This is a genomic window from Geofilum sp. OHC36d9, from assembly GCF_052400685.1.
Taxonomy (GTDB): domain Bacteria; phylum Bacteroidota; class Bacteroidia; order Bacteroidales; family Marinilabiliaceae; genus CAZHHH01.
On record NZ_JBQTGJ010000008.1, the window covers coordinates 82,339 to 174,313 of the forward strand.

79 protein-coding genes and 2 tRNA genes are annotated in these 91,975 nt (G+C 40.5%); 44 read left to right on the plus strand and 37 right to left on the minus strand.

All coding sequences use genetic code 11. The features are described 5' to 3' along the window. Positions 1-147 precede the first annotated feature (147 nt). Positions 148-1,131, plus strand: coding sequence for an adenosine kinase (locus ACT3CD_RS10030; protein WP_444645337.1), 984 nt, complete (start codon positions 148-150; stop codon positions 1,129-1,131). 23 nt (positions 1,132-1,154) lie between these two features. Here the strand turns inward: ACT3CD_RS10030 and ACT3CD_RS10035 are convergent, their stop codons facing one another. Beyond that, positions 1,155-1,928 carry a sulfite exporter TauE/SafE family protein gene (locus tag ACT3CD_RS10035; protein ID WP_444645338.1) on the minus strand — a complete coding sequence of 258 codons (774 nt, stop codon included), beginning with the start codon at positions 1,926-1,928 and terminating at the stop codon, positions 1,155-1,157. A gap of 272 nt (positions 1,929-2,200) precedes the next feature. Further along, a complete protein-coding gene (locus ACT3CD_RS10040) occupies positions 2,201-2,779 on the minus strand; it encodes a YceI family protein (RefSeq protein WP_444645340.1) in 579 nt (192 codons plus the stop codon). A 250-nt stretch (positions 2,780-3,029) separates the two neighbouring features. On the opposite strand from ACT3CD_RS10040, the gene ACT3CD_RS10045 reads away from it, so the two are divergent. Further along, entirely contained in the window at positions 3,030-5,516 is a 2,487-nt protein-coding gene (locus ACT3CD_RS10045; RefSeq protein ID WP_444645342.1) for a YfhO family protein, read from the plus strand. A 119-nt stretch (positions 5,517-5,635) separates the two neighbouring features. Here the strand turns inward: ACT3CD_RS10045 and ACT3CD_RS10050 are convergent, their stop codons facing one another. The 7 genes from ACT3CD_RS10050 to rsgA all read right to left on the minus strand — a co-directional run bounded on the left by ACT3CD_RS10050 (position 5,636) and on the right by rsgA (position 12,179). Continuing rightward, positions 5,636-6,424 (minus strand): HAD family hydrolase, encoded by a 789-nt coding sequence (locus ACT3CD_RS10050; RefSeq protein ID WP_444645344.1) that lies wholly within the window; start codon positions 6,422-6,424, stop codon positions 5,636-5,638. A 69-nt stretch (positions 6,425-6,493) separates the two neighbouring features. Next, entirely contained in the window at positions 6,494-7,378 is an 885-nt protein-coding gene (locus tag ACT3CD_RS10055; RefSeq protein ID WP_444645345.1) for a carbon-nitrogen hydrolase, read from the minus strand. A gap of 394 nt (positions 7,379-7,772) precedes the next feature. Continuing rightward, entirely contained in the window at positions 7,773-8,771 is a 999-nt protein-coding gene (locus tag ACT3CD_RS10060) for a beta-ketoacyl-ACP synthase III (RefSeq protein ID WP_444645347.1), read from the minus strand. A 185-nt stretch (positions 8,772-8,956) separates the two neighbouring features. Beyond that, positions 8,957-9,142: a 50S ribosomal protein L32 gene (gene rpmF / locus ACT3CD_RS10065; RefSeq protein WP_444645349.1), complete on the minus strand. Its 186-nt coding sequence runs from the start codon at positions 9,140-9,142 to the stop codon at positions 8,957-8,959. A 13-nt stretch (positions 9,143-9,155) separates the two neighbouring features. Next, on the minus strand, positions 9,156-9,707 hold the full coding sequence (locus tag ACT3CD_RS10070; RefSeq protein WP_444645351.1) for a YceD family protein: 552 nt from the start codon (positions 9,705-9,707) through the stop codon (positions 9,156-9,158). Between the two features lie 346 nt (positions 9,708-10,053). Next, positions 10,054-11,232, minus strand: coding sequence for a sensor histidine kinase (locus tag ACT3CD_RS10075; protein WP_444645353.1), 1,179 nt, complete (start codon positions 11,230-11,232; stop codon positions 10,054-10,056). Positions 11,233-11,252: 20 nt separating this feature from the next. Continuing rightward, entirely contained in the window at positions 11,253-12,179 is a 927-nt protein-coding gene (rsgA, locus tag ACT3CD_RS10080; protein ID WP_444645355.1) for a ribosome small subunit-dependent GTPase A, read from the minus strand. A gap of 447 nt (positions 12,180-12,626) precedes the next feature. Between rsgA and ACT3CD_RS10085 the strand changes: the two genes are divergently transcribed. Next, positions 12,627-15,038: a PAS domain S-box protein gene (locus ACT3CD_RS10085; RefSeq protein ID WP_444645356.1), complete on the plus strand. Its 2,412-nt coding sequence runs from the start codon at positions 12,627-12,629 to the stop codon at positions 15,036-15,038. A gap of 72 nt (positions 15,039-15,110) precedes the next feature. On the opposite strand, the gene dxs is transcribed toward ACT3CD_RS10085, so the two are convergent. Both dxs and ACT3CD_RS10095 read right to left on the minus strand, forming a co-directional pair. Then, complete coding sequence (gene dxs, locus ACT3CD_RS10090; protein WP_444645357.1) at positions 15,111-17,018, minus strand: 1-deoxy-D-xylulose-5-phosphate synthase; 1,908 nt, start codon at positions 17,016-17,018, stop codon at positions 15,111-15,113. Between the two features lie 341 nt (positions 17,019-17,359). Beyond that, positions 17,360-17,806, minus strand: a complete 447-nt coding sequence (locus ACT3CD_RS10095) for a YqaA family protein (protein ID WP_444645359.1) — start codon at positions 17,804-17,806, stop codon at positions 17,360-17,362. A 222-nt stretch (positions 17,807-18,028) separates the two neighbouring features. Between ACT3CD_RS10095 and ACT3CD_RS10100 the strand changes: the two genes are divergently transcribed. The 10 genes from ACT3CD_RS10100 (at position 18,029) to ACT3CD_RS10145 (ending at position 29,942) form a co-directional block, all read left to right on the plus strand. Further along, positions 18,029-19,162, plus strand: coding sequence for a hypothetical protein (locus ACT3CD_RS10100; protein ID WP_444645361.1), 1,134 nt, complete (start codon positions 18,029-18,031; stop codon positions 19,160-19,162). A gap of 47 nt (positions 19,163-19,209) precedes the next feature. Then, positions 19,210-20,805, plus strand: coding sequence for an L-aspartate oxidase (gene nadB, locus ACT3CD_RS10105; protein WP_444645363.1), 1,596 nt, complete (start codon positions 19,210-19,212; stop codon positions 20,803-20,805). 71 nt (positions 20,806-20,876) lie between these two features. Next, positions 20,877-21,362, plus strand: coding sequence for an RNA polymerase sigma factor (locus ACT3CD_RS10110; RefSeq protein WP_444645365.1), 486 nt, complete (start codon positions 20,877-20,879; stop codon positions 21,360-21,362). After that, complete coding sequence (locus tag ACT3CD_RS10115; protein WP_444645367.1) at positions 21,359-22,405, plus strand: hypothetical protein; 1,047 nt, start codon at positions 21,359-21,361, stop codon at positions 22,403-22,405. The genes ACT3CD_RS10110 and ACT3CD_RS10115 overlap by 4 nt, the downstream gene beginning before the upstream one ends. Positions 22,406-22,819: 414 nt before the next feature. Further along, positions 22,820-23,749 carry an outer membrane beta-barrel protein gene (locus ACT3CD_RS10120; RefSeq protein WP_444645368.1) on the plus strand — a complete coding sequence of 310 codons (930 nt, stop codon included), beginning with the start codon at positions 22,820-22,822 and terminating at the stop codon, positions 23,747-23,749. A gap of 13 nt (positions 23,750-23,762) precedes the next feature. After that, positions 23,763-25,289: a WG repeat-containing protein gene (locus ACT3CD_RS10125; RefSeq protein ID WP_444645370.1), complete on the plus strand. Its 1,527-nt coding sequence runs from the start codon at positions 23,763-23,765 to the stop codon at positions 25,287-25,289. 212 nt (positions 25,290-25,501) lie between these two features. Beyond that, positions 25,502-26,134, plus strand: coding sequence for an outer membrane beta-barrel protein (locus ACT3CD_RS10130; protein ID WP_444645372.1), 633 nt, complete (start codon positions 25,502-25,504; stop codon positions 26,132-26,134). A 352-nt stretch (positions 26,135-26,486) separates the two neighbouring features. Then, complete coding sequence (locus tag ACT3CD_RS10135; RefSeq protein WP_444645373.1) at positions 26,487-27,185, plus strand: succinate dehydrogenase cytochrome b subunit; 699 nt, start codon at positions 26,487-26,489, stop codon at positions 27,183-27,185. A gap of 23 nt (positions 27,186-27,208) precedes the next feature. Beyond that, complete coding sequence (locus ACT3CD_RS10140; protein WP_444645375.1) at positions 27,209-29,149, plus strand: fumarate reductase/succinate dehydrogenase flavoprotein subunit; 1,941 nt, start codon at positions 27,209-27,211, stop codon at positions 29,147-29,149. 37 nt (positions 29,150-29,186) lie between these two features. After that, entirely contained in the window at positions 29,187-29,942 is a 756-nt protein-coding gene (locus ACT3CD_RS10145; RefSeq protein ID WP_444645377.1) for a succinate dehydrogenase/fumarate reductase iron-sulfur subunit, read from the plus strand. Between the two features lie 289 nt (positions 29,943-30,231). On the opposite strand, the gene ACT3CD_RS10150 is transcribed toward ACT3CD_RS10145, so the two are convergent. After that, positions 30,232-30,639, minus strand: a complete 408-nt coding sequence (locus tag ACT3CD_RS10150) for a hypothetical protein (RefSeq protein ID WP_444645378.1) — start codon at positions 30,637-30,639, stop codon at positions 30,232-30,234. A gap of 67 nt (positions 30,640-30,706) precedes the next feature. Between ACT3CD_RS10150 and ACT3CD_RS10155 the strand changes: the two genes are divergently transcribed. After that, entirely contained in the window at positions 30,707-30,865 is a 159-nt protein-coding gene (locus ACT3CD_RS10155) for a hypothetical protein (protein WP_444645380.1), read from the plus strand. 216 nt (positions 30,866-31,081) lie between these two features. On the opposite strand, the gene hflX is transcribed toward ACT3CD_RS10155, so the two are convergent. From hflX to ACT3CD_RS10170, 3 genes are all read right to left on the minus strand, one after another. Continuing rightward, complete coding sequence (hflX, locus tag ACT3CD_RS10160; protein ID WP_444645382.1) at positions 31,082-32,299, minus strand: GTPase HflX; 1,218 nt, start codon at positions 32,297-32,299, stop codon at positions 31,082-31,084. Between the two features lie 135 nt (positions 32,300-32,434). Next, on the minus strand, positions 32,435-33,118 hold the full coding sequence (locus tag ACT3CD_RS10165; protein WP_444645384.1) for an energy transducer TonB: 684 nt from the start codon (positions 33,116-33,118) through the stop codon (positions 32,435-32,437). Between the two features lie 213 nt (positions 33,119-33,331). Further along, the gene (locus ACT3CD_RS10170; RefSeq protein WP_444645386.1) at positions 33,332-34,015 is read right to left on the minus strand and encodes an energy transducer TonB; all 684 of its coding nucleotides are present in this window, start codon (positions 34,013-34,015) and stop codon (positions 33,332-33,334) included. Positions 34,016-34,540: 525 nt separating this feature from the next. Between ACT3CD_RS10170 and ACT3CD_RS10175 the strand changes: the two genes are divergently transcribed. Together ACT3CD_RS10175 and ACT3CD_RS10180 are read left to right on the plus strand one after the other, a co-directional pair. After that, positions 34,541-34,614: transfer RNA gene (locus tag ACT3CD_RS10175), tRNA-Ala, on the plus strand. 143 nt (positions 34,615-34,757) lie between these two features. Next, complete coding sequence (locus ACT3CD_RS10180; RefSeq protein WP_444645388.1) at positions 34,758-35,834, plus strand: lysylphosphatidylglycerol synthase transmembrane domain-containing protein; 1,077 nt, start codon at positions 34,758-34,760, stop codon at positions 35,832-35,834. A gap of 10 nt (positions 35,835-35,844) precedes the next feature. Here the strand turns inward: ACT3CD_RS10180 and ACT3CD_RS10185 are convergent, their stop codons facing one another. The 4 genes from ACT3CD_RS10185 to ACT3CD_RS10200 all read right to left on the minus strand — a co-directional run bounded on the left by ACT3CD_RS10185 (position 35,845) and on the right by ACT3CD_RS10200 (position 41,940). Then, positions 35,845-36,831 (minus strand): DUF6427 family protein, encoded by a 987-nt coding sequence (locus ACT3CD_RS10185; RefSeq protein ID WP_444645390.1) that lies wholly within the window; start codon positions 36,829-36,831, stop codon positions 35,845-35,847. A 6-nt stretch (positions 36,832-36,837) separates the two neighbouring features. Next, complete coding sequence (gene purD, locus ACT3CD_RS10190) at positions 36,838-38,109, minus strand: phosphoribosylamine--glycine ligase (protein ID WP_444645392.1); 1,272 nt, start codon at positions 38,107-38,109, stop codon at positions 36,838-36,840. A 116-nt stretch (positions 38,110-38,225) separates the two neighbouring features. Next, the gene (locus ACT3CD_RS10195) at positions 38,226-38,873 is read right to left on the minus strand and encodes a polysaccharide deacetylase family protein (protein ID WP_444645393.1); all 648 of its coding nucleotides are present in this window, start codon (positions 38,871-38,873) and stop codon (positions 38,226-38,228) included. Then, positions 38,860-41,940: a glycosyltransferase family 117 protein gene (locus tag ACT3CD_RS10200; protein ID WP_444645395.1), complete on the minus strand. Its 3,081-nt coding sequence runs from the start codon at positions 41,938-41,940 to the stop codon at positions 38,860-38,862. The genes ACT3CD_RS10195 and ACT3CD_RS10200 overlap by 14 nt, the downstream gene beginning before the upstream one ends. Positions 41,941-42,428: 488 nt before the next feature. Here ACT3CD_RS10200 and ACT3CD_RS10205 point away from each other — a divergent pair. Next, positions 42,429-42,502, plus strand: a tRNA-Gln gene (locus ACT3CD_RS10205). Positions 42,503-42,674: 172 nt separating this feature from the next. Continuing rightward, complete coding sequence (locus ACT3CD_RS10210; RefSeq protein WP_444645396.1) at positions 42,675-43,148, plus strand: hypothetical protein; 474 nt, start codon at positions 42,675-42,677, stop codon at positions 43,146-43,148. A 92-nt stretch (positions 43,149-43,240) separates the two neighbouring features. Here the strand turns inward: ACT3CD_RS10210 and ACT3CD_RS10215 are convergent, their stop codons facing one another. From ACT3CD_RS10215 to ACT3CD_RS10225, 3 genes are read right to left on the minus strand one after another with little or no spacing between them, the layout of a single operon-like run. Then, positions 43,241-43,849 carry a TlpA family protein disulfide reductase gene (locus ACT3CD_RS10215; protein WP_444645398.1) on the minus strand — a complete coding sequence of 203 codons (609 nt, stop codon included), beginning with the start codon at positions 43,847-43,849 and terminating at the stop codon, positions 43,241-43,243. Positions 43,850-43,872: 23 nt separating this feature from the next. Continuing rightward, positions 43,873-44,529 (minus strand): hypothetical protein, encoded by a 657-nt coding sequence (locus tag ACT3CD_RS10220; RefSeq protein ID WP_444645400.1) that lies wholly within the window; start codon positions 44,527-44,529, stop codon positions 43,873-43,875. Positions 44,530-44,539: 10 nt separating this feature from the next. Next, a complete protein-coding gene (locus tag ACT3CD_RS10225; RefSeq protein WP_444645402.1) occupies positions 44,540-44,914 on the minus strand; it encodes a hypothetical protein in 375 nt (124 codons plus the stop codon). A gap of 435 nt (positions 44,915-45,349) precedes the next feature. Between ACT3CD_RS10225 and ACT3CD_RS10230 the strand changes: the two genes are divergently transcribed. Further along, a complete protein-coding gene (locus tag ACT3CD_RS10230; RefSeq protein WP_444645404.1) occupies positions 45,350-45,775 on the plus strand; it encodes a hypothetical protein in 426 nt (141 codons plus the stop codon). Between the two features lie 85 nt (positions 45,776-45,860). On the opposite strand, the gene pyrH is transcribed toward ACT3CD_RS10230, so the two are convergent. The 3 genes from pyrH to ACT3CD_RS10245 form a co-directional block, all read right to left on the minus strand. Continuing rightward, the gene (gene pyrH / locus ACT3CD_RS10235; RefSeq protein WP_444645406.1) at positions 45,861-46,568 is read right to left on the minus strand and encodes a UMP kinase; all 708 of its coding nucleotides are present in this window, start codon (positions 46,566-46,568) and stop codon (positions 45,861-45,863) included. Between the two features lie 35 nt (positions 46,569-46,603). Then, positions 46,604-47,896, minus strand: coding sequence for a tyrosine--tRNA ligase (gene tyrS / locus ACT3CD_RS10240; protein ID WP_444645408.1), 1,293 nt, complete (start codon positions 47,894-47,896; stop codon positions 46,604-46,606). A gap of 488 nt (positions 47,897-48,384) precedes the next feature. Further along, positions 48,385-48,918 (minus strand): CvpA family protein, encoded by a 534-nt coding sequence (locus tag ACT3CD_RS10245; RefSeq protein ID WP_444645410.1) that lies wholly within the window; start codon positions 48,916-48,918, stop codon positions 48,385-48,387. A gap of 245 nt (positions 48,919-49,163) precedes the next feature. Here ACT3CD_RS10245 and frr point away from each other — a divergent pair, with 245 nt between their 5' ends. From frr to ACT3CD_RS10275, 6 genes are all read left to right on the plus strand, one after another. Beyond that, the gene (frr, locus tag ACT3CD_RS10250) at positions 49,164-49,727 is read left to right on the plus strand and encodes a ribosome recycling factor (protein ID WP_444645412.1); all 564 of its coding nucleotides are present in this window, start codon (positions 49,164-49,166) and stop codon (positions 49,725-49,727) included. Between the two features lie 472 nt (positions 49,728-50,199). Further along, a complete protein-coding gene (locus tag ACT3CD_RS10255; RefSeq protein WP_444645414.1) occupies positions 50,200-50,670 on the plus strand; it encodes a hypothetical protein in 471 nt (156 codons plus the stop codon). A 180-nt stretch (positions 50,671-50,850) separates the two neighbouring features. Further along, positions 50,851-52,404, plus strand: a complete 1,554-nt coding sequence (locus ACT3CD_RS10260; RefSeq protein WP_444645416.1) for a sensor histidine kinase — start codon at positions 50,851-50,853, stop codon at positions 52,402-52,404. Between the two features lie 4 nt (positions 52,405-52,408). Further along, on the plus strand, positions 52,409-53,095 hold the full coding sequence (locus tag ACT3CD_RS10265; RefSeq protein ID WP_444645418.1) for a response regulator transcription factor: 687 nt from the start codon (positions 52,409-52,411) through the stop codon (positions 53,093-53,095). Between the two features lie 160 nt (positions 53,096-53,255). Next, a complete protein-coding gene (locus ACT3CD_RS10270; protein ID WP_444645420.1) occupies positions 53,256-54,314 on the plus strand; it encodes a beta galactosidase jelly roll domain-containing protein in 1,059 nt (352 codons plus the stop codon). A 29-nt stretch (positions 54,315-54,343) separates the two neighbouring features. Continuing rightward, the gene (locus ACT3CD_RS10275; RefSeq protein ID WP_444645421.1) at positions 54,344-55,357 is read left to right on the plus strand and encodes a beta galactosidase jelly roll domain-containing protein; all 1,014 of its coding nucleotides are present in this window, start codon (positions 54,344-54,346) and stop codon (positions 55,355-55,357) included. A gap of 333 nt (positions 55,358-55,690) precedes the next feature. Here ACT3CD_RS10275 and ACT3CD_RS10280 read toward each other — a convergent pair whose 3' ends face one another. The 3 genes from ACT3CD_RS10280 to ACT3CD_RS10290 form a co-directional block, all read right to left on the minus strand. Continuing rightward, a complete protein-coding gene (locus tag ACT3CD_RS10280) occupies positions 55,691-57,046 on the minus strand; it encodes a sensor histidine kinase (RefSeq protein ID WP_444645423.1) in 1,356 nt (451 codons plus the stop codon). Positions 57,047-57,587: 541 nt separating this feature from the next. After that, complete coding sequence (locus tag ACT3CD_RS10285; RefSeq protein WP_444645425.1) at positions 57,588-60,854, minus strand: zinc-dependent metalloprotease; 3,267 nt, start codon at positions 60,852-60,854, stop codon at positions 57,588-57,590. 758 nt (positions 60,855-61,612) lie between these two features. Next, positions 61,613-62,470, minus strand: a complete 858-nt coding sequence (locus ACT3CD_RS10290) for a helix-turn-helix domain-containing protein (protein ID WP_444645427.1) — start codon at positions 62,468-62,470, stop codon at positions 61,613-61,615. Between the two features lie 134 nt (positions 62,471-62,604). On the opposite strand from ACT3CD_RS10290, the gene ACT3CD_RS10295 reads away from it, so the two are divergent. The 4 genes from ACT3CD_RS10295 (at position 62,605) to ACT3CD_RS10310 (ending at position 69,808) form a co-directional block, all read left to right on the plus strand. Beyond that, positions 62,605-63,726, plus strand: coding sequence for an efflux RND transporter periplasmic adaptor subunit (locus tag ACT3CD_RS10295; RefSeq protein WP_444645429.1), 1,122 nt, complete (start codon positions 62,605-62,607; stop codon positions 63,724-63,726). 487 nt (positions 63,727-64,213) lie between these two features. Then, the gene (locus tag ACT3CD_RS10300) at positions 64,214-67,378 is read left to right on the plus strand and encodes an efflux RND transporter permease subunit (protein WP_444645430.1); all 3,165 of its coding nucleotides are present in this window, start codon (positions 64,214-64,216) and stop codon (positions 67,376-67,378) included. A 102-nt stretch (positions 67,379-67,480) separates the two neighbouring features. Then, the gene (locus ACT3CD_RS10305; protein WP_444645432.1) at positions 67,481-68,854 is read left to right on the plus strand and encodes a TolC family protein; all 1,374 of its coding nucleotides are present in this window, start codon (positions 67,481-67,483) and stop codon (positions 68,852-68,854) included. A 120-nt stretch (positions 68,855-68,974) separates the two neighbouring features. Then, positions 68,975-69,808 (plus strand): ankyrin repeat domain-containing protein, encoded by an 834-nt coding sequence (locus ACT3CD_RS10310; protein WP_444645433.1) that lies wholly within the window; start codon positions 68,975-68,977, stop codon positions 69,806-69,808. Positions 69,809-69,865: 57 nt separating this feature from the next. On the opposite strand, the gene ACT3CD_RS10315 is transcribed toward ACT3CD_RS10310, so the two are convergent. From ACT3CD_RS10315 to ACT3CD_RS10355, 9 genes are all read right to left on the minus strand, one after another. Next, positions 69,866-70,729 (minus strand): right-handed parallel beta-helix repeat-containing protein, encoded by an 864-nt coding sequence (locus ACT3CD_RS10315; RefSeq protein ID WP_444645435.1) that lies wholly within the window; start codon positions 70,727-70,729, stop codon positions 69,866-69,868. 524 nt (positions 70,730-71,253) lie between these two features. Beyond that, positions 71,254-71,973: a LytR/AlgR family response regulator transcription factor gene (locus ACT3CD_RS10320; protein ID WP_444645437.1), complete on the minus strand. Its 720-nt coding sequence runs from the start codon at positions 71,971-71,973 to the stop codon at positions 71,254-71,256. After that, a complete protein-coding gene (locus ACT3CD_RS10325; protein WP_444645439.1) occupies positions 71,970-73,064 on the minus strand; it encodes a sensor histidine kinase in 1,095 nt (364 codons plus the stop codon). Before ACT3CD_RS10325 ends, ACT3CD_RS10320 begins: the two co-directional genes overlap by 4 nt. A 225-nt stretch (positions 73,065-73,289) precedes the next feature. Beyond that, the gene (locus ACT3CD_RS10330; protein ID WP_444645441.1) at positions 73,290-75,035 is read right to left on the minus strand and encodes an FAD-binding protein; all 1,746 of its coding nucleotides are present in this window, start codon (positions 75,033-75,035) and stop codon (positions 73,290-73,292) included. 114 nt (positions 75,036-75,149) lie between these two features. Next, on the minus strand, positions 75,150-75,803 hold the full coding sequence (locus ACT3CD_RS10335) for a ferric reductase-like transmembrane domain-containing protein (RefSeq protein WP_444645443.1): 654 nt from the start codon (positions 75,801-75,803) through the stop codon (positions 75,150-75,152). Between the two features lie 14 nt (positions 75,804-75,817). Further along, positions 75,818-76,030: a 4Fe-4S dicluster domain-containing protein gene (locus ACT3CD_RS10340; protein WP_444645445.1), complete on the minus strand. Its 213-nt coding sequence runs from the start codon at positions 76,028-76,030 to the stop codon at positions 75,818-75,820. A gap of 16 nt (positions 76,031-76,046) precedes the next feature. Next, a complete protein-coding gene (locus ACT3CD_RS10345) occupies positions 76,047-76,433 on the minus strand; it encodes a hypothetical protein (protein ID WP_444645446.1) in 387 nt (128 codons plus the stop codon). A 33-nt stretch (positions 76,434-76,466) separates the two neighbouring features. Beyond that, entirely contained in the window at positions 76,467-77,681 is a 1,215-nt protein-coding gene (locus ACT3CD_RS10350; protein ID WP_444645448.1) for an Lcl C-terminal domain-containing protein, read from the minus strand. A gap of 54 nt (positions 77,682-77,735) precedes the next feature. Continuing rightward, positions 77,736-79,004 carry an Lcl C-terminal domain-containing protein gene (locus tag ACT3CD_RS10355; RefSeq protein ID WP_444645449.1) on the minus strand — a complete coding sequence of 423 codons (1,269 nt, stop codon included), beginning with the start codon at positions 79,002-79,004 and terminating at the stop codon, positions 77,736-77,738. Between the two features lie 264 nt (positions 79,005-79,268). On the opposite strand from ACT3CD_RS10355, the gene ACT3CD_RS10360 reads away from it, so the two are divergent. From ACT3CD_RS10360 to ACT3CD_RS10430, 15 genes are all read left to right on the plus strand, one after another. Further along, positions 79,269-79,421, plus strand: coding sequence for a hypothetical protein (locus tag ACT3CD_RS10360; RefSeq protein WP_444645451.1), 153 nt, complete (start codon positions 79,269-79,271; stop codon positions 79,419-79,421). A gap of 30 nt (positions 79,422-79,451) precedes the next feature. Continuing rightward, positions 79,452-79,826: a hypothetical protein gene (locus ACT3CD_RS10365; protein WP_444645453.1), complete on the plus strand. Its 375-nt coding sequence runs from the start codon at positions 79,452-79,454 to the stop codon at positions 79,824-79,826. A gap of 507 nt (positions 79,827-80,333) precedes the next feature. Continuing rightward, positions 80,334-80,939 carry a DUF6680 family protein gene (locus ACT3CD_RS10370; protein ID WP_444645455.1) on the plus strand — a complete coding sequence of 202 codons (606 nt, stop codon included), beginning with the start codon at positions 80,334-80,336 and terminating at the stop codon, positions 80,937-80,939. A 176-nt stretch (positions 80,940-81,115) separates the two neighbouring features. Then, complete coding sequence (locus tag ACT3CD_RS10375) at positions 81,116-81,493, plus strand: hypothetical protein (RefSeq protein WP_444645457.1); 378 nt, start codon at positions 81,116-81,118, stop codon at positions 81,491-81,493. Positions 81,494-81,505: 12 nt separating this feature from the next. Beyond that, entirely contained in the window at positions 81,506-81,739 is a 234-nt protein-coding gene (locus tag ACT3CD_RS10380) for a hypothetical protein (protein ID WP_444645459.1), read from the plus strand. A gap of 3 nt (positions 81,740-81,742) precedes the next feature. After that, positions 81,743-82,165: a hypothetical protein gene (locus tag ACT3CD_RS10385; protein WP_444645461.1), complete on the plus strand. Its 423-nt coding sequence runs from the start codon at positions 81,743-81,745 to the stop codon at positions 82,163-82,165. Between the two features lie 213 nt (positions 82,166-82,378). Beyond that, positions 82,379-83,389, plus strand: coding sequence for a hypothetical protein (locus tag ACT3CD_RS10390; protein WP_444645463.1), 1,011 nt, complete (start codon positions 82,379-82,381; stop codon positions 83,387-83,389). A gap of 344 nt (positions 83,390-83,733) precedes the next feature. Then, positions 83,734-84,462: a hypothetical protein gene (locus tag ACT3CD_RS10395; protein WP_444645465.1), complete on the plus strand. Its 729-nt coding sequence runs from the start codon at positions 83,734-83,736 to the stop codon at positions 84,460-84,462. Between the two features lie 359 nt (positions 84,463-84,821). Next, complete coding sequence (locus ACT3CD_RS10400) at positions 84,822-85,427, plus strand: hypothetical protein (protein ID WP_444645467.1); 606 nt, start codon at positions 84,822-84,824, stop codon at positions 85,425-85,427. 631 nt (positions 85,428-86,058) lie between these two features. After that, positions 86,059-86,364 (plus strand): hypothetical protein, encoded by a 306-nt coding sequence (locus tag ACT3CD_RS10405; protein WP_444645469.1) that lies wholly within the window; start codon positions 86,059-86,061, stop codon positions 86,362-86,364. After that, entirely contained in the window at positions 86,324-87,541 is a 1,218-nt protein-coding gene (locus ACT3CD_RS10410; protein WP_444645471.1) for a hypothetical protein, read from the plus strand. Before ACT3CD_RS10405 ends, ACT3CD_RS10410 begins: the two co-directional genes overlap by 41 nt. A gap of 164 nt (positions 87,542-87,705) precedes the next feature. Continuing rightward, entirely contained in the window at positions 87,706-88,821 is a 1,116-nt protein-coding gene (locus ACT3CD_RS10415) for an ATP-binding protein (RefSeq protein ID WP_444645473.1), read from the plus strand. Between the two features lie 323 nt (positions 88,822-89,144). Further along, complete coding sequence (locus ACT3CD_RS10420) at positions 89,145-89,867, plus strand: hypothetical protein (protein ID WP_444645475.1); 723 nt, start codon at positions 89,145-89,147, stop codon at positions 89,865-89,867. 322 nt (positions 89,868-90,189) lie between these two features. Beyond that, entirely contained in the window at positions 90,190-90,546 is a 357-nt protein-coding gene (locus tag ACT3CD_RS10425; RefSeq protein ID WP_444645476.1) for a hypothetical protein, read from the plus strand. A 222-nt stretch (positions 90,547-90,768) separates the two neighbouring features. Further along, complete coding sequence (locus tag ACT3CD_RS10430; RefSeq protein ID WP_444645478.1) at positions 90,769-91,887, plus strand: hypothetical protein; 1,119 nt, start codon at positions 90,769-90,771, stop codon at positions 91,885-91,887. Positions 91,888-91,975: the final 88 nt, after the last annotated feature.

Genomic DNA, 91,975 nt, shown 5'->3' on the forward strand with positions numbered 1-91,975 from the left:
ATTTTATTTTGCTCTGGAAATGGTTTGTAATTATCGTCTGTTTCCTTTTCCTAAAGCCCTGCAAAAATAGATTGTTTAGTTCAATTTTACAACTGGTTTGTAAAAAAAATATCATCTTTGCAGCAAAGAAAAGATTAAGTCTTGATTATGAATAAAGTTATAGGAATGGGAAATGCATTAGTCGATGTTCTGATGCAGGTTAATGACGAAGCAATATTGCGCGATTTGGGATTGCCGAAAGGGAGTATGCAATTGGTTGACAGTGCGATGGCTGATAAGGTTCAATCTATTGCCGGCACCAATGGTAACACAAGAGCCTCTGGAGGGTCCGCTGCGAATACGATTCATGGATTGGCTGAGCTGGGGGTTGCGACCGGTTTTATTGGTAAAGTGGGGCGCGACGACTGGGGTGAATTTTTTCGGTCTGACATGGTAGCGCGGAATATTCATCCTTTTTTATTAGAAAGTAATACTGAGTCGGGGCGTGCCATGGCTTTGATTACACCAGATTCGGAACGTACATTTGCTACTTTTTTAGGGGCAGCAGTGGAAATGACGGCTACGGACTTACCAAACGGTATCTTTTCGACCTATAACTATTTTCATATCGAAGGGTATCTGGTGCAGAACCGGTCGTTGATTGAAGCAGCATTAAAAATGGCCAAATCAAATGGATTGAAAATTTCGCTCGATCTGGCCAGTTTTAATGTGGTTGAAGATAATCTGGAATTCCTTCAAGAGATGGTTGCTAAATACGTGGATATTTTATTTGCTAACGAAGAGGAGGCGCGTGTGTTTACAGGTGGTTTGGAACACGAAAAAGCCCTTAACAGCATGTCGGTAATGGCTGACATCGTTGTCTTAAAACAGGGCGCCAGCGGCTCTCTTATTAAACATTCTGGTACAACCGTTAAAATTGAAGCTGTTAAAGCCAATGTAATTGACACAACGGGTGCTGGTGATTTGTATGCTGCCGGCTTTTTGTATGGTCTTATTAATGGCTTTTCGTTGGAGAAGTGTGGCCGCTTGGGAGCTTTGCTTTCTGCCAGGGTTATTGAAGTTATAGGTCCCAAGATGGATGATAAGAAATGGGCAGAGATTAGGAATGCGGCTGCGCTTATTGTGGATTAGAAGAGGTTAATCGGCCTTTTTATTTAGATCAATCCTAGCCCTAAGCCAACGGAGATAATGATTAGCATAATAGCGACCAATAATCGAATCACATGAATGGTTATTTTTTTGAGCAGTTTGTTACCGATCCAGGCGCCGGCAATGGCTGAAATCACAGCCAGCGATACCAGCAGCAAATTATCAACCAGTCCCGATTGTGTAAACCGGGTGGCATAAACCCCCAGTCGTGTAAAATCGACAAAGGTTGCGACTACAACGGTCGTCCCCAGAAATGCGTCTTTTGACAGGCCTGCTTTTATCAGGAACGCACTGCGTAGCGCTCCTTGGTTGCCCGAGAGTCCTCCAAAGAAACCACTGAGGGCTCCACCTAAAGGTAATTTCTGCTGACTAAAGTGCAAATTTTTGAAATATGGGATTAGATCCATACTGGCAAACGTGATTAGCAACAGGGAGATGATTAGTTTTACAGGGTAGACTGACAGTGTTTTATCAAATAGTTGATAGGTAAACAAAGGGGCGCTATCGGGTATCTTTAGTAATAACCAGGCGCCGGCAAAAGCAGCGATTATTGCTGGGATGCCAAAACGAAACAAAACGTTTTTGTTGGCATGTTTACCAACCAGAAGAATTTTAAACAAATTATTAAAGAAGTGAACCACGCCTGTTAGGGCAATAGCCAGATCAACCGGAAAGAAAAGCATGAACACAGGGGTCAGAATGGTTCCCAACCCAAAACCCGAAAAAAAGGTCAGTATGGCGGTGACAAATGCAGCCAGGCTAATGATAATAATTTCCATAAATATTATGGTTTTCTTCGTATAAAATGATTCAGGTAAGCTGGCTCAAAAAAAATGTTTTTCAGCCAGCTTACCTGAAATTTAATACGGCCGGTAAGGTTTTTTATGAAATTTTGCTCCCTTGCAAGAACTATCTGGTGTCAGCAAGAAAGCTCAAGTGCTTGATAAAAAATATTCAATTAAAGGCTTGCGAAGCCCGAAAAATGTGAGTTTACTTCCCGTAAATGACCATTTTTAGGACAAGCATAACGCAGAAGTAGGTTTTGCAGGCATTATTTAAATACCACCGTAAAATCCAGCTCAAATTCATCGTAAATAACATTGTCGCCAAGGTTATCAAAAAAGCTATTGGACCCGTAGCGAACGTCAAATTTTGAACGGTCAACCACCAGTTTTCCTTTAAAAATTTGTGTTCCTTCTTTAACACTTCTAACGACATTAAATGTCACCGGGTTGGTTTTGTCTTTAATGGTTAGACTACCTGTGAATTCGTAATTTCCTTTTTTTGTGGAAACGCCTTTAGTGATTATCAATTTTGCAGTAGGGTATTTTTCAACACCGAAGAAATCATCTGATTTGAGGTGACCAATTAGTTTGGCATTGGTATCTTTATCAGTGAGGTCCGTATTGGTGATACTTTTCATGTCAACGATAAATACACCATCGGTGTAGTTATTTTCTTTATATACCAGGGTGCCGGAAGTAAAGTTTATGTTACCGTGATGGGAGCCACCGATTTTTTTACCGGTCCATTCAATATGGCTGTCTGTTTTGACGAGTTTCAGCGTCTGGGCACCAGCGCCAAGCACTCCGATTAGCAGCAGACCGCTGATAAATACTATTTTTTTCATAATTCTGTTATTTGTGTTTATGTCGGATTAAAACATCTTAAATTGATTTTTGTTCAAACATTACGTTTTAAAGTTGAACGATGGGGATTGCAGCAACCGGCCTTTTTTATATTTTTACCGCATAGCTCGTAAAGAATATTGGTTGAACTGGGTTATTTGCTGAATGATTGTTTATAACTTATTATCTTTATCAATCCAATTTGATGTTCTGATCGTTTGGTAACAAATATTAATTATTAAGTATATTCTGATGATTGAAAAACTTAAATCAGCCGGACCCTGGCTGGCTGCCGTGGTTCTGTTTATTGTTTTGGCGTTTGCTTATTTTAGTCCGGTACTGAAGGGCCGTGCCTTGCCGCAAATGGACAATACGCATGCCATTGGTATGGCCAAGGAATTGATTGATCATGAAAACGCGACAGGTGAAAAGGCGCAATGGACCGATTCAATGTTTGGCGGTATGCCAGCCTATCAAATCAGAGGAGACGCGTCAGCTAATTTATTTAGTTATGTTAATAAAGTGGTACGTTTGGGGTTGCCTTACAACACTGTTGCCATTGTTTTTTTATACTTACTTGGTTTCTTTCTGCTTCTTAGAAGTATGGGGTTCAGTTACTGGCTAAGTGCCCTTGGGGCAGTGGGATTTGCTTTTAGTTCCTATAACTTTATCATCATCATTGCTGGCCATATTACTAAAGCGTACGCCATAGCACTCATGGCGCCGGTATTAGGAGGTGTTTTATATACCTACAATCGTAATAAATGGGCAGGGGCGTTGATGACAATCCTTGCTTTGGGGGCCGAAATCGCTTATAATCATGTTCAGATAACCTACTATCTGGCTATTCTTATTTTTATACTGGTCGTGAGTAGGTTTATTGCTTCTGTGCGACAGGGAACAATAAGAGATTTTGTGACGCGGAGTAGCTGGCTTGTTGGTGCTGCGGTTTTGGCGGTGTTGCCTAATATTACCGGGCTATGGACAACCTACGAGTATGGTAAGGAAAGTATTCGTGGAAAATCGGAGTTGGTGGAAGAGGAGACCGAACAAAAAGCCGGAGGGCTTGATCCCGATTATGCTTTTGCCTGGAGCTATGGCCGTTGGGAAACGCTGACTTTGTTGGTTCCCAATGTAATGGGGGGCGCTTCCGAGTCCATTGGAAATAATCCTGAATTGTTGCAAAATACCGATCCTCGACTCAAGGATGTTGTTGCTCAGCAGTCGCAATATTGGGGCAGTAAGCCTTTTACTTCCGGGCCTAATTATGCCGGTGCCGTTATCTGTTTTTTGTTTGTATTGGCACTCTTCTTTTATAAAGGAAAAGAGAAGTGGTGGCTGGTGGCAGGAACGATTATTTCTATATTGCTGGCCTGGGGACATAATTTGGAATGGTTTAATATGTTTATGTTTAATCATTTTCCGCTATACAATAAATTTCGTACTGTGGAGATGACACTTATAATTGCTTCGGTAACCATTCCGTTGTTGGCGTTATTGGGATTGCGTGAGGTTATTGAGAATCCGCGACTGCTTCGTCAGCATTCACGTAAGTTTTTGGCTGCATTGGCTTTGTCGGGAGGTGTTGCTTTGTTTTTGTATCTGTTTCCAGGGGTATTTAATTTTATGAGCGATGCCGAACTGGATGCCATCTTAGGACAAAAGTCGGCCAATCCTAATCAGGCAGCTTTGTACGATATGTTGATCCAGTCGTTGCAATCAGCCCGTATGACCTTGCTTAAGGCCGATGCTTTTCGTTCGCTGATGTTTATTGTTTTGGCCAGTGGCTCTTTGTGGTATTTTTCGGGTGATAAAATTTCAGCTAAATATGTAATTCCTGGTTTGCTGGTGCTTATATTGGTAGATTTATGGGGCGTTGACCGGCGCTATTTGAATAATGATAGTTTTAAACCGGCCAGACAGGTTAATAATCAGTTTGTGGCAGGGAAAGCTGATAAGGAGATCCTGGAAGATAAAGATCCCGGATACCGTGTTTTTTCTATTCAGAATCCCTTTAATGAAGTGCGAACCAGCTATTTTCACCATTCCATTGGCGGATACCATGGGGCTAAACTACAGCGTTATCAGGATTTGATTAATCGTTATCTCTCCGACGACGCGACGATGTTAATGGGGGCTTTGCAACGCGGCGAAAAACCCGATGGATTGTCTGTTTACCTAGCTAATATGCCGGTGTTGAACATGCTTAATACGCGGTATATTATTCTGCATCCTGAAATGTCACCTGTTTTTAATCCTCACGCATTGGGAAGTGCCTGGTTGGTTGAGGAGATGCAAATGGTGAAATCCAATAGCGAAGAAATCAGTCAGTTAAAACATCAGGATCTGCGGCTTACAGCTATCGTTCAGGAGGCGTTTGCAGATGTTTTGCAGGATGTGATCATTGGTGCTCCTGCGGATGGTGATACGGTTTATTTGGAAAAATATAGTCCCAGTTCTTTAACTTATCAGGCAAAGATTGAAAATTCGCGTTTGGCGGTCTTTAGTGAGATTTATTACCCCAAAGGATGGAAAGCTTATATCAATGGTCAAAAGGCGGATATTTTTCGTGCTAACTACGTTTTAAGAGCCTTGATTCTTCCGGCAGGTGAAAGTACAATTGAGTTCCGTTTTGAACCCATTTCTTATAAGTATGGAAAAATACTTTCGGCCATTAGCTCTTTATTAATTCTTTTGTTTGTAGCAGCTTATTTTTTACGTCGGAAGTATTTGAAATAACCTGTTTGCTGATTAGTCTAAGGGAGCGTTTTCTGAAGATTTTTAGATGTTTTTAATGGCAGCATTGTATCAATTCAGGATACAATGCTGTTTTTTAATGCCAAAGCAGTGGTGTTATTTTACAGCAGTTGTTTTTTTAGGGTTTCTACCACACCGTTTTCATTGTTGTTTTTTTCGGTGATGTAGCGCGCTGCTTTAAGTATTTCCGGATGGGCATTTTTCATGGCATAGCTGTAATTCGATACAGCCATCATCTCCAGATCGTTTAGGTAATCACCAAAAACCATGGTTTCTTCAGGAAGAATACCAAGGTGTTTCTGGATTTTACTTACAGCAGCCCCTTTGGTTGCAGTATTGTTGGCTATATCCATCCATTCCTGGCCCGAAACCGCAATCTTAAACCCCTTGTGGTAACTTTCAAAAACGGGATAACTGTTTTTTTCAGGATTTTGAAAGTCATAGATAGCTAATTTTAATATTGTATCGTTTACCTGCGTCAAATCGGGGACTTTTTTTAACCTGTAATAATATTTTTCGGCTTCTTTCTGAAATTGTGGAAGGGAATTTTCAATGTAGGCCGAATTCAGTCCACAAAGGACAATTCCGGTTTCGGGTATTTGACGGGCCATTTTAATGAAATTAACGGCGTCGTTATTAGGAAGTGGGTTAATAAGCAGTTGTTCTCCTTTATAACTAACAATGGTCCCGTTTTCGGCTATAAAAAGAGTTTCGTCTTTGATGTTTCGAAATTCATTTATGAGGGAATAGAGCTGACGACCGCTGGCAACCGAGAAGATGATGCCTTTTTTTATCAGTTGTTGGCGAACCGACCAGAATTCCTGGTTTATCTCTTTTTTATCGTTGAGAAGCGTACCATCCAGGTCGGTAATAACCAGTTTTATATTCATAATTCTTTGTTCAGTATGTCGTAAATTCGGGTGTTAGGTTCACGGCACAGAAATTATTTTTACAGAGGGTTAATCAATAAATCGTTTTACAATATTATTATAGGCATCAATGCGCCGGTCGCGCAGAAAGGGCCAGATGCGACGAACCGATTCGGAGCGTTCCAGATCAATATCAACGATGAGAATTTCTTCGTTTTCGTTACCGGCCTGGGTCAAAAATTCGCCTTGCGGTCCGGTGGCAAAACTGTTTCCCCAAAATTGAATGCCATTGGTTGCGCCCGACGGATCAGGTTCGTATCCTACGCGGTTTACGGCTATTACCGGCAGGCCATTGGCTACGGCATGCCCTCGCTGCGAAATAATCCAGGCGTCTTTTTGGCGTTTTTTTTCGTCAGAAGAGTCGGTGCTTTCCCAACCGATGGCCGTTGGGTAGATGAGTAAATCGGCTCCACTTAGTGCCATTAATCGGGCTGCTTCAGGGTACCATTGGTCCCAACATACCAGTACGCCCAATTTCCCAAGTGAGGTTTGGATGGGTTGAAAACCGAGATCGCCGGGCGTGAAATAGAACTTTTCATAATAGGCGGGGTCATCGGGGATGTGCATTTTACGATATTTGCCGGCAATGGAACCGTCTGCCTCCAAAACAACGGCGGTGTTATGATACAGTCCGGGTGCTCTTTTTTCGAAGAGTGACGTTACAATAACCACTTTTAGTTCGGCGGCCAGTTGTCCAAACCGATGAGTCGAGGGGCCTGGTATGGTTTCTGCCAGATCAAAGATTTGAGTATCTTCTGTCTGACAAAAATAGAGGCTGTTGTGAAGTTCTTGCAAAACAATGAGCTGCGCGCCTTGTGAAGCGGCTTGGCGAATGCTGTGATCCAGCTTTTGCAGGTTGGTCTCAATTGTAGGACTGTTGCTTTGCTGGATGAGCGCTGTTTTTATAATCCTCATATGGTAAGTGTTGTTTAATACCCAAATACAAAGATATTTAAAAGGGGTCATTTCAGGTATAAATTTTATGAAATAATCTTAAGTAGTGTTTGTCTGTAAAGTCAACTACTTAGTTATGCCTGTCATAAACATAGTCATTTGCGAGAAGTAAATTCTCCTTTTTTTACTGCGTCAGCCTTAAATATTGCAGCTCAAACTTTTGTCTTTAGAGACAGAGATTAAGTAAGGTGAGGTGAATTCAGAAATTCAAAGAGTCAGAAAAATAGTTTTGGAAGAACTGGAAAATTGACCGTGTGAATTTTGTGTAGTAAGGTCCATGAATTCATAATCATAACGAAGACGTCCCAAAACAAATTATTGTTTTGAGACGTCTTCGTTACGATTTAAAGTCTTTTTATTTGGAGTTATAGCCCCATTTAATGAGTATGGATCCCCAGGTGAAACCTGCTCCAAAGGCAGCCAAAATAATGTTATCACCTTTTTTTAAGCGATCTTCCCATTCGTACAGGCAAAGTGGGATTGTTGCACCTGTGGTGTTACCGTAGCGTTCTATGTTGATCATAACCTGTTCTTTACGAATACCCATCCTTTCGGCCGTGGCGTCAATAATTCGCAGGTTTGCCTGATGGGGTACCAGCCAGGCCAGATCGTCGCCTTTAATGCCATGTTTATCCATCATTGCAACGGCCACATCGGCCATTTTCGAAACGGCATGTTTAAATACATGTTTCCCATCCTGGTAAATGTAGTGCATGCGTTTGTCAATGGTTTCATGTGAAGGGGGAGCTACCGAACCACCGGCTTTCATGTTGAGGTATTGACGTCCGAAACCATCGCTATGCAGCATGCTGTCAATAATGCCATTTTTTTCCTCAGTGGGTTCCAGTAATACAGCACCGGCGCCATCGCCAAAAAGAACGCATGTTGTTCGGTCGGTGTAATCGACAATGGAGCTCATCTTGTCAGCTCCAATTACCAATACCTTTTTTTTAGCGCCACTTTCAATAAATTTTGAGGCGGTGTCCAATGCGTATAAGAAGCCGGAACAGCCGGCATTGATGTCGAAGCTGTGGGCATTTCGAATGTCTAGCTTGTCGGAAATGATGTTGGCCGTTGCAGGAAATACATGGTCGGGCGTTACTGTGGCACAAATAACAAGATCAATTTCATCGGGTCGGATACCGGTTTTATCGAAGATCTTTTTTACGGCTTCCACGGCCATGTCAGAACTTCCTTTACCTTCCTCTTTTAGGATGTGTCGCTCTCTTATACCCACACGGGTCATAATCCATTCGTCTGAGGTCTCAACCATTCGACTCAACTCTTCATTGTTGAGGATGTAATCGGGCACGTATGCGCCTACAGCGGTAATAACAGCATGTAATTTATTCATGATTAATGGTTCGGTTTGTGACGTAAAAATTGGGATGCCTCCGGTTTCCCGCCAAAGAACCGGTGTTTTTACGCTTTGTACGACATTAATAAATTTTTTTATTCGGCTTTATGCCGGGTATGTGAGGTTAAAAAAAAATTGCCTCTAATTTTCATTAGAGGCAAAAATTTCTATTTTTAACCTGATTAGGCTGTAACTTCTTGTTCAACAGCTAGTTTTCCTCTGTAGTAACCGCATTCGCCGCAAACGGTATGCAACTTTACTGCTGAACCACAGTTAGAACATACACCCAGAGCCGGTGCTACGGCTTTATAGTGTGTTCTTCTTTTGTCTCTTCTGGTTTTCGACGTTTTTCTTTTAGGATGTGCCATTTTTCAAACCTCTTTACTTGTTGTTATTATCTAATAATTTCTTTAGTTCGTCCCATCTGGGATCGGTTGTTTCTTCATCCGGATTGTCATTCACTTCTTCCACCAGATAACCTGATAGTTGTTCGATCATCACCGGATTACAGGTGGAATTACCGTTTTCGTCCGTTGGATGTACGTGTCGTATTGGAAGTGAGGTGACGATTAAATCATAGATGGTGGCTGCAACATTTATTTCATGTGCTTCCTGTGGAATGGTGATAATGTCTTCCGACATTTCTTCATATTCCTGACCAAATTTGACATAAACCCTGGTGCTGTAATCCACGGGTAATTTAACCGGCTCAAGGCAAACGTCGCAGACGGATGCTACATTACCTTTTACAATGTAATCGAAAATAAGCATTTGACTGCTCTTTTTCATGTCAATGGTCACGTTTAGGTTTCCATCTTCATACATTGCACCCTCAAAAAGCGAAAAAAAAGAACCATCAATTTCGTATTTAAACTGATGATTACCATCTTTAAGGCCTTTAAAACCAATATTATAATCCTTCAATTTTCTCACTTCATCCTCTGGATAAAACTGTGCAAAGGTATAAAAATAAATATTGCAAGGAAAAAAAAACTGTTTTTTTCTGATAATGGGTCACTTTCATATGATTATAATTTGTTTTTCAGTTGCCATATGGAACTCGCCAGGATAATCATACTTCTGTGTGTGAAACAATTCCTCATGGCTCGTTTCATATGATTATAATTTGATTTTTAAGGTCATATGGAGCTCATCAGGATTAATCACACTCCTGTATGTAATGCTATTTCCATGATTCGTTTCATCTTTTTCAAGTTGCCCGATGGAACTCTCATGGAAATAAACATCCGCCTTTGAGAAGTGTTTTATTGTGGCTATTTTATGCTTTTTTAGACGAAGCTGGAGCGGCTGTAGTTAGCTGTATCCGGAAAGTGGTGCCCTTACCCGGAGCTGAAGTAATAATTGATAAATTTCCACCGTGATACTGCTGAATAATTCTTTGACTTAGGGTTAGCCCCAAACCCCAGCCTCTCTTTTTGGTTGAGTATCCAGGCTTAAAAGCACTTTTTTGTGTGCTTTTTGTCATTCCTTTGCCGGTGTCGGAGATGTCTATTATAACAGCTGTTTTTGCCCGTTGCAGAAGAATGTTAATGTGACCTTCTCCGGCCATGGCATCAATGGCATTTTTACAAATGTTTTCTATTACCCATTCAAAAAGGGAGCGGCAAATAGGAATAACAATTGGTTCAGTTGTTTTGTCATCCAGAGTAAAGACCACTCGAGCGGAGCTTCTTTTTTTTAAATAATTGACCATTCCGGCTATAACCTCATTAATGTTTTCTGGTATTAAATCTGGTTTACTGCCTATTTTCGAAAAGCGCGATGTTATTGTTTGCAGCCGTTGTACGTCGTATTGCATTTCGGAAAGTAGCTCGGGGTCGGTATTTTTCATTTTTAAGACGTCAACCCAGCCAAGCAGGGACGAAGTAGGCGTTCCCAACTGATGTGCCGTTTCGCGAGCCAGACCAACCCATACTTTATCTTGCTCCCATTTTCGTGAGAAACTGAAAGCGGCATACGCAATTGCCATGAAAATGAAGACAATGATAAGCTGAACAATAGGAAACCATTGTAATTTTACTAGTAAAAGAGATTTATTGTAATAGATATATTGGTAGTCGTTGTCCGAAAGTTTTACCGGTAGCGGATGACTGAATTTCTTCATGCGTTCCAGCATCTCCTTCAGTTTTATTTCGGGGTGTTTGTTGGGTAGTTTGATATTGCGATGAAAAACAATTTCTTCCTGGTTGTTGGTGACGATAACGGGTACTGTGGTGTTGTTACTGATGATTTCGAGCACCAGTGTGAGCGTACTTTTGGAAATGGAATCGGCTGCCAGCTGGCGGTTTGCCTCAGCCCACAGTTCTATTTTTTTCTGTTCTTCTTTTTTTAATTCGGTCACCAGCCGATTGGTATATAAAAGCGAAAACAGGCTTATGATGCCTGCCCCAACGAAAAGAAATAATTTCCACCAGCGGGTTTTATTGTATATCTCCATTTTTTTTATTTCACATGGGATTAACGGTATTTTTCATCCCTGTTTCTGAATATGCTGATATAACTGTTATAACGGGATTCGGCAATGGTGCCTTCCTCTACGGCTTGTTTTACGGCGCATCCGGGTTCGTGAAGGTGCAAACAATTGTGAAACTGACATTGGTGCGATATTTTAAATATTTCGCGAAAATAGTGATATAGTTCCTCTTTTTCTATCATCGTCAGACCAAACCCGCGAATTCCGGGTGTGTCAATTATATAGCCGCCAAATGAAAGAGGGTGCATTTCTGCAAAAGTTGTGGTGTGTTTTCCGGTTTGGTGGCTTTCCGAAATATTTCCGGTTTTAAGATTTAACCCGGGTTCCAGCCTGTTAATAAGGGTGCTTTTGCCAACGCCGGAATGTCCGGCAATGAGGGTGATTTTATTTTTTAACAGATCCTCAACAGCCTCCAGATTTTCTTGTTTCTTGGCGGATATGGACATGGTATGATAGCCTATTGACTCATATATTGAGCGCAACTCAGCAAGTTGTTCGTTGTGATTTAGGTCGTAGCGATCTGTCTTGTTGAATAGCAGGATTACCGGGATGTTGAAAGCCTCAGCCGATGATAGAAACCGGTCGATAAAAACGTTGGTTGTAACGGGGTAATTGATGGTTACCAGTAAAATGGCCTGGTCGATATTGGCCGCCAGAATTTGGGTCTGACGTGAGAGGTTGGTCGCCTTACGAATGATATAGTTTTTTCGGTTAAGAATCTTAACGATTACATTGTCTCCGGTTTGTTCGTCCGTTTCATAGTTTACAATATCACCAACTGCTACAGGGTTTGTATTGCCTGTAGCATCAAGTCTTAGCTTGCCTTTTATGCGGCAAGGCACAGGCGTTTCGTTGTTACTGCTTACCATGTACCAGCTACCGGTTGATTTTATGACAATGCCTTCCTTCATCTTTGAAAAATTACGCGGTTGAAAATAAATGATCTGTTGGGTTTCGGGTGAACCTTATTATCGTATGCAATTTTTAAACCGACTCAAAATTAATTATTTCCTTGTATTTACGATTCTCTTTTGGGAATAGAAATTTCATGGTTAATGAAAATTAAGGCTTTCGGTTGCTTATGTTGGTACTTGCGCGTTCTGCAGGTAGATTTGTTTTGAGCCCGGCAAAAATGTGAGGTTACTATGTAAAATGATCATTTTCAGGACAAGCACAACGCAAAAACTGGATCTTTTTTGCAAGTACTATTTATAAGGTAGCATCGTATTGGTGTTTGATTTTTCGTTCGTAGAAGAAAAGAGTGTTTTGGTCAGTTATTTCATGACATCAGTCAAAATTGTTGCTTTGTTAAAGTGACTCTGTGTTATCTTCACTTATTATTTCTCTAACACTAACTGATGTTTTATTCTCAACAGTCTGAAATTTTGCGGGATTATGAGCAAAGTTATGATCGTCATTTGTTTGCTTTTATGATGGAGATGGACGATTTGGTGCGTGCTGCACCGGATTCGTTAATATTGTGGAGCAAACTGTCGAAATTGGTTCGGAACCAACAGAATCTTGAGGCGGTTGCATTTTACAAGGTAGCCGACGATGAGTTTAAGGTTTTCAATTTGGTTGGTTCTGATATTTCCAACGAGAGTTCCTTCAAATGTACTTCATGCCTCACCTTTTTCACCTCTCCTGATTGCGAGGGTAATGATAATTCAAGCTGTTGTGATATTTCGTATTTTTTTACGCAGTTGGGGATGACAACCGATGAAGGTTACATTAAGGAGATCAGAATTAATAATAGGTGTTACGGATGGATTTTGTTTAAGCTTGATAAAAGCAGAAAAGACAATGGTTTTAATTTTCAGCTTTTGGAATGGCTGGGGCGATTGGTAGCCTGGAAATATGGGCAGGAAGAATTGATTAGCAAGCAGCAAGGGCTTCAATGTGATTTGCAGCAGTTAACTCAGGAAATGACTCATTCGCGATTATTTGTTCGTGGTTTATATCGGGAGGCCCCGTGGGGGGTTATGCAAGTAAGTAATGGCCGTATCCGGTTTGTTAACAGTAAAATTGCCGAAGCAACCGGCTATGATGTTAGTGATTTGATAAATAAATATGTATCAGAATTACTTTATCCTGATAACGGTTGCATCCTGAAGCTGGACCATTTTTTTGCTGAGATCGGATCTACAGGAAAGGGCAATATGGATATGTCGATTCGCTGTCGCAATGGGAGGCCATTGGTTTATATGGTAAAGGGATTTACCTTTTCGGCTGATGATGGGATTATATTGTTTTGTTGTGATAAGACCGACATCAGTGTGGTTGAAAACAGCCTGACTGAAAGTGAAGCGCGTAACCGAAAAATTTTGGAGGCCAACATCGACGGCGTTTTTATTATTTCCCGTAAGGGGCGTTTAATGTACGTGAATCAGGCCGGTTGTGAGATGACTGGTTATTCGCGAAACGAGCTGACCGATTTGGATCTGGAAACTTTATTCCCTTTTAATAAGGGATTGGAGGATTATTTTAGTATAACAAGGGTTATTCGCAGAGATCTGAGCTATCATGGCGACAGTCAGCTTTTGCGGAAAAATGGTGAAATGCGGTATGTGGAAATACATGGTACCACCATTTCGTTGGGTGAAAAAGAACATTATTATTTTAGCATTCATGATATTACAAGGCGTAAAAGAAATGAATCGGAATTAAAACTCAGTGAACAGAAATACAGGTCTTTATCTGAAAATCTTCCGGATTGTATTTTGCGGATTGGTAAAGATGGATTGGTAACTTATTACAACTCGGTTTCAGGTGTTTTGTTTGGGGATGAAAATATTACGATCGGTTTGTTGGTAAGTTATTTGCCGTTTCCCGACCAGAAAAAGATTTTTGGAATTGTTAATCGGGTTATAACCACTTGTGTTATTGAACACATCGAAATTGAACATTTTAGTGTTGGAGAGGACCGTAATGTTACCCTTGACTGGTCCTTTTCACCAGAATTTAACGATGCCGGTGAGTGTTACTCGGTGTTGGGCATTGGACGAAATATTACACTCCGAAAAGAAGCCGAAAAAAATTTGATTTTGGCGAAGGAGAAAGCGGAGGCTGCCGATAAAGTGAAATCGGTTTTTCTGGCTAATCTTAGTCATGAAATCCGTACGCCATTGAATGCTATTGTGGGGTTTGCCAATCTTTTGGATAAGCCTGAATTTGGCACTTTACAGAAGAAGGAATTTTCTGAAGTGATAAATAAGAACGCCGATAATTTAATTTGGATGATCAATGAAATACTTGATTATGCCAAAATGGAAAGTGGCCATTTGAAAATTATTAACAACCCGGTCGATTTAAAAGAATTTCTTTTCGGAATATTTCAGAGTTATCGGCCAAAAATGAATCTGCATTTTAAAGACCATGTCGAATTTCGATTGCAAAAGACGTTCGATTTGAAACCATCGGTGAAAATATTGGCCGATGTTAATCGTTTAAGGCAGGTGTTAACCAATTTCTTCGAAAACGCCATTAAATTTGTTGATGAGGGTTTTGTTGAATTGGGGTTTGAGATCGAGACCGATTGGGTGAAGATTTATGTCAAGGATTCTGGTATTGGTATTTTAAAAGAAAATCAGTCGGTTATTTTTGAAGCTTTTAGACAGGAAGAAGAAACGCCTTCGAAAAAATATGGAGGTACCGGTTTAGGGTTGGCCATTTGCAAGCGTCTGACCGAAGCCATGGGTGGCTCAATTGGTGTTGTCTCCGATAAAAATAATGGAGCTTGCTTTTTTGTGCGGTTAAAGCGGCTTGTTTAATTTTTATTTGAGTTGCCGGATGGAACCCGCATTTAAATAATTAAATTATCCCTCTGTGTAAGAATTTTTTTGTTATGATCGATTCATCTCTCTGATCGCTTGTCTGATGTTTTCCATATCGAGGCCTATTTCACGGAATAGTTCGGTTTGAGAGCCATGATCCACAAATCGGTCGGGCACACCCATTCTTTTAACATGTGCCTGATATCCGTTGTCCGACATAAATTCCAATATTGCGGTGCCTAATCCGCCAATAATGGTTCCGTCTTCGATGGTAATGATTTGGTTGAAGTGTTTGAAAATGTGATGTAATACACTTGTATCCAGCGGTTTTGCAAAACGCATGTCATAATGAGCTGCCGAAATATCTTCTGCTGCTATTTCTTCACAAATACGTTTAACTTTTACGCCTATAGGTCCTATGGTAAGGATGGCAATGTCAGTACCATCGTGAATTTGTCTGGCGGTGCCCGGTCGGATTTTTTCAAAGGGTTGTCGCCATTCAATATTTGAGCCTATACCGCGTGGATAACGAATGGCATAAGGGCCTGCGTTGGAAAGTTGAGCCGAGTACATCAGGTTGCGCAGTTCTATTTCATCCATTGGCGAAGCAACTGTCATATTTGGAATGGATCGGAGGTATGCCATATCGTATACACCATGGTGAGTGGCGCCATCAGCACCCACGAGACCACTCCTGTCCAGGCAAAAAACCACGTTTAGTTTTTGAAGTGCTACATCATGAATTATTTGATCGTAGGCGCGTTGCATGAACGATGAATAGATATTGCAGAACGGGACCATCCCTGAGACAGCCAGTCCGGCAGAAAATGTTACGGCATGTTGTTCAGCAATGCCTACATCAAAGACCCGGTCGGGCATGGCGCCCATCATAATATTCAGACTGCTGCCAGTGGGCATGGCCGGCGTGACACCGATGATTTTTTCATTTTTTTGAGCCAGTTCCAGTATGGTATGTCCAAATACATCCTGAAAACGGGGAGGCTTATTTTTGGTAGATGGTGTTTCTATAAATGCACCGGTATTTTTATCAAATTTGCCACCTGGCGCATGCCATGCTGTTTGATTTTCTTCAGCGGCCTTAAATCCTTTGCCTTTTTTGGTGATAACGTGCAGTACCTTAGGACCGGGTATGGTCTTAAGATCGCCTAATACCTGGATGAGGTGCCCGATGTCATGGCCGTCAACAGGGCCAAAATACCGGATGTTCAGACCTTCAAAAATATTGGTTTGTTTTGTCAGTAATGTTTTAATGCTGTTATTAACTTTTACGACCAGTTCGCGTGAACGAGGACCCACAACTTTTAATTTGCTCAGCATCCTTATTGCTTCTTTTCGAAGTCTGTTATACGTTTTACTGGTGGCAATATCGACCAGATATTCGCTGAGACCACCTACACTTGGGTCAATGGCCATATTGTTATCATTCAGGATAACAAGAACATTGGCTTGGGAAGTAGCCAGGTTATTGAGTCCTTCAAATGCCAATCCTGCTGTCATGGCGCCATCGCCAATAATGGCGACCACCTGCCGGTTGTTTAATCCTTGCTGGCGAAAAGCAGTGGCTATGCCCAGAGCTGCGGAGATAGAGGTGGATGAGTGCCCTACACCAAAGGCGTCATATTTGCTTTCGAAGATGTTGGGAAACCCGCTTATGCCTTTGTATTTGCGATTTGTTTGAAACTGTTCGCGTCGTCCGGTCAGTATTTTATGTCCATAAGCCTGATGCCCCACATCCCAAATTAATTTGTCGTCGGGGGTATTGAAAACATAGTGAAGGGCAACGGTCAGTTCAACCACGCCCAAACTGGCGCCAAAATGGGCCGGATTGCACGAAACGGCATCAATGATAAAATTCCGTAATTCCTGACAAACACGACCTAGCTGCTCTGGAGGCAGTCGCCGTAAATCATCTGGCAATTGGATAGTCTCAAGTAACGGGAATGCCGATTCTTCCATGTGCTTTAATTTAGGTGCAAATATAACTATTTATAAGGTTTTGTGAAGGGACTTTTTTATCGGGAATAAGTATCAATTGATTTTGGCTGATCTTTTTAGTGTTAGCAAGAAAACGTTGTTTTATTCGTTACGCCTGCTTTCAAAAGGCCATTTCCCATTTTAAGTTTACATTTTTGGACTTAGCAAGTTTTGAATTTGACCATTTCTTATCAAGCATTTGAGCTTTTTTTTACCGGTACTATATAAAATATTTTTTTTATAAGATTTTAAAAATGAAGCTTTTTTATCGGTCATCGGGGTTTTCCGGCAAGCAGTCATTCGGTCTTTTGTGTCAGATTTTTTTAATTTAAAAATGAGATAGTTTGTAATGTTAAATAGGCCCATATTATATAGCGAAGGGCTTTTCCTGTTAACATCCATATGGCCGTCGTGACGAAACGCGTTTTTAGTAATCCCAATGCTACCGCCAGAGGATCGCCTATAAATGGCAGCCAGCAGAACAATGCCACCCAACCTTCTTTGCCTTTAATTTTTTGATGTAACTTTTGTATTTTTGAGGCTGGTATACGAAGGTATTTTTCTATCCATGACCATTTGCCTAACCAGCCAATCCAGTAGGATGTTAAGCCGCCGGTCCAGTTACCTAATGTGGCTATGGTCAGTGTTAAAAATGGGTCGAATCCGGCTGCAAGCATTCCCGATAAAATAAGTTCTGAGCTGAATGGGAGTATGGTGGCTGCCATAAAGCTGGAAAAGAAAAGCAGTGGATAACCCAGGTTTTGCATCATACGTCAAAGATAGTTTATGATGTGTTACCTATTGCTTACATAATGTCTTTAATTATAGCTTGTTTTTCCAATATTGTCAATCTGACGTTTGGGATATGGGCGGAGAAGTTCGTTTTGTATCAGGGAGAGTTTTTGAATGTAAAGGCTTTTTTAGTGGATTTTGCGATGAAATAGAAAGAGTGTTTTAATAAATCCTTATTTTTAACCCATTTAAGCTTTTGTATGAAGAGTCTTTATTCTGCTTTGCTGGTTGCATTATTTGTTTTTGGGGGACGTGCTGAAGGGCAATCAAAATTACTTTTTCCTGACCGGATACCACATAATCTATCGCTTCAAGAAGGTGATGTCTATTTGTCTGTTGCCAATCAGAATTTCTTTATAAACAATGAATTGTCCCGTCTGGTTGTAAAAGGCTATACTTTGCCGGGACAAACGTTTTCCCCTTTTCTTCGTTATCAGCCATCACAGAATTTTTCAATAGATGCAGGGCTGCAACTGAAGCATTATTTTGGTGTAGATGAACCGGTTTATGTCAATCCGATACTCACCGCGTCGTTAAAAATGAATTCTGCGATTACTTTTAGAATTGGCGCCATTAATGGAGATCTGAATCATCGTTTATCAGATATTATTTATTTTGATGAGTATTATTTTGGCAGCAAACCTGAATATGGCGTTCAATTTGAAGTTAATACGGACCGACTGTGGTTAGATACCTGGATTAATTGGCAGGAATATATTGTAGAAGGTGACTCCGTATCTGAACAGTTTGTGGCTGGTGTGAGTGCGCAGTTGACATTGGCGAAATTTAATAACGGTTGGCAATTAACCATGCCATTGCAATTGATGGCTTTTCATAAAGGAGGAGAAATCGATTATTCTGACACGCCTGATCGCTCTGAGGTTAATACTTTGTCAGGTTTCGAGTTTGAGAATAAAAATGATAAAGCAACAATACGATGGGGCGGATTTGCTCATGTTTTGCTTTATAAGGAGTTGAAATCCGAAAAAAACAATGTTTTTAAAGATGGGTGGGGCCTTGAGGCTGGTTTTATGGTGCACTCGCGTAGCCATCAGATGCGTCTCAGCTGGTGGAAGGGGTCTGAGTTTTTGTCCGAAAATGGAAATCCCATCTATCAGTCGGTATCTGACTTTGATGAGGCATTTGTGTTTCCCGACACCCAATTTTTAACCGGAAAATACAGCTGGCATAAGACGTTTGCTCCGCAGCTTGATTTTTCTTTTTTACTTTATGGGTTTTATGATATTGAGCAGCGTGTTGTTAGTTATAGCTATGGCGTTCAACTGCTATATTCACCCTCCGTTTTTCTGAAAAATTTGAAAAAGGTCCGTTAGCCTCAATTTCTTTTGTACCTTTACAGCTCTGTTTTTGAGCTTCTGTCATGAGAACAAAAGATACTTCGAGTAGGAAGAAATATGACTTCCTTGTGATTGGGTCGGGTATAGCTGGCCTTAGTTTTGCCCTTAAAGTGGCTGGTCACGGACGGGTTTGCCTTATTACCAAGCAAAAGTTGGAAGAAACCAATACGTCGTATGCCCAGGGTGGTATTTCATCGGTGACCTATCAGCCCGACGATTTCGAAAAGCATGTGGCCGACACGCTGAATGCGGGAGCCGGTGTATGTAATGAAGAAGTGGTCCGTATGGTGGTAAACGAAGCGCCTGAGCAAATTGACCAATTGTTGAAATGGGGCACCCATTTTGATAAAACCAAGGATGGTAAATTTGACTTGCACCGTGAGGGAGGACACTCCGAAAATCGGATACTTCATCATAAGGACAATACGGGTTTTGAAATTCAGCGGGCGCTGAGTACAATTATTCGCAATAATCCCAATATTGATTTGCTGGAAAATCATTTTGCTGTTGAACTTATTACGCAACACCATTTGGGTGAAATGGTAAATCGTTGGCGTAAGGATATTCAATGCTATGGGGCATATGTTCTCAATCGCACAACCAATAAAGTGGATACCATACTTGCTAAGGTTACAATGATGGCAACCGGCGGTGTAGGGGCTGTTTATCAGGTAACAACAAATCCTGTTTTTGCAACCGGCGATGGCATTGGCATGGTGTATCGTGCTAAAGGGATGGTTGAAAACATGGAATTTATGCAGTTTCATCCCACTTCTCTATACAATCCAAAAGAACGCCCTTCTTTCCTGATAACAGAGGCGATGCGTGGATTTGGTGGTATTTTGAAGCGTAAAGACGGTTCGCTTTTTATGCATAAATACGATGTGCGTGAAAGTCTGGCACCCCGTGATATTGTTGCCCGCGCCATTGATAACGAAATGAAAACGCATGGCGATGACTTCGTCTTTTTGGATGTGACGCACAAAAGTGAGGAAGAGATAAAAAAGCATTTTCCGAATATTTTTCAAAAATGCCTTTCTATCGGAATTGATATTAGTAAGCAAATGATTCCTGTGGTGCCAGCCGCTCACTACACGTGCGGAGGTATCAAGGTCGATATGAAAGCCCGTACAACCATTAATCGTTTGTATGCCGCCGGAGAATGTAGTTCTACCGGCTTGCATGGTGCCAATCGTTTGGCATCGAACTCCTTATTGGAAGCGTTGGTGTATGCCGATGCGGCTGCAAAGGACGCCATTAATAATATTGGTGCGTACACGTTTTGCGATAAAGTTCCTGAATGGAATGATGAGGGGACATCTATCCCTGAGGAGATGGTGCTCATCACGCAAAGTAAGAAAGAGTTGGAACAGATTATGACGACCTACGTGGGTATTGTACGTTCTAATCTTCGTTTAAAACGTGCCCTCGACAGGCTGGAGATATTGTATCATGAAACAGAGAGTCTTTTTCAGCGGTCGGTGGTATCCGAGCCTTTGTGTGAGTTGCGTAATGCCATACAGGCAGGTTACCTGATTATTAAACATGCTCAGCAACGACGCGAAAGCCGTGGCCTCCATTATAATATTGACTATCCCAATCAGTTGGAAACGCATTAATTGTTTTTTTTGTTTTTGATGTAACTTTTCCGATCGGTGGTCCGTCCCATAATTAAAGAAATGGCCCAGGCATGACTGATGCAGAATATAACGAGTGCGTAAATCGCTGTGCGGATCATCTTTACCGGTTTGTTCTCAAAAATATTAAAGATGAGGATAAGGCTTCTGATATTGTTCAGGATGCCTTTGAACGTATGTGGCTGCATCGAAGAAAGGTGGACGGTCTGAAATCTAAAAGTTATCTTTTCACCACGGCTTATCATGTGTTGGTCGACATGGCCCGGCATGATGCCAGGATGGTTCCTATGGCGGATCATATTGGCCAGGATTTTCAGACTGATAATGGATTTTCAGACTTAAACGAGGTGTTGCACAGAGCTGTTGATCTTTTACCGGCCGACCAAAAGATGGTTATTATGCTGCGCGATTACGAAGGCTATTCGTATCAGGAGATAGAGGAGATTACAGGACTCTCGGAAAGTCAGGTCAAGGTTTATATTTATCGGGCGCGCATTTTTCTCAAGAATTACATTGGTAAAATGGAGGTGGTACTATGAATAGGCCTAATATAAATATTAACAGCGATAATTATGAGGTTTGGCTGATTGATTATCTCGACGGCAAACTCTCAGGTAATGATGTTGTTGCGGTGCAGCAATTTTTGGCTACTCATCCCCGCATTTTTAATGAGATGAATGAGCTGTCTGGTATTGAATTGCGGCCGGAAAAGGATTCTTTTTATCCTTATAAAGAACATTTGCGTAGAGCACCTGTGCCGTTTGACGATCTTTCGGAATACGACTACTTACTTGCCAAAGCAACGGAGCAGGAGTTGTCGGTCAACGAACAAAGGCAATTATATGATCTTTCACAACAAAGTGAGAAAGTAACTGCCGATTTTCATTGTATGGGTCGAATGAAGCTGCAACCTTCTGATGAGGTTTACCCTTATCGCTCTCAACTGTACCGAAAGTCCTTGGTTACAGCTGGTATGTGGTGGAAAACAGCTGCGGCTGCTGTTCTTATTTTTTTCTTTTTGGCTGATAGAGGAGTGATTGATCAGTCTGTCTCCTCCCCGATGGTTGCTTACAGTTCTGATAATGAATTGTTAGTGAGTGAAGAGGCGAATGTGGGCAGCACAACGGTTAATAAAGATACTGTACGCAGAATTGCTGCAGCAGCGGCTTTTAGTGAGCCGAGGACTCAGACTCTTGTTGCCCAACCTGTTATTACTGGTGAAAGAAGAGTGCAAGAGAAAGCCACAGAAGTTATTTCTACTATAACACCCCGGCTAAAAACGCCTGTAATCGTTGAGAATTCCTATCTCAACAGTTACGAAGAAGGCCTTTCACTGATGTTGCCTCATTATCTTAAAAACCGACGTTTGTTGGCATCGTCGGATGGGGCCGTAGAGTCTGAAGATCAGCCTAGAGAAGAGATGTCAATGGAACTGACTACTAAAACCACCCGATTGCTCGGTCGCTTAGCTCCTTTTAATCTTGCTTATACCCGCAAGTATAACGAAGAAGGGCGTCTGATAGCCATTAATGTTAAGTCTGACAACTTCGAACTGGAACAACGTGTGGGACGGTTACGGTAATTTGTCGCGTTGCAATTCATTGTTATCTACCGGATGTTTATGGTCTTTTAGTGATCATTTTATCTCATTTTGATTTTTTCGTTGTACAAGTTTTTTCAACGGTGGCTTTTTTTTTCTATAGGCCTGTAACTTTTGAGACGGTTTATGGTCTTAATGATACAATAGGGCGAGAAAACAATAATTCCCGGGTCGGACCCTATTTAATATCTGTCCATAAAGATTGGATTTTATAGACATACTCTGATTTAGTGCCAGTAAGAAAATTAAGTGCTTGATAAGAAATATTCAAATTCAAGTCTTGCTAAGTCCAGAAAAAGGGAGTTTACTATGGTAAATGATCAATCAGAGGACAAGCATGATGCAGAAGTTTGACTTTTTTGCAGGCTTTATTTAAACATTTTTAATTTGAACGTTATGTTACGTGTATATTTACTTGCAATTTTAGCCTTTTGGCTCGGTTCTGTTTTTGCACAGGACAGTTATATGTCGGTTGATAAGTCTCTTTTAAAATTGGATTCATTGAGAGATGTTGTATCGGTAGAAGAAACACTGGAGCATACCCGGGTTCTGTTCCCTGGGGGAAATGTGGAGGTGAGTCATTTTAGTGATACCATAACCAGAATATCCGTTGGTCGTCAGCGATTTGAGGTGATTGATGATGGCGCCAATACGCGAATCCGGATGGTGCACGAACCTAGGGAAGATTTTAAAGGGCACTGGGGTGGTTTTGAAATGGGACTGAATAATTTCTTTTATTCCGCACCTTTTGATAATAATTTGCCGCCAGAGTCGGTTTTTATGGACTTGAATGGCGGAAAATCGATTGTTGTCGGAATTAATGTGTTACCCTATTCTATAGGGTTACAAAAAAATGGTAACAATATTGGGTTGGTCACAGGATTGGGTCTCACCATCAATAATTATCGTTTGGATTCACCTTACTTACTATCAAAGGACGCAAGTGGTATAACCGTAGGAACCGCAGCTGACCGCCCAGTGAAAAAAAATAAAATTACGACGACCTGGCTCACGGTACCTTTGTTGCTGGAAGCTCAGTTTCCGGCGTCGGAGATGCAACATAGGGCTTATATTAGTGGCGGTTTGTATGGTGGGTTTAAAATGGGGTCGCATACCAAAGTGGTTTATGATGACAACGGTGGTGATAAAAAAGATAAATCCCGTAAAGATATTAATTTGAATTCCTTTAAGTATGGTGCGACAATACGATTGGGATATCGATTCGTTAATTTGTTTGCGACCTGCGATTTGTCTCCTATGTTCCAGAAGAATCAGGGGCCTGAGATTTATCCCTGGAGTGTTGGTCTTACTTTAGTTGGTTTTTAAATAATTCAATGATATGCGACGCGCAACTATTTTATTCTTTTGTATGTTATTGACAGCCTGCTATGGGGTTGTTTCCGCTTCGGAGATGATTCAGATTTCGGATACACGATGGCAGATGCGACCCGGTATTTATCGCGTGTTAAAAGATGGTCGAATGGGGGTGGTCGATAGTACCAATAAAGTTTTGGTTCCTTTTCACTATGATCAGGTGTATGATCTTGATGACGATAATTATGTGAAGGTTTTAAAAAATTTGAAAATTGGTTTATATCATCTTGATAAAGGATTAATTCTGCCGGCAGAGTACGATCAGATTTGGCCTTTTAAAGATGGGAAGGCACGAATTTTGAAAAATCGTCTTTTGGGTTACACTGATATGATGGGGCATATTATAATACCTTGTGAATACAGCCATATCACCGCCGAAAGGAATGGAACTTTTCGGGTGATAAGAAATGGACAGGAGGGATTGCTCGATCATGACGGAAACATACTATTGCCTTCTGAATATCAAAAAATATGGCCTTTTGAAAATGGTTATGCCCGGGTTCTGAAAAATGGAAGGATGGGAATGGTTGATAGCTCAGGACGTGAAATTGTTCCTGCCATTTATATGCAATTATCGCCTTTTGATGGTGGAGTGGCCAGAGCGGAGGTCGACGATAACATCGTTTGGCTTGATACATTGGGGCGTTATGTTGATAAAGTTGAAGTTTCCCCAATGGTGCCCGACATTAAGGAGAAGGCGGTCCCCGCAAAAGAAGCTGAACAACGGAAAGAGCGTCCCTCGCCGGCTATTCGTATTGGAAATGATAATGTGGTTATTCGAAAAGAGAATGGTGTGAAGGAGATTACCATATCGTCGGCATCATCATCTTTCACGCATAAAAGGAAAAAGAAAAGACGTTTTCATGGTCATTTGGATGGTGTTCACCTGGGTTTCAACAGTTATCTCAACGCCGATCAGAAAGAAGATATGCCGGCTGGTTATGAGTTTATGGAAGTAATTCCTGAAAAGTCGGTGGAAGTAGCGGTTTACCCTGTTAAGGAGAGTTTCGGGTTGATAGGTTCTTGTGTCGGACTTGTTGGTGCCGTCGGTATTCAGTATAACAATTATCGGTTTGATTTTGATAGAGGCTCAGAGTTGACCAACCTCCCTGTCGATTGGTTTCCACCGGTACCCGAAACAGCGAGTGTCAGCAAAACCAAGTTAACGGTGCTGAGTCTTAATGTGCCTTTGATGCTTGAGGTTCAAATTCCGGAGTCCCGGAATCCGGGCAAATCACTTTATCTGTCTGCGGGTGTTGTTGGCAGCGTGAGGTTGCGGTCGCACACCAAAGTGGTATTTAACGACGAAAGTTCTCAGAAAAAAAAGAATCATGACGATTTTAATTTAAATGCTTTTCGTTACTCCTATTTAGCACGGCTTGGCTATGATAGTATCGGAATATATGCCACTTATTCGCCTGTTTCACTCTTTGAAAAGGATAAAGGTCCTGAGTTGTACCCTTATTCAGTTGGGTTGACGTTTAATTTTTAGAGCTAATTAAGCTGCGGGGTGGCCCACTCCGCTTTCTGTTTGCGTTGGATTGATTCTTTTTGCTTTAGTACTGCATTACATTATATTGATGAGACATGCTGACTTATAGGTAAATCGAGTCACAATTTTTTTGGTATTACAGTAATGAAGCCTTCCGGTTTTTCCGTAAGTGCGAAAGAATCATTATTTTGGTAGTTTTAATGGCCATCAAGATGAAATGTTCTTTAGCTATTACGGTTTTTTTATGGTTTTCGGCGATTGCGGTATCTGCTCAATTTTTTAAAGGTGGCGTCAAAGGCGGGATGACGGCTTCCCAGGTATCGGGAGACCATCTGTCAGGACTCGATAAGTTTGGCTTTTACGGTGCTGTATATACCATGTATCCCATTTCAACAGTATCATACCTTCAGATGGAAGTGATGTATATTCAAAAAGGCAGCCGCTCTATCCCCGGTGAGAAGAATGATTATTTTGACTACAAATTCGCACTGCACTACGTCGAGGTTCCTCTGCTTTACGTTTATAATATTTCAGATTTTTTTCAACATAATGCTTTCGACGACGTGCTTTTATATGGCGGGTTATCTGTTTCAAAACTGGTCGGGTATAGCGAAACCCAGGACGACCAGTCGCTCAGTGGTTCCTATAACACCCGTTATAAACCCGTTGAATTGAATTTTTTGGCCGGTTTTTGTTATCCGCTTACGTCGTCGCTTTATGCAACCTTTGGGTATTCCAATTCTTTGACTACCATTCGTTCATCGTCCATCAGCTCCTCCAATGGTTTAACAAGCGGGCAGTACAATTCTGTTTGGTCATTGGGGCTTTCTTTTGTTGTTTGGTAGATTTAAAAATAAACATGTTGCACAACAGTGTTTTTGCTTTGTTGGCTTCTTATAATCCCATTAATTTTAAAGATTGTTAAAAAGGATTTTTTAATCCGGTTTGTTGATTATGTAACTGTTTTATTATTATTTCTTTATCTTTTTTGGATTGTTAATTTCGGAAAGAATTTTTTAGGGATTTTTCACGCCAAATTAGACAAAATATAAATAAAGAACTTTTTCTTTATTTATATTGAGAAAAACTGAGGAAGCACCTACATTTGCAGGGAAAGTAACAAAGTTTACAATCTTTTGTAATCAATGCTTTTTAAATATAACTAACTGATGCTTTTTTAATTAAAAAGAAACATTTATGAGCAGTTTATTTTGTTCTTCCATTGGGAAAAAATTGCTGATGGGATTATCAGGCGTTTTTCTGATGTTGTTTTTGTTGATACACCTCACGTTAAATTCGTTTTTGTTGATACCTGACGGTGGTGAGATGTTCAACGCAGGGGCCCATTTTATGGCCACTAACCCCATGATTAAAATCATAGAACCGGTACTGGCTATTGGTTTTTTGATTCATATTATCTGGGGAATTTTGTTAACGGTTCAAAACAGCAAAGCGCGTGGCAACGATCGTTATGCCTCCGGCAAAAAGACAGCTGGTGTAACCTGGGCTTCGCAGAATATGCTGGTTTTGGGTTCTACTATTTTTGCCTTTTTGATTCTTCACCTGGCTCATTTTTGGGTAAAGATGAAATTCGTTGGCGATCCGTTACTGGAACCTGTAACCATGAATATTGGCGGTTTGGAAACTGAGGTTGAAAATGCTTATGCCTTGGTTAATGCGACCTTTTCGTATTTATGGATTGTCATTGTGTACGCAGTGGCTGGTGTTGGTTTGGCTTTACACCTCTCGCACGGCTTCTGGTCTTCGTTTCAAACCATTGGTTTTAGCAATCAGCTGTGGCGTAAACGTTTAACCGTTATTGGAAACATTTATGCATGGGTGGTTGGTTTAGGCTTTGCCTTAATTGCTGTTTTTCAATATTTATTCTTTCAATAATCATTTTTAATCTCTATTAGATTATGGTAAAGATTGATGCTAAAATTCCCGAAGGGCCGTTGGCTCAGAAGTGGACAAATTATAAGGCGCACCAAAAACTGGTGAACCCTTCCAATAAAAGAAAACTAGATATCATTGTTGTAGGAACCGGTTTGGCAGGTGCTTCGGCTGCTGCTTCGTTTGGCGAGCTGGGTTTCAATGTAAAGGTATTCACCATTCAGGATTCTCCGCGACGTGCGCATTCTATTGCTGCTCAGGGGGGGATTAATGCGGCAAAAAATTATCCCAACGATGGGGACTCGGTTTACCGTTTGTTTTACGATACCGTTAAAGGTGGTGATTATCGTGCCCGCGAAGCCAACGTTTATCGTTTGGCTGAGGTTAGTAATTCCATTATTGACCAGTGCGTAGCTCAGGGCGTACCTTTTGCTCGCGAATACGGCGGTTTACTTGACAATCGTTCATTTGGTGGGGCGCAGGTTAGCCGTACTTTTTATGCTAAAGGACAAACCGGTCAGCAGTTGTTGCTGGGAGCCTACCAGGCTTTAATGCGTCAGGTAGAGAAGAAGACCGTTACGATGCATACCCGCACCGAACTTGTTAACATTGTTTTAGTGGATGGAAAAGCACGCGGTATCATTACCAGAGATCTGGTTACCGGTAAACTGGAACGTCATTTTGGGCATGCCGTAGTACTGGCCACTGGTGGTTATGGAAATACATTTTTCCTTTCTACCAATGCAATGGGTTCAAACGGTTCCGCTATTGTACGGGCTTTTCAGAAAGGTGCGATGTTTGCTAATCCTTGTTATGCACAAATTCATCCTACTTGTATTCCGGTTCACGGTGAGTTTCAAAGTAAACTAACTTTAATGTCGGAGTCGCTTCGTAACGATGGTCGTATCTGGACGCCTAAAAAGAAGGAACATGCAGAAGCCATTCGTGCCGGTAAGATGAAACCTACAGAGATAGCTGAAGAAGATCGCGATTATTATTTGGAACGCCGTTATCCTGCTTTTGGTAATCTGGTGCCTCGTGATGTGGCATCCCGGGCCGCCAAAGAACGTTGCGATGCCGGTTACGGTGTTGGTGCTACAGGTTTGGCTGTTTATCTTGATTTTAAAGAAGCCATTGAACGTTTGGGTGAAGATGTTATTCGCGCTCGTTATGGGAACTTGTTCCAGATGTACAACAAAATTGTGGATGAAAATCCATACGAAACACCGATGATGATTTATCCGGCGATGCACTATACCATGGGTGGTATCTGGGTCGATTATGAGTTACAAACAACTGTTCCGGGGTTATTTTGTGCCGGTGAGGCAAATTTCTCTGACCACGGTGCTAACCGTTTAGGAGCTTCCGCTTTGATGCAGGGATTGGCCGATGGCTATTTTGTTTTACCTTATACTATACAGAATTATTTGGCTGATGATATACGAACACCACGAATGACCTGCGACGAGAAAGAGTTTGTGGATGCCGAAGCAGAGTCAAAGGATCGCTTGAGCAAGTTGCTTTCTATTAAAGGAAAACGCTCGGTTGACAGCATCCATAAGGAATTGGGGCTGGTTATGTGGGATTTTGTTGGTATGGCCCGCAATAAAGAAGGATTACAAGAGGCTATTGATAAAATTCGTGCCATTAAAAAGGAATTCTGGAGTAACTTACGTATTCCTGGTACCGGAGATGGGATGAACATTGAACTTGAGAAAGCCAACCGTTTGGCCGACTTTATCGAGATTGGCGAATTGATGGCATTGGATGCCCTTGATCGTGAAGAATCGTGTGGTGGTCACTTCCGTGAGGAACATCAAACTCCCGAAGGTGAAGCTTTACGTCACGATGATAAGTATGCTTATGTGTCATGTTGGCAATACCAGGGTGAAGGTAAAGAGCCTGCGAAGAATGTTGAGCCGCTTAATTTTGAAGAAATAGAGCTCGTTCAGCGTAATTACAAATAATGGTAGGCAAGTTCAATTTATTTAACGGAGTTTAATCATGGAAAATACAATAAATCTTACGCTCAAAGTCTGGCGACAAAACGGACCACGTGAAAAGGGCCGCTTCGAGACTTACAAGGTTAGTAATATTTCAACCGATAGCTCGTTCCTCGAAATGATGGATATTCTTAATGAACAACTCATTAACGAAGATAAAGAGCCGGTGGCTTATGATCATGACTGCCGCGAAGGTATTTGCGGTATGTGTTCACTCTATATTAACGGTCGTCCTCATGGACCCGACGATGATGTTACCACCTGCCAGTTGCACATGCGTAAGTTTAAGGATGGGCAAACTGTGACTATTGAACCATGGCGTTCTGCAGGTTTCCCGGTGATTAAGGATCTGATTGTTGATCGCTCGGCTTTTGATAAAATCATTGCTGCCGGTGGTTATGTGTCAGTGAATACAGGTGGGGTACCCGATGCTAATTCTATTCCAATTACCAAAGCAAATGCTGATGAAGCCATGGATGCGGCCTCATGCATTGGTTGTGGAGCTTGTGTTGCAGCCTGTAAAAACGGATCGGCAATGTTGTTCGTTTCGGCTAAAGTGAGTCAATTGGCTCTTCTGCCACAAGGAAAAGCTGAAGCTTCGCGCCGTGCTAAGAATATGGTCGCTCGTATGGATGAGTTGGGATTTGGTAATTGTACCAATACCGGAGCTTGCGAGGTTGAATGTCCCAAAGGTGTATCAATTGCAAATATTGCTCGTTTAAACCGTGAGTTCTTATCTGCTAAATTGAAAGATTAAGAAGTCGATCGTTTAAAAATTTTATTTGGTATATCAAAGAGCTACTTCAGGAATGAAGTGGCTCTTTTGCGTTTACCGTTTTCTATGGTTGTGATTTGGTTGTTGAAGGTTTGTTATTGCGGTTTTAACCATAAAGACAAAAGCGTATTATTTTGCTGGAATGGGAAGAATGAAAGGGGATGTGAATGTGTATAGGTGAAATTAAAGGACTATGGCGTTGTTATAGGTTGAGGAAAATAAAAAGGAGAAAACCTGTTTTGGTTTCCTCCTTTTTTATTTTTTCTCCCGATTATTCATTGGGGCGACGATTTTTTCGTTCCTCTTGTCGTTTTTGTTGTAGTTCGTCAAATTTTGTTTGTTGCTCTTCCGTGAGAACTGCTTTTATTTTTTTATTGTAAGTTTTTTGCTCTTCTTTAAAAGCTTTCATGTTTGCGTCGCGGTCTTTTTCTTTGGCTTCCCGGTTTTCATCGCGTTTGGCTTTCATGGCTGTTCGTTGTTCTTCCATGATTGAAGCGATTTTTTGAGTTTGTTCGGCGGTTAATGATAATTCTGTTTTCATCTCTTCGAGCTGTTTTTTTTGCATCTCTTCCATGTTCGGTCTTTGTGGTCTTTCGCGACGTTGTTGAGAAGAAGCATTATTCAAACAAAAAATCAGGCCCAGGGCCATTAATCCGGTGGTTAAAAGTTTCTTTTTCATAATGTGTATTGTTATAGTTTGTACTGCGAAAGTTACTTTTGTTATAGTTGATTGCCAAGATTAACCGATGAGTCTGGTAATTATGGCGTTGAAATGGATAATTGTGGGGGTGAGTATGCTTTTTTTGATCGGTATTTTAAGTTTAACCTCTCCCTATTTGGTTAAGTCTGATATGGAAATGGTTCGTATTTTAACAAATGGCTATTCGTCGATTGTTGCAGATTAATGAAAAACGACTGCTTTTGCGGGTTTTATTGGCTGTTTTTGTCGTATTAGTAAGAATGTATGGCTATGTCGTGCAAGGTGGTTTTAGACCTTGTTTTTGACGTTTATGGTGAATGTGCCGATGGTGGCCATGCCTACGGGTGAATAATGCAATATCTTAATCTGTATTTTTAAAGGTGTAATCACAGGCTTAAGAAAGGCCTGTGATTGTTACTCATTAGAAGTTTTCTTCGTCAAATTCGGGATACAGAAAGTCGTTGTATGGAAATCGGGTGACATGTATTTTTAACACTTCATCGTAAAGTGTTTTTTTGAACTCTTCGAAATATGTCTTTTCACGTGCCGAAATAAAGATGGAAGGGGTATCTTTTGCCATCCATGTTTGTTTTAAGTCTTCGAGGGTTAAATTAGCATTGGTCGCTGGTGTAAGGTCGTCTTCTTCTTTGGGAATGTGAGAGTAGGCATCAATTTTATTAAATATCATGATGGTTGGTTTCTCGCGATTGTCAATTTCTCGTAACGTGTTGTTCACGACTTCTATTTGTTGTTCAAATCCGGGGTGAGAGATGTCAACAATATGAAGGAGCAAATCGGCTTCGCGAACTTCATCTAGTGTCGATTTAAATGATTCGACCAGGTGGTGAGGTAATTTGCGAATGAAACCTACCGTATCTGCCAGCAGAAATGGTAGATTTCCCAACACAACTTTGCGTACGGTGGTGTCGAGTGTTGCAAACAGTTTGTTTTCAGCAAAAACTTCGCTTTTACTGAGACTGTTCATAAGGGTTGATTTTCCAACGTTGGTGTATCCAACCAGTGCTACACGAACCATTTTACCTCTGTTTTTACGTTGGGTTGCCATTTGTCGGTCAATTTTCTCCAGATCTTTTTTCAGTTTGGAGATGATGTCACGAATAATCCGGCGGTCGGTTTCTATTTCTTTTTCTCCGGGGCCGCGCATTCCAATACCACCACGTTGACGCTCCAGGTGCGTCCACATACGGGTAAGACGAGGTAATAAATATTGATATTGAGCCAGCTCAACCTGGGTTTTCGCATGCGCCGTGCGAGCACGACTGGCAAAAATGTCGAGTATTAAATTTGTTCTATCCAGGATTCTGCGATGCAGGTTTGTTTCTATGTTTTTCAGTTGCACGGGCGACAGTTCGTCGTCAAATATAACCGAGTTTATTTCTTCATGTATTTTCAGATAATCGTGGATTTCCTCCAGTTTTCCGCTACCCACATAAGTGCGGTTATCAGCCATTGTGAGTGATTGGGTGAAACGTTTGGAGACCTCAGCCCCTGCTGTTCTGGCCAGAAATTCCAGTTCATCAAGATGCTCGGTCACTTCGGCCTCGCTTAAATCTGGCGTGCGAACTGCCACCAGTATGACTTTTTCAAGTTCTTTATCGGTTGAAATAAGATTGGTCATATATAAGTTGTTTTCAGCAAAAGTAATGCAATTTTATCAACAATAATGAAGTAATGGAGAGGTTCTTTAATGGTGGGCTGAAAGACAAAAAAGCCCGGTATAGCCGGGCTTTTTGTCTTTTTTATACTAAAAGTTTTATTGCAGTACAAAATTGATGGGTACCGTGTAAGAAACACGAACCGGACGGTTTCTTTGTTTCCCGGGTTTCCATTTGGGCATTGCTTCAACCACGCGCAAAGCTTCACGGTCAAGACTGGGGTCAACGCCACGAAGTACCGTTGCATTGGTAACTTCACCTTTGGTGTTGATTACAAACTGAATGTAAACACGCCCCTGAATGCCGTTTTCCTGAGCAATGACAGGATATTTAACCGAACTGGCCAAATATTTTTGTAAGGCAGCCTGTCCGCCTGGAAACTCTGGCATTTCTTCAACAATCATGAAGATTTCACCGGTATCCCTTTGTTCTTCTTCCACTGCGATGTCGCTGAAATCAACCATGGCATTTTCATCCATTTCAGTATCCATGATTTCCAATTCTTCTTCCAACTCTACATCGTCATCAACAATGGTAAGAATGTCGGCCGCTTTTGGCGGTGGTGGTGGTGGTGGTGGTTTTACCTCCTCCTGACGGGTGATGGGGATAATTTCTTCTTCAACCTCAACGGCCTCATCCTGAAGACTCATATCAACCGACACATCGGTTGAGGTCCATTCGAAGGCAATCAAGACCAAGGAGAGCACGACAACAAGACCAATCTGCATAAATACAGTTTTCTTGCTTTCGAGATCCGCTTTAGGTGACTTTTTAATTTCCATATCAAAATGGTTACTGGTTTATTATGTACTTAAAGATAAAGAACAAACAGAAATTAAGCAATGCATTAGACTTTCTTCTGCCTCTTAAAGGGGTAAAAATAGTTGTTTCTGATGAAAAAAAGGAATCTTTTTTTATTGATTTGATAAAGATATCTGTTTTTTTAAAAAATTAACGTTTAAACGCTTTTTTTCTGCAGTAGTGAAGTCTTTTTACTATTTGTTTTGTAATACAAAGTTGATGGGAACCGTGTAGGCGACTTTTACCAGTCGGCCTTTTCTTTTGCCTGGTTTCCAGTCGGGCATTGATTCTACAACACGTAGTGCTTCTTTGTCCAGACTTGGATCGACGCCTCTGTATACCTCTGCATTTATAACTGCGCCGTTGGTGTCAACTACGAAACGAATATAGACACGACCCTGTATGTCGTTATTTTGAGCGACATATGGATAGCGAACAGCATGTGAGAGGAATTTCATTAATGCCTGGTTTCCACCCGGGAATTCGGGCATCTCATCTACCCAGTCATAAACAGGATCGGGCTCACGTTCTTCTTTAACCGTCAACAGAGAAAGGTCTAACTGCGTTTCCGGGGTGGCTTCAGAGTTGAAGTCAATCGGATTGGTTGTAACCGGGGTGTCGTCTTTGACGATTTCCAGCAAATCTGCCGGTTTCGGTTTTGGCGGTGGTGGCGGAGTCGTCTCGGTTATCATGGTGATTGGAATCACGTCGACTTCTACGGTCGTTTGATCGTTCCAAAGGGGTAAGTCTGATGCGATGTCTGTTTTTGACCATTCAAAAGCAATCAGAACAATAGATAATGCCGCGATAAACCCGATTTCAAGAAAAACAGATCTTTTGTTTTCAAGATTTGCCTGAGATGTTTTTTTAGTTTCCATGGGGTCCTCCTGTTTTGGTTAGTTTTATTAAGTTAATATGAAGAACGGGCTAAATCAATTCATTTTTAATTATTTAACGATTTAACGGTTGATCGAAATGATTAATTCCTTTGTAGATGGGAGATTTGTTATTTTGGATTAACGGTTGAGTTCTTTTTTTTGATAAAATTAACCCTGGCGTGTTAGTCTTTTAACGATGTTTAGAGTCTGGATAAAATGGGGAACCGTTAGTCAATACCTGTTTATCAACTTCTGTGCTTTGCTTGTCTTCACAATGTATATTTACCAGAGGATATTCACTTTTTCGGCTTTCGCAAGATTTGAATCTGAATTTTTCCTATCAAACAATGGAGTTTTCTTACTCATACTTAATTCATCGTTATTTATTTCTATAATACTGGCTATTATTCGCTTTTGGTATGGAATTATGGCGAAGTGTCGAAAAAGAATGGCTGGTCGTATAATTTACCGACAAAAGGTTTGGATGATTAACTATTTTTGAATTATATTTGCAACGCTAAAAAAGGGGGCATAGCTCAGTTGGCTAGAGCGTTTGACTGGCAGTCAAGAGGTCAGGGGTTCGACTCCCCTTGTCTCCACTAAAAAGCTGAAACGACATGTTTCGGCTTTTTTTATGCTTTCTTAACGCCTTTTTTGTCTCACGGTTTTCACTCCTAAGGGTATTATCTTAATTTTGTAGAGTTACGCCTCATTTTATGATATCATTAACAACTACATACGGATGACAGATAATTCCGGTAAGATATTAAAAAGCATAAGTCCTGTACGCATTATTTTGCCTATATTAATAGGTTTGGCGGTAACCGGATGGCTACTATACAAGGAGTATGTACCGGGCTCATTTTCTTTATTAAGTTTTACATTGCAATCGTTATTCTGGCTATTGTTGGCTTTTGTTTTAATGGCCGTTAGAGACTTTGGCTATATGATTCGCTTACGGGTGTTAACCAACCGTAAAATTAACTGGTTGGCCTCGTTTAATATTATTATGCTTTGGGAGTTTACCTCGGCTATAACGCCTTCGGCCATTGGAGGTACCAGCGTGGCTGTTTTTTTTATTAATAAGGAAGGGGTGAAGCTGGGGCGAAGTACGGCCGTTGTTATGGTTACATCTTTTCTTGACGAATTGTATTTTATTCTTACGTTTCCTCTAATTCTTTGGTGGATAGGAAGCGTTGATATTTTTTCATTGGGAGCGGGCGAAGCTGACTTGCCATGGTATGAAAACCAATTTTTGGTATTTGCATTGGTTGGTTATGCTGTAAAGCTGGCCTATACATTGGTTATTTCTTACGGTTTGTTTTTTAATCCCCGTGGTTTAAAATGGGTGCTATTGTGGATTTTCAGGTTGCCAATTATTCGCAAATGGCGACCACAGGCCAATGAATCAGGGACCGATTTGGTGTACGCTTCGCAGGAATTTCGTGACTGGCCGGTGAAAAAATGGCTACAGGCTTTTGGCGCTACGGCTTTAAGCTGGACAGCCCGATATTGGGTGGTAAATGCGTTGATTATTACTTTTTTTGGTTTCAAATGGCTTGACTGGAACGAACATATTCTTGTTTTCGGGAAACAGCTGGTGATGTGGATTATGATGCTTGTTAGTCCCACCCCAGGTGGCAGCGGTTTTGCCGAGTATGTATTTAAAGGTTTCCTATCAGTGTTTATTCCTGCCGGAACGGGCGTAACATTGGCTTTCTTTTGGCGTTTGGTTAGTTATTATCCATATTTGTTGATTGGTGCTTTTGTGATACCACGCTGGGTGAAGAAACATTTTGTAACACGAAAAAAGAAGTAAGATTTACTTTTCAGTATAGGAAGAAATAGCCGGCGACAATAAGTGCCACAAAAGCGGTGAATCCTATTTCTTTTATCCATCTGCGTTTTATTTTTTCAAAAAAGTTGGTCAGGAGAACTGACCCCCCTACCGCTGTTAGTGGTATCATTTCCATGGAGAAAAAGGGCGTTAAAACGGCAATAGATGATACCAGCAAAATCCAGATAAACACTCTGAAGTAAAATCGATTAACAATTTTTTGCGCCGGAAGATGCTGAAAGGCTGATAAAATTGAAATGACCAACAGGAAGATGATGGAGGCCATAAAAATTCGTGAAAATACGGTGTGGTTGTATTGACCAGGATTGGCCATTAGGTTCTCCTGCAACTCGGTCAGAAACCAACCTTCCTTATTTATCAGAAAGAAATAGGTAAATGAGAATATAAAGGGCAATAATAGTCCAATAATTGCAGCCATTAAGCTTCTGATATTAGCAACACGCAGAATGCCCATACCGATGATCAGGATGGGAAAAAAGAAAATGCCTTTTGCGTAAAACAGAGATCCAACACCCATGAAAAAGGCGGCGTCAAAGCAACGGTTAATATTTCTGTTTTGCGTTGGGCAGCCAAACAAACGCTCAAGGCCGTGGACCACAAAAAAGAGATAGATCAGAACAGGGTTTAACTTCTGAACTGATAGAAAAGCACTCGTCATCAGACCAAAAATAAGGAGTGGCATTAGTCCCTGATGACTCATTAAATTGTATTGCGACACTATGCGACTGATGGCGAAACCTGTGAGCAAGACCAGCACAAATGAGAATAATGCGCTTTTCCATTGCGAAAAACCGAACCACGGTTGAATCCACCCTGACCACATTGGCATTGCCGGATTATCAAGGGCTGTTATGTGGGCCAGATCGACTATAAAAAGGCGCATCCACATGGCGGCCACCAGTATTACGATAATGACAGCCGAAGCCAGAGTATTTTGATGAAGCTTGTTGAACAGCATAGTAAATTACATCAAATCGAAACCAATATCTTTTCTGAAATATTTGCCATCAAAAATTATTTTTTTAATACTATTTAGCGATAGTTGCCGGGCTTCCTTAATTGATGAGCCAAAAGAAGTAACCGCAAATACACGTCCTCCTGATGTTACTATTTCGTTGTTATTGAGAGTGGTCCCGGCATGAAAGGCAATACTTTTGTCTACATTGTTAACACCGCTTACCTTTATCCCTTTTTGGTAACTTCCGGGATAGCCACCTGAAACCATTACCATGGTAACGGCGGTGCGTGGGTCCACGTCGCATTTTTGTTGGTTGAGGGTGCCTTTTCCGGCTGCCATTAGCAGTTCTAATAAGTCGGAACTGAGGCGTGGCATAACCACTTCGGTTTCAGGATCGCCCATTCTTACGTTGTATTCAATTACGTAAGGTTCATTATTGACTTTAATAAGGCCTAAAAAGATAAAACCTTTGTAGGGTATACTCTCTTTTGCTAATCCGTTTACCGTGGGACGAATGATGCGGTCTTCGATTTTTTGCATAAATGCGGCATCGGCAAACGGAACGGGAGAGACGGCTCCCATCCCCCCTGTATTAAGTCCTGTGTCGCCTTCTCCAATGCGCTTATAGTCCTTGGCCTCAGGCAGCACCACGTAGTTCTTTCCGTCGGTGAGGACAAATACAGAAAGCTCAATACCACTTAAGAATTCTTCGATGACTACAGTGTTCCCGGCTGCGCCGAACTTTCCACTTAGCATGTTATCCAGTTCCAGGCAGGCTTCATTGTAATCATTAATGATAAGAACTCCTTTCCCCGCTGCCAGCCCGTCGGCTTTGAGTACATAAGGAGCTTTCAATGTTTTCATGAATGCTTTGCCGTGCGCAACGCTGGATGCCGTAACTGATAGGTAGCCGGCGGTTGGAATATTATGTCTTTGCATAAATTGTTTGGCAAAATCTTTACTGCCTTCCAATTGTGCGCCTTTTTGAGAGGGGCCGATGATAGTGACTTCTTTCATGGTTTCATCGGCTGCAAAAGAGTCAATAATACCACGTACAAGCGGTTCTTCGGGCCCCACCACCACCAGCCTGATGTTATGGTCGAGAACCGTTTTTTTGACAGTCTCAAAATCATTGGGATCGACAGACAGATTGGTTCCCAGTTCGGCAGTGCCGGCATTACCGGGGGCAAAGAATAGTTGTCCGGCCAACGGACTTTGTTTTATTTTCCATCCAAAAGCATGCTCGCGGCCACCAGAGCCAAGTACCAAAACATTCATTGTATCTATCGTTTATTATTTCATATGTTTATAATTTGTCTCTCAGTTGCCATATGGAACTCGCCAGGATAATCATACTTCTGTGTGTGAATCAATTCCCATGGCTCGTTTCATATCTAATTGCAATCCGGGACTATACTACTTGCAGTATAGCCTTGCTCCTGCAAAAAACGCAGCGTTCTTGGCAAGACTTCCTGTAAACGGGGCCATGCTTTTAGTGAATCATGAAACACAATGATTGACCCCGGTCTGATGTTATTTTTCATATTCAGAAAGACATCTTCAGGTGTTAAATTGTTGTCATAATCCATGGTTAGAACGTCCCACATTATAATTTTTTTAAATCGCTTTTTCAGTGTCTGGATATGCCATGGAAAAAGGATTCCGTGCGGCGGTCTGAATAAAGCAGCGTCCATCAGGTTACGACTCCTTTCTATATCTGCCAGATACTCCTTAAAATGGCCCCACTTAACGGGGCGGTGCGAATAAGTATGTATCCCGGTTGCCATATTATGGCTACGCAAAAGTTGATACTCCTCAGGGTGTTTGCGCACATTATCGCCCACGCAAAAAAAAGTGGCTTTCAGGTTATACTGTTCCAGTAACTCCACAACCCAGGGTGTGACTTCCGGGATTGGCCCGTCGTCGAAGGTGATAAAAACCTGCCGGGTGGTGACTGGCAGACGCCATGTGGCGCCTGGGTACCATATTCTTAACCACCATGGTGGTTGAACCTGCCATTTTTTTATTTTAGTTTTTTTCAAAGAACCCCAATCGTTGAAATGCACCTTCGTAGGTGTTGTTAACTTCGTTTATTAAATCTTTGCGATCGAAGGTTTGCAGCGACCGTTGAATTTCTGAATAAATAGCCATAGTGCGTTGAATTTCTGACATGCTACCTGCTTTAAGTGAAGGTTTAAGCGAGGTGTAGAAATCCAGTTCCTGAAAGTTTAGCTCAGCCAGTCCACGCATTACCTCGTCCCCTTTTTCAATCGCACCGGCGTTGTAATACCCTTCGGCAATAAACAGCGAAAAGTAATTGTGTGGAATACGTGAAGGGGGCAGTACTTCCATTGTTTTATCGAGAACTTCTATGGCTTTTTCTTTTTGGCCTTCCTGAATGAGCGCAGCAGCCAGACGTGACAAGTTGTTACGGATATTGATACCCATACGCTGGTGATTTTCATCCAGATATACGCGTTCGTCATTCCAACCATCAAAAATAAATGTATGCATCACGTTGTTGTACATTTTCTCGGTGTCAACGCGCCCGTATTGCCCATCTTTATTTTCTGATTTGATGGGTGTTATCTGGTAGGCAAAGCCTTCCAGCTGGAAGTAGTTATCGAGGCCGGCGTAATTTTCGCTACCGACTGTAACAGCGTAGTAAATCGGTCTATTCCAGTTATCATGCGCCAATAGATCGAGTACCATCAGCTCATTTTTCAGGATTCGATCTTTTTTGATATTGATCTGCATTGCAGTATCAACCATGTGTGCATATTTTTCACTTACCATGCCATTGTTAATTACTTTGGCACTGTCAACGTTCAGGTAGAACGATTTGGAAGGAAGATGGTCAATAACACCACGGTAATTTGGTATTTGTTTGGTTCTTGGATCATCGCTGGCCAGAAATTTTATGGCCTCTTTCAGATCCACTGAGCCGTCTATTCGGTCGACCAGATAGACAATGTCGCGTTTGCCGGTTTTGTACTGTTCATGCGTCATTGAGAAGGGCAGCGGATCTGACAGATATGATTTACGGCGCATTTGATCAATGTACCAGTCTGTTTGCAGATAACTAAGATTACATACCCTTACATCGGTTCTTATGCCCTCAACTTCCTGAGCATACCACAGTGGGAATGTGTCGTTATCGCCATTGGTAAATATTACACCATCTTTGGCTACGGTATTCAGATAGTTGTATGCCAGGTCGCGGGCTATTGTCCTATGCGACCGGTCGTGATCGTCCCAGTTCTCTGATGCCATAATACCGGGGACTAGAAGCAAGGCGCCAATGCTTGCTATTAATGCCGCCGGTTTGCCTGGTAAAAATGTTTTTAATGCATCGACCACTGCCAGCACGCCCAATCCAATCCATATGGCAAACGCATAGAATGAACCGGCATAGGCATAGTCACGTTCACGTGGCTGGTAAGGCGTTTGATTCAGGTAGATAACAATGGCCAGACCAGTAAAGAAGAATAAGAGCATTACTACCCAGAAGTCGCGTTTGCCGGTTGTTCCGGCACCCAATTGAAACAACAGACCGATGAGCCCCAGAATCAGGGGCAACATATAGTATTTATTGTTGGCGGCGTTATCTTTCAGGTAATCGGGCAGTTTGTCCTGATCGCCATACATCATGTTATCTATAAAGGGAATGCCTGTAATCCAGTTGCCATGTTCAATTTCGCCGTTACTTTGAATATCGTTTTGACGACCGGAAAAATTCCACATGAAATAGCGCAGATACATAAAACGTACCTGATAGTTAAGGAAGAAGGTAATATTTTCGATGAATGTGGGAACTTTAATGGTTTGCATTTTCCCGGCATCATTTGTAATTGTTACCGATCGTCCTTTGACGTTAGCCCATTGTTTATATGCTTCAATGTGGCGTGGTTCGCGGCTGTACATACGAGGAAAGAGGGTTGTGGTTCTTTCATCAAATTTGTAGGATGGCCGGTAGTCCTGAATTTCATATTTCTCTTTGCCTTTAACATAAATGGGTGCGCCTTTATCATCGTCCATGCCGTCCCAGTCGAGTGGCGAATTGTAATATTGCCCTGAAATTAAGGGCCGGTCGCCATATTGCTCACGATTAAGATACCCTTGAAGGGAAAATACATCTTCGGGTGAGTTTTGATCCATGGTTGGATTGGCCGACGAGCGGATAACTATAAGTGAAAATGAGGAATAGCCTAGCAGAATGACTGCAATAGCCGTTAATATCGTATTTAATACCGGTTTTTGTTTTTTGTATGTATAAAAAATACCGTAGGCCAAACCGCCTATTAAAAGGATTCCGTACACTGCGGATCCGGTGTTAAATTTCAGACCCAAATTATTAACAAAGAAGAGTTCAAACCAACTGGCAATTTTTATTACCCCGGGAATGATAATATAGAGTATGGATAAAAGGATCAAGGCAGCCAGAGCCAGTGCTTTGATGGTATTATTACGGTTTACTTCATATTTTTTGAAGTAAACCACCATGACGATGGCAGGTATTGCCAGCAAGTTTAACAGGTGAACCCCGATGGATAAACCCATTAGGTAGGCTATCAGAATAAGCCACCGGTTGGAATAGGGTTCGTGTGCCACGTTTTCCCATTTCAGGATGGCCCAAAAAACCATTGCGGTGAAGAGTGACGACATGGCATACACTTCGCCTTCGACGGCCGAAAACCAAAATGTGTCTGAAAAGGTATACGCCAAAGCGCCGGTGAGACCGGCACCAAGAACGGCCCAAACCCGCCAGGATTCCGGTTTATCCTGATTTTTGATGAAAATTTTATGCCCCAGATGGGTAATGGTCCAGAATAAAAATGCGATGGTTAATGCACTGGCAATTCCCGACATGAAGTTGATGGAAAAAGCAACCCTTGAGACGTCACCGGCAAAAAGCGTAAAGAAGCGTGCTACCAGCATAAAGAAAGGTGCTCCCGGAGGATGACCGACCAATAGTTTGTAGGAAGCCGAAATAAATTCACCGCAGTCCCAGAAACTGGCGGTTGGCTCAAGTGTTAGAGTGTAGACAACGGCTGAAATAATAAAAACCAGCCAGCCCAAAATGATGTTTAACCGTTTATAATTCTGCATACAGCAATGTTTTCAAAACAATAGGTAATGGGTAAAAATTTCACAATGTGGTCAAAAATACAATAATCTTACCTATTTGCCTCATTATTTATTTATGAATGATATTTTAAAGTGTTGAAAATATGGTTTTGGACAAGCAAAAAATTTGCCACGACGAGGCGCATCAATGGAAATATAACCTGTATTAGTTTGATATGGTATAATATTTTTGCGTTAGATGCTTTTGTGAATGCGTGGTAATCGAAAAGTAATATATTGGCTAAGAGGATTTTCAAGTGTTTAGATTTTGTTTGTTAAGGTCTCATGTAACCCGTCGGAATTAATCAGACTCCTGTGTGTGAAATAATTTCCATGGCTCGTTTCATTTTTTGAAGAATAGCGAAGGCCGGCAGTAGCCACAATATATTTATTTTTTTGAAGTTTTTATTTGATAGAAATAAGAAACCTTATATCTTTGCATCGCTTTTTAAAAATGAAAGCATAAAGATTGTCCTGTGGTGTAATGGTAGCACAGATGGTTTTGGTCCATCTAGACAGGGTTCGAATCCTTGCAGGACAACCATTAAAAAAACCGCAAATTTTTGTTTATCAAAAATTTGCGGTTTTTTGTTGACATTATTTTCCGGATTCAACTATCTTCATGAATTGGTTATTGGCATAAGTTTTGAGCAAGCTAAGCTTATGTTTATTTTGGATAAAAGCATTTATTTACGAATAAATTAAATAACGAAAGTATGAAAAAGTTGGTTTGGATGGCCTTTGTAGGTCTTTTGCTATTTCCTTTGGCGGCCAGTTCGCAGCAAGCCGTTGGTCTTCGCTTTGGCGGTGGAACCATTTCAGGTGCCGAAATTTCTTATCAAACACCCTTTCAGGGCAATCGTTTGGAAGCTGATCTTGGTTGGGGTGGAAACTCCGACTGGCATTACTGGAATTTAACCGGCCTGTACCAATGGGTTATGCCCATTGAAAATGGGTTTAACTGGTATCTGGGTCTGGGCCCATCTATTGGTAGTTGGTCCTATAGGGGTGACGACGATGACATTGATGGAGGTCTTGGTTTGGGCTTGGCTTTAAATATTGGTGCGGAGTATAATTTTTCCGAAGTGCCGCTCCAGATAGCGTTGGATACCCGCCCCACGCTTAATATTACCGACCGTGGTGATAATGGTTGGTTTGGATTGGCACTGGCTTTTCGTTACAGATTTTAAACGAGCCTTTGATATAAAAAAAGAGCGACTTCATATTGATAGTCGCTCTTTTTATTTTATGCCGGGCAGATGCAGTGAAGCCCTGTCTGACTTTATTTTTGTTCAATTAAATCGTCCAATAGCGTGTAAAATTTTTCGGAGTCCCATCTGGCAGCTCCGGTTTTAAAAAGTACCAGTCGACCTTGTTTGCTGATTAGGATAGTGGTGGGCAAGGTGGAGGTTGCGAACTGCTCGGGTACCGATCCGGCGATGTTATATAAGGGCAGCGTATAGTTGTGTTTGTTCATAAACGTTTTTACAACATCACGGGCTTCGTTGTTTATAAAGACAAAATTAACATCGTCCTGATATCGGTCGTACAATTTTTGAATGGATGGCATTTCGGCAATGCAGGGGGGGCACCATGTTGCCCAGTAATTAATAAACAGCGGTTTTCCCTTGAGTTGTGCCAGATTTATCACCTGTCCGTTGGCATCCGAAAGACGAAATTCCCAGTCTTCATCCGTCAGAAAAGTTGTGGCAGATGATGCACGAGGTGCGAGCAATGTTTGTCGTACAATAAATGATGAAACGGTTTTGCGGGAGGCTGGAAAAATCATGCTGATGACCAGCAACAGGAAAAGAAAATCGAACGTTATGCTCCACCATCGTTTGTTGGCGCTGTATTTATCCCATCTTCTTTTTAAATAATTTGTCTTCATAAGTTACTGTTTAGTGTGTTGCGTTAAAGGATCCATTTGGGCCATGCAAATGTTTTGTACGTTTTGCCGCCCGATGTTTGAATCATGGCACCCACGCGGTTAAATCCTTTCAGATCCGGTATTTTTTCCCAAAACTGATCTATGTCTATTACAATTTCCTGACGGGTACCGGGCGTTAGGGTGAGCGGGAAAACAGAACTCTTAATATTGAATCGTCGCGAGGCAGTCCATCGTTTGAATAACAATTGAGGTGAAATAAAAGTTTGGCTATCGTTGGTATTGTTGGCCACCGATAAGCGGACGAGCAGACGATGTGTACTTCTGTCCCTGAAAAATACCGTATTGAAAGAGACCCATTTGGGCATGAGGCGGGTTAACCAGCCTTTGGTGAAGCCATAATAAAAAAGCGTCGCTATTATCGCAAGTGTCATGACTGTTTGCCAAAATGAGCCGTCGTTTTTGCTTTGTGGCTGTTTAAGGCTTCGTTCGTACATCAGCTCTTCGTATGATTTAAGCTGAGTTTCACTGCCGTTGTCCAACTGTGTTATTTGCGATTGGGGTATGGGGCGGGTTTCAGTCTTAGGAGCCCACATTCTGCCACAGAAATTGAGTAATACCATCAAACCCAGTGCCGAGATGATGATGGTTCTGTTGCGCATCCAGAATTCTGAAAATCTCATATTCATTGGTTTATTGAGGGAAAGGCATCAAGCCTTTGTAATTGATGTAATATTCGCCGTCTATTTCGGGTTGTCCCATTTCTTCGTCGGTTTCGCCGTTGGCGTTGGCCACACCAACACTGGCAAATTGACAAATGGCTTTATGACGAAGGGCATGATCAGAAACTTTTGCTGCCACGTCGGGCATTAGAATACCCATGCCAGGGAATCGGGCCGTGCGTACAACAATAAAATAGAGTTTGTCGTTTTTACGTGCAACCAATTGGGGGTTTATATCCAGCTCTTTACGTACGTTTAGAACGTCGTAGTTGTTGTCAACCAGGTTTTTGTAGACTACTTTTATACCAAACAAGTGCAGATCTTCGTGATTCATTTTTTTTCCCATAAATAATAATGTTCAGTGTTTAGTAATTAACAGATGTTAGCGTGTTTTGTTACAAACCTAAATTTGTCTGGTTTCTCGACCTTCCGGTGATTAAGCCTGTTTTTACTTAGTGTCAGCATGAAAATCCCGTTTTTTGCAACACTGTCGCTTTCAGGATGGTTATTTACACCAGTCAACCCACCTTTTTTAAGCTTCGCGAGCCTCAAAAATATAGTTTTTATATTTGCCGCGAATTCTTTTAGGCGCATATGGCAGATTCTGTTTTCAGTGTTGATTTGCCCAATTTTCTTGCGGGTTAAAAAATTTTGCTCATGCAATCAGGATGCAAATATAAAACGCGAAAAGTTAATCAATATCCATCAATGGGTTATTTAATTTGTTTTTTTTAACGGATAAATAAGACTATAAAATCTTAAACAATTTTACCTTTGCAACATGTTAATGATTGTATTGATATTAGTTGGGGGACTGGTTATAACTTACTTAGGTAGCCTTTTGTTCGTTAAGAAAGATCAAAATGGAAAACCAGTGCCAGTAGAGCCGGAAAAAATACCCGATATTAATTGTTGTGGTGCGCATGAGGTGTGTGAGAAAGACACCTTGCTTTCGGCGTCGGACGAAGTAGTTTATTACGATGATGAGGAGCTGGATCAGTTCAAATTTGTCTCGCCTCAGGATTATACTTCTGAGCAGACGGAGCAGTTTCGTGAAATACTGTTTAGCATGCGCGATGAGGATGTGGCCGGGTGGCTTCGCAGTCTTCAGCTTCGGAATGTTGAATTACCCTATGCCGTGCGTGAAGAGGCTCTTATGATTGTGGCTGATGTACGTGATATTATACGTGGTGCCAGGGTTGTTTAGTCTGTTTTTTAGTAGATAAGAAAAAAATAACCCCGACCGGTTGGCGGGGTTTGTATATTTTAAAGCCAGACATCAATCCGTATGCCTACGGATGCACCAGGGTTCCAATTTTTTGACCGGTGAGAACCTTTTTTAGATTGCCTTTGACGTCCATATTAAAAACCAGGACGGGCAATTTATTTTCCATACACATGGCTGTCGCCGTCAGGTCCATAATTTTCAGTCCTTTATTGTATACTTCATCAAAGGAAATAGAGTCGTATTTGGTGGCCGTGGGATCTTTTTCGGGGTCGGCAGTGTAAACACCGTCAACGCGGGTTCCTTTGAGCATCACGTCAGCCTCTATTTCAATGCCACGTAGCGATGAACCCGTGTCGGTGGTGAAATATGGATTACCTGTGCCGGCCGACATGATGATCACTTCGTTGTTGCTGAGTGCTTCCATGGCTTTGGGTTTTGAGTAAAATTCACCCACGGGCTCCATGCGGATGGCCGTGAGAACCCTTGTTTTAACCGATAAATGTTCGAGGGCGGAAGCCAGTGCCAGACTGTTGATAACGGTTGCCATCATACCCATTTGGTCGCCTTTGTAGCGATCAAACCCTTTGGCAGCACCGCTCAAACCTCTGAATATATTGCCACCGCCAATGACGATACCAATTTGTATGCCCATGCCGGCAATTTCGGCAATTTGTTCGGCGTAATCGTTGAGTCGTTGCGAGTCAATTCCGTAACCTTGATCTCCCATGAGTGATTCGCCGCTTAGTTTGAGAAGAATACGTTTAAATTGCATGTTGTCTTTTTCAGCTAGATTTGTTATTTAAGGTGCTACAGTGCTATTATCAGTGAATAATTTTTCTTTCCTTTTTGCACCAGGATGTATTTGTCGTTGAGTAATGCGGAGGTGTCCACCAAAGCATCGGTTGCTGTCATTTTTTCTTTATTCAGACTAACACCGCCGCCTGTCAGGGTACGTCGGGCTTCGCCTTTAGAAGGAAATATGGCCGTTGCGTCGCTGAGCAAATCAATGACGTTTATTCCACTGCTGAGTGTTGCTTTTGTGATTTCATAAACCGGAACACCTTCAAACACCGATAACAATGTTTTTTCATCCATTTTACGAAGCGTTTCGGTGGCACCTTTCCCGAATAAAATTTGGGATGCTTCTACGGCAAAATCGTAGGCTTCGCGGCCATGCACCATCACGGTTACTTCTTCGGCAAGGCGCTTTTGAAGCAGACGAAGGTGAGGCGCTTGTTGATGTTCGGCCACCAGCGTTTCTACTTCTTCTTTTTCTGTCAGGGTAAATATTTTAATGTACTTTTCGGCATCCTGATCGGAGGTATTTAGCCAGAATTGATAAAACTGATACGGACTGGTTCGTTCGGGGTCGAGCCAAACGTTTCCGTTTTCTGTTTTGCCGAATTTGCCACCGTCGGCTTTGGTGATCAGCGGACAGGTGAGGGCAAAAGCTTCGCCACCCGCCATGCGTCGGATCATTTCGGTGCCGGTGGTGATATTGCCCCACTGGTCGGAACCCCCCATTTGTAAGCGGCAGTTTTTTTCTTTGTACAGATGGTAGAAATCGTATCCTTGCACCAGTTGATAGGTGAATTCGGTGAATGATAAGCCCTCGCGTGACTCACCACTGAGGCGTTTTTTCACAGAATCCTTGGCCATCATATAGTTTACGGTGATGTGTTTACCCACATCGCGGATGAAATCCAAAAAGGAGAAGTCCTTCATCCAGTCGTAGTTATTCACCATTTCGGCACGGTTGGCGTCTTTGGTATCGAAGTCGAGGAAACGGCTGAGTTGTTGTTTTATGCATTCCTGATTGTGACGCAGGGTGTTTTCGTCCAGCAGGTTACGTTCAGCATTTTTCATCGACGGGTCGCCAATCATTCCTGTTGCACCGCCTACCAGTACAATGGGACGATGGCCGGCTTCCTGAAAGTGTTTCAGCATCATAACGCCCACCAGATGACCAATATGTAAGGAGTCGGCCGTTGGGTCGATACCCACATAGGCCGAAGCCATTCCTTCTTTCAGCATTTCTTCAGTGCCGGGCATGATATCATAAATCATACCTCGCCAGGTCAGTTCCTCAACAAAATTCATGGGATTACTGTTTATAATTTTTTATTAATCAGTTATTACAAGTCAAAAAAGCGCCTCAAAGATATTAAAAAACAGACGGTCATGAAAATAGAATGATAGATTTGCAAAATCGTTGTTTGTATGAAAACAGGACGGCAAGCTAATAGGCTTGTCAGGAGTGCTGACTCTTTGCCGGTTACTGTTTTTTTGCTGATTGCTTGTTGTTCGTTATGACATCATTTTGGCCCTTGTGGTTGGGCAGGAAAAAGGAAGTAAGTTGTACTTGCAATAAAATCGGGTCTCTTATAGCGAAAGTTTTATTTCGAGGGACAGCTTAATGCCGATGACTTCATAGATAAACACAAAATAGTGTCAGTCCAAACAGTCGGGAGTTTGAGCTATAAATTTCAAATTCAAGGCTTTCGCAGCACGAAAAATGTGAGCTTACTCCCGTAAGTGACCATTTTGAGAGCAAGCATAACGCAGAAGTTGGACTTTATAGACAAACACTAAATAGTTGTGGAATTTTGGTCCGGTAGTGCTTGATAATTGGGTAAAAGGTGATCTACTTTAACGTTGATAAAGTCGAGCGTTGCAGGGGCCAGTTTTTCCAATGGGGTATAAAGGTATGAGCTGTTTTTTAATTCAGGAGAGAACCATCGTTGCGACAGGCCGAAAGCGTCGAGGAGTAACAAAACAATGCTGATGAGCAGAGCTGCTTTTAGAGCCCCAAAGGCGGCTCCGGCCAATCGGTTAAGCCAGCCCAAAGCAATGGCTTTTACCAGTCTGTCGATGGCACGGGCAATGAGGTGTACCACTATTACCACGCCAATAAAGACGACGACAAACGCCAGAACAGGCATAAAGCGTGTGGTGATGTAATCGTTGAGCCATTGCCCCACCATATCAGAAAACAGAACAGCGGCCAGAAGGCCGGCAGCTAAGGCAGCCAGTGATGCCAGCTCGATGATGAAGCCGTTTTTCAATCCTTTTAACAGGAATAGCAATATTATGATGCCGGTGACAATGTCGAAGGTGCCCATTTGAATCGGTTGATTTGGTCAAAAGTAGCAAAAACTAAGCGATCCACAAAGGGGGCGATTGCCACATGAGCAAAGAACAATTATAATGGGGTCGGGGTTTGCGCATCGTTTGGTTAAACAATTAGTTGTTTGGTTTTGAGGTTTCGGGATCAGGTATGAATGGTTATTATTGGTCTGGCAATAGTATTGAGTTAATATTTTTATATTTTTGTAAAGCATTATTCAATCCTGTAAGATAATATATTATGGAAGAAGAAGTTCAGATAGTACTGGAAGACGCCCGTGATAAAATGAACAAAGCACTGGGTTACCTCGATTTAGAAATGGCCAAAGTGCGTGCCGGTCGTGCCAATCCTAAAATGTTGGATTCGATTATGGTTGATTACTATGGAACGCCCACTCCTCTTTCGCAGGTGGCAAATATTAATACGCCCGATCCTCGCACCATAGCTATTCAGCCATGGGAAAAAGCGATGATAGCCGTGATAGAGAAAGCAATTATGGCAGCCAACCTGGGAATGAATCCTGATAATAACGGCGAACTTGTTCGCATTAATGTGCCTCCGTTGACCGAAGAACGGCGTAAAGATCTGGTGAAACAGGTGAAGAAATTGGGCGAAGATGCTAAAGTGGCCATCCGTAATATACGTCGTGATGCAAATGATGAGTTTAAAAAGCTCAAAAAAGAGGGTCTTGCAGAGGATATGGAGAAAGATGCGCTTGATCGTATCCAGAAAATTACGGATAAGTTTATCGGTAAAGTTGACGAGATGCTGGAAAAGAAAGAAAAAGAAATTTTGACGGTATAAGAGTTTTTCTTTTGGTTTAGAAAAAGGGCTTCACAAACAGTGAAGCCCTTTTTTGTTGATATTTTTTCATGTGTTTGTGACAATTTGTGACAACGTATAAAAGGACTGTGACACCTCTGCATATTTGCCGCTGTAACTTTGCTTTATCATTTAAAACGAATGAGATCATTAAAGTTTTGAAGTCGTGCATTGAACCTTCGGTAAAACAGAAACCCGGGAATCAATTTTACAAGGATCTTTTTTTAACGGCTTTGGAAGTAAAAATGAGATTACATGAAACGACCATGATAAAGGATCCAGCCTGGCTGATTTTTGATTCTCACATCGTGGAATGATTATTTTATGAGCGTTTCAGGAAGCAATGAAACATTAAATTCTAAACACATGAAACGAGCCATGAGAATAGCTTCACACAGAGGGATGATTAATTCCGGCGAGTTCCATGTGGCAAACACAAACAAATTCTAAACACATGAAAACGATTATTTTTATTTTGATGATGACTGTGGCTGGTTTGTCAGTTAAGGCACAGAAAAATGAAGCTCTTTACGTGGTAACGTCTACCGACACCATATTTTTTAAGAAATTGATGGTTAAAGCGAACCAGGCTGTTGGCGAGTTGCCCAATGGCGGGAAAATCAAACTGGCCGTTGATTCGATTCAGCGCTATTCCATTAAGGGGCGGATCAGGCAGCGACTGCCTGTTAATGGTCGCGACGGCAAGACGGCTTTGATGGAGCTGGTTGATTTTAAGAATCACATTGGTGTGTATAAATACGAATGTTACAATGGCGTTCGTGATTGTATGGATGCGTATTTTTTCTACTACCGTAATAATCAGTGCCTCAATTACCATTGTAATCCAAGTCATAAGCAGGTTGTCGCTTTTCTTAATGGCGAGGCATCAGCCAATTTGTACAACGACCTGGCGGATTTGAAATAGTGAGTGACGAAATGAATCAGAGCGCTTTATTGTCAAAGAGCTTCCGTAAAAGCGAAATTGTTTTTAGCTTTAAGCTTTATACGTTGAGTTGAAAAATGATTTTATCATATCATCCATCCGGCATATAAGTTTTTGTTGCCGGATGAGTTGGTTAATGAAACCGGGCCAAATGGTGTTGCCATGAAAAATAGTTTGCATCGTATTCTGACTGCTCTGACGATTTTGTTGTTGTTTCCTGTTGCCATAGCTGTGGTTTATGAATATGTAAGGATCAGCGATAGTGAGGAGATGATCACCACTGTCTACAAAAATCAGTTGGAGTCGATTGTATCATCGGTTAATTCGTATGCACAGGATGTGGCAGGTACGTGGGCCTTACGTGTAGAGCAGTGGCTTAAATTACCCAACGACAGCACAGTGCTTCAGCGGTTAATCAATGAGAACTCATCGATACTGGCAATTTATACCACTGTTGGCGGTTCAACCAATGTGTTATACGAGTCGCAACAATCAGAATCGTCTGTCGCCTATGTCGACCAGATATTAGATACCGAAGCAGGCACCATTGATCAATTGCTGGCTTATAATAGTAGTAACTACCGGAAATTCCAATCTTACCCACTTAATAATGACCGCCAAATGCTTTGTTTTATTGGTAACGATGCCAATGAGCAACCGGTTATTTGTTGGGTGGAGATTGCGCTGCATCAGTTTCTTCAAAACCATCTGGCACCGCGCATTCAGGCCATTGCGACGGAGTCTTTTGTCATTGCGTTGCGGGATACTTCGCATAGCGCGCCGTTGATTGTTTCTGAAATGGAAGGTGAGCGGTCTTATACATATGATCAGGAAGGAGATATGTGGTTGTTTCCGTCTGTAAAAATTGGTATCAGTCTCAAGACGCAAACAATCAGTGATATTGCCGGTAAGCGGGTGAAGGAAGGACTTGTGCTCATGGTCATTGTATTGATTGTGCTGCTGGCCGGTAGTTGGTTTGTCTATTCGAGTGTGCGGCGTGAAATTTTATTGGCCCGGATAAAGTCTGAGTTTATCTCTAATGTTTCGCATGAAATAAGGACCCCTTTGGCACTTATCAGTATGTACATTGAAACACTGGAGATGGGGCGGGTTAAAAGCGCTGATAAAGTGGAGGAATATTATGGTGTCATCGGCAATGAAACCAGGCGGCTTACAGAAATGGTGAACCGGATACTGGGGTTTTCGAAGATGGAGAAAGGAAAGCATTCGTATCATTCGGTTGTGTGCGATTTTAATACGATTGTTGAGGCGGTGCTGACGACTTATCATCTCCGGCTGGTAGAGCAGGACTTCGACCTTCAATATACGCCAACAGCCGGTTTGCCGAAGGTTTTATGTGATAAAGAGGCCTTGGCCCAGGCTCTCATCAATTTGGTGGATAATGCCATGAAATACAGCAGAGATAGCAAGGTGATTGAAGTCTCTACGGGGCGTTACAAGCAATGGGTTTATCTGCAAGTGAAAGATCATGGTCAGGGCATTGCGCGAAAGCATCAGAAGTTGGTTTTTGATAAGTTTTACCGGGTTACGAATCGAAACCTGGCTCATGAAGTTAAAGGAACCGGACTTGGGTTGGCCATTGTTCGTGAAATTATGCAGGCTCATAAAGGACGCGTGACCCTTCAGAGCCGGCCCGGTGAGGGGTGTACCTTTAGGTTGTATTTTAAAGCGGTTAAAGATTCTTTTAAAGCATAACATCATGATATCTATTTTAATTGTTGAGGATGAATTACCAATGCTGAAAGGATTACAGGACAATCTGGAATTTGAAGGTTATCTGGTTGATACTGCCATGAACGGCCCCGACGGGTTGCAAAAGCTGCTTCACAATCCGTATCATCTGGCCTTGTTGGATGTGATGATGCCGGGCATGTCGGGATTTGATGTGTGTAAAGCAGCCAGGCAGCAAGGGGTTAAAACACCCGTTATTATGCTTACGGCCAAATCGGAGGAGATAGATAAGGTACTGGGGTTGGAGTTCGGAGCCGATGATTATATCACCAAACCCTTTGGATTACGTGAATTACTGGCACGCATACGGGCTATATTGCGTCGCAGTGGGGACGGTGCACCAAAAAACGATCATCAGCAACATCAGATTGGTCGGCTTTCGGTTAATTTTGCAGGTTATACTGCCTTTTCCGACGGTGACGAAGTGAAGCTTTCGCATAAAGAATTTGAGATTTTGAATTATCTGTTTCAGCATAAAAATGAGACGGTTAACCGCGATGATTTACTCGATGACGTTTGGGGAACTGATTATCAGCCGACGTCACGTACCATTGATAACTTTATTTTGCGTTTGCGTCAAAAGATTGAACAAGACTCCAATGACCCCAGAATTATTCTGACGGTTCATGGTATTGGTTATAAATTGATTTTGTGAAATGGAATGACAACGGGTGGCGCTGCATTGCGTTCTGCTTTGCACGTTTCAGGTGGTGGATCATCAGTTACAAAGTATGAAAAGAGCCCTGAAAATTGATTTACATCCAGCCGTATGATTCGGTTCAGCAAGTTTCGTGTGACCTTAATAAACAAATTATATGCACATAAATATAAACAGATGGTTAGTTGTTGTTTTGCCCGTATTGTGGTGTCTGGGTTGTCAGCCTGTACCTGTTCAGGAGTTGGAACCTATTGTTAACCTGCGTGGTTCCTGGAAATTTAATATCGGCGATGATACGCTTTGGGCTAAGTCTGATTTTAACGACGACGACTGGGATGAACTGTTCGTTCCCCGAAAGTGGGAAGATCAGGGTTATATTGGGTACGATGGTTATGCCTGGTACCGGCATTCCATATTAATCCCGGCAATGGAGGAGAAAAATCAATTGTATCTTCAGTTGGGACATATTGATGATGTGAATGAGGTCTTTTTTAACGGAAGGCGAATTGGACAGGCTGGTTGTTTTCCGCCTCATTTCGAAACGGCTTATAATGTTAATATATTGTATGTTATTCCTTCTGAATATATCAATTTTGGGAGTAAAAACACGCTCGCAGTAAGGGTTTACGACGACGGTCTTGATGGCGGTATTATGAGTGGAAATGTGTTGGTGGGTTACAATCCTGATGTAGAACTTTTGTCGCAAAACCTGGCCGGTAGCTGGAAAATTGCTTTCGATGATCATAAAAGCTATGTGGAAACGGATTTTAACGACGACGACTGGCGCGATATAATGGTTCCGGCAACCTGGGAAAGTCAGGGCTTTGGTAATTTTGACGGACGGGCCTGTTACCGTAAAACATTCAGATTGGCTGAGGGGTTGGCCCGTGAAGTTCTTTATTTATCACTTGGAAAAATTGACGACCGCGATGAGGTCTATTTAAATGGAAATTTAATAGGGACGACGGATGATATGTACGCAACGGCCCTGGGTAAACGGTTTAGAGGCGATTGGCAGATACGCCGACTCTATAAAATTCCGCCATCATTGTTGAACCAAACGGGTAATAATACCATCGCCGTAATTGTGAGTGACAGCGGTGGTGAAGGCGGTATTTTTGAAGGTCCCGTGGGACTTATGTCTCAGCAGCAGGCCCAAAGTTATTCGAGGAAATACGGACAATATTTTAAGTTCAGTGTTAATGATTTTCATTGAGGATGAGGTGGTTGTTAAAGAACGATTGTATGAAAGTTTTAATTAAGGTTTTGTTTATCATGTTGTTTGGATGCCTGGGTGTTGTAAAGGCAGCCGACACTTCCTACGAAATGGTGGCTGGTCTCAAGGGCTCCTGGAAGTTTATGATAGGTGATAACCTGCAATGGGCCTCACCCAATTATAATACCGATGACTGGGAAACAATACATGTGCCATCAAACTGGGAGAACCAGGGATTTCCCGGTTACGACGGGTACGCCTGGTACCGGCGTGAAGTTACGGTTGGCAATGTCTGGGAAAAGGCTTCTTTGATGTTGTTTTTGGGTTATATTGACGATGTGGATGAGGTCTATTTTAATGGGGTTAAAATTGGGCATAAAGGTTCTTTCCCGCCTGATTTTTGGACGGCTTACAATTCCGAACGTCGCTATTTAATTCCTTCGGAGTTGGTTCGTTACAATGAGCCCAATGTTATAGCCGTCAGGGTGTACGATTCGCAACTCGACGGGGGCATTCTTGGTGGCGATATCAGCATCCGGGCCCGTCATCGTGATTTGCCATTTGATTTTAACCTTGAAGGGTATTGGCGGTTCAGCAAGGGGGATGATCTGGCATGGGCCGATCCGCTTTTTGATGACAGCCAATGGCGCAAGGTGGTGGTGCCGGGATTTTGGGAAGACCAGATCGGCTGGTATGATGGCTTTGGCTGGTATCGCCGCCGGATTAATGTGCCATTGTCAATGGCCGGAAAGCGGTTTGTGCTGATGTTAGGTAAAATAGACGATATTGATGAGGTTTATATCAACGGGAAACGGGTGGCCGGAACCGGTAAGTTTGACGCGAATATCAATAATATTTATGTGGGTGACGAGTATTCGCGACAACGGTATTATTACCTCGAAGAGTCTGACATTGTGGCTGGTAAGGTTAATACCATTGCGGTAAGGGTGTACGATGAAGGGGGAGAAGGAGGTATTTATAGTGGTGAGGTTGGTTTGGTGGAATTAAAGCGTTTTGTCTCTTTTTGGCGTGCCAAAAAATAAACTATTATAAGTATTATTTGATCCGATTATTTTGAGGGGCATATTGAGGCGTTGAGACATTGTGGTGTGGAAATTATGTTTCGGGTAAATCGACTCGGTTGGCAAAAGATATCACGCTGTATCATATCCGGATGCGTTATATTTGATACAACTTGTAATTCTGTTGGGGAGGAACCGGGGGCGGCTGACACTTGAATCCTCTGTTTAGTGCCTGTCCATAAAGCCGGGAGTTTGAGCTATAAAGTTCAGATTCAAGGCTTGCGCAGCCCGAAAAATGTGAGTTTACTCCCGTAAATGACCATTTTGAGAGCAAGCGTAACGCAGAAGTTGACTTTATAGACAAACACTATATAAGGGAAGTGTAAATTTAAAATCACTTCCTTTTCCTAATTCGCTATCAACCCAAATATTCCCGCCTTGTTTTTCAACAAATTCCTTGCAAAGAATTAATCCTAAGCCAAAACCCTTTTCGTTTTCGGTGCCACAGGATGTTGTGTTTTTCGATATATCGAATAGTTTTTCAAGTGTTTCTTTAGTCATTCCAACGCCATCATCCGAAATGCTAATTTCAGCCAGACGTGGTGTTACATTGGTGGAAATTTTTATGTTTCCGCCTTTTTTTGAGAATTTGATGGCATTGGAAATGAGATTGCGAAGAATTAACGTTAACATATTTTCATCGGCATTCACTTCAATTATTTCCGATTGAGAATAATGTAATTTGATGTCTTTAATTTTTGTATTTGAAATTGAAAGATCTATTATCCCCTGAATAATTGATGATAAAATTAATTTTTGTGGATTGCAATAAACCTGTTTTGTTTGTGAGTTTGCCCAGTTTAATAAGTTGTCAAGTAAATTAAAAGTGTTTTTTGCCGATAAATAAGTTAATTTCAGATACTTCTCAGATTTTTCAGCTTCAAATTTTTTAATGTTTTCAAGTAACAATTCCAGGAATCCCATTATGCCATTGAATGGGCTGCGTAAATCATGACCAATGATAGAAAATAATTTATCCTTAGTGGCATTTAGTTCTTCGAGTTCAAGTTTGTCTTTTTGAATGATTGCGTTTTTTTGAAGGATCGTCTTTTGGTCTATCTCCTTTAAAAGCATTATGAGACCTATGCTGGAAGCACTGATTGCAAACAGAGAAATTATAAGATAGCAATTATCAATTGCAGAACCTTCCATGAAATCATATGACTGACCTGAATGAAGTATTATAACAGACGCACGAATAACCTGAAATATAGAATAGGATGAAAGTACAATACTTAGAATTATTGGAAATTTGTATTTCCCCTTATTGATAAAAAGATAAAATGCGCCGATACCATAGAAAAAAGAACTGGCTATTATCTGAATAGTAATACGTAAAGCGTTATCATTTCCAACGGCCAGGAAAGAAGAATAAAACAGGATCGTAAAAATACCGAAAAGCCATAAAGTCTTTTTTCGGAGTTTACCATCAAACGAAAGAAGTCCAAAGGATGTTAATGCAAAACTGGAAATCAAAAATAGATTACTTATTTGTACGGAGTAAAAAAAAGATAAATGATTTCTGTTACCTATCAGGATGAGCGCAATTGTTTGAAATACAGCCCCAATAATGAATACTGATAAGTACCATTTTTTATGATGATAAAAATATTGATAGGTGAACAGAGCAATAATAAATAAATTATTCATTGCTAAAAAAAACAATATCGAAGGGTAATCTAAGCTCATATGGGAATGTATGCCAAACCCTGTTCGGCGATTAATTTTTATAGTTTCAAATTAACTCATATTTTTTCTTTGAACCAATTTCTGAAACCAATAAGCGGCTGTTTATAAAGCTTTAATTTTACGTTATGATGAACATCGTAAAATCAATTTTTTTTATCTGCACCCAGTTTTTTTGCAAGCACGTTGTAACAGAGTTCGTTTCATTTAAATTAAAAGACCGATGTTGCACGTGCTAGTATCGAAATTTATTCTTTACAGTATATAATTTGTTTATACTAGCTGATATTTATTGCGGAGGCAGGTATCCTTAATGTAATTGAAAACGATAGATTTTTTTATTAAAACCGGGTTCTAAACAATTTTTCGGATGCTTAGCGGGAAGCAATGATAGGCGGACAATACTTTTTTTGTACGAAAAGTGCAGGGGTATAAAAGAAGGACTGCCATAAATATCATCACTGGATATTTTGGCAGTCCCTCGCTATTTTTAATCCCTAATTGCTTACTGCAAAATTACTTTTTTAACCTCACTGTCAGAATCAGAGCTGATTACAACAAAATAGATGCCTTTGGGCAGATATTGAGTGTAAGAGGAGCGAATATTATCTTTTCTTACCATCAACTCACCGGAAATATTATAGATTCTGATGTTTGAGAGCAATTGAATATTTCTGACATTGATTTGGTTATCTCTGGCATAAACCAAAATATCAGAAGATGAATTTTTGAAGACAGGATTGTTACTCGTGGCAACCGAATCAAGTTTCGAGATTTCATCTTTGGTCAGAAATAACCAACGCTGACTTTTGAATGAATTGGAAATATTGAATGCACTCGACATTGTTTGTTCGCCTGTGTAAGCCGTAAAACAAGCCGGAGCACTTTTTGCTTCAGGATGAATAATCCAATATCCTTTTTTAACAAGCGGATCCAATTCTGTAACCACACGGGCTTCCATCAACTGAAAATACTCTGCAGATGCGGCGTTTTCTTTGCTTACAGTACCTATTCCATTTAATCCTGCTGTTTTGTAAGTGAAATACTCTTCTGTTGCCACGTTTTTGATGGTATAATAGCAGTTAACCGGATTGTATGCCAGCTGCCACGCAGCACTATCGTTTTGTACGACCTGTTGTGAACTTAGGACGCGGTTAACAAGTTTACCATTTTTACCGGCTACAATGTAAGACGTATTCAGGCCATGTTGGTCATCCTCATTTTTTAAATAGTATACCGTTGTGTCATCAATTTCAAAACTATAGGCCGGAGTAGCAAATCCGCCTGTTGGAGGAAGGCCATCTTCACCCAAAGCTTGTACGATCAATGAATTAGTAATGTACAGCAATTCAGTACCATTATCTTCTTGCGCACCATTGATGCCATAGGGCCACATGTGAATATGATCACCTCTGAGGTAACTTGACGGATCGTTATCGATAAATTCAAGGAGTCTTTTTGTTCTTACACCCAGCCATTCACCTCTTGAACCTGTTTCGCGCAGGGGAGAAGAAGGGCCGTACCACATGCTGTGCGTGCCAACCCCAATGGTGTGAGCCATTTCATGAAGAGCCGTACCGATTTGCTGATAAGCCGGATTTGGCCCAAACCGCATATAACCGCCATAGGAGGCTTCGGCAGTTGGAGTTCCTGATCCATAATTGACATTCAGCCAATGATTTTTTATACTGGTTAAGTTGTTATAGTAGCCAACAGCCGCTGCCATTGCTTTATCTATACGTATGCGATGGTCGCCGGTAACATTCGACGACAGCGAGTAGCTTACGGTTCCTTTGGGTATAGTAATTACTTTAATCACTTCACCATAACCAACCGCATAAGTATTTGTTATTGCATAGGCCCGAATGTAATAAACGGTTGAAGGTTCGAGTTGATCTATACAGTATAAATTGCCATTTTTGGAATAATATTTAGTGCTTCTGTTATCATTAATGGTCGGCTCTGAATGGGTACTCCAGCAGAATCCATGTTCTAACAGGGACGACGCAGAAACACCGGAAATGATACTTCGTGCGAAAATCATGGTTGATCCCCGTGCAAATTCTGGTTTGGTTGTTACAATGGGAGCTTCGCCTGAGGCGTTGGCCAGTTTATAGGTAAATATCGCATCTTTAAGGTCGGCAGTGGCTTGATTAACAGCATCTGTACTAACTGAATAGTTGTTGGACATGGCAATTGCTATGTCGATGTTGGTTTGCAGTTTGGCCGCTTCGTTGCCATTTCCGTCGCCATATATAGCCGAAGCCTCATCAATAACTACTTGTAGTTCTTTGTATGCGGCGGTTGAACTATTAGCTTCCTGAATTTTATTTTGTAAGAGTTGAATGGTATCAGCCATTATTTCTTTGCTGACATTCTGGTCCAGAATGACCTCTTCTGCAGAATTTATAGCAGAAACCAGTGAGGCGCGAAAGGAATCCTGCATTTTATTTTCCAGGAGGGCAGTGGCTTCATTTACCAGATTTTGTAAATTGTCTCTGACATCTTCAATGTCAAATCCCATATAGTATAGTCTGAAATTATCGCAGGTCACCCAATTTCCTGTTGCATCAACGGCTTTTAGACCAATATTGACTTTCCCTTCATAAACTTCAAATACGACGGAGCGGTCTTTTACTGTGTCAACAGCGGTTTCAACATTTCCGGCAAAAAGAGACACCCCGGTTTGTGGGGTTTCCGAATTGTTAAGATTACTTCCGGAGGCCGATTGTTGTATATTACCGGTGGCAGCAGTCAGGACATATTTGCCATTGGGGATTTCGGTTATAAGCTGCTGTATGCTGATATCGGGTATGCTGGAGCCTCTTGACACCCATTTTTCAACATATACATTTCCTTCTTTGACATTATAGAGACTGTTAGTTTGAGTTGCCATACCGTCATTTAACCAACCCTCGAAATTCGACTCAAATCCTGGATTAACAATGTAATTGGTAAGATCGAGGGGCGCTTCCTGAGATGCATTTAATATTTTATAATCCATGATGGCTTTAGTCAGATCTGAAATAGCTTGTCTAACTTCCTCAGCCGAACTATCTGACAATTTATTCTGGGCATTGGAAATGGCCGTTTGAAATTCTGTTGCACCGTCAGCTGTTTCATCATATACCAGCAGTGCTTCGTCAATTACAGCCTGTAACCCAGTAATGTTGGCAATTTCAGATGCTTCGTGCAATGCAAAATTATCGAAGCCAAATCGGTTGTTTAACCATCGGAATCTGGCAAATATATAGTTGTAAGAACTTGTATTGGTAAATGCAATCGCAGTGTGTGTCCATTCTCCGCCACTATTTACCCACGTTGTGTCGATAAGAATTGAGGGTTCATCAGTATTGCTCAAAGCATTGTTTAGGGATACTTTTAGCCATAATTCAGGTACCGGGTCTGTTAATGGGTTTTCATATTTGATATCGTAGGAGAAATAATAAGTTTTTCCTGCTTCAATTTCCCAGCCGGTTCCTATCGAACCTGCCGATGTTTTACCTGAATTGGTGGTTCCTATAAGGTATTTTGAGTCGTCGATTCCACCTGTTTCAGCAATAGAAAAATAGGTCGACGTTAACTCCTGAGCGGCTGAAGTACCGTCAGTCCAACCGGTAAAACCTTCTTCAAAACCGGGATTCGGGATTAAATTTTCACTGGTCAGAATGAATTTTTGAGTATTGACATTTACGATGTCTCCCTGTTGCTGCGAATGCGCTTCCGATATTACAAGGAACAAACATGCCATATGCAAAATAAATCTGTTCATAGAATTATTCGTTGAATATTTTAATTGTTTTTATAGGACTAAGGTAACCAATCGATGTTGTTTTGGTCGTAGAAGTCAGGCTGTTATCATATCATAATTTTAAAAAAAGCTGTTAATTTTTCCCATTCTGCTATGGTCGCTATTGTGCACATACTCTAAATTTAGTGTCTGTCCATAAAGTCAACTTCTGCGTTATGCTTGTCATAAAAACAGTCATTTACGAAAAGTAAACTGACTTCGTCTTCTTCCTCCTTGTAAAGCATAATCAAAGCATTTATGAGATAAATCCACAATAACAGCTTTGCCTCTGCCTTTACTTCGTTCGTCAGTCCCTTGATTTTTATGACTTCGCAAGCCTTGAATTTGAACTTTATATTTTAAACACTTAGTTTATGGACAGGCACTAAATAGACATTTTGAAAGAGCGAGTGCCAAAAAAAGAGTTTTCTTGCTGGCGCAAATAACAAAAGCAATTTATACAATAGCGGCAGTAACTGGCCGGCGTTTGTCACTTTCGGGTATTACCCGGGTGCGAGATTGTGGAGTCGTGTTTTAAAACGGAAAATGGTCTTTCAATTTCTCTTGCCTTAAAAATTCTGTTGAAATTGTAAGTAATCATGATGTTTGGGTCTTACTGCTCTTCCTAATTTATATCTTATCGAACAAAAAACTGTTTTATACAGATGTATGCCAATAGTGCTAAATGATTGCATTTTAAACTCACAATTTCTACGGCATATTACTTCCTCGTTATCAATTTACAAACTCCGATATTGTTTTGGCGTGAATCCGGTTTGAGATTTAAAGAATTTTGTAAAAAAAGCCTGATCGGGGAAGTTGAAGGTGTTTGTGATTTCCTGCATTGTCAGGTTGGTGGATTTTAGTAGTAGTTTAACCTCCATTATAATAAAATTGTCGATAATTTTTTTGGCTCCTTGTTCACTAAGTAATTGGCTAACTACTGATAAATATTTGGGCGTAATATTAAGTTTGTCGGCATAATATTGCACTTTTCTTCCTCCAGGGCTTTTGGCTCCTGTGATAAGCAGATCGATAAATTTTCGGAATATTTCGTGCTGTCGAAATTGCTTTAGCTCACTTATCTTTATTTTTTGGTGTATTCCATTATAGATTTCCAAAAAGAAAGAACGCAAAAAATTTAACATAACATCATTACGAACAATACTTTCATCCTGGTTATACTTTTGGTACAACAAATACATAATATTTGTATAGTATTTAAAAAGTGATTCCGGGAGGTTGTAGGTCGGATATTCTTTCAGATAGAATTCGAAAGTCATCGGAAAATGAAATAAAATACGGCTCAAAATTTTATCTGTACAAGTAAAGTACATTAGTTCAAGGTTGTCGCTAACAGTTAATTGCTCAATAACCTGTTGTGGAAAAACTGACAAAATCATTCCCTGTGTCATTGTATACTTCACCCCATCAACCATAATAGATGCATTGCCTTTCCGAAACAAGCAAATCATACCCTGTTGTATTCTTTCAGGGAAATCTTTTATGGGTAATCGGTCATGTGATATACTAATTGTAAAGTTTTCTTTAATGTCGAGATCGGAACCCCAGAAACTGAATTCGGAAAGATTATTCATTTTTAACGTTTGTGGTAACTTAATTTTACATTCGCAAAAATAGGAAATAATGACAAAAACAAAGGAAAAATAGAAATAACCGAGGCCATTTATTAATGTGATCTTTGCCGTCATAAATTTTAAAGGAGAGAGTAATGATGAGAAAGAGAATATCCTGCCAATGTTTTTTATTGGTGACATTAGTATCGGTGATGGTATCGTGTAAACCCCGCAACGGGAACAATCAACAGCAGTTGTTAGAACTTTCAGTACAAGAAATACAACCAGTAAATCGTGTGATAAATGAACATTTTTCGGCCATTATCCGCGGGAAACAGGATATTGATATCCGACCACAAATTTCAGGATTTATTACCGAAGTAAGAGTTGATGAAGGAGAAGTGGTTCATAAAGGGCAAGTGTTATTTGTAATAGACCAGGTACAATATCAGGAAGCCGTAAATGCAGCCAAAGCAAATGTTGAAGTGGCAAAATCGAATGTAAAAACAGCCGCTTTGACCGAGAGAAACAGGAAGGACTTAGCCGCTAAAAATGTGATTAGCCAATACGATTATCAGTTGGCACAAAATGAACTTAAACGCAGCGAAGCCATCCTGACTCAGGTTGAGGCCCAACTTGTAAGCGCACAAAAAAATCTTTCCTACACCGAAGTTATAAGTCCGTCGAATGGGATTGTTGGACAGATTCCTTTTCGGATAGGCGCTTTAGTAAGCCCATCGATGAGCCAGTCAATGACCACTGTCTCTGATTATTCCGAAATGTACGCTTACTTTTCAATGACAGAGAAAAGTTTACTTGATCTCACCCAAAATTTGGCAGAAGGAGAAGATATCTGCGAAAAACTACCGCAGGTCAGCCTGCAGCTCGCAAATGGAAAAACATACAACGAACGCGGCATCATAAAAACGATTAGTGGCGTTATTGATGAAGCAACCGGCGCAGTGAGTGTACGTGCGTTGTTTCATAACAAAAACAAAATTTTACGAAGTGGGGGTACCGGTGTTATTGTTATGCCACACTACCTCGACAGTTGCATTGTAATACCTCAATCGGCTACTTACGAAATACAAAATCAGAAATTTGTGTATGTGCTTGGCGATTCGGCAATTATACACGCCACTCAAATAGAAACTTATTCGATTGACAACGGACAGGAATATATTATAACCAAAGGTTTAAAGCCCGGAGACACAATTGTTAAAGAAGGTGTCGCCAATGTGCGGGATGGAATAACCATTAAACCAAAAGTCATTTAACAAGGCCTGGTCATTTAATTGTTTTGGTGCTTTTGAGAATCAAAAATAGCATTTCCAAGGGAAAGCCATGCAAATGTTGATTCTCAGAATGGATTGTTTTGTGAAAAAATGAAATAAGATGAAACGAGCCATGGGAGGGAACTCTCACAAAGGGAAATGATTATCCCGGCGAGTTCCATATGGCAACTGAGAGACAAATTATAATCATATGAAACGAGCCATGAGAGTAAGCTCTCACACAGGTGAATGATTATTCCGGCGAGTTCCATATGGCAATTGAGAAACAAATTATAATCATATGAAACGAACATGAATTTTAGCATTCTAAAATACACACAGGAGAATGATTAAAATTCATCGAGAGTTCCATATGACCATTGAAAGATAAATTTAAACATATGAAACGAGCCATGGGAATTGATTCACACACAGAAGTATGATTATCCTGGCGAGTTCCATATGACCTTAAAAAACAAATTATAATCATATGAAATTAGATAAATTTATTAAAAGGCCTGTTCTGTCATCAACAATCTCGATTTTGGTCGTATTGTTAGGACTTATAGGTTTGGTATCGCTTCCGGTTACCCAGTATCCCGATATTGCTCCGCCAACTATTGCGGTAAGTGCTACTTATATCGGAGCCAATGCGCAGACCGTTTTAAATACTGTTATTGCGCCACTTGAGGAAGAAATAAACGGGGTGGAGAATATGACCTATATTACCTCGTCGGCTACTAACGACGGAACCGCAACCATAACTGTTTATTTTAAGCAGGGAACCGATCCTGATATGGCTGCTGTTAACGTGCAAAACAGAGTGGCAAAAGCACAGGGTTTACTACCCTCGGAAGTCACCAAAGTAGGGGTCACCACCAGCAAAAAGCAATCGAGTATGCTGATGAGCTTTTCCATTTATAGCGATGACAACCGGTACAGTGAAAGCTTTATGATGAATTACCTTGACATTACCCTGGTGCCTGAAATAAAACGCATCAACGGTGTTGGCGAGGTGGAAATTATGGGTACAAAATATTCTATGCGCATCTGGCTAAAACCCGATGTGATGGCGAAGTACCATCTGATGCCCTCTGATGTGATTGGCGCCCTTAACGAACAAAATATAGAAGCTGCGCCCGGGCAATTTGGGGAGCAGGGAAATCAGGCTTTTCAGTATATCTTGAAATACAAAGGTCGTCTTCAGAATGAAACCGAATTTGAAGATATTGTGGTCTCGGCAACACCTGATGGCGAAATTTTGCATTTGAGCGATATTGCAAAGATTGAATTGGGAAAGTTAGGCAATAGCATTACAGGTCGTCAGAACGGACACACTGGTTCGTCGTGTATGATATATCAAATTGCCGGATCGAATGCGACAGAGATCATTCAGAATATTGAAAGTTATTTAAATACGGCACAGAAGGATTTTCCTCCGGGGATGAAAATTACCACTTTGCTGAATGTTAACGAATTTTTGTTTGCATCCATTTGGGAGGTCCTGAAAACGCTTTTGGAAGCGTTCATTCTGGTATTCATCGTAACCTATATTTTCCTTCAAAATTTCAGATCGACGCTAATACCTACCATAGCCATTCCGGTGGCACTTATCGGCACATTTTTCTTTTTATGGATATTTGGTTTTAGTGTAAATTTATTGACGCTGTGTGCGCTGGTGCTTGCCATTGCCATTGTGGTGGATGATGCCATTGTGGTGGTTGAAGCGGTACAGGCCAAACTTGATATGGGTTATGAATCTGCCGAACAGGCTGCGATTGATGCCATGGACGAAATTTCAGGTGCTATTGTTTCAATTACATTTGTCATGATGGCGGTGTTTATTCCGGTAAGTTTTATGTCGGGAACATCGGGCATTTTTTATCGACAGATGGGGTTGACGATGGCCTTTGCGATCGGTCTTTCAGCAGTAAACGCTTTAACACTCAGCCCAACGCTGTGTGCCCTATTCTTAAAACCCGGGAATGAAAATGAAGTTAAAACAACTTTTGTCAGTCGCTTTCATTCCGGATTCAACAAAAATTTTGAACAGATAACGAACAAATACAAACACGGCGTTTTATTTTTTATCAGACATAAGGCGCTGAGCTTTACTATCATTGCCGGTGCTGTAATTTTGTTTGTTGTTTTGTTACGCATTACACCTACGGCTTTTGTACCCAACGAAGATCAGGGTGTGTTTTTTGGAATTGTAACAATGCCTCCGGGAACTTCATTGGAAAATACCGAAGCCGAAATGGGCAAAATCGACAGTCTTATTGCAGGTATCCCCAGTCTGAAGGCCCGTTCGGAAGTTAGTGGATTTAACCTTATTGATGGGCGCGGAACCAGTAATGGCATGTTTACCTGTAAATTAAAAAACTGGGACGACCGGGAAAAAAGCGTTGAAGAGGTGATGGGATATCTCTATGCGATGACGCCACGTGTGGCAAATAATGCACGGGTAATTTATTTTGCCCCGCCTATGATTCCGGGATACAGCGTGTCAAATGGTTTTGAATTTAAGTTACAGGATAAAACCGGGGGTGACTTGAATACGTTTTCGAATGTGGCGCAGGAATTTATTGAGAAACTAAATGCTCGTCCTGAAATAGCCATTGCACGTACTTCGTTTAATCCTGATTTTCCGCAATATATGGTTGATGTTGATGCAGAACAGTGCAAAAGAGCAGGGATTAGTCCTAGCCTTATATTGTCAACTTTGCAAGGGTACTACGGAGGTATTTATGCGTCAAATTTTAATCGTTTTGGCAAGATGTACCGTGTAATGGTTCAGGCCGACGCATCGTATCGTGCCAACAAAGAAGGCTTGAATAAAATTATGGTTCGCAATGGGAGCAAAATGGCGCCTATTACCCAATTTGTCAATTTACGCCGTGTTTACGGTCCCGATAATCTAAGCCGGTTCAATTTATATACAGCAATAAATATTAATGGTACGCCGGCTCCCGGTTACAGTTCGGGTGCGGCCATCAATGCAATTAAAGAAGTCACCAAAGAACTCCCCATAGGATATGGCTACGAATTTTCGGGTATGAGCCGTGAAGAGGAAAGTGGGGGAACAAACACCACTGTTATTATTCTGACCCTCGTATTTGTGTTTGTTTACCTTCTGTTGAGCGCTCAATACGAGAGTTATGTGTTGCCATTTGCTATTTTGATCTCAATTCCTTTTGGATTGGCTGGGAGTTTCATTTTTGCCAATATGATGGGAGCTGAAAATAACATTTACCTTCAAATAGCCCTGATTATGCTGATTGGATTATTGGCCAAAAACGCCATTCTGATTGTTCAATTTGCCGTGGTCAAAAGGCAGGAAGGACTTACCATTATTCGTTCGGCCGTGAAGGCTGCCGGAATGCGTTTGCGCCCGATATTGATGACTTCGTTTGCGTTAATTATCGGTCTGCTGCCTATGATGTTTGCACATAACGTAGGCGCTAATGGAAATAGAACGCTTGGTTCGGGTGCTGTTGGCGGGATGTTAATAGGTATGGTTTGCCAGATTTTTATCACGCCCTTATTATTCGTCATTTTTGAAACCATTCAAGAAAAAATTAAACCGATTAAATGGGATCCTGAATTCATTGATCAAAAAGCGAAAATACTGGATAATAGCAAACACAAGAGATAAAACAGTAAAGGGTGATGGAAGCGGAAAATGAATGAAATATTTATTTCTACGTAGTTCTGTTTCTGCATCCCCTTTTGTTAGTAAAAATGTAAATCATTGAAAATGAAAAGTATATTTATAGTGTCCATCCTGGTCATCGGGTTATCATCGTGTTCGGTCTATAAAAAATTTTCCGAACCAGATGTTAACGTTAAAGGCCTGTATCGTGACACCATCGCTAATACACCGGCATCTGACACCGTTCATTTTATGGGCGTGTTGAAATGGCGGGAACTTTTTTCTGATACCTTATTGCAAAAATTAATTGAACAAGGGTTGGCACAAAATGCCGATCTAAATATGGCTCTTTCGCGTATAGAACAAGCTGAAGCTTCGCTAAGTAGTGCCAGACTCGCCTATCTGCCGGGGCTTGGCTTTTCGTCGATAAATGGTGCCGTTGCCAAATGGAACGATAATACCACAAAAGCATACGCTTTTCCTTTATCAGCAAGCTGGCAATTGCCGTTGTTTGGTGGTTTACGTAATGCTAAATTAAAGGCAAAAGCAACATTGGCACAAACCCAGGCTGCCAAAAAAGCCGTGCAATCGCAATTAATTGCCAGCATTGCCAACTCGTATTATTCGTTGTTGAAAATTGACAAACAGCTTGAAATTATGGACGCCACCATTGAACTGTGGGGCCAAACCCTCGAAACAATGCGTTCGATGAAAGAAATCGGGATAACCAACGAAGCCGGCATTACGCAAAGCGAAGCTAATTATCGGTCTGTATTATTATCGAAACTTTCGTTACAACAAGCTCAACGCGAATTGGAAAATGCCCTTTGTGTGATTTTGGGGCAAGCACCACAAGCCATAAAGCTCGGCTCCATTAACGAGTTAGATATTCCTGAAGAATACTCCGCAGGAGTTCCACTTCAAATGAGTGCCAACCGACCAGATGTACAAATGGCAGAGCAAAATCTTGCGGCGGCTTTTTATGCCTCTAATGTTGCCCGTACGGCATTTTATCCGAACATTAATATTACCGGAGCACTGAGTTGGACAAATAATGCCGGAAGCTATATTGTTAATCCCGCAAAAGGTTTAACGAGTATAGCCGGTGCTATAACGGCGCCGATCTTTAATCGTGGGATGAACCGCGCTAATCTTAATATTGCCAAAGAAACACAGAAGCAGTCTCTTATCAATTTTAATCAAACGCTTATAAATGCCGGAACAGAAGTGAGTAATGCCTTGTTTCAATATAAAACGGCAACGGCGAAAGAAGTAGAACGCAACAAACAAATTGAATTGTTGGAGTATTCAGAAAAGTATACCAGAGAGTTGTTCCATTTGTCATCGTCCACTTACCTTGAGGTGTTGACCGCACAGCAAAATTTGCTTTCGGCACAGATTTCGAAAACCGAAGATACCTATGATAAAATCACAGCTATTATCAAATTGTATCAAGCGTTGGGCGGTGGTGGCGAATAAATACGGGTTAAGTCTGATCGGGTATCTCCAGAGAATGACTGTTCTGTTTATATTAGTCCCCTGAGTATTGCTATTCATTAAAATGTTTTGCTAAATTAAGGAATTATAATTTTGTCTGTTATGAGTGGTCGACCAGCTGTTTTGTTTATAGGGGTTACCCTTTTGATTAGTTGTACAGGATCCCTGGAGCAGGATTTGATAACTTCGGTGAGGCACGCCAGCGAAAAAAGTGTGCGGTTCTATTTGGAGCACGAGGCAGACGTGGATTCTCTTGATTCCGAAGGTTGCACATCATTGATGCTTGCTTCGCTACAAGGCAATATCTCTATTGTTCAAATGCTTCTTGACAATGGCGCAAAGATTAATGTCAGGGATCGCAATGGCGAAACATCGTTGTCGTTGTGTTGCATAAATAGTTATACTAAAGTGGCGTCAACCCTTATTCGTTATGGAGCCGATGTGAATGTCCAGAATAAAGACGGGGTAACACCACTGATGTATTCCGCTGTTTTTGGGAACTTGACGTTGACTCAGGAACTGTTAAAGAATAATGCCAGTTTAAATAGCATAAGTGATGAATCCTTTTCAGCTCTCCATTATGCTGTCATACATTGTCAGTACAGTGTAGCCCGGGAGCTTATAAAATATGGAGCTGATGTTAATTTATTGCACGCCGATGAGGATAATATGTTAGCCATTGCTGCTACCCATACCGATGTTCAGCTAGCCGCTCTTTTAATAGAGAGTGGAATAGATCTTAACCATCAGAATAAGTATGGAGATACGCCTTTAATGGTTGCTTGTAGAAGTAGAAATTTCGAGATGGTGAAGCTATTCGTTGATAAAGGAACAAACCTGTTTTTAATGGATGCTAATGGAGATGATGCACTCGTTCATGCGAAGCGTTCGGGAGCGACTCTGATTGTGGATTTGTTAAGTCGGGCAGCAAAATAAAGGGGGCCATTAGATGGGCCCCCTAACCTATAAACTGATATGTTATTGTATTAATTATTAGTATATTCTATACCAAAGGGCTTTTCCGTTTCCTGTCCCTGTGCTATTCGTAGTGGTAATATGACCCACGTTTCCGTTACCATCATATCCACATGCTAAATTATAATTAGAAGTACAGTTGGTAACTGTATGGTCCACATCTTGTCCTGCACTACCTAGTTTGAAACCATTACCGTCGCCATTTGCTCCATAACCGTTGTTTTCTGCTAAACAATTGTCCATCACTACAGTGTATGGTTGTCCGTATAAATCCCAACCGTCATCTGAATTATGAAGAGCATTGCATTTATAGAACTTATTGCCGGCACCAGCAGATAATTTACAGGCAAAACCATCTGCATTTTCGCCACCATTTGCGACATCGTAATTGTCGTATGACGTGCAATAGTTAATGCTGTTGTGGTGTGAACCATTGTAAATTTGTAAGCCGGAATCACCGCAACCTCTGGTTCTTACTCTATATACATAATTGTACCCACCACTCTGAAAAACTAAGCCACAGTCGCCTGCGTACTCAATATTTATATAGGTAATATTCCAGTAGCTCCCGTTACATTTTACGCCCCAACCCGATACCCCTGAGCAGTTTAGTGTACCACCTGTTAAATTTATTTTTGAGCTGGAAGTACCACTGTTTAGCAGTTGAAGAGTACTAGTTAAGTAGATTGTCCCGCTAATGGTAATGACATCGCCCGGAGACGCATTAGAAACAGCTGTTTTTAAGGCTGATTCTGTGGTTACTGTTACTGAACTTGCTTTCAAACTACCTTCATCCATTGTCTCTTCCATGACAACATCTTCTGTGCAGCTAAATACAAGTAATGATAACATCACTAAATAACATAAATTTTTAATTTTCATTATTTTAGATTTTTTTGATTTAAGTAATACTTTTTATGTATTTATCAGTTTATTGGTTGTTATAAATGTAACTGGAGAAATAATAAGATATGTATGCTGAAGTGTCCGAAATCGGAAGAGGAATTGCCCTATTATCAGGTTTTTAAGATTTGTGTTGGGCGGTGGGGGACAAATGTTAGACTTTTTGTTAACGCTGAATGAGGTGTCTTCGGTTGGAGTTAAAAGATATTGATTTGACGATCACGTAGCAGAATTACTTAAAAACGGACGTTTTTAAGTAGTAATACAATACGTATCAGCACCAGACTTGTATATTTACATTCTTAGAGCTATTTAAGCCTTAGATTTGGGCCAACCCCCTGACTTTGTAGACGGCACTAGTTAGTGCCTGTCCATAAAGTCGGGAGTTTGAGCTATAAAGTTCAAATTCAAGGCTTGCACAGCTCGAAAAATGTGAGTTTACTCCCGTAAATGACCATTTTGAGAGCAAGCGTAACGCAGAAGTTGGACTTAATAGACAGACTCTAGTTATTCAAAAAATTATTGTCTAAGAATTTTTGGAAATCATCTTTGTACTGGTCGCTGATGGGGATGTAAACCGATTTGTCGAAAACAATGCGGTTGCGTTCTATGGTGTGGATTTTGTTGAGATTAACAATATAGGAACGGTGCACCCGCATAAAAAGATGATTTGGCAGGTGATCCATCACTTTTTTCATTCCCAGAAGTGCCATCACCGGTTTTTCATTGACCAGATGAATGCGTATGTAGTCACGCATCCCTTCAATATATTTGATGTCGTTTAAATTGATACGAATAATTTTATATTCCGATTTGATAAACAGAAATTCATCGTTGTGTTGTACACTTTCCGGTTGCTGTGCGTCGGTAAAGAAGCGCAGTCTTGTTTTGTCAACGGCTTTTAAAAAGGCGGCAAACGAGATGGGTTTAACGAGGTAGTCGGCGGCATCTACCTGAAAACCTTCAACAGCATATTCGCGGTAAGCGGTGGTGAAAATTACTTTTGGCGGATTGGTGAGTGATTTTACAAATTCCATGCCCGAGAGGTCGGGCATGCTGATGTCTACAAACATCAAATCAACCTGGTTATCCTGTAAAAAGTTAAGCGCTTTTATGGCGCTGGTAAAACTTTGTAACAGGTTGAGGTATGGTATCTTTTCGATGTACCCGTTGATTTGTCTCAAAGCTAATGGCTCATCGTCGATGGAAACGCAGGTAATCATAGTGGGATATTTAAATTGACTTCAAAGATATGATCGTTTTCATTATTATTGATTGTTAGCTGATAGTTATTTCCATAAATCAGGTCTAAACGGTTACGGGCATTTTGTATGCCAATGCCTGAATTTTTCTTTTTCTCGTTGGCCGAATGGATGGTGTTACGCACCATAAACGAAAGCCGTGTTTCGTTGTCATCAATATCAATATTAATATGGATAAAGGAGGGCGCTTCGTAGCTAACACCATATTTAAAGGCGTTTTCGATAAATGAAATGGTTAATAGCGGCGGCATCTTCACCAGAGGAATGTTGTTGGGGGTATGAACTTTCACATCCACATCGTCGGTAAATCTGAGTTTCATCAGATCGACATAACTGTTAATGAATCCTATTTCCTGTTTTAACGATATTTTGGCGGTCTGTGATTCGTACAGCATATAGTCCATCATCTGCGAAAGTTTAATGATGGCCTCTTTGGCTTCGTCGGTGTCGATATCCACCAAAGCATGAATGTTGTTTAACGTATTCATGAAGAAATGAGGACTTATCTGGTTTTGCAGAAAAGCCATCTTATTTTCAATGCTTTCCTTTTCGGCTTTCAGTTTATTTTGTTCGGCCCGCATCCATTTGCTGAAGAATAAAATGCCTGAGTCAAAGCCCAGAAGCAGTATACTCATGATCAACAGATTGGCATAAGGCGGAATAAATTCACGAGGACCCGGACCCGGCGATGGCTGTTCAAAAGACATGCCCATGGGCTCGCGTGGTGGCGGCGGAAATTCGTTGGGCCGTGAATTTGGTAAATCCTGATTGGCATAAAAGATGACCGAAGAAACAACTATAATACTGATGATGGTTGTGAAGTAGAGACCCCGTTTTCCTTTAAAAAACAGGTGTGGCATTAAAAGGTAGCGGTTGACCAGAAAAATACCAAACAGGATGCTGTTTTCCTTCCAGATTTTAAATATGTGGGTCCAGTTTACGCCGTTTTCGAAATCACCAAAAAGCAACGGCATAACGAATATCAACACCCAAACTAGCGTTGTTAACAGCAGTTGAACGCCACCTTCCTTATATTTAGACTTAATTGTCATGTTTTTATTGATTGAATGGTAAAGATAATGATATTTACAGACGAGGTGTTAAGTCAGGTTTCGCAAGCCTTGAGAACTTTATATTTCAAACCCTTGGTTTATGGACAGACTCTATTTAGTGTTTGTCTGTAAAGTCAACGACTTCGTTATGCTTGTCATAAAATCAGTTATTTACACAGGTAAACGAACCGATTGTTAAATTTCAGATTCATGGTTGGCAACGATTTATGATCGCCATTGACTAAATGGTTGTTTTTCGAATTTCATCGTACCATCTTCCCCTTTGTAAATGTTAATCCATGCCTGCCAGTTTTCGTTGTCCATTGCCGGATAATCGAGGCGGTAATGGCTGCAGCGGCTTTCGGTACGCATCAGTGACGCTTTCAGTTTCATTTCGGCGCTGATGACCATGTTTGCGGTTTCGTGTGCGAGGCGTAACTCGTGCAGGTCGGCTGCACGCATTAATGGCAGGTGGTGGTCCCGTAGTTCTTCAACATAAGCAAGGGCGGCCTTCATGAGTTTTTCCTTTTTGATGTACAGAATAAAATTAGGAATCATAATGCCTTGCAAAGTGTGCGTAATGTACGCGGGGCTGTAGCCTGAATCTCTTTTTAAGGGCGCAAAAATTTCATTGGTGGTTTTGTCTATTTTATTTTGCGAAATCGTCGTTGGTTTTGCCGATTTGGCATATTCGGCGGCGGCTTGTCCGGCAACGGCCCCTTGCACGGCCGATCCGGTCAGCGACGAACCGACCTGGGTGTAAATAGCCCCCGACATGTATGAGCCCAACGCGTCGCCGGCAGCATATAAGCCCGGGATATTCGATTGGCATTTGTCGTTAATGGGCACCAGACCCTCCGATTTGTGAATGGACATGCCGGCTGATGATCCACCGGCTAAAACGCCACCCATTCCCGGAGGTTCACTTTCTCCTTTGCCCGGTCGTTCGCCTTCAGGCGGTCGTTTGCCCCTGGGTGGTCTTCTGTCGTCCTGTTTTTGATGACGATCGTTATGGCGGAATTCCTCGGGTGTATATGGGCCATTACTGTCTGTCATTTCAGCGTCTTGCCCGGGAGGTCCCATTTTAACAGGATTGCCATTTGTATAGGCCATATAATTCAATTCAACGCCTAAGTCGTGGTGTATCTCCACGGATGTGGTACTCGGTTTTTGCTCAAACATATCACCCCATCCGTCGAAGCAGGCAGCGGCATTTTTTGCTTTTCCGGGATGACCGTCGTTCCACTCTTTTCCCGTTACTTTGGCACCAATATTATAAGCCATGATGGTGCCGTCGTGCGTAAGATCATTGATGGGGAATCCATTGGGTTTAAACCCGCCCGCACCGGTACACAGAATGACACTTTTGGCATGGATGAAATAGGTTGTTTGTTTGTCCATGCTAAAACCTGCTGCCCCGGCTATTTTCCCGTTTTCTTTTATCAGATGCGTAATCATCACACGTTCGATGACCGGGATATGGCGTTGGTTGATGGGTCTGCTGAATGCTTTATTATAGAGCGGCGATTCAAAAAATCCCCATTCTCTGAGTTCATCCACACGTGCTTTGGATTGTTCGGCCATCTGACGGGTGTAAACGGGGTTGTTGGTACCCAGGGCCGAGCGGCCCACCGCCTCCACAAATTCATCCAATGAGTAGTTTGACGTGGAAGGATCAAATTCGAAAATGCCCTTTGCAAAGGGTGTTTCGCCCGAAGAACCCAGTCGTCCTTTGGATACCATTGTGACGTTGGCCCCCGAATCGTAAGCTTTTACGGCCGCAAATAAACCGGCCATGCCGCCGCCTATAACCAATACATCGGTATGGAGCTGATTTTGTTTCATGTCTTTTGAGGTTATCTTTGGGTTGTTTTTACCCCAGCCCGATAAGCCCATTGAGGCAAATGCGGCCAGTCCGGCGGCGGCACTGGCAGTGCCTATAAATTGCCTTCTTGAATAAGTATTACTCATACATGTAAAATTTTATTATTGTGATTTTCCGGGCTTGCAGGGATCATTGTTTTATTATTAAAATTTATGATATGTCCGAATGGCTCGCTGTAACTGCTGCTTATTTTTTTGCCATTACATTGATGCCTCATCGTCTTTACAAGCCGCCGGTTTTTGTATTGGGTTATACAGGTATGTTTTTAGTAAAAATAGTATTCCTGTGCCGGCCAGCAGAGCAATAAGCCCGGCCATTGGCGTGCTGATGTGACGTCCCGTTTTTATTACGTGAACGGAAGCCAGGATGATAAAGACAATCGACAAAATGCCGTGGAGTACGCGCCAGCTTTTGTACGACAGGTGCAACTTTTTTCGCAGCAGGGAGGTTATGCCCAGCATGATCATGAGCAACCAGGCTATTATGCCTGTGATAATTCCTTTACTGCCTGTGGTCAGAATAAGGGTTAATGCGTCGGAAGGAGCCACTCCGCCTTCAAAATAGCGTGGCACAACAAGCAGAAACGGATGGATCAACAGAATACCAATAAAGAGGTATCCCAATACCTTGTGCCATTTAACAATGCGGCCCATTTTCCAGCCTTTAAGAGCCGTTTGATTGGCACGCGACAGATAAAACTGCAACAACAGGCCAAAGAAAGCGAGCAGGGTAATTAATGAAATGGTTTCTTTTAGCGGGGTTCGATGCGGGGCGTCACCCAATTCATAAAAAAGAAAAGGAAACACTAAAAACAACACAAAGGCAATGACTGATTTATAAATTCTCTGATCCATATTTACTTCTTGTTTTATCCCCACGAAACAATGACGGGAATTGATTTTTCAGGGGTAATGGTGATGGCGTCTACCGGACAATACATGCGGCATAAGTGGCATATCTGGCAATCTTCCGGGTATCGTATTTCTGCTTTACCTTTACTGTTGAGCCGGATGACATCGGTGGGGCATGCTTTAACACACTCGCCGCAACCGATGCATCCTTTGATGTTACTAATTGGCATATTTTGTCGTTTTTTGCTATCTGGAAGGTCGTTGAGAGGATTGTTTTTTTAACCAGGTTTTGTATTGACTGGTTTGCGCTTTGGTGAGCAGAGCGCTAACCTTTTCTTCAAGTTTTTTGTCTAAGGCTTCCATCTCGCTTCTTTCAGGTCTGTCATTTCCCGACAGTTTTTCTTTAACTGTTTTAAAGTGGGCGGTATAGATGGCCGAAACTTGTTCTTTTTGCGTATCGGATAAAGAGAGATCTTCGGCCAACGAATTCACCATTTTTTCAATTTGTCTGGCGTTGGGAACTGGCGGTGGTCCTTGCTGAGGGCCTTGTTGTCCGCCGCCGCCGGGTTGTGCAAATCCTAAACTGCAGATCACTAGAAATGCAATTGTTAAAACTGATTTCATGGTTTTCATAGTTATAATTTTTAGGGTGTTTGAATTATTATTTTAGTTACGAACTAATCTGACATAGTTTTTAATGCGGATGGAATCCATGGCATTGACCGATTCTAACAGATAGTCTTCAATATTGCCGGCTTTAGGGTCGGAACGTTGCGCGCCGGCGCCGTGCCAATCATAATATTCCAGCGCACTGCTGTTGTCTTTGCTATATGCTTTTCCAAAGGCAATGTAGCAGGCGGTATATTTAAAATCGCCTTGCGTGGTGCCGGTCCAGAACCAGCTGTCTGCGTTTGAACAGCTAAAGAAATTCTCGTCGATGGCCGGAAATGTTGTTTTGTCATAATCAACAATGCTTTGCAGTTCTTTGGTATTGGGTAAACGCCAATCGGTATACCCGGCAAGGTCACTGTTTGCGGCGTAGGCGAGTGCGTCCTGCCAGTTGTACGTGATGCCGTTGTCCTCTTTTTGCCACATCAATCCGGTGGCATTATCAGTAACCGTTTCATCTCCGTTATCCTGAAAATCGTTGACGCCGTATACATTCTCTGTTCCTCTGACCGCCCTGACAAAGCAACCCGGATCCTGAACGCCAGTGGAGCCGTCGAAATAGAGTCCTGTTTCATAGGCTTTAATATGTCCATCGGCGAAATTAAAGCCAAAGGCTCCCTCGATATTGGCATCCTGAAGGCCCCCTTTTACATATTTTGTACCTGACCAGTATTGACCGGCAAAAGACATGTTTTTGTCGTATTCAAAATCAAAATATTCGTCATACAAATAGGGCTGAGAGCTTTCGGTATCGCCGTCGCTCAGGCTGCCGTTGGAGTTGAGAAGAGAATACAACTCTTTGATGGTGGGTAGTCTCCAATCGGTGTACCCGCCAATTTCAAGGTCTTCGACGTAATCGAAAGCATCGTAATAATTATGTCGTTCAAAATCGGGTGTTTTTTGCCACATCAGGCCCGTATTTAAATCGCTTACAGTGCCGTCGTTATTGTCGCGAAACGAGGAAGCTATCCCCGAAAACTGTGCATCCTGTCCGTAATAATCGTCTGTTTCGGATGGTTCAGAAATTTCGTCTCCGTTGTCATCGTAGACGCCGGTTTGTCCTGTGTCGGTGAGTGTGAAACTTACCGTTGTTGTTTCATTGGTTGACGATTCTGTTTGGTCATTGTCGTCTTCGCAGGAGAGAAAACCGCCGGTCAGCATTAACGAAATCAGAATGGTGAATTTATAGGTTCCCTTGTTTCTTTTTGTCATCAGAATCTGTTTTTGTAATTGGTCGGTTTTGCCTTTATTTTTCTGTTTATAGTATTAGTCGGCATCGCGAACCAGCCTCACAAAATTGTAATAGCGTTCGCCACCTTCGCCCAGGTTTCCGCCTTCGTATTTTGTGTCGAAGCGTACGGCGCCGGCGCCATGAAAATCTAACCCGTCGCCATCGACTGCCATTCCGAAGGCTACATACCAGGCATAATAGTAGGGCTCACCACTGGTGAAATTGGCAGAAGTGCTTGTCCAGAAATAACCATAATCGCTGTTTCCGGCTTCGTTGGTAATAGGTGTGCAGGTGAATATTGGGTCGATGGCGGGTCCCGTTTTTGAGGCATCAGTCGCACTGGGCGAATAGGAATAATCGACAATGCTTTGCAGCTCCTTAACATTTGGCAGTCGCCAGTCGGTGTATCCTGCCAGCTCTGCGTTTTTGGCATAGGTTAACGCCGCCTGCCAATCCATAGGTTCCTGACTGTCGTCCTGAGCCCACATCAGACCGGTGGCCTGGTCGGTAATGGTGCCGTCATTATTATTTGCGTAGTTATTAACGCCATAGGTGTCGCCCCTAACGGCACGTATCTGTTTCCCAAAAGGGTTTCCCATGGGTTGCTCACCCATACCACCCTGCGGAGGCGTGGTTGTTGCCGGCGGTGTATTGGCATCAATATTGGTGCTCATATCAATGTCACCTGCCGCATAGGCTTTGATGTGCCCGGTGACGTGGTTTACGCCAAAGGCGGCATTGTCCTGACCTTCGACCGTTACACCAACATATTTATTGATGGACCAGTATTGTTCGTCTTTGGTAACCTCACCACTGGCCAATTTAAAATAGGTGGTATCGATGTAAGGCCATCCGGTCCCGAAATCGCTGATTGAATATAATTCTTTGCAGCTGGGCATACGCCAATCATCATAGCCCCCTAATTCAAGATTTTCACAATAGTCGGCGGCTTCCTGCCAGGTGAAGTCATCGGGATCGGGGACCGATTGCCACATCAGGCCGGTATTTAAATCCGTGATTGTGCCATCGCCGTTGTCTCTGTAAGCCATGGCTGCCCCTTTAAGGGTGTTGGCATCCTGTCCGTACAGCGCGTCGTCAACACTGAGGCTGCTGACGACCGCGCCGTCGTTATCGTATAATGTGGTCTGACCGGTAGCGGTCAGTAAATAATTGTTAACCACAATTTCGTCCTCGGAGTCTGTTGCAGAAGCGTCGCTGTCTTCGCAGGAAGAGAGCGAAAAACCAATACCAAGGGTGGGGAGTAACAGACTAATTGCCAGTAAGTGATTCTTTAAGAGTTTCATTTTATATCGTTTTATGTGGGTTTATCTGTTACAAATATGCAGGCATATCCATCACTTATAAAATGAAATCGGCGGTCTGGAAAAGTTTCCCGACCAAATGGCTAATTGTATATGCAATGCAAATGGGATTGACAGCAATTCTCTTCTGTTTTTGCGTTAATGGCGATTGGTTTGACCATAATAAAGGCCCGGACTGGCGGTTTTTATGTTTTGGGGAAGAATACTCCTGCTTTCATTGGGTTGCTTTAAACTATTAACCGGTCAATGGCGGACTTTTCATCCGGCACAAATTGCGCCATTCAGATGGCGCTTTGCGGAGTTGATAAATACCGAACCGATGGAGGCGGGCATGACATGCAGCCAGTATCGACGCAGAAAGGAGCCCTCTTTGAGTGGCGGTCGTCTTTTGGGATATAACGGCGCATCCCCTTTCAACAAAACGGCGCATTGCCGTTTCAAAACGCTGAGATTGGGCATAAAAGTCCGGCGACAACCCCCTGGAAACCCGGGGTGCATGATCCTGCACGAGTGCCGCGAGGCTCTGCACAAGTGCCGGATGATTCTGCACAAGTGCCGCGAGGCTCTGCACGAGTGCCGGATGATTCTGCACGAGTGCCGCAAAGCTCTGCACGAGTGCCGGATGATTCTGCACGAGTGCCGCAAGGCTCTGCACAAGTGCCGGATGATTCTGCACAAGTGCCGCGAGGCTCTGCACAAGTGCCGGATGATTCTGCACGAGGGGCGCATGATTCTCCCCAAGGGGCGCAAGGCTCTCCCCAAGGGGCTAAGGCTTCTCCCCAGGCGGAGAAGGTCCATTTTTGAGGATTTGCTCTTAATATGCCATGGCTCTCATCTTAATATGATGGCTGTTTTTGTTCAATTTATTGGATAGATATCAGCGAATTAGTAAATTCAGGGTCTGTTTTGCCGGATATTAACGGTAAAAGACAATATAAATGTAATAACGCTTTGAGGGGAAATGATGATGGCGGGATGGGGGGCGATAGGGTGCATTAAAAGAAAAGAAGAATAGAAAAGATAAGTTGTTAGTTTTTTGGATTTTGATTGAAATGGCAGGTTTGAAGGAGACTGCCAAATCAATCGTGGCATAGTGTCGATTGAGACTATAAATCTTTAAACCGACAGTTATGGCTAAGACCAAAGACGGGAAGAAGAAGGTGTATGTTCACTCATACTCTTACAAGACTGCCGCAGGCAAAATTGTGAAAGTTGGAACATACTACCGTTCTACTCCTAACTAACGACAGGAGGTTGTCTGCTTCGGCAGACTTCCTCTTTTATAAATTAAAAATTAAAAATACAAGCCATATGAATGATTCATTATTTGTGACAAATCAGGAACTGTTAAATATATTATCTAATAATCAAATGTCTCCAAAAGACTGGCTAAGCCTAGTTGCATTGTTTCTAAGTGCCATAGTAGCTGTATTAATTAGTCAATATCTTCAAGACAGAAAGTCTAAAAAAGATAAAAAATATCAAAACAAATTGAATGTTTTTACTACAATACTAGGATACAGGCACGCAAAGGGGAGTGAACCTATTTTTGTAGTGGCGATGAATCAGATTCCAATAGTATTTTACGACAACAAATCTGTCATAATAAAGCTAAATAGATTTATTTCAGAACATCAAGACGTGAAGCCTAAAGGTAAAAATGATTCAACATCATTAACTGGATTTTTGAACGACTTAGTTATAGAGATGGCTAAGGATATTGGTTATCATGATGCTGACAACTCAATGATGAACTCCTTTTTCTTTCCCGAATCTGAAAGTCTACGACTTGATGCCGATTGGGCTTGGAAAAAGGAGCGTACTTCTTCATACTACCAGAAAAATTCACAGCATCGTAAGCCAGACAATGCGGAGAATCAGAATAACCAAGAGGAGGAAACCAACCAACCAGAATAAAAATGAATAACGACACCCTAACATTTTATAAAAACCATAGCAAGGGTGTATTTTGCTAATATCATAATGCTATAAATAACTTTCAGTTTAAATCGAAAGACTGTATAGCTTAATGCTACGGTTTTTATAATTTATCGTTATAGGGCATTTTAAAAAGACAAAGACAAATAACAGATATGGAATTTATTTTTATAGTTGGACTTATCGCTCTGATTTACTTCGGATATCAATTCTTTAAAACAAAGAAACAATACGACAATCCAAATGGAGAATTAAAAAAATTATACGCTGACAAATACACCGACAATGACCAAATTAAAATGAGTTATTTCGTTCTTGCAGGTAAATTTGGCTGTATGCCTGACAAGGTTAAAGAAAACTACATTTTGGAATTAGAAAAGAACAACTTCGATTTTGCGGAACTACTTGAGACTGAAAAAAATTGGAGAATAAAAAAACTTGAAGAAAGTGTTTCATTGGGAATAAAACCTCAAAACACACCAGCAGCCCTATTGGAAAAATGGACACTTGAATTTCGTAATAATAACTTTTAAAATTTAATCAAAATGAAAGAGATGCTGAAAAAACAAAGACAACTAATTGCAATTTACCTAGTATGGGTTTTTATTAACATCATTGTTTGGGCAATGTCAGGTGGTGACACATCAGATTTTTGGCCTTTTGATGGTGGAGACTTAACTGGTTACTGCGGAAATTACGATTTTAGTGAATTTCTTGTTTATGCAATTGGACCAGCGGTTATTTTTATTGCATATTTAATGTTTACCAAAAAGGACTAAAATATGAACCTACAAGAATTAGACGTTCACAGACTGACTATACTTTGGCAAGCATCAGGTGGAAATTTGCAACTAAAGAAACTTATTGAAAGTGAGTTGCAAAAACGAATTGTTTCCAACACAAATTTCTCACGAGAATATTTGTTCAAAGTATCAAAAGTTCAAAATCACGCAATTACAATTTCGTTCATTCCAACAACTGACTCATACAATGAGTATGGTGCAAACGTGACTGTCGACTTGTTGCTTGACGATGTTGAAATGGAAGAATTGCTTAAAAACTATTCTGCAAAGTCACCAATCAATACAAGTGGACAATTAAAAGCCAAAGCATTGGTCAAAGACAGACTTAATGAAAACCAACTTTCAAGGCTTGAAAATATTGGATTTCATACTAAGGAAATACTTGAAGTTTTGCATTTGTGATAAAGAAAAACGCCCTGTAATACTGTATATAAAACATTAGGCACTCAGTGCGTTACCGAGCATTTCAGCCCGCATTAAAAGTACTAGTAACTTGTCAGGAAAGTGTTTCTAAATCCCCAACGTTTCATAGTGTGCCGAGAAGCAGTGATCGGCATTATATATTCACTGCATGCTGTAATTAATAACAGACCAAGATTTACATAGTATACAATAATGGGAAAAATTGAGGATTATTATCAATTTGAAGAGGAGGAAAGGCAGAAAGAGTTAGGTAAAAATGAATCTCTTATAAATGATTTTATTCTTTATTCTAGAAAAATGAATATTGAATTAGTTAAAGATGATTTTGACTATATTCAAACAATTGGAATTATAGTGAGGCACCCGAATATTGTAGCTAAACTAAATAGTCACTTGATATCTGATAAAGAGGATTTATTGAAAATGAGTGTAATTGAAACCGAGTTCAAAAAAGAATCTTTTGCATCAGGTTATTATTTTTCAGACAATTTTGTGATTATGGCTCACCCTCACTTCAGACGAGGATATTATGAAAGGAACGGTTACTCTCCAAGGTTCGTTGATGTTTTTTGGAATTTTCATTCCGCTAAGATTAATAAATATATAGCCATAGACCCAGATGTTGTTAGGGTTAATGTTGACAACTTAATGTACATTGAACGTGATACATGGTATGGACCAAAATTTCAAAAATCAATTTCAGAAATAGAGGATAATGTTGTTAAGTTAAGGCCTCCGTTAGATTTAGACTCATTGGATATAGAATCCTTTTTTGGAGCAACATATGCCCTAGATATTTTATGGACTTCAAAACAAGGTATAAAAACATTTCAATTAGAGGAATTTAAAACTGAAGAACAAACGATTCGTATTGATGGAAATGATTTTTTCCCAGTAAGGTATGTGCACGCTGAATATGACATGAAAAGGAAAGTTTTTAGACACTTTGATGGAGCAATTCATTATTACAATAGTGAAGAATACTACAATCGTCGTGATTCTGATTTTAATTACAACTTTAAGAATAAAAAACATATAAAAACTCAATCACGGAAATTGTTTAAAATTAATGGAGTCTTAAGTGTTGAAGATTGGGTTGAACTTACTAGTCAATTTTTATCAGGAGACCCGTTAATATTTGAATATTTTGAAGGTAAGCTTCCTAACCGTATAAATGAAATAATTGAAAAAAGAAGAAATTAAAGCACACAATATATAGGAGTATGAGCGGTCGGCACGACCCAGCGATTACTCCAGGTTGAACTACATTCCGGTCGGACTACAACTAAATACTATGGACCTACTGTCGTTTTTTTATGTTTTTGAGAAGAATGCCTATGCTTTCATTGTGCTGCTTTTGTTCAACTTATTTGATAAATATCAGCAAAGTAGTACATTCAGTGTCTGTTTTTCCGGAAAGCGGCGGCAAAAAGACCATATAAATGCAATAACGCTTTGAGGGGTGTAAATGATAATGGCGTTATGAATACGTTGTGTGCAATTAGCCTATAGAGTGAGTGATGCGACAATTGACAAAACTTAAAAACATGAATAAGAATTTTACAACTGTTTTACTTGTATTAATGACCTTGATTGCTTGTAAGAATAATACCACCACAACATCGAAAGTTATGACCCAATCTGATGAAACTATATCAGATAATGAGAAGCATAGTGCCGTTGATACAATACATCTACTAAATATAAAAGATAAAACTCTATTTGAGATTTTTGCTATTCTCCCGGATTCTTCTATGGGAAAAGGACACAGTTGGTCTAAAAAAGACAGAGAGATAATTTATCAAGACGCATTAAAAAATTACATAACCAATGATGACAAGTATTTTCATGTCAAAGAATTAATAAGCGACAAACACCTAAAAGTAAGTCTTGGAGATGCATACTGGGAACTCTTGATTTATAAGACAAATAGAGATGGTTGTTTTACTGTTGTCACTCATTTAAAAGGCGGCGATGCAGATTCTTTTTTTACTTATACTTATTATAACGGTCAATTAAGTGTCAAGTCTGATTTCTTTCCTCTGGATTATCTCGTAAAATTCTTTAATCAACAGACAACAGATAACTGTACCGTAGTTCCAGACGGCGAATTTGAATTAATGCTTGATTATGAGTTCATAAACGATACAGTCCTGATTGAGAATTATTATTCGAAGCAGGATAGTATCTGTTTTTTAGGAAATACTCTTGTCTTTAAGTACAATCCTTTAACAGCGATATTAGATTTCCGAGAAATAAGATGGGTAGAACTGTAATAACTGCACACAATATATAGGCGTATGAGCGGTCGGCACGACCCAGCGATTACTCCGGGTTGAACCACATTCCGGTAGAACTACAACTAAATACTATGGACCTACTGTCGTTTTTTTATGTTTTTGAGAAGAATGCCCATGCTTTAATTGTGTTGCTTTTGTTCAACTTATTTGATAAATATCAGCAAAGTAGTAAATTCATTGTCTGTTTTTCCGGAAAGCGGCGGCAAAAAGACCATATAAATGCAAGAACTCTTTTAGGCCATAAATGATAATGGCGTTATGGGGTTGTTGGCGCCTATTTAAAGCGCGACATGTTGGCAAAACAAAAGATAACATAACTAAAAACCAAAATTCAGATGAATAATAAATCTAATAGGAAGATGATTTTTTTTCATCTTATCATTATTTCATTAGTTCTCTTAAGTTGCCAAGAGGACCAAACTGATGTCAATAACAGACCTCTACTTAAAGAAAGATTCAATGGGAAATACGAAATAATTAGTTCTACTTCAAAAATAGCTGTAGACCTAAATGATGATGGAGTTGAATCAACCAATCTTTTCGAAGAAAATCCAATGATTTTGCTTTCAAAAATTAGGATAAGAATACCTCGTGAAGATGAACTTTTTTTGTATGATAATGAATTTGTTTTAAGCGAATCTTGGCCGACAGAAAATGAACATAGATTAGCAGACAAAGAAAATATAATTGTATATGATCTTACAGGTTATGACATCTACGGTAATATATTAATTGGTGAATTTAATGATAGTCTATCTTCGGCTACATTTCGGCTAGATCTTAATGACGATGGTAAAAATACATTAGTTGAGATTAAATCATTTGACGTGTTAGAAGATGAGACAGTAAAGTTAATAGTGATTAGAAAACTGTACACTAGAAATGGTTGGACTACTACTGAAATCGAATCATTTTATAAAAGATACACTGTTATATCGTAAGAAAAACAGGCGCTAATATATAGGCGTATGAGCGGTCGGCACGACCCAGCGATTACTCCAGGTTGAACGACACCCCGGTAGAACTACAACTAACTACTCTGGACCTACTGTCGTTTTTTTATGTTTTTGAGAAGATTGCCCATGCTTTCATTGTGCTGCTTTTGTTCAACTTATTTGATAAATATCAGCAAAGTAGTAAATTAGGTGTTTGTTTTTCCGGAAAGCGGCGGCAAAAAGACCATATAAATGCAATAACTCTTTTAGGCCATAAATGATAGTGGCGTTATGAATACGTTATGGGCAAGGCAACAATCTCCGATGAGACGAAAGAACTGTTTAGAGAGAAATTATTGTTTGCCGACCCCCCAAAAAAAACAATATAGAAAACCCAGTACTTAGAAGCACTGTTGATATAAACAATAAAATATTAAATGCGGAAACCGAAAAGCATAAAAACAGAGTAGGTGTATCAAAATGAAAATTCAAAAATAAAAAAAACAGTATTGCTATTATTGTCATTATAATTTGAAAAGCTTGCATTTGGGCAAACTAATAAGGAATCAATAGGCAACAATATTATTGAGAATCTTGAACAGAAACTATGTGTAATTATAAAATAGACATATATAAAATGAAAGTAAAAATACTTATTACGCTATTGTTTTTCACATTAATTGCTTGTGAAAAATATGACGAAGAGGCAGTTATGACTGAAGGCGAAAAAATATCAAAAGAACTGCAATCTATTTCTTCTGAACGGAATATAACAACCGCCAACGTACACGTACTTACGTATCCTGGTTCTTATACTGTCCATTTCAATAAACCCTTTTTATTTTCAGGGCAATTTATTGTTGTTGAGGGAGACTATTATAATTTGAACAAATTACAAAGCTTTGAAATTGAAGCACAAACTTTTAATCTTTATTTTAAATAAAAAAATTACAGATGAAAAAATATTAGTATTTTTAATATTATCTATATCACTTATTAGTGTTACAAATGCACAAAATGTACCCGCATGTGATACTGATTGGGATTGGTTAGAAAATAGTAGAGAAAACTGGTTGTATTATCCAACATGGGGTATGCCAGGACAATCTTATGAAATTGGAACTTCCATTTCAAAATATGTTGACGGATACATTAATAAAAATTACAGCAATCCTGATTTAAAACAAATAGTTGATGGGGAAGACTATACAAAAGAAGAAGGGTGGGAATTGTTAGCAAAAAATTTCGGTTGTGGTGTGCCAATTGACCATCCATATTTTTTACTTTATAACAGATACCGAGGAACTATTAGATTATTTATGTATGGTGCAGATGCTGATTTGTCCGCACAGCAAGCAGTAGTGTCCTTGGAGTGGAATACTGGCTCAAATAAAACATCTTTATTATCACCGTTAAATACATATTGCTATGCTACCAATAAATATCCGAATAATGTGCCTGCTGAAAAAGGTCTGAATTCAGTTTCCACATACTGGGAAACGTATTGGTTTGTAACCGATTTTGCAGTAACTTTTGACCATACTACTGATGCAAATGCAAGTAATTATGCTTTATTCTTCAAAGTTTCATTAGTTGAAGTATCAACGGTTGATGTGAGAGGAGAATTCGAATATGTTACAACAAGTTATTCTCTGCAAGGTGATAAAGCATCAAAAACAAGTAAAAATACCCCTGACGGGTTAAAAGAATTTGCTACCGAAGGTAAAAAATTTACCGAAAAAATTCCTAGTCGAAAAGAGATGCAAAAAACAGTTGATCAAGCAGCTAGTAGCCTTAATACATATAGTGATAAGGTATGTCCTAACAATAGTGATAAAAGAGCAAGAGAAAATCTTGCAGCATATTTATCTGATGTATCCGATGATTTTGAAAAAGGTGGTGAATTATCCAATATCCTTCTCGGTATAAGTGATATTGGAGGTATTGCAGGTGGTGCTTTCAAGACCATTGTGGGACTATACGATATGTTTTCAGGTAAAGCAAAATCAACATCAACCGGCACAATATTTCAACCAACCATTTCGCACGGAACCGTTTCACTAACACGCGGTAAAAAACATTGCGCGGAAAGTGCTAAATTTGAACGACATAACATTTAATAAACGGCATAGCGGGTTGATACTGAAATGCATTTAAGTGCGCAACGATTTCTTACCGCCATCCGTTGTGCACAAGCAAAAGAAACGACATTTCGACATTTTTATGACTCAAAGACATGACTATTGGTCATTATGATATTTAATCGTATCTTTGAAATAAAAAGATGTTTGATAGAACAATTGAAAACACAATAAAGGAAAAAATCAACGGTGGGAAAGCTATCGTTGTTGTTGGTGCACGACAAGTAGGAAAAACAACTTTACTAAACGAGATTCTAAAAGACAAAGATTATTTATTCCTTGACGCTGATGACCCTGCAACAAGAAATCTATTACAAAGCCCAACGACAGAACAAATTCGCACATTTATTGGCGATTACAAATACATATTTCTTGACGAAGCTCAAAGAATAGCAGGAATCGGTTTGACTTTAAAAATCATTACTGACCAATTCAAAAAAGTTCAGTTATTTGTAAGTGGTTCTTCATCATTTGATTTAGGAAATGAATTGAATGAGCCATTGACGGGCAGAAAATGGGAATATGAATTGTTTCCAATATCTTGGGAAGAATACGAAAATAAAATCGGATTCATAAAATCAGAACAGCAAATAGAAAACAGATTACTCTATGGGCTTTATCCCGAGGTTATTAATAATCAAGGTAAAGAGCGGGAGACTTTGAAAAATCTTGTAAATAGCTATTTGTATCGTGATATTTTAGCATTTTCAGATATCAGAAAACCTGAAGTCCTTGATAAACTATTACAAGCTTTGGCTTTACAAATGGGAAGCGAGGTGAATTATAATGAAATATCTCAACTGATTGGAATTAATAAAATTACAGTTCAAAAATACATTGACATCCTAGAAAAAGGATATATTGTTTTTAGACTTAATAGCTTTAGCCGAAATATTAGAAATGAAATTAAGCAGAATCGGAAAATCTATTTTTATGACAATGGTATCCGAAATATGATTATTGGGAACTTTAACCAATTAGATTTGAGAGTTGATAAAGGCGCTTTATGGGAAAATTTTCTCGTGTCAGAAAGGAGAAAACAAAATTTGTACAAAGATACTTTTGCAAAAATGTATTTCTGGAGAACAAAACAACAACAGGAAATTGATTTTGTAGAAGAGAGTAATGGACAAATTACTGGATTTGAATTTAAGTGGAATAATAAAAAGACTAGATTTCCTCAGAATTTTATAGATACATATAAAGCTGAGGGACACGTGATTGACAGGAATAATTTTAGAGAATTTGTAAAAATATAGCAATGCCAGTGCACAATATATAGGAGTATGAGCGGTCGGCACGACCCAGCGATTACTCCAGGTTGAACTACATCCCGGTAGAACTACAGCAAAATACTATGGACCTACTGTCGTTTTTTTATGTTTTTGAGAAGAATGCCCATGCTTTAATTGTGTTGCTTTTGTTCAACTTATTTGATAAATATCAGCAAAGTAGTAAATTCATTGTCTGTTTTTCCGGAAAGCGGCGGCAAAAAAGACAATTATAAATGCAATAACTCTTTGAGGCCATAAATGATAATGACGTTATGGGGGTGTTGTGGCGCATTAAAAAAGATAACTGCATGAAACAAAGAATCTTCATATTGACATTTTTATTAGTTGGATTAACAAATGGACTAATTGCACAGTCAGATACATTAAAAAATAATGTTTTTGGAGGGTTCATTATCTTTCCGATTGAATTTCCTATTATTGACAATCAACAAATAAATAATGAATTGACTGGATTAGGATATCCAAAATGTGAATATTCTGCTGCAAATATTGGGATTGGACTTCAATTATATGCTAATAGGTGGATTACGACCTTTTCATTCAACAAGACAACGAAGAAAGATGACAATGACACATATTTGACCGAGGTTGAATATCGTTCGACTTCATTAAACGTTGGATATGACCTGACTAAAAACCATAGATATTCTATTTATCCTTATGTAGGTTTTAAAGGTTGTGGACTAAATTATATGTACCGTGAAAAAATCTCAAATGAGACAAGTTTTAACAACTATTTTAACACGACTTTGGAGTATAAAGAAATCACGAACTCAAGAGCAAATTTAGATTTGGGATTTGGATTTTCTTATCAGTGGTTCTTTTTGGTTAATTTTAGGACTGGTTATCTATTACCGCTTGAAGAAGCAAGGTGGAATATAAATAATAATCAAGACAAATTGAGCGGTTCACCGACATTGAGTTATAACTACTATTTTACATTGACAATTGGACTTGGGAATATTGCGAGTGATAATGAATTGAGAAGACATTATAACAGAAATGAATAATAACGACGCCACAACATTTTGTATAAGTAATGGCAGGTAAAGTGCTAAATTTCAACGTTTGTAGCCCGCTTAAACTGCGTAACGGTTTGACAGGAAAGAAGCCCGCAATCTGCCACTACTCATACAATTTACCGTTGTGTGGCATTACTCGCATCGCTTAAAAATCAAGTTTTCATTTGTAAGCTGACGTGTTAAAATTATAATCTTACATTAGTGTGAATGACATGAAGTTGAAAGTTTAATTACGAACTAAATAGAAAATATAGGAATGGGTTCTAATAGCAATTTCTTCTATTTTGGGTGGAAAATAACATAAAGGAAAATGAATAAAAAGGCTATTAAGTGTATTGTGTTAGGACTTGTTCAAATTGTTTTTTACATAGGACTAACATACGTATCAAGAATACTATTTCCTGAATTAAATAGATGTACATTATATCTGTATAGCTATGGAATAATATTTGGAATTTTTTATCTAATTCTGAATTTTATAAGTGAATATTCTAATATTAAGAACACTATTATTCTAAGCAATATATTAGGAATATTTTTATTGCTTGTTATTTATTTTGACCGTGGTCTGAATTTAAATGTGCAAATCGGACTTGTAATAATAGGTAGTATCCCGATTATTTTGACTTATTTGTATAGAACTTTTGCAGCAGTTAATGAAAAATAACGCCACACAACAATGCATTATAAAACATAGGTGGCTCAGTGGTTTTCGAAACATTTGAGCGTTTAATCTGGCCGCCAAAGCTATTGCTTTGGTTAGTAAAAAGATAAAATTTATAACCAAACCAAAAGCTTTAGCTAAGTGCAATATTGATAGTTAGGTGAGTTTAAATCACCCACGTTTCATATGCGCTACGTTAGGCGTAATTAAAATTGAGGCTACCAAATGATTAAAAAACTTTTGACTTTAATATTGATAATCAACGGAATTTATGGTTTCTCTCAAAGCGATTTTGAGATTCTTAAAGAAACTGATTTCGATAAATATTATATTAGCAGTTACTTCAAGTCATTCTACACAAATGATACAATTGAGCTAATTTCAAGAATACAAGAAAAGAATAGTAATTCCGTAAAACTTTCTGTTGCTAAATTCACCGACTCAATTTTTATTTCTGAAAGAGTTATAAATAACAAAGACTTTATCGCATTTAAAGACATTTTTAAATCTCAAGATAATTATATCATTACAGGAACTATTTATCCTGACAATTCTGAAACAGAACAAGATTATATTGGAGCATATAATATTCAAGGATTTGAAATTTGGAACTTACTCCTTGACAAAAAATATGAGGGAATTTATAATGCAAAAATAATTGATAAAAAAATCCAAATAATTTCAAGTGGTCTTGATGGTTTAAATAGCTATATCATCTCAAATGAGGGTAAATTAGTTAATCGCAGCAAATTACCTCAAAATGGATTCCCATTAATTTCTAATTTCATTGATAATGACGTTTTAATAATTTCAGTAAAACTTAACTCAAATGGAGAAACAGAAAAATGGATTATAGATTGGTTTGACAAAGATTTCAATTTAAAACTTCAATCAGCACCTGAATTTGAAAAACGCTTTTTCCCAATAAAAATTCTAAGTTATAATGACAAGATTCTAATTGTTGGTAATTTAGATAATAACAATGGTTTTATCCCAATCGTTTACATCTTCGACAAAGAATTACATTTGCTACAACAAAGTGAATTACACTATCAGCCAGACAATTATAAATTTAAAAATGACTTTAGAATTAATGACATTAAACTTATTAACGAGAAAATATTTTGTGCTGGGACAACTAAAATTCGAGAAATTGAGACAAATATTATTTTTGAGCTGAAGGATTATAAAATTTTCAAATATAGTTTGTTAGATAAATCTGCTGGTATTTGGAATAGTTGTGGATTACTTGATTTAAACAATGACAAACTGATATTTATCGGAGACACAGAAAAATCAGATTATGAATCTATTATAAAAATGATAAAGATTGAAAAAAAGTAATAACTACGCCTAATATATAGGAGTATGAGCGGTCGGCACGACCCAGCGATTACTCCAGGTTGAACTACACCCCGGTAGAGCTACAACA

Bases quoted from the DNA above. Each gene is read 5' to 3' on its own strand.
- ACT3CD_RS10030 (WP_444645337.1), top strand. From the start codon at position 148: ATGAATAAAGTTATAGGAATGGGAAATGCATTAGTCGATGTTCTGATG.
- ACT3CD_RS10035 (WP_444645338.1), bottom strand. From the start codon at position 1,928: ATGGAAATTATTATCATTAGCCTGGCTGCATTTGTCACCGCCATACTG.
- ACT3CD_RS10040 (WP_444645340.1), bottom strand. From the start codon at position 2,779: ATGAAAAAAATAGTATTTATCAGCGGTCTGCTGCTAATCGGAGTGCTT.
- ACT3CD_RS10045 (WP_444645342.1), top strand. From the start codon at position 3,030: ATGATTGAAAAACTTAAATCAGCCGGACCCTGGCTGGCTGCCGTGGTT.
- ACT3CD_RS10050 (WP_444645344.1), bottom strand. From the start codon at position 6,424: ATGAATATAAAACTGGTTATTACCGACCTGGATGGTACGCTTCTCAAC.
- ACT3CD_RS10055 (WP_444645345.1), bottom strand. From the start codon at position 7,378: ATGAGGATTATAAAAACAGCGCTCATCCAGCAAAGCAACAGTCCTACA.
- ACT3CD_RS10060 (WP_444645347.1), bottom strand. From the start codon at position 8,771: ATGAATAAATTACATGCTGTTATTACCGCTGTAGGCGCATACGTGCCC.
- rpmF (WP_444645349.1), bottom strand. From the start codon at position 9,142: ATGGCACATCCTAAAAGAAAAACGTCGAAAACCAGAAGAGACAAAAGA.
- ACT3CD_RS10075 (WP_444645353.1), bottom strand. From the start codon at position 11,232: ATGGAGATATACAATAAAACCCGCTGGTGGAAATTATTTCTTTTCGTT.
- rsgA (WP_444645355.1), bottom strand. From the start codon at position 12,179: ATGAAGGAAGGCATTGTCATAAAATCAACCGGTAGCTGGTACATGGTA.
- ACT3CD_RS10085 (WP_444645356.1), top strand. From the start codon at position 12,627: ATGTTTTATTCTCAACAGTCTGAAATTTTGCGGGATTATGAGCAAAGT.
- dxs (WP_444645357.1), bottom strand. From the start codon at position 17,018: ATGGAAGAATCGGCATTCCCGTTACTTGAGACTATCCAATTGCCAGAT.
- ACT3CD_RS10095 (WP_444645359.1), bottom strand. From the start codon at position 17,806: ATGATGCAAAACCTGGGTTATCCACTGCTTTTCTTTTCCAGCTTTATG.
- ACT3CD_RS10100 (WP_444645361.1), top strand. From the start codon at position 18,029: ATGAAGAGTCTTTATTCTGCTTTGCTGGTTGCATTATTTGTTTTTGGG.
- nadB (WP_444645363.1), top strand. From the start codon at position 19,210: ATGAGAACAAAAGATACTTCGAGTAGGAAGAAATATGACTTCCTTGTG.
- ACT3CD_RS10110 (WP_444645365.1), top strand. From the start codon at position 20,877: ATGACTGATGCAGAATATAACGAGTGCGTAAATCGCTGTGCGGATCAT.
- ACT3CD_RS10115 (WP_444645367.1), top strand. From the start codon at position 21,359: ATGAATAGGCCTAATATAAATATTAACAGCGATAATTATGAGGTTTGG.
- ACT3CD_RS10120 (WP_444645368.1), top strand. From the start codon at position 22,820: ATGTTACGTGTATATTTACTTGCAATTTTAGCCTTTTGGCTCGGTTCT.
- ACT3CD_RS10125 (WP_444645370.1), top strand. From the start codon at position 23,763: ATGCGACGCGCAACTATTTTATTCTTTTGTATGTTATTGACAGCCTGC.
- ACT3CD_RS10130 (WP_444645372.1), top strand. From the start codon at position 25,502: ATGAAATGTTCTTTAGCTATTACGGTTTTTTTATGGTTTTCGGCGATT.
- ACT3CD_RS10135 (WP_444645373.1), top strand. From the start codon at position 26,487: ATGAGCAGTTTATTTTGTTCTTCCATTGGGAAAAAATTGCTGATGGGA.
- ACT3CD_RS10140 (WP_444645375.1), top strand. From the start codon at position 27,209: ATGGTAAAGATTGATGCTAAAATTCCCGAAGGGCCGTTGGCTCAGAAG.
- ACT3CD_RS10145 (WP_444645377.1), top strand. From the start codon at position 29,187: ATGGAAAATACAATAAATCTTACGCTCAAAGTCTGGCGACAAAACGGA.
- ACT3CD_RS10150 (WP_444645378.1), bottom strand. From the start codon at position 30,639: ATGAAAAAGAAACTTTTAACCACCGGATTAATGGCCCTGGGCCTGATT.
- ACT3CD_RS10155 (WP_444645380.1), top strand. From the start codon at position 30,707: ATGAGTCTGGTAATTATGGCGTTGAAATGGATAATTGTGGGGGTGAGT.
- hflX (WP_444645382.1), bottom strand. From the start codon at position 32,299: ATGACCAATCTTATTTCAACCGATAAAGAACTTGAAAAAGTCATACTG.
- ACT3CD_RS10165 (WP_444645384.1), bottom strand. From the start codon at position 33,118: ATGGAAATTAAAAAGTCACCTAAAGCGGATCTCGAAAGCAAGAAAACT.
- ACT3CD_RS10170 (WP_444645386.1), bottom strand. From the start codon at position 34,015: ATGGAAACTAAAAAAACATCTCAGGCAAATCTTGAAAACAAAAGATCT.
- ACT3CD_RS10180 (WP_444645388.1), top strand. From the start codon at position 34,758: ATGACAGATAATTCCGGTAAGATATTAAAAAGCATAAGTCCTGTACGC.
- ACT3CD_RS10185 (WP_444645390.1), bottom strand. From the start codon at position 36,831: ATGCTGTTCAACAAGCTTCATCAAAATACTCTGGCTTCGGCTGTCATT.
- purD (WP_444645392.1), bottom strand. From the start codon at position 38,109: ATGAATGTTTTGGTACTTGGCTCTGGTGGCCGCGAGCATGCTTTTGGA.
- ACT3CD_RS10200 (WP_444645395.1), bottom strand. From the start codon at position 41,940: ATGCAGAATTATAAACGGTTAAACATCATTTTGGGCTGGCTGGTTTTT.
- ACT3CD_RS10210 (WP_444645396.1), top strand. From the start codon at position 42,675: ATGAAAAAGTTGGTTTGGATGGCCTTTGTAGGTCTTTTGCTATTTCCT.
- ACT3CD_RS10215 (WP_444645398.1), bottom strand. From the start codon at position 43,849: ATGAAGACAAATTATTTAAAAAGAAGATGGGATAAATACAGCGCCAAC.
- ACT3CD_RS10220 (WP_444645400.1), bottom strand. From the start codon at position 44,529: ATGAGATTTTCAGAATTCTGGATGCGCAACAGAACCATCATCATCTCG.
- ACT3CD_RS10225 (WP_444645402.1), bottom strand. From the start codon at position 44,914: ATGGGAAAAAAAATGAATCACGAAGATCTGCACTTGTTTGGTATAAAA.
- ACT3CD_RS10230 (WP_444645404.1), top strand. From the start codon at position 45,350: ATGTTAATGATTGTATTGATATTAGTTGGGGGACTGGTTATAACTTAC.
- pyrH (WP_444645406.1), bottom strand. From the start codon at position 46,568: ATGCAATTTAAACGTATTCTTCTCAAACTAAGCGGCGAATCACTCATG.
- tyrS (WP_444645408.1), bottom strand. From the start codon at position 47,896: ATGAATTTTGTTGAGGAACTGACCTGGCGAGGTATGATTTATGATATC.
- ACT3CD_RS10245 (WP_444645410.1), bottom strand. From the start codon at position 48,918: ATGGGCACCTTCGACATTGTCACCGGCATCATAATATTGCTATTCCTG.
- frr (WP_444645412.1), top strand. From the start codon at position 49,164: ATGGAAGAAGAAGTTCAGATAGTACTGGAAGACGCCCGTGATAAAATG.
- ACT3CD_RS10255 (WP_444645414.1), top strand. From the start codon at position 50,200: ATGAAAACGATTATTTTTATTTTGATGATGACTGTGGCTGGTTTGTCA.
- ACT3CD_RS10260 (WP_444645416.1), top strand. From the start codon at position 50,851: ATGAAAAATAGTTTGCATCGTATTCTGACTGCTCTGACGATTTTGTTG.
- ACT3CD_RS10265 (WP_444645418.1), top strand. From the start codon at position 52,409: ATGATATCTATTTTAATTGTTGAGGATGAATTACCAATGCTGAAAGGA.
- ACT3CD_RS10270 (WP_444645420.1), top strand. From the start codon at position 53,256: ATGCACATAAATATAAACAGATGGTTAGTTGTTGTTTTGCCCGTATTG.
- ACT3CD_RS10275 (WP_444645421.1), top strand. From the start codon at position 54,344: ATGAAAGTTTTAATTAAGGTTTTGTTTATCATGTTGTTTGGATGCCTG.
- ACT3CD_RS10280 (WP_444645423.1), bottom strand. From the start codon at position 57,046: ATGAATAATTTATTTATTATTGCTCTGTTCACCTATCAATATTTTTAT.
- ACT3CD_RS10285 (WP_444645425.1), bottom strand. From the start codon at position 60,854: ATGAACAGATTTATTTTGCATATGGCATGTTTGTTCCTTGTAATATCG.
- ACT3CD_RS10290 (WP_444645427.1), bottom strand. From the start codon at position 62,470: ATGAATAATCTTTCCGAATTCAGTTTCTGGGGTTCCGATCTCGACATT.
- ACT3CD_RS10295 (WP_444645429.1), top strand. From the start codon at position 62,605: ATGATGAGAAAGAGAATATCCTGCCAATGTTTTTTATTGGTGACATTA.
- ACT3CD_RS10300 (WP_444645430.1), top strand. From the start codon at position 64,214: ATGAAATTAGATAAATTTATTAAAAGGCCTGTTCTGTCATCAACAATC.
- ACT3CD_RS10305 (WP_444645432.1), top strand. From the start codon at position 67,481: ATGAAAAGTATATTTATAGTGTCCATCCTGGTCATCGGGTTATCATCG.
- ACT3CD_RS10310 (WP_444645433.1), top strand. From the start codon at position 68,975: ATGAGTGGTCGACCAGCTGTTTTGTTTATAGGGGTTACCCTTTTGATT.
- ACT3CD_RS10315 (WP_444645435.1), bottom strand. From the start codon at position 70,729: ATGAAAATTAAAAATTTATGTTATTTAGTGATGTTATCATTACTTGTA.
- ACT3CD_RS10320 (WP_444645437.1), bottom strand. From the start codon at position 71,973: ATGATTACCTGCGTTTCCATCGACGATGAGCCATTAGCTTTGAGACAA.
- ACT3CD_RS10325 (WP_444645439.1), bottom strand. From the start codon at position 73,064: ATGACAATTAAGTCTAAATATAAGGAAGGTGGCGTTCAACTGCTGTTA.
- ACT3CD_RS10330 (WP_444645441.1), bottom strand. From the start codon at position 75,035: ATGAGTAATACTTATTCAAGAAGGCAATTTATAGGCACTGCCAGTGCC.
- ACT3CD_RS10335 (WP_444645443.1), bottom strand. From the start codon at position 75,803: ATGGATCAGAGAATTTATAAATCAGTCATTGCCTTTGTGTTGTTTTTA.
- ACT3CD_RS10340 (WP_444645445.1), bottom strand. From the start codon at position 76,030: ATGCCAATTAGTAACATCAAAGGATGCATCGGTTGCGGCGAGTGTGTT.
- ACT3CD_RS10345 (WP_444645446.1), bottom strand. From the start codon at position 76,433: ATGAAAACCATGAAATCAGTTTTAACAATTGCATTTCTAGTGATCTGC.
- ACT3CD_RS10350 (WP_444645448.1), bottom strand. From the start codon at position 77,681: ATGACAAAAAGAAACAAGGGAACCTATAAATTCACCATTCTGATTTCG.
- ACT3CD_RS10355 (WP_444645449.1), bottom strand. From the start codon at position 79,004: ATGAAACTCTTAAAGAATCACTTACTGGCAATTAGTCTGTTACTCCCC.
- ACT3CD_RS10360 (WP_444645451.1), top strand. From the start codon at position 79,269: ATGGCGGACTTTTCATCCGGCACAAATTGCGCCATTCAGATGGCGCTT.
- ACT3CD_RS10370 (WP_444645455.1), top strand. From the start codon at position 80,334: ATGAATGATTCATTATTTGTGACAAATCAGGAACTGTTAAATATATTA.
- ACT3CD_RS10375 (WP_444645457.1), top strand. From the start codon at position 81,116: ATGGAATTTATTTTTATAGTTGGACTTATCGCTCTGATTTACTTCGGA.
- ACT3CD_RS10380 (WP_444645459.1), top strand. From the start codon at position 81,506: ATGAAAGAGATGCTGAAAAAACAAAGACAACTAATTGCAATTTACCTA.
- ACT3CD_RS10385 (WP_444645461.1), top strand. From the start codon at position 81,743: ATGAACCTACAAGAATTAGACGTTCACAGACTGACTATACTTTGGCAA.
- ACT3CD_RS10390 (WP_444645463.1), top strand. From the start codon at position 82,379: ATGGGAAAAATTGAGGATTATTATCAATTTGAAGAGGAGGAAAGGCAG.
- ACT3CD_RS10395 (WP_444645465.1), top strand. From the start codon at position 83,734: ATGAATAAGAATTTTACAACTGTTTTACTTGTATTAATGACCTTGATT.
- ACT3CD_RS10400 (WP_444645467.1), top strand. From the start codon at position 84,822: ATGAATAATAAATCTAATAGGAAGATGATTTTTTTTCATCTTATCATT.
- ACT3CD_RS10405 (WP_444645469.1), top strand. From the start codon at position 86,059: ATGAAAGTAAAAATACTTATTACGCTATTGTTTTTCACATTAATTGCT.
- ACT3CD_RS10415 (WP_444645473.1), top strand. From the start codon at position 87,706: ATGTTTGATAGAACAATTGAAAACACAATAAAGGAAAAAATCAACGGT.
- ACT3CD_RS10420 (WP_444645475.1), top strand. From the start codon at position 89,145: ATGAAACAAAGAATCTTCATATTGACATTTTTATTAGTTGGATTAACA.
- ACT3CD_RS10425 (WP_444645476.1), top strand. From the start codon at position 90,190: ATGAATAAAAAGGCTATTAAGTGTATTGTGTTAGGACTTGTTCAAATT.
- ACT3CD_RS10430 (WP_444645478.1), top strand. From the start codon at position 90,769: ATGATTAAAAAACTTTTGACTTTAATATTGATAATCAACGGAATTTAT.